The sequence below is a fragment of the Pedobacter gandavensis genome, assembly GCF_032678745.1.
GTDB classification, from domain to species: Bacteria; Bacteroidota; Bacteroidia; order Sphingobacteriales; family Sphingobacteriaceae; genus Pedobacter; species Pedobacter gandavensis_C.
This window is the reverse complement of sequence record NZ_JAVTST010000007.1, coordinates 115343-230685: the sequence shown is the minus strand read 5'-3', so window position 1 is coordinate 230685 and position 115343 is coordinate 115343. Positions and strand designations below refer to the sequence as shown.

Here is a 115343-nt window from a genome sequence, read left to right as displayed (position 1 = left end):
TATGAAAATCAGAATAGATTATATGATATCAGCCATCATCGCACTGATGATGTTTACTTCTTGTAAAAAGTATCCCAATCCGGATCCCGTATTTGAAGAATTAGTCAATAATGTAGCACCTCAGCGTAAGGTTTTGGTGATTAGTATTGATGGTTTAACCGGGACTGAGCTGCAAGCTGTTGCTCCGGTAAATATCGCAGAACTTCAAAAGAACTCGAAATATTCTTACAATACGCTCGCCACGGCATCTGACGCAGCAGGCTGGGTTTCAATGGTTACAGGAACTTCGTTTAGCAAGCATCAAATTGTATCTGATGACTTTGAAAAAAATGTAGATCCCGATGAAGATGAACATGGGACTATAACTGTGCAAAGGAATGTGTTTGATTATATTACACAATACAGGCCGGTAAAAACAGCATTGGTGACGCCCTGGGCTAATCTACGGGAATATATTAAAAACACTGATTTTAGCCCTGTGGTCAGTACTGATCTGGCAGCAAAAGATAGTGCGGTTCATATCATTCAAACACAGCAAGGCTTAGGTGCTGTGTTTGTGAATTTTAGAGCGGTTGAATCTGCAGGAGATGATGGCGGATTTGTGGCCAGTAACCCCAATTATAAAAATGCAATTGTAAAATCAGATGAATATGTTGGTCATATTCTAGCCGCTGTTAAAGCCAGAAAGAATTACAGTAAGGAAGATTGGCTCATCATCATTACGAGCAATCATGGTGGCAGCAATGATCAGCCCAGTAATGGCTTTACCATCGCTTATAATCCAGCATTTAGACCATTAGAATTGAAGAAGTCAGGTTTTAATTCCGTTTTGTTTAATAGTGCTACTACACAAGCCATCGTGCCTGATGATCATGGTTTATACAACATGGGGGCTGATCAGGATTTCACCGTTCAGATGCAGGTGAAATTTGCTAAGGTCACTTCGAACAATGGATTTTTATCAAAATCAAACGATGCCAGTACTAATTTCACTGGATGGATGTGGTATCAGTCGTCGGGAGGAAATATGACCATGTCGGCCGGAGGGAACCTAAACGGCGCGCCTACAGGAAGAGTCAATTTGACTACTATTGGTCCGGTATCAGATAATACCTGGCATACGGTAACCATGACTGTGAAAAGGATAAATGCGACCACAAGGACCATGACTGCTTATGTAGATGGTGTTTTGAAAGGAACTCCGGTAAATATTCATAACAGACTTAGCATTTCATCTGAAGAACCACTTAAAATTGGCAAAAAGACGGTAGATGGCGTTAATGCTTTCTCTACCTTAAATAGTGCCAATTTATTGATTTTTAATACTGCTTTAGATCCAACTACGATCAGTGCAAATGTCAGTTTAAAAGATGTGACTAAACATCCTAACTACCAGAATTTAATTGGTTACTGGCCTATGGACGAGGGTGCTGAAAGTGTTTATTACAACAAAGCCCCGCAAGGATACAACATGAGTTTATCCGGAGCTTATTCATGGGCCAGTCTGACAGATAATTATCCTCCTGGGACAGTTTCAGAGCCTATTTTGTCTAATCTGTCTATTCCTACCACCGTGAGCGATGTAGCTGCTTTATCTCTTTACTGGATGAAAATCGATATTTTATCTGATTTTAATTATGACGGAAAACCTTATTTAAACAATTTTGAAAGGGAGTTTTTAAAATAAGTTGAATAGTGTTTTTATAACTAAGAACGCCGCTAATTTCTAGCGGCGTTCTTAGTTTATTGCATTTTATAATATAGCTTAGACATTGATTTTGCGGTTGGCAGAATATTAAAACCCTATTCTGTTAGAATTTTTCTCCGGTTTTAAGGTCTTGCAGTTTAAAGTCTGTGAAAGAACCAATTCCGGCGAAGCTAATGGTAATGCCCATAAATTTACCGATGGGTTTGGTGTATTTCGTTTTGAAAATTTCACGGTCATCGATATAGATATGTACATTTTTCTGTTCAATTCGCAAACGAAGATGACCTCCTTTCCTAAGATCATGACCCAGCTCCCTTAAGTCGGTCTTTTCTCCATCCCGACGGACTTCAGAAAATTTAAACGAGGTCCAAGCCGCGCATTCAGGTCTTATGATGCTAAAAGCATGATTGTCATGCTCACCGTAGATGCTGATCGTTGCTTGAGAACAACGTACTCCCGGACGGTTTGCTGACGTTTTAATACGGGCACTAAATTCAAAGTTATCCGCACTGATATTTGTGGGTTTGACATGGGCAAAAGCAACAAAAAACGTTTTGCTGGTATCGACTCCAGCATTGAACACTTCCTTTGTGGGAACATAATGGTCGGATATTGTGGACTGGCCTTCAGATACAATAGGGTATACTCTTGAAGTATCATGTTCCATAGTGGCTATGATACTCCATCCATCGCTTTGCAGGTATACAGATGCGGTATCTATTCTCGTATTTTTATGATAAAGGACAGGAAAATATCGGCCAGGAGTTTCATAATAATGATTAATTAAGGTGTCTTTGAAACTTGATCTTCGAGGTTTTCCATCTGCAAAATCTATGGCAAATGAGGAGGCTGCATCAGGTAAGATACCTGATGTCTGTAATTTAAAAATGGCTGAATGAGGGCTTTGTCCATCGGGATTAATACATTGTAACTTGACGTTACTTACCGGGCCATCATCCAGACTGTAAAAATAAAATAGGCCACCTGCAAACAAAATAAGCAGTATTAATATGCCAATATAGGGCGTATAACTCTTTTCCTCTTCTTTTTTTACCTCAGGAACTGGCTGCACTATCTGCTCTGGTATTGCGGTTGTTTTTTCTAAGGTTACAGGATGCAGCAATTCGAATTCATACCAATCTCTATACCCAATAAATTGGGCCAATGCATCTCTTGTTGCTTTTTGTGGGTAGTATCTGGTTGATGTTTTTAGTTTCCCGAATATCCTTTTTAAAGTATTCTCGCTTAGGTTCACTTTTGTTTCACGACGTAAGAGTCCGCTTAGTTTAACATAATTGCTGTTTTTCCAATCGGCTATGCTTTCCTGGCCGCTTTTTTCGGCTACTTTTTGGCAACAAATGTCTAGTTGCTGAAAGAAAATAGAATTTTCGCCTTGTACAGAATTACTTTTCATTGTGGGTAATGTATTGGTGGTTAGTTTGTTGGCTTGTAAATAATAATGGTTGGTACTTTGGATAATATCTTTGGAATATACCTGGTTAGGGGCTCTTAAATTTACATAAAAGCTGAATATTTCAAAGCGACTCGAAGTCATTGTAAGATTCAATGATACAAAAAATAAAACACACAAAAATTAACCTATAAATTGATGAATACTTTTAAACTCAAACTACCCATTATATTAGGTTCTGCCTTGTTGGCAATGAATGTTATGGGGCAAAATACAACCAAGCCTTTGCAGGTGAGCGGCGTTTATCCTCATCTGGCAACTTTTAATGAGGGATGGACTTTACCGGGAAGTAAGAAGAAAACGAATGGGGATGGTGGTGAAAATGGTATTGGCGCAATTACGCCCTGGGCCAATCAATTGTGGATGGTAACTTACTCTCCACATTTGCCACATGGAAGTTCTGATAAGTTATATAGCCTTGATAAAAATCTGAATGTGACGATACATCCGGAAAGTATCGGCGGTACACCTGCCAATCGGATGATCCATAAAGAATCCAATCAGCTGATTACGAGTAATTATTTTATCGATAAAAATGGCAAGGTAAGAGTCGTGCCATTTTCGGCGATGCCGGGTAGGATGACCGCAACTGCACGTCATTTAACCGATCCTGTTAATATGGTATACTTCTATGATATGGAAGGGATGCTTTATGAAGTAAATGTGAAAACACTTGCAGCAAAGAAGCTTTTTAACAAACCAGTGCCGGGCTGGCATGGTAAGGGTGCCTATACCGGACAAAACCAATTGATTGTGGCCAATAATGGAGAAGAGGCTGTTTTTAAGTTAAAAAAAGAAATGCTTGAAGCTGGTGACTTGCCTAAGAACGAGGAAGATAAGGGGGTTCTGGCCAGCTGGGACGGCAAAACCTGGAAAATTATTGAACGTCGTCAGTTTACCGATGTGACAGGTCCAGGTGGGATTTACGGATCTCCAACAGATAAAAGCCCGGTTTGGAGCATTGGCTGGGATAAACGTTCTGTAATGCTTAAACTATTGGACGATGGGAAATGGTATACTTACCGATTGCCTAAAGCAGCACGCACTTACGACCACCGAGGTGGATGGTATACCGAATGGCCACGTATACGCGAGATTGGAAATGGCAAAATGTTAATGGACATGCACGGTATGATGTATGATTTCCCTAAATCATTTTCGAGAAAAAACAGCGGTGGCATTGTTCCTGTAAGCAGCCATTTACGCTATATTCCCGATTTTTGCAGCTGGAATAACCAAATTGTAATTGCTACGGATGAAACAACGGTGTTGGAAAATCCTATGGCAGGTCGCGCACAATCGAACCTTTGGTTTGGCCAATTTGAGGATTTAAAAACCTGGGGTGGCGCAACGGGTTGGGGTGGTCCATGGAATAACGACGAGGTGAAAGCTGGAGTTCCATCAGATCCCTTCCTGGTTGGAGGCTTCAATAAAAAAGTATTGCACCTGGCTCAAAGTGCCAATCAAACTGTAAACTTCAGCATTGAAGTCGATAAATTGGGGAACAATACCTGGGTTAATTATAAAACTATAGCTATTCCTGCCAATACTTACCAATATTTTATTTTCCCTGATAATTTTAATGCCAATTGGGTACGCTTTAAAACAGATGCTGATACTAAAGCTTCCGCATTTTTTCACTTTACAGGTAAAATGCAGCAGCAGCAAGATCCGATGTTCAACAGTATTGCAGGCATAAATGAGCAGGTTGAAATTAACACGAATTTAATTCGTCCCTCAGGACATAATAAAAACCTTCAGGTATTAAACACGAACAGCGACAAATACACTGAGATTAACGAAAAACTTCAGACTTTAACCAATACTGCTGATAGTACCGCAGAAATGAAAAGACTATTGGCGATAAAGAAAAGCTATATAATGGATGAAGCTTCGGTGATTATCAAAGATAAAACAGGCACTTTTCGTTTGCCAACCAATGCTAAGGCGTATGAATCTTTTGACTACCGAGATAAAAGGGAAATAGAATCTGAACGCTTTATGTTGAATATCCAGGGAACTTTTTATGAAGTTGGTCGCGAGGCTGGATTTATAGCAACCCGTCCGGTAACGACACATAAAAAGAAAATAATTGACTTTTGTACCTGGAGGGGCTTGTTGGTGTTGAGTGGAACGAAACTGGATGCTAAAGGTGATGGTCATTATTTTGGAAACACAAGTAACGGTCTGTGGTATGGAGGTATTGATGATCTTTGGAAAATGGGTAAACCAGTTGGTGAAGGAGGCGTTTGGAAAAACACGAATATACAGGCGAATGAGCCGTCATTGCCTTATTTGATGACTGGTTATGATCAAAAAAAGGTATCCATAAGCGTTGACAAGGATACGAAGATCACTCTTGAGGTTGATTTCGATCTTAGCGGTTTTCATAAGTATAAAACCTTTGAGATAAAAGCAGGAAAAACTATGGATTATCAATTTCCTTCAGGTTTTAGTGCGCATTGGGTACGGGCAATAGCTGATAAAGGGTGTAAAGCTACAGTTTGGTTTACTTATCAGTAATAGAATAGAAAAAGGTATTTGTCTTTTGAGTTTAAGAACTTGAAAAGCTTTGAACTATGATGATGTTTAACAGAAAAAGACGCTCTTTTTCCTAACTTGCGATAGAGCTGCAATTTCGATTGCGGCTTTATTACATCATTTTACTCAATTAAGTATCCATGGAAAAAAGAACGGTTTTAAGTATCTCAGCATTTTTATTACTCATTTTAGGCATCGCGATTATTTATGTGGGTCTGTCAGGCCCAAAACTAATGTTGCCTCCGGTAATTACCGGTCTTGGTTTCTTTGTGATCAGCTGGGCGCTTTTTGCTTTAAAAAAATAGAACAAGTTCCCTGCTTTTCTTGTTTGTTCCAATAATGACCGCTCGTTTTAAAATAAGCGGTTTCATTAAAAATAATAATTACTTATATTGAATTTCATTAACCTTTTACTTATCGAAATCATTTTAACATGAAAAAATCAATTCTTTATCTGGCTTGCTTAGCGGTACCATTAGCGTATAGCTGTACTCAGGGCAACAATTCCGAAAAAACAGCTGCTGCTAAGGCCGACACGACTGTGAGTAGCGAGTGCTATGTAGCTATTGATGGTCTAGATACTGCCGATCTTCATCTGAAAACAAGTGAGAAAGGAAAAATTTCCGGGCATCTTGTGATCAATTATAAGGAAAAGGGAAAAAATGATGGTGAAATAGCAGGAAAATTTAGTGGGGATACCTTATTTGTAGATTATACTTTTAAAATCGGGACGGAAAATCCAACCATTTATAAGAACCCTTTAGCGTTTTTAAAGAAAGATGGTAAATTGATATTGGGTGTTGGCCAAATTGAAACTTCTGTAGGCAGGTCTTATTTTGTAAAAGGGAAGCCTATTTCTTTTGATAAAGGCAGGTTTACTTTTGCTCCTGTAGATTGTAAAAAATAACTTTAATAAAGCTGCGGAAATTCTTTGTTTTCGCAGCTTTGTTATAAACTATCGTTTTTTTATAGCCTTTCCCCTCGGACAGGCTCTTGAATTCCTGCACTATTCTTCTTTTGCAGCTAAAGCATTTGTTCATTTTTGGAAATTTTGACCAGATGAGCGAGCTTAATTCTCTTTTTTATTTAAAATTCAAGTCTAATTGTTCAGCTTTTCTAACCAAATCATAAGTGATTCTGTCAATTTTAGGTGCTGTAATAGATCTAAATTGGGCCTAGAATGGGTATTTGAGGGCCTTATTTAGGAGGGATAAAAGTATTTGTAAATATATTCTATTAAATTAGTAGACTTTATTATATTTGAACTGTTAAGCTTTAAGAATTTGATTCTCAGTTCGTCCGGACTGATGCTTTAAAAAAATTAGATGTTTGGTTAGATCTAAGTTTTGTTTGGTTAAAAGCCAGGTTGGATGACCTGGCTTTTTTAGTATCCGGAGCTTGTTGATCCAAATTACCGAGGAGGAACCATTATCGAATTAATTATTAATTTACAGGACACATATAAATGAACCTATAAATGACCAAAATTTCAACCAAAGCCAACAAACTTCAAATTCATGAAGATTGGGCTGTCGTGATTCTGGGGACAGTAGTTGTCCTAAGTAGTCTTTTCTTTTTCCTGTTGCCCATTCCAGTTTTCAAATGGGAAGATACCGCCAGTTTAACGGATAAAATTTTTCAGCTGGATAATCTAAGTGCTATTTTAATTCAGTTTGTATTTATGAGCATGATTGGTGCAATTGGTGCATTCATCATGGGAAAATCTGTGAAGAACTTTTTATTTGGCTTCCCAGCTGTTTATGTACTTACTATTATTGCTTTATTAATGGCAGGGAGTTCCAGTATGCGGGCACTGAACCTGGAGGCTGTGATTTTTAGCTTAATGATTGGTTTGGCCATCAGTAATTTTTTTAAGCTTCCTAAATGGTTTACATCGGCGCTGTCTACCGAACTTTTTGTGAAAATTGGACTGGTCTTATTGGGGACTACAGTGATTTTCGCGGATATCTTAAAAGCAGGCTCATTGGGCTTAATTCAAGCGCTGGTAGTGGTTGTTTCGGTATGGTATTTCGCTTATTGGCTTTGCCGAAAACTGAAGGTAGACGATGAATTGACCATGATGATTTCCAGTGCAGTGTCGATTTGTGGGGTTTCTGCTGCTATTGCCACTTCAGGAGCGATTAAAGGTGACTCTAAGAAATTATCTTATGTGATTTCTATGGTGTTGATTACTGCTATCCCTATGATGATTTTTATGCCTTACATTGCGCAGTATTTTTCTTTTCCTCAGGCGGTTACGGGTGCCTGGCTGGGTGGAAGTATTGATACTTCGGGCGCGGTTGTCGCTTCGGGAAGTTTGGTAGGAGAAGAGGCGTTGAAGATAAGTACCATTGTTAAATTTTCGCAAAATGTATTGCTGGGTATCGCGGCTTTTGCCATTAGTATCTATTGGTCTTATACCAATCATAAGGATGAAAATGGAGAACGTGTGAAACCAACAATTGGTGTGATTTGGGAACGCTTTCCTAAGTTTGTACTGGGTTTCATTGGTGCTTCTTTATTGTTTTCTTTTTTCTTATCGCAAGAGACGATTTCCAATGTGAAAGACAGTTTGAAAAACCTGCAGGGCGCTTGGTTTGCATTGGCTTTTACCAGTATTGGCTTGGAGACAAATTTTAAAGATTTATTCGGTAATCAAAGTAAGAAACCATTGTATGCTTTCTTGATTGCCCAGTTGTTTAATGTCATCATTACCTTGATTATCGCTTTCTATTTGTTTGGGAACAGCTAAATTTTCTGAATTTACAGATCATGGCAGGTTCCTTGCTATCCTATCTGTACATTTGAAATTGCGTTGTGGAAATGAGTGATACCCCGAAGAAAAGTTTATTTAAAGCGATAAAAGGAAAAGTAATTATTGCTTTGTTACTCGCTTGTTTTGCGCTAATTATGGCTTGGGCGGTGAGTAAGGTGGCTTTTAATGAAATGCTGAATACCGTAGAGAACATTTCTACGCCTAGTGAACGATTGAGGATGGTAAACCTCATCTCTTTAAAGATCAGCAGGCTGGATCAGTTGCAGAAAACGCAAGCTTCCAGTGATCCGAAAAATTACAGTAAACTTTTAAAGGAATCCAGGGAGCTACGGGCTTCTCTGGATTCTTTATCTAATTTATATGCTAAGGATTCCATACAACTTCAGCGGATCAGCAGTATTCAGAAACTTTTAAAAGAGCGTGATAACCAGTTTGTCAATTACTTGAAAGTAAGAGAGAGACTGGTGAACAACAAATCATTCTCTACCCAGGTACAAAATCTGAGTGAATTGGTGAATAAAAGTGGGAACGACAGTACTGTCCTGGCTTCTCAGCTACAAACTTCTACCACCACTATTTACTCATCAGAAGATAAAAACCGTGGTTTTTTTGGTCGTTTATTCGGAAAGAAGAAAGAAAGCGAAGACAATAAGTCTTATAAGATTATCAATGAAAAGAATTTGAAAGTAGATACGATTTCACTTTCAAATGAGGAGAAGACTTCTAAAAGTCTGGAAGAAACTCTTCGGAACATTGAAAAGGAACAACGTAGGAATAGTGCCAGGTTTTTAGATAAGGAAGCCGAGCTGGCTAATGCAAACAATCTTCTGATCAATCAGATGCTGGATATCCTCCGTAAGGTGGAAACGGAGGTGGTGACGCAGATTGAACTCAATGGGATTCAAGCCAAACACGTGGTAAATACCGGAATTACTACCATCAGTATCATTATGTTGGTGTTTTTTCTATTGATGCTCCTTATGCTTTACTTTATCCTGATTGATATTACCCGAAGTAACCGCTATAAGAACGAGTTGGAGCAGGCCAGGGATTTAGCCGAATATCATGGATTGGCGAAGCAACGTTTTCTCTCTAATATGAGTCATGAAATCAGAACGCCACTCCAATCTATCATTGGTTATGCGGAGTTGATTCGTCAGCAGGAAAAGCCAAAAGCCAAGGATATTGATGCCATTTACCATTCCTCAGAACATTTGTTACAGATCGTAAATGAGGTTTTGGATTATAATCGTATCATTTCAGGCAAGTTTACCTTTTTAGAAAAGCCATTTGATATAGCGAAATTATTGGAAGAAGTGATTTTTGTGATGCGGCCACAGGCAGAGCGCAAATCACTGGATCTTCAAACAGAGATCTCTTTACATGAAACAAAGTTTGTGACTGGGGATCCTTTCCGCTTAAAACAAATTCTATATAATTTATTGGGCAATGCCATTAAGTTTACCAATGAAGGAGAGGTTGTACTTTCCGTTTTTTATAAGCGACAAGGCGAAAGTCTTCATTTTACCTTTATGGTGAGGGATACGGGCATTGGTATTTCTGAGGTCTCAAAAGGGGTGATCTTTAATGAATTTGAGCAGGTAAATGCCAACGATCAGGAAGTGCTGCATCAAGCAGGAACTGGATTGGGTTTAACGATCATCAAGTCTTTGGTAGAAAATCAGGGAGGTCGGATTTATGTGAAAAGTAAAGAAGGCGTAGGAAGTGTTTTTACGGTTTACCTTACTTTTAAGGTAGCTGATCAGCCAATCGAAGAAACCTTATCACAATCAAAAGATCGTTTGCGCTGGAAACCATTTAAAGTTTGGGTGGTGGATGATGATCCGCTGATTTTGGAATTATGTAGCATTATTTTTGAAAGGAACCATATTGACTATAAAAGTTTCCATTCCCCTGTACAGCTGCTGAATGAAGCAGCAGATACTGTGGCAGATTTGAAGTATATCCTGCTGGATATGCGGATGCCGGAAATGAATGGGATAGAACTTTGCAGGTTGTTGCGGGAAAAATTGGGCACTAAGGTTAAGATCTTTGCCATCACAGCACAGGTATTGCCCGATGAAAGAGCGCTTCTTTTGAATAACGGATTTGATGGATTGGTGATGAAGCCCTTCCGTGAAACAGAATTACTGGCAGTTTTCTCTGAAGAACTGGAAACTTTCTCTTTATCAAATGAAGAAGAAGTTGTGGTAGAAGATAAAGATGGAGACCTACAAACTGCGGAATCTGAAATTGAATTGGACCTTGGGCCATTAAGGAAAATGACGTTTAATGATGAAGATCAATTGAAAAAGATCTTGAATAGGTTTAGCCTGGATTGTGAAAATGATTTGCTGAAGCTGGAGGAGGCAATGCAAAAATCGGATGGAGCAACGCTTAGCTTATTGAGTCATCGATTGGCCGGACGTATTGCGCAGATTGGTGCTGGAAAGCTTGCTGCAGATTTCCGACAAATGGAAATTGCGCTTCATCAACAGGATGTTCCTGACGGGAATAGCAAACAGCAGTTGAGAAATTTATCTGAGCAATTAAAATTGCTGATCGTTCAGATCAGCAATAGGTAGTTGGATTTACTCTATTTCATAGCGTTCCATTTTACTGTATAGGGTCTTACGATCGATATTCAGTAATTTGGCAGCTTTTGATTTGTTGTATTTTACTTTGACCAGAGTCTCCATGATCAACATTTTCTCGTTGACTTCATTGATGGCTTTAAGATCGGAACCTTGGGGCTTAGGAACCTGATTGATGGAAATGATCATCTCTTCTGGTAAAGAATCAATCTCTGCGGTTTCCGTAGGGGTCAATAATACCATTCTTTTGATCACATTTTTCAACTCTCTAAGGTTTCCTGGCCAATCGTATTGCAGTAACAGGTCTTTTGCAGCAGGAGAGAGGTGTTGTACATTTCTATTCAGTTCTTCATTGGAAAGCTTAATGAAATGATTGATAAATAATTCCACGTCTTTTCCTCTGTCCCTCAATGGCGGAAGCTGAATTTTAAATTCATTTAAGCGGTGGTAAAGGTCTTCTCTGAAATCGCCATTGCTGACGCTATTTTTAAGGTCATCGTTGGTAGCGGTAATGATCCTGACATCCACCTTAATGCTTTTTGTGCTGCCCAAAGGCTGTATGGTTCTTTCCTGTAAGGCACGCAGCATTTTTACCTGCACTTCATAACTTAGGTTTCCTACTTCATCCAGGAATAAAGTGCCTCCATTGGCAGCTTCAAACTGACCTTTCTTATCGTTAAGCGCACCGGTAAAAGCTCCTTTGGCATGTCCAAACAACTCACTTGCGGCTAATTCTTTTGATAATGCTCCACAATCTATTGCCACGAAAGGTTTGTCTTTACGCTTGCTGTGCATGTGTAAAGCTCTGGCTGCATATTCCTTCCCAGTTCCGGTTTCACCTTGAATGATGACCGACATATCCGTTGGGGCAACCAGGTTGATGTGTTCATATAATTTATCAGCGATGCTGCTTTTTCCTTTGATGGCATCAGCATGTTCGATAGAATTGCTGCTTTCTGGTTTTTCTTTTTTACCTAAGGCATTGTTGATGATCATCAGCAATTCATCAGGATTTACGGGCTTTGTAATGTAATCGAAGGCACCTAGTTGTATCGATTTTACAGCGGTTCTGACATCGTTAAAACTGGTCATAATGATCACCGGCTGGGTCATGCCCATTCCGCGGATATGAGAAAGGACATCAAGTCCGGTTCCATCAGGGAGGCGGTAATCTACCAGGAATAAGTCGAAATTTTGTTCTTCTGTTAACTTCAGACTCTTCTTCACTTCATTGACTGCTTTGGGCTCATGCCCATGCTTGCTGAGGAAGCCTTCCAGGATTTGCGAAAAAGTAAGGTCGTCTTCAATAATCAGTATTTTTGCCATAAGAATCTCGCTTGTAATTATAGCAAAAATACGAAAGCCGGGGGACATCCGGCTTTCGTACACTATATTAATTGTTATTTATTGATGGTTTACTCAATAATAGCACCGTCTTTAGTTAATTTTAAAGAAGCGGTTTCTTCTTGTTTTTTAACATCTACCTGAAAGAATTCAGTTTTATCAGCGTTCACGATTAAGAATGCTGCTGTTGGCGTCCAGTCTTTATATTTATCGGAAGCCAAAGTTGTTTTTACTGCATCTGGAAGATCTTTCAATTCAACCGGAGTTTTTGTTGTGCTATCTTGTTTTACACTGATGATAACTGGGTTTTTAACGTCAGTTGCTTTTACTTGTGTGAATCCTGCGAATGCTAAAAATGCTGCTGATAAAATGATCTTTTTCATAACTCTATATTTAAATTTAAATTCTTTTTGTTTCAATTACGATTAGATAAGGTTCATAATGGTGCCAAAGTTTATGGCTATGCCTTAAATGTCTTGTAATCAGTGTTTAGGTGTGTTGTGCCATAATTAGAACTGTTGCGTTGTTCCACACTTTGTGGCTAAAAGAAACAAGAGGCTAGACTCATGGATGCAGGAAGACGAATTATTCCTCAAAGTGAGCTGGTAGTGTATGAGGTAATTTGGTGTTAAGGGCAGATTTGGATATATGTAGGCACTTTACCGGCTATTTCTGACAAATTATTACCTGATGAGAAAGTAAGGGATTTTTCTTAACTTTGTCCTATGCTATCTAAGAAGACTAAATATGCAATAAAGGCACTTGTTGCGCTCGGAAAAAACGCTGGAAATCCTCCTATGCAGATCGTAAGGTTGGCAGAACAGGAAATGATCCCACGTAAATTCTTAGAGCAAATTCTATTGGATATGCGTAATGCAGGATATCTGTATAGTAAAAAAGGTGCCGGTGGCGGTTATAGCTTAAATAAAGAACCGGGTGATATTTACCTGGCAGATATTCTTCGTATCACTGATGGGCCCATTGCTATGGTTCCATGCGCTAGTCTAAAATTCTATCGCAAATGCGATGAATGCCACGATGAAATTACTTGTGGAATTAGAAAAACCTTTATTGATGTACGTGATGCTACACTTAAAGTGTTGGCACAAACCTCTATTGCAGATGTAATTGCAAGGGAAACTGATGGTAATTTCAGAGAGTAAATAAATAATTACCGATAAAGTCTACTACTCCTATAGTCTTTTTGTATATTTGTATTATTAATACAAATATATAATCCCTTTAAACCTAAGACTATGATTTTAAATAAGATTGAAAGTAGTGTAAAAGAACCTAAAATTACATTAGTAGGTGCTGGTCCGGGCGATCCTGAACTGATCAGTTTAAAGGGAGTAAAAGCCATCAATACAGCCGATGTAGTGTTGTATGATGCGCAGGTGAATGAAGCATTACTAAATCATGCACCAGAAAAAGCAATTAAAATATTTGTAGGTAGTAAATCCGATGATGAGTCCTTTTCTCAGGATGCGGTCAACAAGCTGATGATTGATTACGCTTTAAACTTTGGCCATGTGGTTAGGTTGAAAAGTGGAGATCCTTTCGTTTTTGCCCGCGGATTCGAAGAAGTGGATTATGCAGAATCTTATAACATCCAAACGGAAATTATTCCAGGAATCTCCAGTGCTTTAGGCGTTCCCGGTTTACATAAAATCCCAATGACCTACGATACTCTGAGTGAAAGCTTTTGGGTACTGAGTGGTACAAATGCAGCTGGAGAACTTTCTCCAGATCTGAAAGTTGCCGCAAAATCTAAAGCAACAGTGGTGGTATTGATGGGAATTGAAAAAATCAGAGAAATTGCTGCTATTTTTCAGGAGGAAGGGAAAAACAGAATGCCAGTAGCAGTAATTGAAAATGGCTCCACTGTAAATGAAAATATTAAAATAGGGGTTGTTGATACCATTGCTGAACTTGTTGAAGACCATCGGATTTCGGCCCCTGCGTTATTGGTATTCGGTGATGTTGTTTCTTTACATCCTTCCTTTTCCAGAATCAAAAATTTCTATGAGCTGATTGCTATGGAATAAAAAGATGACTTGAAAAATATAATTTTTAAGATTAGCCGGATATCTCTATCCGGCTTTTTTGCGTTTATGGTGAGGATATTGGTGATCGTCGCACATTTGATACGAACATCATTCCTCAATTATTATTTAACTTTGCAAAAACATCTATATAATATGAATATGAAGAAAGCGAACTTTTGCTATCGTGGAATATTAAGTTTGTCCTTATTGGCAATGGTTCCATTTGTGTCAGTAGCGCAGAAACCAAATTGGCAGAATCTGGACCTTAAAGCTGATACAACTTTTGGGATCAGTACTGAAAAGGCTTATAACGAATTGTTAAAAGGAAAAAAATCTAAGTCTGTAATTGTTGCAGTATTAGATGGTGGGGTAGATATTAAACATGAAGATCTGAAAAATGTCATCTGGGTAAATAAAAAGGAGAAAGCCGGAAACGGAAAAGATGATGATAAAAACGGATACATTGACGATGTAAACGGCTGGAGCTTTTTAGGATCTGATAAGGGTTCTATCAATTATGAAACTTTGGAGCTGACACGTTTGGTACGTAGAGACAATGCTAAGTTCGCAAATCTGGATGCTACTTCGGTAAAAGCAGCTGATCTTCCTGCATTTGAAGCTTATCAAAAGAACAAAGCTGAATTTGAAAAAGAATTGCTGGAAGCTAAAGAGAATCTGGAACGTTACACGGCTTTGAAAATGGCTATCGATGCGGTGGTGAAAAAGATAGGTAAAGAGGATCCTACTGCTGCTGATTTTCAAAATTATACTCCTGCAAATGATATGGAAAGAAATGTCCAAAGAATCATGGTGCAGCAATTGGAAGGAACTAACTTCAAGGATTTTTACAAAGAACAGATTGTAGAAGGTGTTGACCATTTTAAATCTCAGGTTGATTATAACTTAAACCTTGATTTTGATCCAAGACCAATCGTTGGTGATGACCCAAATGATGTTAAAAATCGTTTTTACGGTAATAATGATGTTGCCGGACCAGACGCTTTACATGGTTCCCATGTTGCTGGAATTATTGCTGCAGTAAGAAACAACAATATTGGCATCAACGGTGTAGCAGATAATGTGGTGATTTTACCAGTTCGCAACACGCCAAATGGTGATGAACGTGATAAAGACGTAGCCAATGGTATTCGCTATGCTGTTGATAATGGCGCAAAAGTGATCAACATGAGCTTTGGAAAAGGCTATGCGTGGGATAAAAAGATCGTTGATGATGCGGTTAAATATGCAGTATCTAAAGATGTACTTTTAGTTCATGCAGCAGGAAACGATAATAAGAACCTTGATGAGGCTCAAAATTTCCCTAACCCAGAATATTTAGATGGTGGTGTTGCTGCTTCATGGATCACTGTTGGTGCATCTGGATGGAAAAACGACGAAACAGTGAAAGCTGACTTTTCTAACTACGGAAAAACTAAAGTAGATGTATTTGCTCCTGGAGTAAATATTAATTCTACTACTCCGGATTCCAAATATCAAAAATTGAATGGTACAAGTATGGCAGCTCCGGTTGTAGCTGGTTTAGCTGGCTTGATCCGTTCTTATTACCCGAACTTAAAGGCATCAGAAGTAAAAGACATCATTATGAAGTCTGTAGTTAAAGTAAATCAGGTGGTTAAAGTACAACAAGGCGATGCAGTGAAGGAAATTCCTTTTGCTGACCTTTCTATAAGTGGTGGTATAGTTAACGCTTATAACGCGCTTAAGTTAGCTGCTGAATACAAGAAGTAATTAATAAGCCAATAGAAAAGAGGCATAAAATAGCCTGATCTCTTATCGAGGTCAGGCTATTTTTTTTTCTCAAAGTCGTACCCATTATTGGGTATATTTCCTTAATTGTAAGCTGATTCATTAAAATATAACGCAGGTAATCTTTCGCTATTGTATTTTTGTTAAAATGACAGGCAGATTTTGTATGGGGTTATGAAATGTAGGCTTGTTTTTCAAAAAAATTAAAAATTCTAAGATGTTTTCTTTTTTTAACAAAAAAACGCACATCGACCATATTGAATGGTTAGGTGTCGATATGCATTCACATTGGTTGCCAGGTATTGATGATGGTGCTAAGGATATGGCTACGGCATTAAATTTCATGAAAAGTCTGCAGGAACTGGGCTTTAAAAAACTGCTGGCTACACCTCATATTTTTACGGAATTGTATCCCAACGATAGGGTGATTATAGAAAACACTTTGGAAAGCACCAGCCAGGCTTTAACTGCGGCATCAATAAAGCTAGATATTGGTGCAGGAGCGGAATATATGGTGAATGAGGATTTTGAGATTACCAATAACCTTGTCTGTCTCCCCAACAAACATATTTTAATAGAGATGTCTTATGTTTCGGAAATGCCGAATATTGAGCAGATCATTTTCAATCTTCAGGTAAAAGGCTATGTAGTTATTTTAGCACATCCGGAACGTTATAGTTTTTATCAGGATAAACACCAGCGCTTTCATCGTTTCAAAGAAATGGGTGTGTTGTTTCAGTTGAATTTACTGTCCATTTCTGGTTATTATGGAAAGGATGTGAAAAGACTTGCAGAATACCTGCTTCAAAAGAATTATTATGATTTAGCCGGAACTGACCTACATCACGATAAACATTTACAGGCATTGAGGGTTGAAATCCAAAGTGGGCGCTTATTTGCTAAGCTAGGAAATGTTGATTTCAAGAATATGGAGCTGTTTTTCTAGCTAAATACCCATTTGTAGCTAGGTGTAATTGAAATTTAAAACGATTATTTTTGCTTTCACATGATTCTGGTGATTAAGCCGTTTTTTAGATCGAAATTACTATGATTAAAGTTTTGTTGTCAAGAAAATACCTTAATTATTTGGTTGTTTTCTCTATTATTTTACTGAGTTCTTGTTCTACGACAAAAAAAGTTCCTTATTTTCAGGATATTAATGCCAATGGTCAGTCTGATGTTGAAAATACTACCATTTTTAAGGGGCTAACTATAGATTCTGATGATATTTTGTCGATTTCATTGTTGACTGTTGATCCAAGTACGGGTATGCCGGTAAATCAATTGGCCGGTCAGCAGGTAAACAGTAATCTTGTCGCTGCAGTTCCTGCCGCGGGAAGCAGCAGTTCAGCTGCCAGCGGTTTCCTGGTAGATAAAAATGGTGAAGTAGACCTATCGATTATTGGTAAGGTAAAGGTTGCCGGATTAACCACGTATGAGGCGCGTGATCTACTAAAAACTAAGGCAGCTGTCTTTTATAAAGACCCCAATGTACAGGTCAGATATGCAAATTTCAAAGTGACTGTATTGGGGGAGGTGGCAAAACCATCTTCTTATATTCTTCCAAATGAAAAGGTGAGTGTGCTTGATGCCCTGGGGATGGCGGGTGACCTGACTATTTTCGGACGTAGGGAAAATGTATTGTTGATCAGAGATCATGATGGCAAGAAAGAGTTTGCAAGGTTAGACCTCAATTCCTCCCGGATTTTTGACAGTCCATATTATTATCTGAAACAGAATGATGTGATCTATGTGGAACCTAATAAGGGTAAAGCTGCCTCATTGAATCAGGCAAGAACACAAACTTTTGCTGTAATTGGAACCGTTCTTTCTGTTTTAATTGTGTTGTTTTCGAGGATTTAACCGCCATTACTTTATTAAACCGCTAGACTATAATAAATGAAGAACATAAATTCCGAAGATAAAATCGCGCATGAAAATTCAGATGGCCTGGATATTAAACAACTCCTATTACGCTTATTGGACAATTGGTATTGGATTGCGTTATCCGTATTCCTCTGTATGGCGCTTTCTTATTTGTATGGGAAATATAAAACGCCCTATTATAAAATTTCGGCAAGGGTTCTGGTAAATGATGAGAAAAAAGGATCGGGCTTGTCGGGTGGAGGAGATCTATTAGGTGACCTTGGAGGCCTTTTAGGAACAAAAAGTACAGTAGACAATGAAGCCGAGATTCTTAAAACCAGACACCTGATGGAAGAGGTGGTAAAGGACATGAACCTGAATGTTACCTATTATAGGAAAGGTGCAATCAAGAATGTAGAACTATATGAGTCCCCTTATCAAGTAAAAATCTTAACCCCCCAGGATACGATTAAGGCTACCGAAGTACAGGTGAGCTTTGTAGAAAAGGGAAAGGTGGCGATAACTGCCGATGGTCTGGACACTCTGGTTGCTTTTGATCGTTCCTTTACCATCCCGGAAGTAGGAGTAGTTCAGGTAGTAGAAAACCCAACTGTTCCTCCTGGTAATGAAAATTACAACTTTAAAATTATGTCTGTTGATGCCCGGGTAATTGACCTGATGACGGCATTAACTGTAGAAGTGAAGAATAAGCAGGTGACCATTATTGACCTGGCGCTGAACCATCCGGTACCCAAAAAAGGAGAAGATATTTTAGGGAAACTGATTGAAAAGTATGTAGAGGCCAACCTTAAGGATAAAAATGAGGTGGCGGATAGTACGGTGAAGTTTATTCAAAACCGATTGGTGCATATCAGTGGGGAGCTAGGTGGGCTGGAAGGTAACATTCAAAATTTCAAGCAGAAAAATAACCTGGCAGATATGTCAGAGCAGTCCAAACTATTGGTCCAGACTACCGGGCAATATGTCAATGAATTGGGAAAAATAGAAACCCAGATTAGTGTTTTAAGTAGTTTACAAGACTATTTGAAGGATGAAGGAAAGAACAAAAAAGTATTGCCAAGTTCATTGATTCCTACTGATATGGTATTCAATGGTGTTGTCGAGAAATATAATGCCCTGACTTTGGAAAGGGCTCGACGGATGATCGGGGTAACTGAATCCAACCCTTCCATCCAATTGATGGATAAGGAGATTGCCAATGCTAGAGCAGATATTGAAACTAATATTGGTAGTACGCTAAATGGTTTTGTGATTACTAGAAACCGCATTAATGATCAGATGAAAAAGGCGGAAGGCCAGGTGAGAAACGTTCCTCAGATGGAGCGAAATTACCTAAACCTCGCCAGACAACAACAGATCAAACAGGAGTTATATATCTTCCTGATGCAAAAAAGTGAAGAAACGGCGATTTCGAAAACGGCTAATATCGCAAACTCAAGAACCATAGATCCAGCTAAATCTGAGATCAAGCCCTTCAGTCCTAAAAAAGCCTTTGTTTATCTGTTTGGGCTGATTGCCGGATTGGCTATTCCCTTGGGCTTAATGTACCTGAAAGATCTCTTGAATGATAAGGTACAGCTCAAAGAAGATGTGACTAAGGCAACAAAAGCACCTGTGATTGGAGAGATTAGTCATCAGGACGAGAATATGGCCATTGCCAATAGTTCACGTTCCGCAATTTCAGAACAGTTCAGGGCATTGAGAACCAATCTTTCTTTTTTCTTTAAGAATAAAAATGAGAAAGTAATCCTTTTGACCAGTAGTATGTCGGGTGAAGGTAAGTCATTTATTGCCATCAATCTGGGACATATTCTTGCATTGGCAAATAAGAAAGTTTTATTGATGGAGCTGGATTTACGTAAGCCAGGACTTTCTGCGAAGTTGAAGCTTCCAGGTACGGTTGGATTTACCAATTATATCGCTAATCCTGAGTTAAAAATATCAGATATTATTATGCCCCTGAAAATTCAGGAGAACTTGTTTATGGTAAGCTCAGGCCCGATTCCTCCCAACCCGGCAGAGTTATTACTGAGTGAACGCACGCAATCGTTGATGGAAGAATTGAAAGAGCAATTTGATTACATCATTATTGACGCGCCACCAATCGGGATTGTAACTGATGCACAATTGATGGCTTCTTATGCAGATGTCTGCATCTATGTGGTGAGACAAAATTATACCCTAAAACAACAATTGACTATTGTTGAGGATTTGCAAAAGAGTCAAAAGATGAAAGGCTTAAGCATTGTGATTAATGATATCCAGGCTACTAAAGGATATGGTTATGGATACAGTTATGGAGACTATGGTACCAGTCCTCAGAAAACAGGTTTTTTTAGCAAATTATTCAAAACAAAATAACAATCATATCAAATGAAATCAGGAAATAAGGTAGTGATGAATATGGGCATATTATATGCCAGGATGTTGATCACCATGGGGATTTCATTATATGCAACGCGATTGGTTTTAACTGCGTTAGGGGCGACAGATTATGGACTTTTTAACTTGATTGCCGGATTGATTGCTATGCTTTCTTTTTTGAATACTGCGATGGCGACTTCTACTCAACGGTACTTGTCTTTTTATCAGGGGAAGAATGATCTGTCGATGCAGAAAAGAGTTTTTTCAAATAGTCTTGTTCTACATGTGGGAATTGGAATCCTCATTGTTGCGGGATTGGAAATCGCTGGTTTGTTTTTGTTCAATGGGTTTTTGAATATTCCTCAAGATAGAATTCATATTGCTCAATTGATTTATCATTTTATGTCCGTTACTGTTTTTTTTACAGTGGTTGCTGTACCTTTTACCGGGTCTTTGGTAGCGCATGAAAATATGCTTTGGGTAGCCGTTGTGAATGTGGTGGAAACATTGTTGAAATTGGGAATCGCCTATCTGTTATACATCGTTGCTCAGGATAAACTGGCTGTTTATGGTTTGTTGACTGCGGGGATCAGTATCATCAGTTTTTTAATGTATGCCATTTATTGCTTCCGTAAATATGAAGATTGTACTTTAAAGGGTGTCTTTGCAGTTGATACTAAATTGATGAAGGAGTTGAGCTCCTTTGCGGGATGGAATCTATTCGGCTCCTTATGTTCTTTAGGAAGGGCAGAGGGGCTGGCAATTTTATTAAATATCTTTTTAGGAACTGTAGTGAATGCTGCTTTTGGTATTGCTAATCAAGTAGCCGCACAATTGAACTTTTTTTCTTTTACGCTGCTTCGGGCCATCAATCCTCAGATTATGAAAAGTGAGGGTGCTGACAATCGTGAAAAAATGTTGAGGCTATCCATGATCGGAAGTAAGTTCGGATTCTTCTTACTGGCTTTTGTAGCTGTGCCATGCATTTTCGAGATGAACACTATCCTTAATTTATGGTTAACCAAAGTTCCAGAATACACTGTAGTTTTTTGCTCTTTAATGTTATGTGCTACTTTAATTAATCAGCTCACTATAGGTTTACAGTCTGCGGTACAGGCTACAGGGAAAGTAAAAGCCTATCAAATGGTTGTTGGTTCAGTTTTATTACTTGCCTTACCACTTGCTTACGTCCTGTTAAAGTTGGGTTACCCTCCCTATTATGTGTTTATTGGCTATTGTGTGGTAGAATTAATCGCCTGTACATTGAGACTGTTTTTTTTAAAAAGTATTGCGGGACTTTCCATTACCCTTTATTTCTCAAACGTTATTTATAAAATCATCATTCCCCTTTGTTTGCTGACACTTAGTTGTTATTTGTCGGTTTCCTACCTCCATTTTGAATTACGGTTTCTTTTTACCGGAATTAGCGGAGTCTTGGTCTTTGCAACAAGCATTTACCTTTTCGGTTTGTGTGAGGATGAGAAATCATTCCTGAAAAAGATGATTCCAACTTTGATTGATAAATGGCATGCGAACAAACAATTGAAACACACATAAAACCAACCAAATATAAACCGAGAATGAACTTCACCCGCGCCGAAAAAATAAAGATTTCGGCGCATTTAAGTAAAAGCCAATTTAAAAACTATAACACTCCGGATGAAAAATCTAATTAAAAAAATCGTTCCAAAATCAGCTAAAAGACTTTATCGAGCTAAGCAAACTCAGTTGTCGATTATTAAAGATTATGTATATGATTATCGGAAGTTTAAAAGAGAATCTGCTTCATTCAAGCTGAGAAGTAAAGAAATGATGCAGGCGTATATTCTTAAGGAGTATCACGCTGTGGAAAAAGGGTTGGCTCTGCGCGAACCACGTCCTGGATTTGGAGGACCAAGAATTGGGGCATTGGCAGATATCGTTGATGATTATGTTACGAAGTATGGAGTAGATGCAATTACGGATATGACCGTTTACACACTTCGTGAATACTTGAATTTTGATGAAGGTCATGCGCAGGTAGCGCCGGTGTTAAAGGATAAACTAGAGCGATTATTATTGCGCTGCGATGAATCTACGTTAAACAAGACTGGAGGTACAAAAATGGTCCCAAAGCAGGATATTATGGACAGTCTGAATTTTGATTACGAGCGTTTTTTTAAATCCAGAAATAGTGTTCGTGATTTTTCTGAGGAACCGGTACCAACAGCTACTATTTTAAAAGTCATCGATACCGCGAGGTATACCCCTTCAGTTTGTAACAGACAATCCTGGAAGGTATATGTGATTGAACATTCTAATGTAGAACTGAAGCGTAAACTTTTAAATGTACAAAATGGCAACAAGGGTTTTGGCGAGCATATAAGTTCTTTGATTGTGATCACCGGGAAGTTATCTTCTTTTTTTGCTTATGAGCGAAACCAGGTATATATCGATGGTGGCATGTTCGCGATGTCCATTGTCTTGGGCTTGCATGCTCAGGGATTAGGGGTTTGCTGCCTAAATACCAGTTATGCCAAAAAACAGTATGAAGCATTTACAAATTCCATGGAAATGGACAGCGACTGTGTCCCGATCATGTTTTTAGCTGTTGGTCAACTTAAAGACCGCTATAGTGTGGCTATTTCTGAGCGAAGGCCATTGACGGATATTGTTGAAGTAAGGTAATAGAATTAATTTTTAATATATAATTGATGAACAAGTTAAAAGAAGTATTTAAAGGGATTTATGTAGAATTATTCTGGACTTTAGCCCTTTTTTGTTCCCTTTTTGTGAAGGGTAAGAAGGATGCAAGGAAGATATTAGTGCTTCCTGCTGCCAATTTAAATGGAGGTTTTGGGGAAGATATTATGATCACTTCCTTTATCAATAACTTCGCAAATGATGCACAGGTTTGTATTCTAAATGGTCATAAAATCATTCGTGAAGATTACAGAACGATCAATAAGAATGTAGTGTTTCTAGATGGCTTTAATGAAAAGGTGAACTTTCTTAAACTATTGTTTCTGATTAAAGACTGTGCTTTAGTTTATGTTATTGGTGCGGATATTATGGATGGTACGTATCGGATTCACAATTCTATCAATCGCTTGAGGGTGATTGAGTTGGCACACCGCATTGGTGTGAAGGCCCAGATTTCCGGATTTAGTGTGAGTAAAAACATCCTTCCGGTAGTTAAAGCTAAATTTTCATCGGTATCAAAAGATGTTAAATTGAAAATCAGAGATGTGGAATCTTATGTAAGAATGAAAGATTTTATTCCTGCAGATCGATTGATTCTTACGAATGATATCGCTTTTATCTGTCCTGACCTCCCTGGAGTTTATCAAAGTAAAACTTATGAAGCTTATAAAAGATGGGTATCTGAGGTAAAGGCAAATGGTAAAACGGTAATTGGGGTTTGTCCGAATGCCATTCAGGCCAAAAAAATTGGGTTTGAGAACTACCTTTCTGGCTTCAAGAGTTTATTGGAAGGTTTTTTAGATACGGGTGATTATGCCTTCGTCTTTCTCTATCATGACATCAGGCCGATTTGCGATGAGGCTAGTGATAGTACCATCAGCTGTATTCTGGATGAATATTTTCTTCTTAAAGGTGTGGATTGCTTTTATACGGATCAAATCAAAAATGGGGTAGAGCTTAAAGGGTATGTTTCATTAGTTGATTTTACGATTACCGGAAGAATGCATTTGGGAATTTCAGGTCTTACTTATGCCAAGCCAATGTTTGGTGTTTCCTATGCCAATAAATTCGAGGGTATGGTGAAGCTGTTTGATATTGATCCAAATCTCTGTCTGATTGATTATGATAAGCTGGACAACTCAAAAGAAAAGATCCGCCTGTTTACACAAAATTTCTCTACTATTCAAGATTGTGTGAATAAGAACATTAGTAACGTAAAATTAGAAACAACCAATAACTATACGCATGGGTAAAGGAATATTATTATTTCTGATTATCTTCTGCTATATCTTTAGATCGGTAGTCCTTAAATCTAAAAATAAGGATACTAAATTTTTGTGGGTCAGCTTTTTTATCTTTTGTATTCCATTTGAATTTGGAAAAGCATTAAACACCCCGAAATTCAATGAGATAGCTGGAACAGTGCAACCGATTTATATGATTTCCTTAACCATAGGATTGATTATGGCGGTATTACCTTCCGCAAAAAGGAGATGGATGAGATATTCCTTTAAACTAAATAACTGGGTCAACTGTGTTGGCCTGCTATTGATATTGTCTTTTCTGAATCCTTATAATTCGTTCCCTACAGGAACTTGGGTGATGGCCATCTTCTTCTTGTCAAACATACTTTTGTTTAAACTACTCAGTAGCTTTTTGAGCATGGAGGATGTATTGAATGGTCTTTTTGATGGCTTGATGCTGCTGACCGGGGCACAATTTTTTCTGGCCATCTGTTTTCCGGTATTGGGGATTTCTGCGGTGACGAAGTTGTTTCATGAATCTGCAGAGATTTGGGCGACCAGGTTGGATACGAGAAGCGGAGCCGTAGGGTTCTTTAACCATCCTGGCAGATTGGCTCTGTTTATGGTGATTACGGCTGCCTTTTTTCTGTCGACTTATCTTTATGATTTTAGAAAAAAGACAAGTAAGCTCGCTTTGGTCCTATGTGTTCTGATCATTTTTCTGACCTATTCCAGGACCTCTTATCTTGCCCTCATTATCACACTTTCTGCCTGTTATTATCTAAATAAGAATGCGCATAAGAATCTTTTTTCTGTTGGCAATATTTTGAAGTTTGTTGTGCCAACGGTATTGGCATTGGTTTATCTGATTGCCTATTCTCCTTTAAGTGAACTTTTCATGGGGAGTGATTCTTCTGATCAGTACGACAACAGGATGGTACATTGGCTGATGGCGATCCATTTATTTAATGCTTCTCCAATTATTGGGGTAGGATTGAATGGACACCTTTCTTACCTCTCACAACACCTAGGTATCGTAAATCAAATGACAACTGATGATTTCTTTGCCATAAATCCCATCCATAACATTCACTTGATTGTCCTTGCTGAAGTCGGGATTTTGGGCATGATCTTATGGCTTGGCTTTTTATTTGGCAATATCTTTAAAGCTAAAAAAGAAATTAGTGAGGGGCACAATGAAATCCTTTCCCTCAGTATGATTGGCTTATTTATCGCCTACATTATTTATGGACTTAGCGGTTGGGCGCCATTCTCAACAGCCATTTTACCCATATTTCTTTTCATCACCTTTTTTTCAATTAAATATAGACAACAATGAGGAAGATATTAATTGTTACTCCCTATATGCCATTTCCTCTAAATTCGGGAGGTAGGATTGCCCAATTCGAATTCGATAATGAGTTGCGCCATCATTTTGACATGACCATTGCTTTTACCATGAAAGCTGCGGATCAAAAAGATTTAGAGCAGTTGAAGGTATTGTGGCCGAATGTGAAGTTTAAGCCTTACCTGATTACAGAACAATCTCTTTCGGGTAAGTTTAGTTCAATTCTATTTCGCTTTTCTGAATTTTCAAATCGCTTAATAGGTAAAGGAGTGTTTTCAGCTTTTTGTAAAACAAATTTAGATCGCCTGCTTAAAGTAAACACGACGCTTTTCAGGTCCAAAAGTTTTGGCTTTCCACGTGGTTTTATTGATCATTTCCGGAATGTTCTGTTGGAGAATAATTTTGAATTCGTACAGGTTGAATTTCATCAACTCATCTCTTTTGCAAAATACATTCCACGTAGTTCTTATCGGATTTTTGTGCATCATGAGTTACGTTTTGTAAGGGAAAAAAGAGAATTGGATCTTTTTAGTTTTCAATCCACTTTTCTAAACAGCGTCTATAAGAAGAACAAGTCATTTGAACTTTCTGCCTTGGAGAAATATGATATGGTCTGTACACTTTCAGAGGTAGATAAGGTCATTCTAGGAAAGAACCTGAAAAAGGCAAGACTGGTTTCTTCTCCTGTTCCTATTAAGGCTTTGAGTTCTGGAATGAATTATTCTTTTGATCATAAGCTAGTCTTTTTAGGTGGCGAGGATCATTTTCCAAATAAAGAGGGCTTGGATTGGTTTCTAAGAAATTGCTGGACTGGATTGAAATCAAATTATCCCCAGTTGGAGTTGTTGGTGATCGGAAAATGGCATCAGGAGAGTATAGATGAATACGAAGCTCAGGTAGGTTCGGTTAATTTTATGGGTTATGTGGAAGACTTGTCTGCTGCATTAGCAAATAGCATTTTTATTGTCCCAATTCGTATAGGTAGTGGTATTCGGATGAAGATCATTGAGGCGGTGAATATGGGCATTCCATTCGTTTCTACTGAAGTAGGGGTAGAGGGTTTGTGTTTTAAAAATGGGAAGGACTGTTTAATTGGAAATACTGCTCAGGAGTTTTGTTCTTCAATTGCCAAACTTATTGAATCTGATGATTTAGGAAACCGCTTGTCCAAAACTGCGCTTGATACCTTAAATGAAGAGAATTCTTATCAAAAGCTGATGGACAGAAGATTGGCCATTTACAATTAAACTAAATGAAAAATTTTGAAAAACAGTCGCCATTAACTCATCCAAATGTAAGGTCCACTATGACAAATTTACCAACCTCTAAACCAAAGTTACTCGTTTTAATTGTGTTGTATAAAAAGATGATTTCCGAATCTCCAACGATTAAAACGCTATTGCTACAGCAAAGGGATTTGTTTGAGTTGGAGTTGGTGATTTGGGATAATAGTCCGGAAAAATGCCCGGATGCTCAAATCAATAAACTTGAAAGGGATTTTGGTCAATTTCAATATTGTTGGACAGCAGAAAACACTTGGTTGTCTAAGCTTTATAATCAAGTACTGACAGCCAATACTTATGATTATGCTTTGTTGTTAGATCAGGATACGGAGATTCCACTTTATTATTTTGATAAGCTGAATGACGCCCTTTTTAAATATCCGAAGGTTGCTCTTTTTCTGCCTTTAGTACTTCATAAGGAAAAAGTTGTTAGCCCTGGTTCTTGGGTTTATTTCAAAGGAAAGCATTGGGGAAAAATAAAAACAGGCCTTATTCCAGCGAAAAATGTACTGGCCATTACTAGTGGTATGGTGATCTCTGCAAAAGTGTTTCTTGTTCATAAGATGAAATTCGATGAACGGTTAAGCCTTTATGGAATTGATACAAGTTTTATGCTCAACTTTTCAAAATTTGAAAAGGAGCTGTATGTATTATCCATCAAATTCGATCATGATACGGTATTGTGGTCGAACCCTTCTGCAGATGTCATGTTAGGACGATTTAGAAATTTGAAAAGTACCTGGCCTAAGATTTTGTCGGACAGGCCAGTAGCACGGATGCTGGTTTATTTTTATAGTATGGCAGTCTCTTTTAAACTGGCGCTTAAATATCAGGATGTCAGGTTTTTGAAATAAGTTTTTTCTTGATTCAGTGATGATGGTTTGAATATCATTGAAATATACCTTTTAAAATAAAATCGCTTAATAATGAATATTATTTGTGTACACCAGAGTGCTGATATGTATGGTTCCGACAGGAGTTTTTTGCAGGTTATTAATTACCTGAGCCTGTCACCCAACTATAAAAAGATCGCTGTTATTCTTCCGAGAAATGGCCCTTTGGTTAAGGAGCTTGAAAAATTAAAGGTAGAAATCATTTTTATGAACCTTTCTTTATTAAGTAAAACTTATCTAATGAAACTTCAATGGGGGAAAATAATTTTCCCTTTGTTTTCATTTCCCTCCAAAAAGAGATTGTTTGACCAGTATGATGTGGTCTATGTGAATACTTCAGTAATTCTTGATTTTTACCTGTTAGCCCCTTTTCTGAAGCAGATGAAAATTATTCATATCCGAGAGATTCCAAATAGTATGTTGAGTAAGGTACTGTCTTTCTTTTTGAAATTTTCGAAAGCGAAAATCATATTCAATTCCCAATCTACGCTAAACAGCTTCGCTCCTTTAGCCCAAAGTTTGGTGATTCATAATGCATTTGAAGGCTTTGCCAAAAAGGACTTAGAGGAAATGGCTATAATTTATATGCAAAAAGAAGCTTTGGTTGCTAGCAATGAAATTTCCGAAAATGAGGGCTTTAGTCATGAAACGGAAAGAGATGGTTCTACGTATAAAGAATTGAAAAAGGCACCATTAAAGGTGTTGTTAATTGGTCGAATCAATAGTTGGAAGGGCCAGGATTTTGCCATTGAAGCATTGGCTGGGATTGCTCATGCTGATGTACTGTTAAGAATCGTTGGGAGTACCTCTGCTGGAAATGAAGAGATGGTGTCGGATTTAAAGAAAAAGGTCAATCTTTTAGGTCTAAGCGACAAAGTTGAGTTTATGGATTTCGTTTCGGATACGGCGGATGTTTATAGCTGGTCTGATGTTGCAATTGTCCCAAGTACCAGGCCTGAACCATTTGGTCGAATTGCCATTGAGGCCATGAGTTTAAGTAAGCCGGTTATTGCAGCGAATCATGGAGGCTTACCCGAAATTATTGAGCATGGACACAGTGGCTTTTTATTTGAGCCAAATAATAAAGCTGAGTTTATCCTTGCACTTCGCCAATATCTTGAGAATCCTGAACTATTAATAAAACATGGTGGGAATGCAAAAAAGGTGTTTGAGGAAAAATTCTCTTTGAATGGTTTTTATAAAAAATTGGACGAAGCCTTTAATAATGAACTGGCCCAATAAAGAAATGCCTTAAGATAGATGCCCATCTTAAACTTGTAATCACATCAGATGAAAAAGACAATATTCTACTCTTTTCTAGCTTTTTTGACATTATCCACTGCAGCTCAAGCACCTGTTTATGGACAGCAAAAGGGCGCTCAGCTAAAAGTTGGGGCTTATTATTTTGATGGATGGACTGGTAAAACAAACCATATTACCGAGTCATTAACTGAAAATTATAAGGAGCGCGCTCCTGTTTGGGGTTGGGTAACTAGTAAGCCTGCAATCATGTCTAAACAAATAACTGCTGCGGTGAATGCGGATCTTGATTTTTTTACCTTTTGCTGGTATTATTCTGAGCTTTCTAAGAAAAACCTGGAAGAACCCAGAAATAATGCACTTCGGCTATTTGTCAGTTCAAAAGATAAGCAAGGATTGAAATTCAATTTATTGGTGGCTAATCATTATGGATATATCATCGGTCCCGCTGACTGGGGTAGGGTTTCAAAAATATGGCTCGATCTTTTTGAAAAGGACACGTATTTGAAGTTTAATGAGAAGCCCCTGATTACCTTTTTAAGTTTAAAGATGCTCATGAGTTCATTTGGATCCAGTGCAAAGATTAAATCGGCCTTGGGTCAATTGAGAACTGCTGCAAAGAACAGAGGTTTAAAAGGGCTAAACATCGGGATTAGTCTGGCGCCAAATGAAAAGGAAATTTCATTGGCTAAAGAATGTGGATTTGACGTGTTAACAGGGTATAACTATCATGATCAAACTTTAGTTACGGGACAATCTGTTAGCTCAATCTCTGTAATAAGTAAACGTGAAAAAGTAGTCTGGTCTCAGTTCCTGAAATTTGGGATGCCTTATATCCCTGTAAGCACTTTAAACTGGGACCCGCGTCCATGGGATGAAATGAATAAAATAGGAAGGCCTTCTCCTCATTTTAAAGGGTATGGTCCCGCATCAGTCTTTCAGTCTGTTAAAGGATTGAAGGATTGGATTATTGAAAATAATCCTACCAGATCAAATGATCAGATTGCTGTACTCTATGCTTGGAATGAGTACGGAGAGGGGGCATGGTTGACACCATCAGTTATTTATAAAAATGGACTTTTAGATGCCGTTAAAAAGGCACTTATAAACTAATTAGGTAATGAAAATAATATTTCAATCGATTATCAGGAGGAGAAATCCTGCTTTCACATTTGATGAAAACATCAGTAGCCGAACCTTGTTTAATCTGGCAATCAGTAAAAGTTTTGACCTTTTAAGAGGTGTGTTATTCCAGGTTTTTCATTTTAAAAAACCTAAACCTCTCTTTTTAGGCAGAAGGGTGACGACTTTTAATAACCATCATATTAACATTGGAAAATGGGTCAAAATTGATACTGGTGTTTATTTGAGCGGTTTGGGAAGAGGAAAACTTATCATTGGAGATTCTTCTGGGATTGGAGCCTATTCACAATTGATCATTTCTACCTCCTTTAACAATTTAGGTGCATTTATTCATATTGGGAAACGAGTAGGCATTGGGCAATTTGCCAGTATTGGTGGATCTGGAGGCGTTTCCATTGGGAATAATACCATCATTGGACAATATTTTAGTTGTCACCCAGAAAATCACAATTACAGTGATCCAAATAAACTGATTAAAGATCAAGGGACTACCCGCGCTAAAATTACTATTGGGGAGAACTGTTGGATAGGTGCTAAGGTGACTATTCTTGCTGGAGTCTCGATCGGAGATAATTCAATTATAGCTGCGGGAGCGGTGGTCAACAAAAGTATGCCTGCAAATTCTATTATAGCCGGAGTTCCTGCACGCGTGATTAAAGGGATCTATGAATAGTAAAGAAAGTAGGAATATCTTATGAAAAGCTGCGCTCTGACCATGAGCGTAACCATGATAGCAATCTTTATAATGATCATAAAAGGAGTGTAAATAAAACGGAAGAAAGATGTTTAACAATAAGAGATTTTTTAAATATAACGCCCCGATTGTCTTTTGTATATTGATTTTAAGCAGCACTGTTAGTGTTCAGGGGCAGCGTTTATCGGATGCTCCCCAAAAAGTATTGATTCTGGGTAATAGCATTACCTGGCATGGGGCAAAACCAGCTGTGGGTTGGTCGGGTAACTGGGGAATGGCAGCGAGTGCTGCAGAAAAAGATTTCGTTCACCTGTTGCAATCAAGGATCAAGGTATTGAGTCCTCAAACGATTTTTAAATCTGCAAATATTGCCGATTCTTTTGAAAGGAAATTCTGGAATTATGACGCCAGGGATTTCGAGAAATTTAGAGATTGGAATCCAGATCTGTTTGTATTGGAAATTGGAGAGAACATCAACGATACCTTGGCTGTAAAACACTTGTTGGCTGAACACCTGGATCGTTTTGTAGCAGAAATATCCGGAGGAAAGGATATTAAAGTTTGCCTGGTAGGTAGTTTCTGGCCAAATCTACAGGTTGATAAGATCATGAAGGCGGCCTGTATCCGCAACAATTGGATCTATGTAGATCTTCAGGGGCTTTATAAAGAAAGAGATAAAAATACCGCTATTCTGCAGTATCAAAATCGAGGAGTGGGGATGCATCCTTCGGATATTGGAATGGAAAATATAGCAAATAGGATCTGGAATGAAATACAACAATTATTTAAGTAATCTATAATGAAAATAGCAATTATTGGTACACGCGGCATCCCAAATCATTATGGAGGATTTGAGCAATGCGCAGAATATTTAGCACTGGGGCTGGTGAAAAAAGGGCATGAAGTTTTGGTTTATAATTCACATAACCATCCTTATCAAAAGAATAAATGGAATGGTGTCGATTTACGCCATTGCTATGATCCCGAGTATAAACTGGGAACCGCTGGTCAATTTATCTATGATTTGAATTGTATTCTTGATGTAAGAAAGCAAGGTTGTGATGTGATACTTCAGTTGGGTTATACGAGTGGCTCGGTATGGGGTTGGTTGTTGCCTAAGAAGGTAGTGGTTACCACTAATATGGATGGACTGGAGTGGAAACGTACCAAATACTCTAATAAGGTTAGAAAATTCCTGCAGTGGGCGGAGAAATTAGGGGTGAAATATAGTGATCATTTGATCTCCGATTCAATTGGTATACAGGATTATTTAAAAGAGAAATACAAAGCAGATTCTACATTTATTGCCTATGGGGCAACGTTGTTTAAACAGCCTACTATAGGTGTTCTTAAAAGTTACGATCTGATTGCTTATCAATATGATATGCTTATTGCTAGATTGGAACCAGAAAATAGCATTGAAATTATTCTAGATGGCGTGGCAAAAGCGAATGTTAAACGCCCATTTTTAGTGGTAGGTAAGCACGAAACCACTTATGGTAATTATTTAAAGGAGAAGTTCGAAGCTTACCCTCAGATTAAATTTATTGGAGGGATTTACAACATAGACATTTTGAATAATCTGAGGTATTATGCTAATATTTATTTCCATGGCCATACCGTTGGGGGAACAAATCCTTCGTTATTAGAGGCGATGGCATCCAATAGCTTAATGTGTGCTAATGATAACCCTTTTAACAGGTATATCCTTGGCGAAGACGCCATTTACTTCAGGACAGCAGATGAAGTAGCTAATCATTTAAAAAGTGTTCGGTATGAGCTTGATAAGTATCAGATGATGAGGAAAAATAATTGCGATAAGATTACAGATATATATGACTGGGAGCTGATTGTAGATCAATACGAGCAGCATCTTCTAAGTGTAAAGGGCGTATTTACCAGATAATCATGTAAGGTCGCTTATGAGGTGCCGGGGGGCATTTTCCATACGCAGTATTGTAGCAATATTTAAAACGCTGCAATACTGCCTGGAATGGAATTTTTTTTTTGATTTATTATTGAAAATCTTTTTTCAATTTCAGCATTAAGCCAAAAGAATTGTTCAGTAGTTTTCCTTGATCCAGTGCTGTTGCAAAACCGGCACTATACCCGTTTTTCAGAGGCTTAGTACCTTCTAAATAGAAAGAAAACTGAGATACCGTCTCAAATATTTCAGCATTTCTAGGACTCTTAATACTCCCAGTAGTGTTCCCATAAATACTGGTTCCAAAAGTGCCGTAGTTATCTGAATAGGTAATTTTTGTCATAAAGTCCCAGTTATAAACTCTACCTGTTAATCCCGCATGAAGTGCTACCACACGATTATTGATGAAATAATCGGCCTTTTTTATTGCCTGGCCAGCTCTGGCCTCATGTCTGGGTGTAATCAGTGGATTGCCTAAACCCAGGCCTTTATAAGACCAGCCGTTTACATAATAAAAGTTGTTGTAGTAATCTTCGTCTCCCGATTTGGTAAATGTAGACCAGGGATATCCTGCCTGATCTTTTGAATAGAAAAATTCAACTAATATTTTCTTCCAGGCGAAACTGGAACTTTCTGGTTTAAAGCGCTTATTCTCCAGCGAAATACCGTTTAAACCATCTTTGATATTTGCCAGTTTTGATAAGGCACCAACATCATAAAAGGTTTGCCGATAGAGCATCATCTTAATATCATTAAAGTCGTATTCCATCCCAAGGTCAATGGAGCCTAATTGGTTCCCGATTTTTGAGGTTGGAACGCCTTTAGTACCATAAGATTTTCCGCTCACTACATGCCAGAAAGTTTGGACTGGAGACAGTTTGAAATTTTTGCCATATGCTGCTTGTTCATTTCCCCAGAATACCTGGTGGTTGAATCCTCCGTACATTTTAAAGCGCCAATCTGCTTTCCCTAATCTCACATATAAGGATTTCTGGTGGAAATAGCTGACTGGTTTAGTGTCATTAATGTAATACTTGATGGTGGGTCCGGCAATGATGCTATCCAGGATTTTAGTTCTTCCTATCCAGCCATGAACAAAATTTCCTTTGACTGCGAAAAGACCTCCAAAAACAGGTAAAGTGTAATAGTTGGGAATAGAAAGTTCCAGTTTTGGTATTCCTGGAGCATTTCCGGAGAGTGAAAAATTACCGGAACTCAACACACTGTCGCCATTGAGACCCATTACCTCTTTTGCTCTTCCAGCTTTAAGTTGAAAGATGCCGATCCTTCCTTTCGCATAACCGGAGATCAATTGAATATTAGCTTCCTTTCCTGCATTTGCTCTGGCTTCAAATCCGAATCCCCAATCAAAGAGTCTTTTCTTTCCAAGACTGTCAGTGGGAGAGTAAGTCGTATAATCTTTCTCTGCTTTTCCAATAAAACTTCCTGAAATACCCGGAATTGGAACGGAGCCAAACTGGTTGGAACGCATCCAGAAAGGAACAACTTGGTTCGTCGTGCCTATGGCTTGAGTTTCCAGTGAATATTTAATTTCAGGTTTTTGCGCCTGAAGGGTACTGGAAAATGTTAAAAGCAATAGAGTCGGGAGCAGCGCTTGTTTTACTTGTTGGATGCCATTCATAAGGATGGTGTTTAAGTTTTAATCGGCTTATACATAGTGATTACCATAGGTTTCGGCCATTGTCTTTACTACTTCTTTAATTTCTTGTTCCTGATCTTTGGGGTAAATTAATAAGGCGTTGCCATCGTCTACGACAATGAAATTATCTAGACCTCTGATCACCGCTAGCTTATCTTCATTGATTTGAATGATGCTGTTTTGTGTTTCTTTTACATTGATCTGCTTTGCGGAAATTACATTGCCTGAAGTATCTTTCTCTGCAGATTCATGTAAGGAAGCCCAGGTACCCAGATCAGACCAGCCAAAATCTGCTGGAATGGTGTAAATATTATCTGCTTGCTCCATGATGGCATAGTCGATCGAAATATTTGGAGCTGTTGGGTATTTCTGGTCAATAAAATCTCTTTCTTCAGGATGGTTGTAGTATTCATTGCCAGCTTCAAATAAATCATGAATGCTGCTGGCATGCTTTTTCAAGGCCTGTATAATTGACTTTGCTTTCCATATGAAAATCCCTGCATTCCAAAGATAATTCCCGTCTTTCAGGTAGTCCAAGGCGGTGGGAAGGTTTGGTTTTTCTCTGAACTTCTCCACTTTATATATTCCTTTTTCAGTTTCCTGGCCATATTGAATATAGCCATAGCCAGTATCAGGACGTGTGGGGCTGATGCCTAAAGTAACCAAGGCCTCATGTGTTGAGGTATAAGCTAAAGCTGTACGGATTTTCTCTACGAAAATAGTTTCATATTGTATAAAATGATCTGAGGGTGCGACCACCAAATTTGCTTCCTGATTGAGGGCTGCCAATTTAAAAGATGCATAAGCAATGCAAGGAGCCGTATTGTTTCTGCTAGGCTCACATATGAGTTGTTCAGGAGAAATTCCGGATAACTGCTCCAGAACAAGGTCACTATATTGGCTATTGGTAACAATAAAAATATGTGATGCTGGGCATAACTTTAGGAAACGTTCATAGGTGATTTGTAGCAGTGATCTTCCTGTTCCTAATATATCTAAAAACTGCTTCGGAAAATGATTACGGCTTTTTGGCCAAAAGCGACTGCCCACACCGCCAGCCATAATCAGTACATAATTGTTTTTATCCATGTTTTTCAGGTGTTATAAAGACACAAGTTCATTAGGGCTGTGTTTTTCATCAGCAGCGACAACAGCTGTGGTTTGCGGGATTATCGACCGGCCGATGCTATTATAATAGTAACCGAGGTCAATCATCTTTTGAAGATCATAAAGGTTTCGGCCATCAAAAATGACTTTGTTACGAAGTGTTTCCTCCATTTTTTCAAAATCTGGGTTTCTAAATACTGACCATTCTGTTGCGATCAATAAGGCATCTGCAGCTTGCAAAGCATCATATTGATTGTCTGCATAATTGATTTTATCGCCTAATAATGCTTTGATGTTATTCATTCCTTCAGGGTCAAAAGCGGTTACTGTAGCACCATTAAGGAGCAATCGGTTGATGATATATAAAGCTGGTGCCTCACGTATATCGTCAGTTTCCGGTTTGAAAGCTAATCCCCATAATGCGAAGTGTTTGCCTTTTAGGTTACCTTTATAATATTTAAGTACCTTATCCACTAACACGGTCTTTTGTTTCTCATTGACAGTCATGACTGCTTTCAGAATCTGGAAATTATATTGGTGTTCTTCTGCCGATTTTGACAAGGCTTGTACATCTTTTGGGAAGCAACTTCCTCCGTAGCCAAGACCAGGGAATAGGAATCTTTTTCCAATACGTTCGTCTGAACCAATTCCCAGACGTACAGCATCCACATCTGCATGAACTAATTCACATAAATTAGCAATCTCATTCATGAATGTGATCTTTGTAGCCAGGAAGGCATTTGCAGCATATTTTGTCAATTCTGAGGACTTTTCATCCATAAACAAAATCGGGTTTCCAGACCTTACATAAGGGGCATAAAGCTCGGTCATGAGTTTCATCGCCTTTTCGCTTTTTGTTCCAATCACTACACGATCCGGTTTCATGAAATCTTCAACAGCAACTCCTTCTCTTAAAAATTCGGGATTAGAAACAACATCAACTTCCACGTCGGTATTGGCTTCGAAAACTGCTTTTACTTTATCTGCTGTACCCACAGGAACGGTAGATTTATTCACAATCACTTTGTACGAACTGATCAGTTTCGAAACATCTGCTGCTGCACCCAGAATATAAGAAAGATCAGCAGTGCCATCTTCTCCCGGGGGCGTTGGTAATGCCATAAAGATAATTTGAGCATCTTTAATTGCCATAGCTAAATCGGTCGTAAAGCTCAGTCGTTGCTGTGAAATGTTTCTCAGAAACAGAATGTCCAATCCTGGTTCATAAATTGGAATAATCCCATGCTGCATCTTTTCAACTTTCAGCTGGTCGATGTCTACACAGATCACCTCATTTCCTGTCTCAGCGAGACATGTACCGGTTACCAAACCGACGTATCCTGTTCCTATTACCGCGATTTTCATAAATGATTTATTTTTTAATCTTATTTTATTGTAAAAATACCCATCATTTTGCGAAATGAAGTCCTGTCGATGTTGTTAATGTTGTTGTTTTTGTTAAAATACCTATTTGTGGGGAGCTTTTTATTCCCTAATGGAGTTAATTTTGGTAAATGTTATTGGGTTTTTAATATAGCCAGGTTATTTCCGGTTGTTTTTAAGCTAATAATATGTTTTTGAGTGTTTTTTATTAATAATACATTGATAATTCAAATTATTTTATCCAAAATCAGATGCAGACTCGTTATTTGTACTTACTTAGATATATTTTGCCTATTACGGATGTCGTAATGCTTAATTTGATCTATGTTTTAGCTTATTATCTTACGGAATATTTGGGAAAAACAGTTTCATATGAGTTGTGGCGACATTATATGGTCGTGTGTAACCTCGCATGGTTGTTTAACTCTGCAATTTTTGGTCTTTATACAGACTATGGTTCCAGAAGATTGGAAAGGATTTACCGAGGAACATGGCGTAGTGTTGCCTTACATGCTGTGATTTTTGCCTTGTATTTGTTATTCTCCAGAGATATTGAATTTTCAAGAACCTTTTTAGTGGTATTCTATGCCTTATTGGTGTTTGGCTTTATTCTGAATCGTTTTCTTGGTACCGCTTTTCAATCGCTCCTCGTTCATAAATTTAATGTCAGCAAGAAAGTTGCATTAATTGGTGTTAATCCTACAGGCCTCCGATTGGCACATTATTTTGACCGTCAATATAATATTGATTTTTATGGTTATCTTGATGATGGTAGTCGCATCTATGCGGATGAAAATGGTCTTTTGTCCACAAATTTTATCTCGAAAATGGGAAAAGCTGCTTTAAATGGAGTTAAAGACATATATGTTGCTTTAGAACCACATAAAATGGCCTTAGTTCAACCGTTTTTGCAGGAAGCCGACAAACATTGTCTTCGTGTAAAATTTATTCCGGACATGGCTACTACTATCGCTTCACCTTATACCATTAGCTATGTAGGAGGGGAGTTTCCGGTCATCTCACTAAGAAAAGAACCTTTAGAAAGTATCGGGAACCGTTTCAAAAAGCGTGCTTTTGATATTGTTTTCAGTGTCGGTGTGATTGTATTTCTGATGAGCTGGTTGTATCCTTTAATTGCAATCCTGATTAAAATGGAAAATAGAGGGCCCGTGTTATTTAAGCAGTTAAGAAGTGGACGTAACGATGAGCCTTTCTACTGTTATAAATTTAGAAGCATGAAGGTTAACAACGATAGTGATCAAAAACAAGCTACCAAGGATGACGATCGCATTACCAAAATCGGGAAATTTCTGCGTAAGTCCAGTCTTGATGAACTTCCACAATTCTTTAATGTGCTTATGGGGAATATGAGTGTAGTCGGTCCAAGGCCGCATATGTTGAAACATACGGAAGAGTACCGTGCCATTATTAACCAGTTTATGGTGCGACATTTCCTAAAGCCAGGAATTACTGGTTGGGCCCAAGTAAACGGCCTGAGAGGAGAGACCAAAGAAGAAGGCTCTATGCAAAAACGTGTACAGCATGATATCTGGTACCTTGAAAACTGGACTGCAATGCTGGAAGTGAAGATTGTCTTTATGACGGTCATCAATATGATCAAAGGAGAAGATAACGCTTACTAATAGTATAAAAATGATGAAGAAGATTTTAATTACCGGGGGAGCGGGTTTTATTGGCTCTCATGTAGTCAGACAGTTTGTTAAAAAATACACTGATTACCAGATTATTAACCTTGATAAGCTTACTTATGCCGGAAATCTGCTGAACCTCAGGGATATAGAAGATGCGCCTAATTACCGCTTTGTCAAAGGAGATATTACTGATATTGCATTTGTGAATGAGCTTTTTCTACTGGAAAAACCAGATGCTGTAATTCACCTGGCTGCAGAATCTCATGTAGACCGATCTATCAGCAATCCGATGGAATTTGTGATGACCAATGTAATTGGAACTGTGAATTTATTGAATGCGGCAAAAGAGAGTTGGAAAGGTGATTATGTCAATCATCGCTTTTATCATGTGAGTACAGATGAGGTGTATGGCTCGCTTGGTGAGACAGGGATGTTTACTGAAACTACGGCCTATGATCCACATAGTCCATATTCTGCTTCTAAAGCAAGTTCTGATCATTTTGTTCGCGCCTACCATGATACCTATGGTTTGGATGTAGTCATCTCTAACTGTTCTAATAATTATGGATCTCATCATTTTCCGGAGAAATTAATCCCATTGGCAATCAATAATATCAAAAATAATAAGCCTGTTCCTGTATATGGAAAGGGAGAGAATGTGAGAGATTGGCTTTGGGTAGAAGATCACGCTTCGGCCATAGATAGGATCTTTCATCAGGCTAAGGCTGGGGATACTTATAATATTGGGGGCCATAATGAATGGAAAAACATAGACCTGATCCATTTGTTGTGTCGTATTATGGACGAGAAACTAGGTCGTGATGCAGGAACATCTGCTGCGTTGATTACCTATGTTACGGACCGTGCCGGGCACGATCTTCGCTATGCTATTGATTCCAGTAAATTGCAAAATCAGCTGGACTGGACGCCTTCTTTACAATTCGAAGAAGGGCTTGCTAAAACTGTAGATTGGTATCTTGAAAATAACGAATGGTTAGAAAATGTTACTTCGGGAGCCTATCAGGACTATTATAATCAACAATACGCATATAATGAACAATAAGGGGAAGGTACTTGTTTTTGGTGGAGTAGGTCAATTGGGACAATGTCTCAGTAAGCTAACAAAAGACCGTAATTTAGTTTTTCTGGATGAAGTTGCAGGAAATATCCTGGATCTCGGGATATTGAGAACTTTATTTGTAGGAGAATCGCCTGAATTTGTGGTCAATTGTGCCGCATATACCGCAGTAGATAAGGCAGAAGACGAACCCGAGCTCTGCGAAAAAATCAATAGTACGGGTGCGGGGAACCTGGCGATGCTTTGCGCAGAATTCAAGGCTACATTGATTCATATCTCTACTGATTTTATTTTTGAAGGAAATGTTCCAATGCCATTAATTGAGAGTGATGTGGCAAATCCGGTTAATATTTACGGTAAAACCAAATTACAGGGAGAACTAGAAATCACGAAGCAATTAGAGGCGCATTATATTTTGCGCACTAGTTGGTTGTATTCGGAATTTGGGGGGAATTTCGTAAAAACAATGCTTAAGCTGGCTAAAGAGCGCGAAGAACTTAGTGTCATAGTGGATCAGATAGGGACGCCAACTTATGGTATAGACCTAGCTGCAGTTATACTAAACCTAATTTCTTTGAATAACCATACTGCTTATGGGACTTATCATTATAGTAATGAAGGTCTTTGTTCCTGGTATGATTTCGCAAAAGCAATTTTCGAAATTAGCGGTTCTGAATTAAAGGTTTATCCCATTCCTACCAGCGCATATCCTACCAAAGCCCGTCGTCCTGCCTTTTCGGTGATGGATAAAACTAAAATAAAAACCACATTTAATCTTGAAATCCCATATTGGAGAGACAGCTTGATTAAATGTATTCACGCAATAAAATAAACGATACATGAAAGGAATTATACTTGCCGGGGGGAGTGGTACACGTTTACACCCCTTAACCCTGGTGATGAGTAAGCAAATGATGCCGGTTTATGATAAGCCGATGATCTACTATCCACTGTCCACCTTAATGCTTGCGGGCATTAACGAGATTTTAATCATCTCTACACCTCATGATCTGCCTAATTTCGAGAAATTATTGGGTGATGGTAGTCAACTGGGTTGTAAGTTTTCTTATGCTGTACAAAAGGAGCCTAATGGTTTGGCGCAAGCCTTTGTGATTGGTGCCGATTTTATCGGAACAGATAAGGTAGCCTTGGTATTAGGAGATAATATTTTCTATGGAGATGGAATGACGAAGTTATTGCAAAGTAGCGCGGATCCTGAAGGTGGAGTTGTCTTCGCATATCCGGTTTCAGATCCTGAGCGTTATGGCGTTGTGGAGTTTGATGAAAATAAAAAAGCAGTATCCATTGAGGAAAAACCAGCAATTCCTAAATCTGATTATGCCGTTCCTGGGCTATATTTTTATGACAATTCTGTCGTAGAGATTGCGAAGAATATCAAGCCTTCTCCTAGAGGAGAATATGAAATTACCGATGTAAATAAGGTTTATCTGGAACAAGGTAGGCTTAAAGTTGGTGTGCTGAGCAGGGGTACTGCCTGGTTAGATACCGGCACTTTTGCTTCGTTAATGCAGGCAGGTCAGTTTGTGCAAGTGATAGAAGAGCGTCAGGGATTAAAAATTGGTTGTATTGAAGAAGTGGCTTACCGCATGAACTTTATTGATAAGGAGCAGTTGTCGAAAATTGCAGCACCATTAGTAAAGAGCGGGTATGGCGCCTATCTGTTGAAAATGATTAAATAGAGAAATCTTGTGTATTTTTTTTAACTATTTTGTTTCCTTTTTTTCAGAATAGTTTATATTATTTTTAGTCGTATTTTCTCTAATGGTCTTTTTAAAATATCATTATATGATGTTTGTGTGTTAATTCCTGGATTTTGCAACAGTTTTGTAGGTATTTATTACAATTGTAGCTGTCTTGAAATCATAATTTTCCGAAAACATGATCTTTAGACTGACAAAATCGGTCTAAATTTTCATAAATAAGTATAAAAGCATCCTTTTAACTATGTGTAGTCCATTTATTGAATCTATGTTCAATAAAATCACTAGTTATAGGGATGCTTTTTTTGGGTACTTGGATTAGTTTTTGCGGTTAATAGATCTTTAGAAGTTCAGATTCTTAGGAAGTGTATATTCCTAAGGGTTGTGAATCACTTGAATTTCTTTAAAATTAAAAATTACTTTATGTTTATGCTGATGCTCATCTTTAGTTTATACCCTTTCAAATCTTTATTGCTATTCTTTCGAAGCAATAATCTTCCATTTGTGTCGTTTTTCAATTGTCACTTTATTGATACTTTCTGATGAAGCAGTTTATAATTTGCGTTTTTCAGGAGGCAATGGCACTTTTAAATTTGAAGAATGATGATGCACCGTAAAAAACACAGAGTTACATCCTTTTAAATATGAATCTAATCAATCCATAATTATTAATCTAATCCCTATTTACAATGTTAAATTATTTTCTTAATTACTTCGCTTCACGAGTCGTCAGCGAAACCAGTCAGCACTACAAAGGTGAATCTTTAGATGTCAATTTGTTAATGAATAATTGTATTTGGTAGCATAAGAGGTTAGTATCTTTTAACCTCCCATCGTTTTACGTTTTACATTTTTAAAAGAAATAAAGGACACGTTTTTTATTTTTTTAATCTATTTAATTAACCTTATGGAATCTAATAACAACGTCATACATGATACCTGGAACAGGTACAGTGATTTTTATACACGTTCGACTATAGCCCTGCCTGAAGTGAATTTAGATCAGTTTTTACCCTCATTTCTTAGTTCGGGGAACTTTTATTACGTAGTAGATTTTTGCGATAAAAAAATCAAATACGTAGACCCGGGAATTGCAGATGTGTTGGGACTGGATCCTACCTCTGCCACAGTAGATGATATCTTAGGTCGCATACATCCAGAGGATGTCAATTATGTGGCACAAACGGAATCCGTTAGTGTGCGTTTCATGCTCGATCAAATGAACAAGGAAAGCATTAAAAGCTATTATAAAACCTCTTATTGTTTCAGGTTTAAACTGGCAGATGGAAGTTATGAATTGTTTCACAATGAATCTGTTTATCTTTCCAAAGATGATTCTGGTAGAATTGCTCAGGTGTTACATATTCATACCAATGTGAACCACATCACTTCAGTAAACAATTATATGCCTTCTTTGGTAGATACAAAGGGAAGCAAGAAAATGTGGCCTGTAAATGTCAATCGTGAACCAGAAAGTCATGCCTTAAATTTGCAGTTTAGCAAAAGAGAAATGGAAATTATAAAACTGATTGCACTTGGCTATAAAAGTGAAGAGATTGCGGATTCGCTATTTATTTCTTTACACACAGTGCATTCACACCGTAAAAATATCATTAGGAAGTCTGGTGTGAAAACCAGTTCCGAACTGATCAGTTTATGTGTGAGAGAAGGGTTAATTTAACCTGTAAGCTGTGTCCTGAAAATGGCCTGTACATCGTTGCAGGCCATTTTCTATTTAAAAGGAGCTTTATCCTGCCGTCACCAATAAACGGTGTGGGATTTTTCTTTCCTCCATAAAACAAAGCCTTTCATATTTATATTCATTAACCTTGGCAATGTCATTCAGGTCCTGGAAAATGGCAATCATGATATCGTATATCATGATACAGTTCAGATTTAGTTCATTTCTTTTGAAAATTTGTAGCGTTTCATTCGAAAACTCATAAGCCTTTACAAATTCTCCGCGTAATCTCAATTGATTGGCTTGCATCATTCTAAACATACATTCTGAATATTCTGTGAGTTTGAACCTGGTCTTATTTTGATGAACCCCGGATAAAATACGCTCCAGTTGGTCGGTTTTCTTTCCCGGATTGATCTTTGAATTGGAGAGGCCAAATATATTTAGCATAAATATAGAAAAGGCAGACCTCTTGGAGAAAATTCTGGGATGTAGTTTTGTGATGGCCTGAATAATTTTTAGTGTTCCTTTGTCCGATCCATAAAAAGTGTTTAGCAAGATCAGGAGCAGATAGGAAATACCTTGTCTGGTATCCAGTGCCGCCCGACTTTCCAGAAACGGATAATTGAAGTTTTCCAGGTTCCTAATCATTGGGTGGGTGCTGTCCGCCCGGTTGGTAAGTTTCAGGTAGATCAGCCAACAGACCTCATAAGGACTGATTGACCAACCACTTAAATCCATTGCAGCTATTTTTGTCAGCCGTATCGCAATGCTATCCTGATCCATGCTCATTACATCAAAAATGGCTAGAATACTTTGATAAATGGCCCTGGTTTCGTCATTGTCTGCAACATCTGCCAATACATTTACGGCTTCTTTATAACAGGAATCTACGAAATCAAAATTGATCAGCTGTTTGATCAAAATGTCATGTAATTTATGCTCAGTTAGCAATTTGAGCGTGTCAGGACTGTATCTGGAACGAAATCTTATATTTTCTGCAATAAATAAAATCAGGTAATTCCGCTCAAAATAGTTGATCTCCAGATCAAATACATGCGCTAACGCACTAAAATCACCGATCCTGATGATGAACCGAATCGTCCATTGTAACAGGTGGAATCGTACGTTATTACTCTCATAATTACGTTGGATAAATTCAAAGAAAGTCCAGTTGACTTGTAAATGAAATTTTTCCAACAATTCTATGAATAGAAAATACTCGAAAATATGTGGGTAGATAAAACGAACATACTCTCTTGGCTGGTAGTCATCCTGGCTTTTTTCTTCCACTAAGATACCTTCGGAAACGAGTTCCATATAGGCATTTTTAAAGGCCGACAATTCCGCAATCAACAGGTCTTTTGGCACTGCATTCGCTTTTTTGCCGTATTCTGTAAGCTGAATTACTTTCTTCAGGAACAGAATCTTCTCTGTGTAATAATTGGATTTATATATTTTTTCCTGAATGAACCTGGAGATAAGTTCGTGAAATGTAATGCTACTGGAATAATTGAAGTAAGGATCTTCTTCTTTCAGCTGATAATAAAGCTGGATATATAGGGGGAACTTTAATTGAGATTTAAGTTTCGGATTTAGTTCATCAACATCCGATTGGTTGATCTTATGAATGATCCGGTCGATTTCCTTGCCGGTTAAGGGTGGAACATTGGATACTTCATTGTGGTTAAAATAATTACCTGTAAACCATTTGGACCTTAAAAAGGCGGAATGTCTGATGCAATCATAAAACCTCATCCAGGTGGTAGAACGCATACTCATCACCAGTTTGATGGAATCATTATGTTCAATGGCGCAGATAAAACTGATGATGTTTTCAAACATCTGCTTTTTTAGATCTCTTTTTACCATCACTTCTGAAAATCCATCAATGATGATTACGAATCTTTTGCCGCTGGCTTTGTGGTTTTCATTGATATGTTCCAATAGACTTTCCTGATGTGGAATTCCCAATTGTATTTTCAGGCGATCCTCAAAACTGATGTGATGTTGATCTGGATTGAAAAGATTGGTTGCAGAGAGGAATAATGCTGTGGAGTCTAGATGTATGGCTGTTTCACCCTGGAAAAACTTCTCTACTAAATGACTTAATAAAATAGTTCTACCATAACCGGGCTGTGAGATGAAGCAAGTAAAGCTATAATCGCTTTTGAAAAAGTCATCAAAATCGTGTTCAGCGAACTTTCTACTGATCGTCATTTCATATGGAATCCCAGATCTGTTTTTGATGCCTTTTAATGTGAAATTCGTGACCTTTTTTGCATTGGTTCGGATGTCTGGCCAGCTGCGTACCGGAGTCTGTGTAGAGGCTGGAAGCGCATTTGTCCAATTCCGTTCATCCTCCTTGTTCACGTACTCAGCAAGTGTGGTTAGTGTGAACTTCGAAAAATTGTGTTTCACTACAGCAAATCCAAATAATCGCTTGATCGTTGTTTCACTAACGTTCTTATTAAGTGTTTTGCTGATTTCAATGGAGATCCTTTTACAATCAGCAGGAGTGATGGTCCGAATTCCCGTTTTTAACAGGATAAGACTCTTCACTTCATTTAGGGTAAATATATCCTCCATAAGTAGGCTGAGTGGGCGTTAATTTCTTAAACTAAACGAATATAATGCTTTCAGCACAATAATGAACAGCCGTAAATCAAGTAAAAACTGAATAAATAAATAGGATGGCGTATAAATACCTGTTTTATAGCTTTTTATACGTGTTTTTGCGCATTGCGGAAAATTAACGCCTAGAAAAATGAACAAAATGAACAGGCATTTTATTTCGGTTCTTCTAAATGAACAATTCGAATAGGTCTTGGGAGCGTAGGGATGACTAAAATTGCACTAAAGTAAAATTTAATCGTTCCAATTCCGCTCCTATGAAATCTACATCTACCCTCCCGGGAAAGCTTAGAAAGTTAAAGGTAATAATTTTTATTCTTATAAGTTGTGCCTTTATAACGCTAAATAATTTCAAATCGTATGCACAAACAAAAAATTATGCAACAATAGCTCCATCAACAGGTGCGATGACCACCGACTTTGGATTATTCGGTGTAGGGCAGCCCCAGGATGATCCAAGTGGAGGCTCGGTCAGTAACCCCGGTGCTGCAGCAACTGGTGGCGATCAGACTTTTGCAACGATGACTGCAAATTTTAGTGCATTATTGGTTGCAGGAACCATGGGAGAAGCTTGGTTGCAAGTCAAATTTCCTCAACCCGTATCCGCTGGAAAAACAACTTATATCCGCTTTGATTCACCTACTACTACAGGTGTTAACATCAGCTTATTAGGCATAGTTGGCGATTTAACGGGCTTGTTCAAGAAAGACATTGTAAGATTAGAGGCTTATTCTGGTGCATCAGCTGCTGGAAATGGAACTTTAGTTTCGCCTGCTCAGGTAACAGCTACTATTGTTCAGGACGATCAAGGGATAAATTATTTTGCAGTCACTTCATCAGCTTCATATAATTCCATTCGTATTAAACTTAGTTTAAAAGCAAAACTTTTAGACATTAATCTAAATGGTACGATCAGTATGAAGGTTTATGAGGCCTTTACTACATCGGGGATAGGAAATTGTGGCTCTTCTTTCGCTGCCAGTGTTGGAGAAAACAATGGTGTAAACGTGAGTTTAACTCCATTGGTTAAAAATCCTTCGTTTGCTGCCGATCATAATTTAAATACAGCTTCCCAAATTCAGGCCGGATTAGCTGGGCTTGGAAGTACCGTATCTCAAACTATTTTCTTTAATGATCCCTCAGACGCGACTGCAGTGGCTAAAGTCTGGCTATCTGTTCCGGCAAGTCTATTGACTGTAAATTTATTTAATGAAATTAAGTTTCAAGCTTTTAACGGAAATACGGCGATAGGGGCTCCGGTAGCTGCCAGCTCTTTGCTGGGAGGTCTGGATCTTCTTGGTCTGTTCTCGAATTCAAGAATTGTCCCGGTATTTTTTGCACCAGGTGCAGCTTTTGATCGCGTCACAGTTAGTCTGAGTAATGTGGTTGCAGTCGGTGGTAATATTGTATCAGGAGGCTTAAACATCCATGAGATAGAAATGACAGTGGCCAAGCCGGCCTTCGCCGGCCTTACGGGAGGAGCTTTAGGGATCTGTGGAAATAATGTGAATTTAAGTGTCGTTAGTCCAAATAGCGGCTTTAACTATAAATGGTACCGTAAAGACGGTGCTTCAAGAATTTTACTGAATACAACTACCGGAGGAACGTTTTCCGAAACTGGAATTGCTCCTGGTACTTATACCTATTACGTGGCTGCTATAAAAACGGGATGTTTGCCAGAGTCAGATGTAGATAGCGCAATAGTAACCGTTACGGCAATTCCGATACCTGTTATTGCCAGTGCTGCTCCAATTTGTTCCGGATCAGTAGGAGTTTTTACCGTAACCAACGCAGAAAGTGGCGTGGTTTACAATTGGTATTCTGCCTCTAGCGGTGGTGCTCCGGTGTTTACAGGTAGCACAATTACTACTGGTGCTTTAACTGCGAATGCCACTTATTTTGTGGAAGGTGTTCGTGGCAGCTGTATCAGTGCCAGTCGCACTTCAGTAACGATTACTGTAAATGAAATTCCTGCAGATGCACAGGTTTCCGCAAATAATGTCACTATTACCAGCGGACAAACTGCAACCCTAAATGCCATCGCATCTACCGCAGGAAGTACCGTAAATTGGTACACAACCTTAAATGGTGGGGCACCTATCGCTACAGGAAATAGCTTTACTACACCTGTACTAACCGAAACCACTACTTATTTTGCAGGTACATCAGGTGTTGGGGGCTGTCCAAGTGTAAATCGCATACCTGTAACGGTGACGGTAACAGGTGGGGTACCTCCATTAAACTGTAAAAGTGCAAATGCACAAACCAACGGTGTAGAGGGGTTATTATGTATTGGATGTGGGGTAAGTAGTCCAAATTTAGCAGTAGATGCCGATTTGACGACGTTCAGTTCTATTCGGGTAACGGTTAATGTAGCTGCTGCCGCTTATCAGCGCCTGATTTTCCCAGCCACAGGTGTCGCCACAGATAGCATCCGTTTAACTCTGGGTATCCCTGGAGGATTAACAGATCTTGCTGTATTGGGAGGGGTAACTGCGAATGTCATGAATGGCAATAATGTAGTGAGTACTTATCAACTTAATTCTGGACTGATCAACCTGAGGTTACTTCAGGCCGGAGTGGCCAGTGCCACGATTCCAGCAGGAGCAATCTATGATCGGGTAGAGCTTAGGGTGTCAGGAGTAGTTCAGGCACTCAGTACACTGAATGTATATAATGCAGAAGTGATTTATCCAAACCCGGTTGTTGCTACTACCGGACTGAGCATTTGTTCCGGAACGGGGACAGTCTTGTCTGCAACACCTGCTGCCGGTACTACGCTCAGCTGGTATGCGAATTCATCTGGGGGAGTAGCACTGGCTAGTGGAAATACATATTCGCCAACTGGCTTAACTGTAAGTACTAATTATTATATAGAAGTAAGCAGAGCTGGTTGTGCTAATACAGACCGTGTGCTGGTTCCTGTAAATGTGAATCCTGCAATTGTATTTGCAGCTACTACCTTAAGTAATGCAACAGTTGGATCCTCTTATTCAAAGCAAATTACAGCGGCTACTGGCGGAACACCAGTTTTCACTTATACCCTTGCTCCGGGCAGTAACCTGCCTGCAGGTTTGAGCCTGTCTACCACAGGAGTGATTTCTGGCACACCAACAGCAAGCCCAACAGATTATACTTTCTCTATTCAGGCGAAAGACAGCAAAGGATGTACTGTACTTAGCCCATTTACCTTAAAGGTAACGGAGGCATTAGCACTTGCTCCAGCTACACTTCCTAATGGAATTGTTACTGTTGTTTATACAAACCAGCCACTTCCTGTGGCTACCGGGGGAACAGGCCCTTATACTTATGTGGCTACAAACATGCCTCCTGGATTAACATTCAATGATACTACCCCTGGCATTTCAGGTACGCCAACGTTGGCCGGTACTTATCCGGTAAAAGTAACTGTAACTGATATCAATGGGAATTCAATCAGTCAGAACTATAGCATTGTGGTGAAAGATCTGTTGGTATTACCTCCTGCTACATTGGCTAATGGGACTGTGGGCATCAATTATCCTGCGCAAAAAATTCCTGAAGCAACTGGTGGAACCGGACCTTATACTTATACTGCAACAGGTCTTGCTCCTGGACATGATTTTAACATCAGTACACGTGAAGTTACTGGGATACCTACTACTGCTGGTCCGTATTCTGTATTAGTCACTGTAACAGATTCTGAAGGTAAAACGGCAACAAATACTTATCCTTTAACGATTGGCCCTGCGTTGGTATTACCAGCAGCTACACTTGCTGATGGGAATGTAGGCGTGGCCTATACCCCTCAAACCATTCCATCTGCTACTGGTGGAACATCACCTTATACCTATTCGGCAGCCAACCTGCCTTTAGATTTAATTTTTGATCCGATCACAAGGGTAATTTCGGGTACTCCGGCACAATCTGGTTTATACAGCATTTTAGTAACTGCTACTGATCAGGTGGGGACTACTGCAACGAATACTTATTCTTTGAGAGTTATTGGTGCTTTGTCATTACCATCTGCAGCTTTAGCTGATGGAACTGTAGGCACGGTTTACCCAACAGTAACGTTACCTTCGGTAACTGGTGGAACGGGTCCTTATACCTATACCGCAGCAAATGTGCCATTGGGATTAAACTTTGATCCGGCTACAAATACCTTGTCGGGAATACCGGGGATTGGTGGAACATTTACTTTCCAGGTAACCGCAAAAGACGCAGCCAACAATACCACCACTACCGATTTTGTGATTAAGGTTAAAGTAGGCCAACCTGCAGTCGCCTCTACCAGTATTTGTGCAGGTACAACAGCTACACTTACTGTATCCAATGTACTACCTAATGTAACCTATAACTGGTACGGAGCAACAGGAAGTATATCAATCGCTACAGGTAATACTTTTACCACACCAATATTAACGACCACCACTACCTATTATGCAGAAGCGGTTTCCGGAACTGCAATTAGCGACCGTATTGCGGTTACGGTGACTGTTCGCCCGGCACCAACGTTAGCGGTGGTTACCGTCAACCAAATCATCAGTGCCGGACAAACGGCAACCATACAAGCTACTGCGGATGCAGGAAATACCATTAGCTGGTTCAGTAACTCAACCGGAGGTACAGCCTTGGCTACTGGTGGCAGCTTTACTACACCGATCTTAAATACCCCGACTACCTATTATATTGAAACTCGAAACGCATCTGGTTGTGTGAGTACCAGTAGAGTTCCGGTAACTGTAACGGTAACCGGCTTGCCAATCAATGCCAACTGTAATGCGGCAACAGGTCAACAGACTGCAATTGATGGCATATGTTTAGCGTGTGGAGTTACTGATGCAGGAGCATCTACTGATGCAGATCCTGCTACCTTTACCAGTATTCATCTAACAGTTGGCGTAGGCGCAACGGGTTACCAACGCTTAATCTTTGCGAATCCGGGTACTGGTACCGACAGCGTTCGACTGGATCTTGGTTTCCCTGTTGGATTAGCTGATGTAGGTGTCCTAAGTGCTGCTACAGTAACCGTTTTTAATGGAACTACACAAGTAAGTACATACCCTTTAAACTCTCCTTTAATCAACCTGGATCTGTTAAACCCATCCAGACTCCTGGCTACATTTGCTACTGGAGGTACTTATGACCGTGTAGAAATTCGTTTTGGCGCGTTGGTATCGGCATTAAGTACAGTTAATATTTATGGTGCTACCGTGATTTATCCAAATCCAACAGTAGCCGCTACAGGACAAACGACCTGCGCTGGCAGCACGACTACATTGAGCGCTACAGCAAACGGAGGAACTACCTTAAAATGGTATGCTACTGCAAACAGTGGAACTGTACTAGCAACAGGCCCAACGTTTACTACGCCGATTTTAAATGCAACCACTATCTATTATATTGAAGTGAGTAAAGGAACTTGTGCCAATGTTGAACGTGTACCAGTTACAGTAACTGTAACTCCTGCACCAACAGCACCAGTATTGGCTACTGTATTGCCGGTATGTTATGGCAGCACAGCTAGCTTATCAGTAAATAATGCAGTAGTTGGCTTAAACTACAACTGGTATACTACTTCTGCTGGAGGGACTTCAGTATTCACGGGTTCAACATTTGTAACTCCAGCTTTACTTGCCAATACCGTTTATTATGTAGAAGCGATCAGCCCAGGGTGTGGCGGTTCCAGCCGTACGGCGGTACCGGTAACGGTTAACCCAATAGTGAGTTTGCCACAGGTGCAAGCTTCTGCAACTACGGTAAATGCTGGACAAACCGTTATCTTAAATGTTAATCCGGTAGCTGCTGATGTCACTTACAACTGGTACAATACCGCCAATGCAACCACTGCAATTTATACCGGTCCAACTTATGTAACACCTCCACTATTAGTAAATACCACTTACTATGTGGAAGCAAAATCAAACCTAACTGGTTGTGTGTCTTCCAGCCGTGTGCAGGTTACTATCAATGTTAATAACGGGGGGAATCCAAATCCAGTGCCATGTGAGGCCGCAGTGGCGGAAACACATGGCGTTACTGGGGTAGCTTTACTGGCAGATGTGTTTAATCCTGGACTGGCATTCGATAATGATACCCAAACAGGATCTTCACTTGTGATGCCGGTAGGTGCTTTGGGAGCCTCAGTTTATCAACGTCTGAGCTTTGGCAGTGTGTCCAGTATTGGCGATACCGTTAAAGTATTATTGAATACCCCAGGAAGATTACTTTCTCTTGGTTTATTGTCAGATGTTCAAATTGGAACCTATAACGGTGCGACAAATAACAATGACGCGGTTTCTATCAACAACAACCTGGTAAACCTGCAATTGTTAAGTGGCGATACACAAGCCTTGCTTACTTTTGTGCCATCCAGTACTTTCGATCAGGTGGAAATTCGCTTAAATGCAGGTCTTGCCGGTGTACTGTCTAGCCTTAATCTTAACTACGCACAAAGAATTGTATTGGCACCAACATTAGTGGTTCCGAATCCAACCGCTTGCGCAAGTCAGGCAGTCACCTTAACTGTTCAGAGCCCTAATCCTGCAATCACTTATAAATGGTACGATGCAACAGGGGGAGTAGAACTTGCAACAGGAACCAGTTATAGTCCAACGGTTAATGCCAATACGATATTCTATGTGTCGGCAAATACCGCCACCTGTTCAAGTTATAAAACTAAAGTTTCGGTAACAGTAACTCCGATTCCTGCGAACCCAACCTTATTGGCAAATAACATCAACACTTGTCCTGGAAATAATGTGGTACTCACTGTAAAAGATCCGATTGTTGGAGTGACTTACAGATGGTACGACAACAATGGTGCTTATTTAGCTGGTAGAGATGGCGTCACCCTGACCGTTCCTAATGTAATGGCTCCTGCAACTTATTCTGTAGAAGCCTCATTAACTGCCTGCGGTACCGTATCAGCAGCAAAAACTCCGGCAACAATCACCTTAGGTACTTTAGATAATCCAATTGTTATTCCAGCATCATTGACGGTCGCTTCCGGTACTCCAGCTGTGTTGAATGCAACTTCAAGTACTTCAGGAGCAGATTTTATCTGGTATGATGATGCCGCTTTAACAAATCCGGTGTCTAATGCCGCCCTTTTCCAAACTAGTCCTTTAATCAATAACGGAGCAACGAACCTGCTGGTTAGCTATTATGTAACAGCTTCAGTTCCTGGGGGATGTGTTTCTTCAGCTACTAAAGTAGATGTAACTGTTTTACCTGCAGGAATACCGATTGATGGTCCTTGCGAACTTGCCTCTGTTCAACTGAGATCAGGAGTAGATGGTGCGGCTATCCTGACAGGGGTATTTAACCCGGAAAGAGCAGTAGATGCTGATGCAAATAGTGCTTCTTCATTGGTGATGCCGGTAGGTGCTTTAGGCGCCTCTGTTTATCAAACGGTTGGATTTACGACCTTGTCTTCAATCGGAGATACTGTTCGTATTCGCCTCACTTCACCTGGTAAACTCCTCAATCTTGCAGTACTTTCAGCTATCGAATTGACCACCTACAACAACCTGGTGAGCAACAATGATATGATTACAGCGAGCAATCCTTTAATCACCCTTGATGTGTTAAGCGACGATGGAGACCGAATCATTTCCTTTGTCCCTCAAAAACAATTTGATGGAGTAGAGTTGAGGTTGAGATCTGGTTTGGCAGCGGTATTGAGTTCAGTAGACTTGAACTATGTACAACGCGTACAAATTGCGCCAAAAGTGGCCAATGCTACTGTTTCTGCCTGTGTGGGTACAGGAGCTGTGTTAAGCATACAGAACCCTGACCTGGCCTTCACTTATAAATGGTACAAAGGAACGGGAACTACTTCAGTTGGAACCGGTGCTACTTTTACGACAGAAAATAACCTTGTAGTGGCCAGCTATGATTACTATGTAACTGCTACACGTAACAATTGTGAAAGCGCTAAAACTAAAGTAACTGTAAACATACTTCCTGCGCCGGATGCACCGGTAGCGCTAGCAGGAAATCCTAAAACCACCTGTCCAAATGTACCGGTTACATTAGGCGTAACTGCGGTAGCAGGAGTAACCTATAACTGGTACGATGCTTTAACCGGAGGGAATCTACTTGCAGCAAATACCAGTTCTTATACCACTGGTGCAAATCTTAGCATTGGCAGCCATGATTTATTTGTGGAAGCAGTCAATGCAAACTCTTGTGTCAGCACGTTTGCGAGAACAAAGATTACCATCACGGTAAACCCTTCTTCAACACCTGCAGATATTAAGGTAACAGGTGCCGACCTTGCTTTCTGTAAGAATACTAAAGCTACCCTAACTGCCTCGAGCGATTTGGTGATCAACCCTCAATTTGCCTGGTATACTGATGCTGCTTTAACACAACAGGTTGCCACGACTGCATTATACGAGCCAATTATTACTGCCAATACCACTTTCTATGTAACCGTATTTGGTGATAACCTTTGTCTGGGAAGTGCAGCAAATGCAAAAGTGGTCAGCATTGTGGTTAATCCTCCTGCAACGGCCAGCGACATTGTTGTAACCGGTGCCGATGCTTTATTCTGCGCAGGAACGAAAGCCAGCTTAAGAGCGAGCAGTACCACGGTGGTCAATCCTACATTTGTATGGTACAGTGATGCCTCACTAAGCACTGAAATATTCAGAGGACCATTGTATGAGCCAACTGTAACTGTAAGCACCACTTTCTATGTGAGTGTGAGTGGAGATAATAAATGTCCAAATCTTCCTGGCGATGGTAAAGCAGTAGCGATTACTGTAAATACCCCTGCCACTGCTGCGGATATTGCCGTAAGTGGAAATGGAACTCCTTTCTGTGCAGGCTCAAAAGCAACGCTAACAGCTACGGCCATTAGTGTAGTTAATCCTAAATTTATCTGGTACAGTGATGCGGCATTAACTCAGGAAGTGTCGAGAGCTGCGGTTTATGAACCAATCGTTACCCAAAGTACTAATTTCTATGTTACTGTAAGTGGTGATAACAAGTGTGTCAATGATGCGGCAAATGCTAAAATCGTTTCAATTGTGGTAAACACACCTGCAACAGCCGCAGACATTAATATTGCCGGTAACAATGCTAGTTACTGTAAAGGTGCAAAAGCAAGCCTTACAGCGAGCAGTACTACTGTAGATAATCCGGTGTTTACCTGGTACAACGATGTAGACCTGACGGATGTAGCCTTCAGTGGTGTATTATTTGAACCAGTATTGAATGCTACCACTACTTATTACGTAACGGTACGTGGTACTAATAAATGTGAAAATGTAAAAGGAGGGGCTAAAGTAGTCACTATTGTGGTGAACCCAACAGCTACCTCTGCCGACATCAATATTGCTGGCAACAACGCTCCGTTCTGTAATGGGACTAAAGCATTATTAACGGCCAGCAGCGACAAGGTAGATAGTCCGATATTTACCTGGTACAGTGATGCAGCGCTTACGATAGTTGCTTCAAATGGTCCGGTATTCGAACCGGTTGTTAGCACTACCACCACTTATTATGTAACCGTATCTGGTGCAAACAGATGTCAGAATCTAATGGGGGATGCCAAAATTGTAACCCTGATCGTTAACCCACCAGCAACAGCTGCCGACCTGATCGTATCAGGTGCAGAAAATCCGGTTTGTGAAGGCGCTACCGTTAGATTAACTGCTGCCAATACCACCATCACCAGTCCGGTATTTACCTGGTACACCGACGCTGCATTAACAAATGCTGTGTTTACCGGACCAGTTTTAGAAAAAGTGTTTACTGCTACCACCATTTATTATGTAACGGTAAAAGGAGCTAATAAATGTGAAAATCTGCCTGGAACAGGCAAAATGGTGACGGTAACTGTCGACGCATTACCAGAGGTACCGGTGATTGTAAATGGAGCCAGTATTGGATTATGTGCTGGTGAGGCCACTACGCTAAGTGTACAAGTGCCAAGAACTGGAACTACCTATCAATGGTATGATGCTGCAACAGGAGGTACCTTGTTGGGTAGCGGTTCGACTTTACCAACAGGTGCATTGATGGGAACCAAAGATTTCTACTTACTGGCCACTAATGCTTCAGGATGTGGTCTGGCAGCTGGAAGAGTGAAAGTGACTGTCACTGTAAATATAAAACCTGATGTACCTTCCGTAGTATCTGCAGCAGTAAATGCCTGTTCAGGAAGTACTGCAGTATTGTCTATTGCCAATCCGGTAAACGGAATTACTTACAATTGGTACAGTAGCGCTACTGGCGGAACTGCATTAGGATCAGGAGTTAATTTTACCACAGGTCCAATCACGGGTACCAATATTTTCTATGCAGAAGCAGCTACAGCTACTTGTGCAAGTGACAGCCGCACAGCGGTAAATGTAACCGTAGTGACGCTACCAACGGCGCCATCATCGGTGTCTGGGGCAACAGATCCTTTCTGTGCCGGAAACACCAGTGTGCTGACCGTCAACAATCCAGATCCTGCATTAACCTACCGTTGGTACAGTGTAGAAACCGGTGGTACAGCATTAACCGAAGGGACTACGTTTACCACGCCTGCATTAGCCGCCAGCACTACTTATTATGTGGCTAGTGTCAATACGCTTACCGGATGTGTGAGTAGCAGCCGTACAGCAGTAATCGTCACGATCTTGCCTAAACTAAGCGCTCCTGTGGTTTCAGTACAATCTGCTACTGCTACAAGTGTCACTTTTAGCTGGCAGGCGGTAACAGGCGCAAGGGCTTATGAAGTGTCTGGTGATGGTAATACCTGGTTAACGCCAAGTTCAGGGTTAACAGGTACCACTCATATCATTGATAACTTAAAACCAGATCAACAAGTTACGATCAGAGTGAGAGCTGTCGGTCAACTGGCTTGTCAGCTAAGTGATGCTGCTTCGCTAAACTCTAAATCGGAGAATCCGATCGGTAACCAGGTGTTTATCCCAAATACCTTCACGCCAAATAATGATGGTAAAAATGATGTGTTTTATGTGTACGGAAATACGATTGCAAAAATGAGACTGCGCGTTTATAACCAATGGGGTCAATTCCTTTTCGAGTCCAATAACATTCAGAACGGATGGGATGGAACTCACAAAGGCGAGTTACAGCCAAATGGAGTCTATGTTTACCAATTTGAAGCCGACATGAACGACGGTACGAAAACAACTAAAAAAGGAACAATAACCCTATTGAGATAATTTAAAGCACATTTGTTATGAAGAACCTAATTAGAATTATTATAGTAAGCGCGTTTTTAAATTTAGGAGCGGAAAGGGTTATCGCACAGATAGATCCTCACTTCTCACAATATTATGCTCATCCGTTATGGCTAAACCCTGCCTTAACGGGGGTAACTGATGGAGATTATAGAGTGTCTATTAATGCAAAGCAACAATGGGGGTCGATTTCTAATTCGTTTTTAACCGGGGGCGCGTCATTTGATATGGCCCCCGTTAAAAATCTTGCCTTTGGGGCGATGGTGTTAAACCAGAATGCCGGAGACATAGGTTACAACAACCTGTCTGCCCTGGTTTCGGCCGCTTACCGTATTCACTTCGGACAAACCGGATTGAATATGATCAACTTTGGTGTACAGGCAGGGGTGCTGAACAAAAGTTTTGATGCCTCCAAGATTACACTCGGAAGTCAGTTTAATCCGGTAACGGGTTATGATCCCAGTTTTGGAATCAATGAAAATTATGCTGCTACCAACTCCCTAGTTCCGGATGTGAATGTTGGGCTGATGTATTTTGATGGAAATCCAGACCAAAGGGTCAACGTATTTGGTGGAGCTATGGCGGCCCACATCACCAGACCTGTCGATAAGTTTCTGGGAGCAGATGTCAAGATGCCAATCCGGTATGCAGTGCATGGCGGTGCAAGGCTAAGGGTAACCGATATGTTGGACATCACACCGAATGCTTTATACATGAAACAAGGAACTGCCCGAGAAACTTCTGTTGGTGCTTATGCCAAGGTGATGCTGAACACAGAGGCCGACCTGATGTTTGGTACAAACTATAGGGTAGACGATGCAGCAATCGCTTTCTTCGGCCTGAATATTAAAAATATGGTATTTGGACTGAGTTATGATTTCAATACCTCAAACCTTAACAAAGCCACCCGAAGTCAGGGAGGATTGGAACTGTCGGTCTCCTTTACCAGGAGAAAAGGAATTGTTGGTCCTAACTTCTTTTGTCCAAGATTATAACCCCTACGTATCATGAAACTTAGATTATTACTCGTATTTATGCTGCTTGGCAGTATTGCTTCTGCTCAGTTTGTAACCAATAGTAAAAGGGCTGCAGATGTTTATTTTCAAAATAAAGAATATTATGCGGCTGCAGAATATTATAAAAAAGCGCTGCAAATTTCTTCTGATACCGCCGGATTTATAGTGCCCTATGGCTTTGAAAGTAAAATCAAGCAGGAAAGCCCGAAAAAAGAAGATTACGAATATTCTGTGTATCAACTGGCGGAATCTTTAAGGCAATATAAAAATTATAGAGATGCTGAAAAATGGTATGCCATTGCCAGTTCTTTCAGTAGCCCTAAATATAACCTGGCTGGTTTCTGGTACGGAGTGACCTTAAGGGCCAACCAGAATTATGAAGAAGCAATTGCCGCTTTTAAAGCTTTTCAAAAGAAATATAAAGGAAATGATGAATACCTGGAAAGGGCGAAAACAGGGATCGCTTCCTGTGAGTTTGCTTTATATGAAGTTCGACATCCAAGGTTGTATTCCCTAACCCGGTTGAACAACGATATCAATCAGGCAGGCTCCAATTATGCACCTTTAATGAGGGCTAGTACTTTATATTTCACCTCTTCCAGACCAATTGGCAGCGAAGGGAAAAATGTGATCTTATCCGATGATAAAAGTAATGCAAGGGTAACGAGGAAGCAAAGCCCTTATGTCAATACCATTTATGAAGCGATAGGGAATCCATTAAAGGAAAAGATCAGCATCAGCAAAATACCTATCAGCATGAAAGGGAAAGAAATGGCCGCAGCGGCATTTCTTCCAAATGGAAAAGCGATGTATATGACTGTTTGGAGCGCTCGGGATACGAGGAAAATCTACCAGAGTAGTCGCAATCCTTCCGGTAACCCTGATTGGGCTGATCCGGTAGAGCTTGGTGGAAATGTGAACGTTAATGGATTCAATGCCATGCAGCCTTTTGTAAGTAGAAATGGAAAATACCTGCTCTTTTCTTCGGATCGTCCAGGGGGATTCGGGAAATATGATTTATGGTATTGCGCCATTCGTCAGGACGGCTCTCTTGGTCAGGCCATCAATATGGGCAATGTCATTAATACAGCAGGTGATGAAGAAGCCCCATATTACAATGTTAAAACGAAAAAATTGCTGTTCAGTAGTAATGGGAAAGTAGGACTCGGTGGATTTGACTTCTATGAAAGTGAAGGAGATTTCGACAGCTGGTCGGACCCGCGTAATCTTGGTTATCCTTTCAATTCCTCAAAAGACGACCTTTATTTTACACCAACAGATGAGGAAGATATAACCGGTTATATCAGCTCGGATAGGGAGTCTTTATGCTGCCTGGAGATCTTTCAGCTAAAAAGGGAATTCCTCCATGTAAGAGGGCAGGTCTTCGATTGTAAAACCGGAAAACCATTGGAAAATGCGGTGGTAACGGTGTCGGATTCCTTGCAGCAGTTTAAGTATACTACTGCTGCGGATGGAAAGTATAGCTTTAAACTGAATTCCAATCGCCAGCTCCATATTAGTGCAGAGAAAGCGAAATACTTTACAAAGAAGCTGTCTTATACCTATGACCAACTTGCTCAAAAAGATACCTTGATCACTGAAGAAGTCTGCCTTGTGCCGATTGGCCCAGGGCCGATTGTTTTAAAGGATGTGCTTTATGAATTTGATAAAGCTGACCTGACAGAAGACTCTAAAGTGAAAATGGATGTCTTGTACCATATCATGGTGGACAATCCATCGATCGAAATCGAATTGGGCGCCCATACAGATAGTAAGGGAACTGCTGAATACAATCTTGATCTTAGTAATCGAAGGGCTAAATCCTGTGTGGATTACCTGGTCAGTAAAGGGATTGATGCCAATCGTATGACAAGTAAAGGGTATGGTATGAGTGTCCCTATTGCTCCAAATAAACTACAAAATGGGAAAGATAACCCAGCAGGAAGGGCATTAAACAGACGGACTGAATTTAAAGTGACAAACAATAATTAGTAAAACAAATTAAAGGTTAAATTCTCAGATTAACCCAGCTTTATGAAGCCCCGAGAGATTGGGTTTCTTAAATCTGGGTTTTCCTGTGCTTGGGCATAAGATATTTTTTATTGATAATGAATAACTATACAAATTTCTATCCTTAGATTTGTGCATGAATTACCCTGAAAGTCATATACAAATGGTTGCCGATACCCTACTTCCCGGCTTTTTACCCAAAGATCCTAATGAAACCACCCTGGTTTTTCACTTCACTTTACCCCCAAATGAGAGCTATAAGGTAGAATACCTGAAATCTGCTAAAAATGTATGGGAATTTAGCAAATTTGAAAAAGTAAGTCGTTAAAAAGTTACAATTATTTTTTTTCAAGAAAAGTCAAGAATTTGCTTACTTTTGGTTGATATTCAGTCTGATAGCTAATTTGGTGTGAGGGCACCTCTATTTAATATGGGATTAGAAAACATTTTATAAATACTATAGCGTAGTTAAATAGGCTGTAAAATCATCAAATTGAGTAATATTTGCCCATTTTATGTTGGGTATACTATGGTCTTTTTTTGAATTGGCGGGATATGAAAAATAGCCAGTTCAGCCCGGTTCGGCGTAAATAAATGCGTCAGGATAGGATGGAGAATGATTAATTTCTAATATGCTTTTCTTCCTGTGTACCATAGAGATACACTATACCCAGGGGTATGGTAATTGTTAAAGGGTATATAACTAGATCTTAAAAAATTGGAAAATAATACAGAGTGTGTCTTGGTTTCAACAGATGAAGAGGCACGATTGGAGAACTTAAAGAAATACAAGATTCTATACACCAAAACTGAACCTATATTTGATCAGTTGGCAGCCATCACGGCAACGATGATGAAAACGCCTATTGCCATGATTAATTTTGTGGATAAAGATGTCGTTTGGACAAAAGCAGATCAGCATGGGCAAAGTGGACAGGAGTTAGAGCGGAACCAGAGTTTATGCTCACTTGCGATCTTAAACGAAAGTGTTACGGTATTTGAAGATTTAATCCAGAATCCGGCGATGTTGTCTAATCCGCTATTTGTAGGTGAGTCCGGATTTCGCTTTTATGCTGCGGCAGCCATTACCACTAATGAAGGATTTAGAGTAGGGGCAGTTTGTATCGTTGATAAAAAGCCCCGTGTATTTGGCGAAGAAGACCGTAAAAAGTTGGAGAAGTTGGCGCTCATGGTCAGATTAGAGATGAACAAAAGAATCGGAATTGCATTGTAATTCTAACCTTCTTCTGTTTTTTTGCTAAATGGTAATGCCTTCTTTTCGCAGGATATAGTTATAAATTCCGGTGATTGGTTTCTGATAGATCTTACCTACACGAACGTGGTTCTTTAAACAGATTTCCCGAAGAATGTCCTGATAATAAAAGGCAATAGAGCCTACAAAATGGCAATCTAGGTTTTTATAGTTGTTATATTCTTTAATGTTACTGTCTACAAATTCCTGAAAACCATCTCTTAAAATCTGGAGGATGTAAGGATGATCGGTATGATCGGCCATAAAACGGCTGATTGAAGCAAGGTAGGTATTTGGTGAGGGCTTTTGATACAAGTTGGTAACCACTGTTTCTTTGTCAATTGGATAGGCCTTAGCGAATGCAGCACGTAAGTCTGCCGGCATCGTTTCGTAAAGGTATCCAGTGATCATCTTGCGGCCGAAAAAGGTGCCTGAACCTTCATCACCCAATACATATCCCAGTCCATGGCGGCCACTATGTACCGTTGCCCCATCATAATAAGAGATATTGGAACCAGTACCTAAAATGCAGGTTAGGCCTTCCTGATCTCCACAGGTTGCATACGCAGAACCGATCAAATCATGCTCTACAGAAACATAAGCCTGTGTAAAAAAAGAAGAAATCCCATTAGAGATCACTTCTACTTTATCTGGTGAAGAGCAGCCTGCACCAAAAAAGTAAATTTCCTTGACTTGATCTGCATAAGCGGCAATTTCTTTCTTTTTGGAAAAAAGTTTAAAAATGTCCTGTGCATTCAAGAAATAAGGATTAATCCCTTGTGTGCTAAAGCTAATGGTTTCTTCTGGGGTATATCCCATCCAATCAGTTTTAGAAGAACCGCTGTCTGCTACTAGTATCATTCGCTAAAAATAACAATCTTATTGAATATTTAACGTTCCACTGATTTCTTTTAGGCTAATTTCTGTCAGTTTTGCCTGATATTGGGCATCCAGATATCGGGTAATGGCGGTTACGGAGTTTCTTTGGGCCTCTCTAAGTTCCAATGGAGCTATGCTTCCCAGACGGTATTTTTCCAGGGTAATGTCCAGATTTTGCTTGGCAATATCCAGGTTATGCTGTTCTACCTTTAAAAGGTCCAGGTTGGTTTGATAATTCTGGAAAGCGGAAAGCAACTGTGCGTTCAGGTCCAGCCTTGTTTTTTCCAGGTTAAGCTCCGAAGAGTTGACTTCTATTTTCGCATTTCGCTCATTCTGACGTTGTAAAAATCCATTGAATAGATTCAGACTGGCGGTTACGCCATAAGTAAAACCGCGGGCGCGGAACTTCTGGTTAAATCCCGTCGGGCTCGTGCTATTAGAAAATTCATAGCCACTGTTTAATCCAACAGTAGGGTAGCGTTGTCCTTTTACCTGTTTTAAATTTAACTCCGCAATCTTCTTATTGATAAATGCAGATTGTAAAGTTGGACTGAGCTGTTCGGTTAAACTGGATAGCGTTTCGTAATTCAGGTCATTTGCGATATTAATCGTTTCATCCACTTCAAAGACCAGGTTAAGATCCCTGGCCATCACTTGATTTAAGTTGACAATGCTATTTCTTAACAGGTTTTTCTGTTGCAGGTAAGCGGAAGTATCCGCATTATAATCTACGGTTGCTGAAAGGACATCTAGTTTAGATCCCCTCCCAATGGCCAGTTTATTTTGCGCAATGGTTAATCGCATTTTAGAAATGTCGAGGGTAGTATCTGCGGCCATCACCAATTGCTGTTGTCTGGCAATGGCATAATAACCACTGATCACATCGGCAACCGTGGTTAGGATGGTTCCTTTCGCATTTACCTCTCCTAATTTCTGTAGTTCTTTCAGTCGGTCATAATTGGCAAACATCTGGAAGCCATCAAAAATAGTCCAGCCTAAGGAAGCACCATAATTTTGATTGGTACTTCTTACACCATCAGATTTTTTTTCTACGCCGGTAGCTGCGGTTTGTACGGTATTTTGTTTGCTGCCACCCTTGCTATAATCTGCGGTTAGCTGTGGCAACATCCCGGCATTTCCAGGATTCACATTGTTTTTCGCAATGCGGATATCATTGTTCACGAGTTTGATGTCGTAATTGTTCTTCAATGCAGTGCTGATGGCTTCCTCCAGACTCAGTTTTTGCTGTGCAAAACCAGTAGTACTGCCAATTAGCAATAAGGCAATGGGGAACAATAGGTTCCTGAATTTTAGGAACTGATAGTGTTTAAACTGGTTCATGGTTTTTGGCGTGTTTTTCTAACTCTTCTTCTGCCAATGCGGCTTTCAATGAAAGGTCTAATTCTGTATTTGCTTTATGTTCTTTTGACCAGTACGAATAAATGGCCGGGATCACGAATAAGGTCAGGATCAGGGCAAATAAAGTTCCTCCAACGATGACAATACCCATACCCATTCTGCTTTTTGCTGCGGCTCCTAAAGCCATTGCAATAGGCAATGCACCAATAGCAATGGCCAAACTGGTCATTAAAATTGGTCTTAATCTTGAAACGGATGCTTCGCGGATGGCATCATGCACACTCTTGCCATTCTCTTTAAGCTGATTGGCAAATTCTACGATTAGGATCCCGTTCTTGGTTACCAGTCCGATGAGCATAATCGTTCCAATCTGACTAAAGATATTCCAGCTTTGGCCGAATAGCCATAGCGATAAAAATGCACCGGCAACGGCCAGTGGAACTGTCAAAATGATGATGATCGGATCCACGAAACTTTCAAATTGTGCCGAAAGAATCAGGTAAACCAATAGCAGGGCTAAACCAAAGGCAAACATGGTATTGGAAGAACTCTCCTGGAAATCTCTGGATTCTCCACCTAAGTCCGTAGAAAAAGATTCGTCGAGGATTTTTTCAGAAATCCGGTCCATTGCAGCAATACCTTCACCGATACTTTTACCTGGAGCAAGGCCTGCTGAAACAGTTGCGGAAATAAAACGGTTGTTTCTATACAATTGCGGCGGACTACTTTTTTCATTTGCCGTCACCAGGTTGTCAATCTGGATCAGTTCTCCTTTGTCATTTCGCACATAAACAGAACTCAGGTCTAAAGGATCTTTACGGTCGTCCATTTCAAACTGCCCGATCACCTGGTACTGCTTGCCATTCATAAAGAAATAAGAGAAGCGTTGTCCACTTAACCCTAGTTGTAAGGCAAGGCCGATATCAGAAACAGATACGCCCAGGTTCTTCGCCTTATCGCGGTCGATGGTTAAATCGATTTCCGGTTTGTTAAATTTAAGGTCTACATCTGAAGTGGTAAAGGTTGGATCTTTAGCTACTTCATCCATAAACAAAGGCACTTTTTCGCGTAACTTCTCGAAGTTCTGTGCCTGAATGATATAATTGACTGGCAAGCCACCCCGGCGACCTACAGAGATCGTAGGCTGTTGCGTGACCACGACTTTCCCTTCGGTGTATCCTCTGGTGATTTTAGTCAGCTTTGCCGCAATCTGATCCTGGGTCATTGTACGATCTCCCGGATCGCTTAAGCCCATCCGGATAAAGCCACTATTGGTCGCTCCTCCTCCAAATCCAGGAGAAGTGATGGTTATATTTACCTTTTTTTCCGGAATAGAGTCCTGGATCATTTGCGCAATTTTCATCATGAAGCGATCCGTGTATTCAAAAGAAGAGCCTTCTGGTGTGGTTACCCTCATATTGATGGCACTTCTATCGTCATAAGGAGCAGTTTCTTTTGGTAAAAGTTGCCAGAAAAGCCCAATGATCGCCACGCAGACTACAATAATGGGGATGGCCATCCATTTTTTATTCAGGAACTTATTCAGGTTTTCCGCATAAGTTTCATTTAACCTCACAAAGTAAGGTTCGGTCATGTCATAGAATTTGGATTTTTTATGCCCTGTTTTTTTCATCAGGTAGGCATTTAGCATCGGTGTTAAGGTTAAGGATACGAATGCTGAGATGAGGACTGCAGCACCAATCACAATCCCGAACTCCCGGAAGAGCCGTCCCACAAATCCTTCCATAAAGATCACCGGTAAGAATACTGCAGCCAGAGTTACAGAGATCGAAATCACGGCAAAGAAAATCTCATTGGAACCTTTAATTGCGGCTTCGAAAGGAGAATATCCTTCCTCCACCTTTTTGAAAATATTTTCTGTCACCACAATCCCGTCATCTACCACCAGCCCTGTAGCCAGTACAATCGCCAGTAGCGACAATACGTTGATAGAGAAACCGAAAATATACATGATAAAGAAGGTGAAAACCAGTGATACCGGAATGTCAATTAAAGGACGGATGGCAATGGCCCAATCCCTGAAAAACAGGTAAATGATCAGGATCACCAATACCAGCGATAGCATAATAGTTTCCGCAACTTCCGTTACCGACATCTTGATGAATTTGGTATTGTCTAAAGAGATATTCAGTTTAATATCTTCAGGAATATCTTTCTTTAACTGCTCAAATCTTTTGTCAAATTCTTTGGATATCTCCAGGTAATTGGCACCTGGTTGAGGGATTAGACCAACAGCAACCATTGGTTTTCCTGACTCTCTCAAAATTGTTTCTTCGTTTTCAGAACCCAATGCTGCATATCCTACATCCTTTAAGCGAACCACCTGATCGCCGTCATTTTTCAGAATCAGGTTGTTAAATTCTTCTTCATTGGTCAGTTTACCCAATGTCTTTACAATCAATTCGGTATTGGCACCGGTAATTTTTCCGGAAGGAAGCTCTACGTTTTCATTGTTGAGGGCGGTTACTATATCTTGTGTGGTTAAGCCATAAGCAGCCAGCTTGTCTGGAGCAATCCGGATGCGCATCGCGTATTTCCGTTGTCCCTGGATCTGAACGCTACTTACTCCGGTAATGGTCTGCAAGCGATCGGCAATTACGTTTTCCGCATAATCACTCAGCTCCATTACATTCCGTTTGTCACTCTGAATGGTCATGGTAATAATGGCATCAGAATTGGCATCAGCCTTACTCACTACCGGATTTCCATCAATGTCTTTCGGTAAACTTCTTGCCGCCTGAGAAACTTTATCCCTTACGTCATTTGCCGCATCATCAATGTCTTTATTTAGGTTAAACTCTATCGTGATGTTACTGCTTCCCTGATTACTGGAAGAGGAAATATTCCTGATCCCATCGATACCATTGATGGATTTCTCCAGCGGTTCTGTGATCTGTGATTCAATAATGTCTGAGTTGGCTCCAGGATAGGAGGTTCGCACAGAAACCACGGTTGGATCAATGTTCGGGTATTCCCGGACACCAAGAAAATTATAACCGATTAATCCAAAAACGAGGATCATCAAGTTCATTACGATGGCCAGAACTGGCCTTTTTATACTGGTGGTTGAAATGCTCATAAATAAAACTTAATTTTTAACCACTGTTACTTTTACAGGAGCGTCCTGCTTTAAGGCCATTGCACCAGTTGTCAGCACAGTATCACCCACACTTAATCCTGAAGTGATCACAATATGTTCAGCAGTACGGGTACCTGCTTCTACAGGCACTTGTTGTGCTTTCCCATTTTTACTGATGAATACTGTTTTTCCTTTTAGCACTGGTATGATGGCTTCATTAGGAATCAGGATCGCATCTTTTGTAGTAGTCAGGGCCATTTTAATTTTCGCAAAAGAACCCGGACGAAGCTCCTGATCCGGATTAGGAACCAATGCTTTAATCTGTAATGTTCTGGTTGCAGTATTGATGCCTGGTTCTATGGCAAATACCTTTCCTGTAAATGTTTTTGCATAACCATCAGTAGTAAAGGAGATTTCTGCACCTGATTTAATTTGGCCGATGTATTTTTCCGGAACTGAAAAACTCAGTTTTAAAGGGTTGATGCTGGATAAATTGGCGATCACCATCGTAGGAGTTAAATACACACCCTCAGAAATGGAGCGTAAACCAATTTTTCCTGTAAATGGAGCGTATATAGCAGTTTTGGCTAATTGTGCCCTCACCAGCTGCACCTGTGCTTTTAGTGATTGCAAGTTGGCAAGAGAAGTATCATACTCTTCCTGACTGATGGCTCCTTTATCTAATAATTGTCTGGATCTGCTTTCATTGGTGGCACTCAATCTTTCTTTGGTGAGTGCATCCTGTAATTGCGCTTGTATATCGCGGTCGTTGATTTTCACTAATAAACTACCCTTCGTTACATTAGAACCTTCTTTGAAATTAATCTTAGTCACCAGGCCAGATACCTCCGCACGCAGGTCTACTGTTTCATTGGCTTCCAATGTTCCGGTAATGTCCAGATTGCTGCTGAAATCACTGGTACTAACCACCACTCCATTCACCTGTAATCCTTTCGCCGGACCACCTTTGCCTTTCGACATTCCAGGGCCATCACCGGCTATTTTTTTATTTGCAGAGATCCGATAGTAAACTAAATAGGCGATGCCTAGAGCGATGAGGGTATAGATAATGTACCTTAGTTTCATATTTTTGTGGTGAATAGGATAATATAACAAGCAAAAATATTTATTTAAACCGCCCCTAATAGCTTGTATTAAGTATGTTACAGCTTAATTACCATTTTAAAGGCAAGCGAAAAGGATAAATTATAAATTTGCGAAACTGTATGACCTTGAAAAAGACAGATGGTTTAGCGCAGTTTAAGGAGTTTAATATAATAATTGTGTGACAAAAGAAAATGAACGCTTTCTTAAGAGCGTTGCAGGGGAATATTAAAATAAGCAGGAAACAATTCAATGAAAAAAACATTAACAGGATTAGTAATATTACTATCACTAGGTATGACCGCAAAATCGCAGGTAAAAGTAGGCTTCGAAGTCAGCTTTATCGAACCACAAGCACATTATGTAGAAATGGAAATGAACATTTCCGGATTAACCAAAGATTATGTGGATGTGAAGATGCCAACATGGGCACCAGGCTCTTACCTGATTCGCGAATTTGAGAAAAGTGTAGAGGATTTCACAGCTACCGCGAATGGTAAACCTGCGAAATTTGAGAAAGTAAAAAAGAACGCCTGGAGAGTATATTCGGCGAAAGCAAAAGACATTAAGATTAAATACAGAGTGTATGCCTTTGAAGTTTCTGTGCGTACCTCTTTCATCGACGACCGTCATGCTTTCTTATCCAGCACTGGAATTTTCATGTATCCTGAGGGGATGTTGAACTTGCCAAGCACGGTGAAAGTTATTCCTTTTAAAGGATGGAACCAGGTGTCTACAGGTTTGGAGCCAGTAAAAGGACAGGCATTCACATATAGAGCAGCAGATTTTGATATCTTATTTGATAGCCCGATAGAAGTAGGAAATCAGGATATTTTTGATTTCGAAGCTTCAGGTGTGAAACATACTGTAGCGATGTTTGGTGGTGGGAACTACGATAAAGAGCGCTTAAAAGTAGATATGGCGAAAATTGTAGAGCAGGGAACAGCGATTTTTGGTGAAAACCCAAACAAGCATTATACTTTTATTGTACACAACTTTGAAAGAGGTGGTGGCGGTTTAGAGCATCTGAACTCTACGGTTCTTGGTGCTTCCCGCAATGCGTACAACACAAAAGACGGATACTTAGGTTTCATGAACCTTGTTGCGCATGAGTATTACCATTTATGGAATGTAAAAAGAATGCGTCCGATTGCATTAGGCCCATTCGATTACGACAATGAAAACTATACGACCAACCTATGGGTTTCTGAAGGATTCACTTCTTACTATGAGAATAAACTGGTATTGCGTGCAGGTTTCGTAGATCAGCAGGCTTTTGTAGAAGGATTGGTGACTGCCGTAGCGAATGTATCAAATACGCCGGGTGCGAAAGTACAATCTGCAGCAGAATCTAGTTATGATGCCTGGATTAAAGGATACAGACCAAATGAAAACTCTAACAACACCGGTGTTTCTTATTACAGTAAAGGTGAAGTAGTAGGTCTTTTAATGGATATCGAAATTGCAAATGCAACGAAAGGAAAGAAAAGTCTGGACGATGTAATGAAAGCGATGTACTTGCAAGGTAAAAAGTTGAACAGAGGATATACTGATGCTGAATTTAAGGCGATGGTAGAAAAAATCTCTGGGAAGAACTTTACTGATTTCTGGGCTAAATATGTGACGGGTACACATCCTTTAGAGTATGATAAATACTTGGGTTATGCAGGTATCAAGATCAAAAATGAAAATGAAGGAAAGCAAGTTCCTTATATCGGTGTAGCCTCAAAGAAAACAGAAGGTAGAATCTACATCTCTGCAGTATCGAGAAATTCTGCGGCATGGGTAGATGGCCTGAATGTAAATGATGAGGTGATCAGCGTAAACGGAATTCCAGTTGAAGCAGCCCTGGAGCGTATGCCTATAATTGCAGGTAGCAAAGTAGGTGAGGTGATCACTGTAAAAGTAAAAAGAGATGGTTTGGAGAGAGACTTTAAAGTTACCTTAAAAGCGAATCCAAATATAAAACTAAGTGCAGAGATTGATCCGAATGCTTCAGCAACAGCAGTTGCTGTGCGTAAAGGATGGATGGGCATTTAATAAAAATATCAGTAACAAAGAAAAGGGTTCATCTGCAAGTATACTTGCAGATGAACCCTTTTCTTTTAATTCGTTTTTTCTAAGCTCGAAGCCCGGTTAAATTAGAAAGTGAAACGTAGAGATAGTCCAACACCTGAAGCATCAAAATCAGTCTCAGGAACCAATCCGATAGCTGGTTTCCAGTCTAACGAAAGGTTAATTGGCGCATCAGCAAATTTGTAATCCAAACCTAAAACACCATCTAAACCTAAGTAAAGATCACTTTCATTATGTGGTTTGTATTTCACAGATCCTACAGTACCACCCACACCATAATACCAGTTTAAACCGGCAGCATTGCTGATTGGGTTGTAGATTTCGTATAATCCCGTTACACGGAAATAACTGTAGTTACCGCTTGATCTAAAGTTGGCAATTATATCTACCATTTTGTTATCGCCTAATGTAGTTTTGAAAGTTATACCATTCGCAGCACCAAAACGTCCACCAATAGCATTCTTGTAACTTTGAGCCTTTGAAGTAGATTGGAATGCAAATGTAGTAATCAGGGATAAGCAAATAATAGTTAGTAATTTCTTCATAATTGTGTTTTTATTTAATTTTTATAGCTAATTCCATCCTTTACAACTATTGTGCCGTTAAGTCATTTCAAAGTATTTTTATTGTAATATTATTACCGAACCGGGCTTTCTTTTTGTTTTTAAGCGGGTACCACGTACTTCCCGAGCTAATGTTGCCCGGATCGAAAAGAGAATGACGCAGGTCATTTTCGAATGATTATTTTTTCTTAAGGAGTCTGTTTATTTCCTAATCTTAGCAGCAGCGTACTGGAATTTAGATAGAATTTTTGCTGAAATACCCCTTTATTTTAGAAAACTAGCTCACAGAATGTTCTCCTGATTATTCTTGGGAAAAGAAAACATACCATTATAATAATTGGTTTTAATAGCACATATAATTTGTTAGATTTGAGAAAGACCAGGTAAGAATCATAAAAATAACCGTATATGGCTGTCAATATCACACGCGTATTTGATTTACTTCAATACAATTTAGAGAATTTTCCCAAAGAGGAGTTTATCAGTGGTAAGGTTAAAGGGGAGTGGAAGAAGTATAGTACCCAACATTTTTGTGAAACCGTTGATGCCCTCAGCAGAGGCTTGGTGGGCATAGGTGTAAAAAAAGGTTCCAGGGTAGCGGTCATGTCTGCTAACCGACCAGAATGGAACATTACAGATTTCGCCATTGTACAGCTAGGCGCTTATCAGGTTCCTTTATATCCGACACTCGCGGAGCATGATATCAAATTTATTCTTGAAAATGCGGAAGTGACCATTGTTTTTGTAGCTGATGAGCTGATCTATGCAAAAGTGAAACTGGCTATTGCGGAATTGCAGCATGAGGTGAAAGTTTATAGCTTCAATCCTGTAGAGGGCGTACCTTCCTGGGAAGAGCTGATCAATGCAGGAAAAGCCGATGCTTCATTGGATCTGCAGGTATACCGCAATGAGGTTAGTGCTGAAGATATTCTAACCTTAATTTATACTTCCGGTACTACAGGCACTCCAAAAGGAGTGATGCTGACTCATGATAACCTGGTGAAGAATTTTGAAAAATCGTCGGTACTGGTTCCTCCCGGACTGAACAAGGCACTGAGCTTTTTACCATTGTCGCATATTTTTGAACGCATGATTGTTTACCTGCATATGTATAAAGGCGCGGCCATTTATTATGCAGAAAGCATGGAAACTATTGTGGCTGATATACAGTTTGTAAAACCAAATGCCTTCTCTACCGTTCCGCGTCTGCTGGAAAAGGTCTATGATAAAATCATGGAAAAGGGAAAGGCCTTATCCGGAATCAAGAAAGCCATCTTCTTCTGGGCCATTTCGGTTGCAGAAAAGTTTGAATTTGATAAAGGTACTTTTTATAATTTCCAACTGGGCATTGCCAGAAAGCTGGTCTTTAAGAAGTGGCAGGAAGCCCTGGGTGGAGAGATTGTGGTGATTGTTTCTGGAGGAGCAGCATTAAACCCGCGTTTATGCAGGATCTTCTGGGCGGCAGGAATGCCGGTGATGGAAGGGTATGGCTTAACGGAAACTTCTCCAGTGATTACTGTGAATTATATCGGGGCTACGAGATTTGGAACTGTTGGTCCTCCAATTGATGGCGTAGAAGTTAAAATCGCGCCGGATGGCGAGGTATTGGCACGTGGACATAACATCATGAAAGGTTATTATAACCGTGAAGACCTGACCGCTGAGTCGATTGATCAGGATGGCTGGTTCCATACCGGAGATATTGGTGAGTTAGTGGAAGGCAGGTTCTTAAAGATCACCGACCGTAAGAAAGAGATTTTCAAAACCGCAGGCGGTAAATATGTAGCGCCACAAATGCTGGAAAATAAACTGAAAGAATCCCCATTGGTAGAGCAGGTGATGGTACTCGGTGAAAACAGAAAGTTTCCATCGGCATTAATTATCCCTACTTTTGCTGCGCTAAAAGCCTGGTGTGAGAAAAAGGGAATTCCTTATACCACGAATGAGTTGATGATCAAAGATCCACAGGTCTTGAAAAAGTTTGATGAGATCGTCGCTTTCAGTTCCAGAGATTTTGGCAAATGGGAACAGGTGAAACGCATTGCATTGCTCTCTAAAGAATGGAGCATCGAAGGCGGTGAACTGACCCCAAAACTAAGCTTAAAAAGAAAGGTCATTCTGGAAAAGAATGTACTGATCATAGAGAAAATTTACACAGATGCAGCGGATTATAAAGGCTAGGTTATTTTTAAAGATTAATGGATTTGTACTGATCACAGGTTTACTGTTATCAGGATGTGCGGGTAGGCCGATTGGGAACAATAACACTGCGGATTACCGCAATGGAATGGTGGTTTCAGCGAACCCCTTTGCTTCAAAAGTAGGATTAGACATCCTGAAAAAAGGAGGGAATGCGGTGGATGCGGCAGTAGCGGTACAGTTTGCGCTGGCCGTCGTATACCCAAATGCGGGAAATATTGGCGGTGGCGGCTTTATGGTGTATCGCTCCGCAACCGGAGTCACAAATACCCTTGATTTTAGAGAGAAAGCTGGAGCCGCGGCATCCCGAGATATGTACCTCGATGCAGCTGGAGCACCGATTGTAGACAAAAGCTTATATGGACAACTGGCAGCAGGTGTTCCGGGCTCGGTAGCGGGAATGGTAGCTGCTCATGCAAAATATGGCAAACTACCATGGGCAACTTTATTGGAACCTGCCATTTTGTTGGCCAGAAATGGTTTTCCATTAAGTACTCAGCAAGCGGGCGAACTTAACAATCTCCGCGAGAAACTGCTGCAATTAAACCCAGACGGAACTGCCTTGCTAAAAGATGGTACCTGGGCAGCCACAGAATTATTGAAACAGGAAGAACTGGCCACTACACTGGAGCTGATCCGCGATCAGGGGAGAGCCGGTTTTTATGAAGGCAGGGTTGCCGATCAAATCATTCAGGAAATGAAACGCGGTGGTGGTATCCTTACTAAAACAGACTTACAACAATACCAGGCGGTTTGGCGTGAAGCCATTACCGGAGCCTATAAAGGATATCGGATCATTACGATGCCTCCACCATCAAGCGGTGGAATTGCATTGATCCAATTGCTAAAATCTGTGGAACCTTATCCCTTGAGAAGATGGGGTTTCCAGCAGGACTCTACAGTGCAGTTAATGGTAGAAGCGGAACGTAGGGTATATGCGGATCGTGCTACACACCTTGGAGACCCGGACTTCTACGATGTTCCGGCAAAGGCATTGATGGAAGATCAATATACTAAGGATCGGATGAAAAATTTCGACTGGTCTAAGGCTACGCCGAGTTCAGTAGTTAAAGCCGGAAAAGTAAATGCTAAGGAGCATGAGGAGACGACGCATTTTTCTATTGTCGACAAAGCTGGGAATGCGGTATCTGTGACCACCACATTAAACGGTTCTTATGGAGCAGTCGTAGCAGTTAAAGGTGCTGGATTTCTCCTGAATAATGAAATGGACGATTTTTCTGTGAAACCCGGTGCAGCAAATATGTACGGGCTGGTTGGTGGCGAAGCCAATTCAATCGCTCCAGGAAAAAGAATGCTGAGTTCTATGACGCCTACGATCCTGGAAAAAGATGGGAAGCTGTTTATGGTAGTTGGCACACCAGGTGGATCTACCATTATAACGTCTGTTTTTCAGACCATTCTAAATGTGATCGAATTCGATCATAATATGCAGCAGGCAGTGTCTGCGAAACGATTTCACCACCAATGGCTTCCTGATGTCATCTATACAGAAACAGGAGCCATAGATTCCCTTACCCGCGTTAAACTGGAAGTTAAAGGCTATATCATTGCACCAAGAGGTCCGATGGGTAGAGTAGATGCCATCCTGAAAACAAAACAAGGTGGCTATCAGGGTGCTGCAGATCCACGTGGCGACGATCAATGGCTAGGTTGGTAGCTGTCTAAAATTCTGCACACTTAAAACCAAATTACAGTCGTTTAAAGCAGTTTTAATAATTGGCCTGAGTATTGAAATGAGTTCAATGATTAAACATTGTAATTATTATTCAATACTTATCTTATGAAACAAAATTTATTTAAAACCCTGCCTGTAGCTCTTGCTGCGCTCCTAATCGGAGGTTCTGTTCAGGCACAGGATCAAGCAGGTGCAAACTCCAATCAGTTGACTACCTGGTCGATTGGCCTTAATGCTGGGGTTTTAACTCCATTATCTCCACTGGGCGGGAAAAATGATTTCTCGAATTCTAAGTCTAGCCTTGGTTATGGATTATACATTAAGAAACAAATTACACCTTACTTCTCCCTTCGTTTAGACGGAGTTAGAGGTAAACTAAAAGGTGATAACTCTGAAAACTGGAAAAGTGGTGCTCCAAATACCAGCCCTGTAAATGCTTTTGAAACTGACCTGAGCTATTCAGGAAGTTTAAACGCAGTAGTGAACTTATTTAACATCAATATGTTCAATGCCAACAGTGCAGTACAATTGTACGCTTCTGCGGGTGCTGGTTTAGCGGGATACAAGGTGCAAACTTCTGCTACCGCTGGTGGTCCATTAGTTGATTATGCTGGTGATAAAACAATTTCTGAATTGATTATTCCTGTAGGATTAGGTGCTAAATTCAAATTAGCTGAACGTGTAAACTTAGATTTAGGTTGGACAGTTAATTTTGTGGATGGCGATAACCTGGATGGTTTTGCCCGTGGAAATAACGATAAATATAACTACGGTTATGCAGGTTTAGAATTTGCTTTAGGTAAAGGATCTAAACAATTGGCTTGGCATAACCCGGTAGCTTTAACTTACGAAGAAGCATTGTCGGCTAAACAAACAGCAAATGCATTGAAAGCTGAAAATGATAAATTGAGAGCTGACATGAATGACCTGTTAAAAGATAGTGACGGTGATGGTGTTGCTGATAAATTGGATAAATGTCCAGGTACGCCTGCAGGTGTTGTTGTTGATGGTGCTGGTTGTGCTTTAAAAATCCCGGTTCCTGTAATTCAAGAGAAAGTAATCATTACTGAAGCTGACCGTAAGGTGGTAGAAGAGGCGATTAAAAACTTAGAATTTGACCTGGGAAAAGCAACCATCCGTGCTAAATCTTATCCTACTTTAGACCGTGTTGCGGCATTATTAGTAGAGAAAAACTTTAGCCTTAAATTAGGTGGTCATACTGATAACACTGGATCTATGGCTTTAAACATGCGTTTATCGAAAGACAGAGCAGAATCAGTAAAAGCTTATTTAGTAGCACAAGGTGCTAACCCTTCACGTATTGAAGCGGTAGGTTATGGTCCAAACCAACCAATTGCAACTAATAAAACTGCAGCTGGTCGTCAATTGAACAGAAGAGTAGAGTTTACACTTTACTAGATCTTATTCATAAAATCGATTAGAAACCCGCCTTACGAAAGTAAGGCGGGTTTTTTTGTATCCTGGTCATCAGGGATTGCTGTGCCAGAAGCCGGACATTTATCTACTACTCTTCCTTGTTATTGCAGTCAGCTTTCTAAAATGCCAATTCCGGAAAGCGGTCAAATAGCTGCCCTAATGAACTGCTCGAATCGCGGTCTTTTTGGGAATTTTACTTGAAGGTTGCTAGGGCTATGCTTGCTAAAATGACCTTGAAACCCAGCCATAGTCGGGTATTTGCTTATTAAAATGTTACTAATATTTTTAGTGTCATAGTCCTGTTTGTGTTAAATAATTAGTTGTTTATCAGTACCTTGGTTTTAGTCAATTCAGACGATTTAACTTTTTAACCATGGCAATATGCAATGTAGGCCCATACGGGCACCCTTCCGGCAAAATAGGAAGCTTAGTTTTTTATATACTCAACGGACAACCGGTATGCCGGACTATCGGTAAACCAGGAAAACCAAGTATTAAACAACTTGCTAATCAACAGGCGATGTCTGTGACGATGGAATTGGTGAAGCCAATGGCTGATTTTATCAATGTCAGCTTTAAGCTGGAAGCAGAAGGGACGGTCAAAAATCCACACAATCTGGCCACTTCGTATATCAAGAAACAGGCTTTAATTGGTCAATATCCAGATATTAAGGTCGATTACAGCAAAGTTGTTCTCAGTCAGGGAAGCCTGGAAATGGCAAAGGATTTGAAAATTACTAAAGGTAAGGAGGGCTTGAATTTAAGTTGGAATTCCGATATGGAGGAAAATGCGGCAGCTGATGATATCCTGATGGTATTGGTTAGTCATCCGACAAAAAAGCGGGCAAGTAGCTATTTGAATGCCGCCAGAAGATCTGATGGAAACTGTTTTCTACCGCTGGATAAAGAGTGGATGATCAACCAGCAGATGGAAATCTATGTATGCCTGAAATCCTCCAATGAAAAATCAATCTCTGATAGTGTCTACGTAGGAAACCTGAATGGAGCCCCTGAAAGCGAATCGGAAAAAGCAGAAAAAGCACATTTTATGGCCACAAAAGCCCGTTTTGATGTGGTTGAAGCCGATTATCATAAAAAAAGACTGGAGCTTGCGGAGGGACTCATTGAATCCAGGGCTTTCCGACACTTGCAGAAAGAATATCGTGTTTTAAGAGATAAACTGGACTTTCTTCCAGGAAAACCTTCCTGATGTACTAGCTTTTCTATTGCCTTAGTGCAATGTGAATGTTCTTATACCTAAAAAGCGATGCTTCGGCATAGTTAATGGCTTTGCTATGCGCAGTATTTTTAATTCCAACTTGTCTGGATAAGAATAGTGTCCATTAGCCTGATTTTCTGCGAGATAAAATAAAATAATATTTTTTTTCTTTGCTTGCATTTGATTTATTAATTCGATAGCTTTGTTATGCAAGCATAGTAATTAATGAAACAACAAGAGACAGTAGATTATTTCCTGAAGGTGGTTTGGCAGAATGTTTCCAACACTTATAATCAGATCGCTTCCGGGTTCGGAATCACGCAGGCCATTGGCTATGTGCTGATCAATATTGAAAAAGAAGGTACCGCTGTTTCCAAGCTGGCCGGTTTACTGGGAGTGAAAGCAACCAGCTTATCACGAATGTTAAACAATATGGAAGAACAAGGGTTAATATACAGGGAGACTTCCATCGGTGATAAGCGTTCGGTGAAAGTTTTCCTGACAGATTTGGGCCGGGAGAAAAGACTGCTCGCAAGGGAAGTTGTCATCTCTTTTAATGAATACCTGAACACGCATTTTAGCACACAGGAAAAGAATAACCTGATCTCGTCTTTACAGAAACTGAATAAACTTACACTGGCATATAAAATTCCTACTGAAAATTATGAACAAGAAGATAAATAGAGTAGCAGTATTGGGCTCAGGTATTATGGGTTCACGTATTGCTTGTCACTTTGCGAACATTGGAGTTGAAGTACTTTTACTGGACATTGCTCCGAAAGAACTGAGCGCGGAGGAACAGTCTAAAGGACTGAGCCTGGACCACCCGGCAGTTAAGAATAGAATTGTAAATGCTGCTTTGCAAAATACGGTGAAGACCAATCCTTCTCCTGTTTATACAAAAAAGGTGTTGAATAAAATTACAACAGGGAATTTTACCGATGACATGCCAAAGATCAGCGCTTACGACTGGATCATTGAGGTTGTGGTAGAAAATCTGGACATTAAGAAAAAAGTATTTGAACAGGTAGAACAATTCCGTAAACCGGGATCATTGGTTACTTCCAATACTTCCGGAATCCCAATTCATCTGATGGCAGAAGGAAGATCCGAAGATTTTAAAGCGAATTTCTGTGGTACCCACTTCTTTAATCCACCGCGTTACCTGAGGTTACTGGAAATCATTCCAACACCACATACAAATCCGGAACTGGTGGATTTCCTGATGCATTACGGAGATAAATTTTTAGGAAAAACAACTGTTTTATGTAAGGATACCCCGGCATTTATTGCCAATAGGGTAGGTGTGTATTCCATCATGTCTTTACTCCATCTGGTAGAGAAAATGGACCTTACCGTAGAAGAGGTTGATAAATTTACTGGTCCTGCTTTAGGCAGACCGAAATCGGCAACTTTCCGTACTACTGATGTGGTGGGATTGGATACGATGATTAAAGTTTCCAAAGGGCTGTACGACAATTGTCCGGAGGATAAAGCACATGATCTTTTTAAGCTTCCCGCTTATGTAGAGAAAATGGAAGCCAACAAATGGTTGGGCGATAAAACACAGCAAGGTTTTTATAAAAAAACTAAAAGTGCAGATGGCAAAACAGAAATTTTAGCCCTGGATTTAAAAACGCTGGAATACCGTCCTCAGGAGAAAGTGAAATCAGCTACGCTGGATATCACTAAATCAATAGAGAATGTTAAAGACAGAATGAAAGTTTTTGCCTCAGGAAAAGATAAAGCCGGAGAATTGTTCCGTGCTTCTTTCTTTGGTCTGTTCGAATATGTATCGGATCGTATTCCGGAAATCTCTGATGAGCTGTACCGAATTGATGATGCCATGCGTGCTGGCTTTGCCTGGGATTTAGGTCCTTTTGAAGTTTGGGATGCAGTAGGGATTGCCGATGCGATTGCAGGTATGAAAAAATATGGACATGAGGCTGCAGCATGGGTTCAGGAAATGCTGGCCGCAGGTCATACCACTTTCTATAAGGTAGAGGATGGGGTAAAAAAATATTACGACATTCCTTCTAAAAGCTATAAAGCTGTTCCGGGAACTGAAGCTTTCATCGTACTGGATAATTTAAGAGCCAATAAAACCATTTGGAAAAATGGCGGTGCCTCGATCATTGATCTTGGGGATGGCATCCTGAATGTGGAATTCCATTCTAAAATGAATACAATTGGTGGTGATACTTTACAAGCCATCAATAAAGCGATAGACCTTGCAGAAAAAGAATATAGAGGGGTAGTCATCGGAAACGATGGCGCTAACTTCTCGGCAGGTGCAAATGTGGGCATGATTTTCATGATGGCTGTAGAGCAGGAATGGGATGAACTGAATCTGGCGATCCGTATGTTCCAGAATACTTCCATGCGCATCCGTTATTCTTCGATTCCGGTAGTGGTTGCCCCGCATAATTTAACATTGGGTGGCGGTTGTGAATTTAGTTTACATGCTGACCATGTGCAGTTGAATGCGGAAACTTATATGGGATTGGTTGAGTTTGGCGTTGGAGTGATTCCTGGCGGTGGCGGTACCAAGGAGTTTGCTTTGCGCGCTTCCGATGAGTATAAAGAAGACCAGATTGTGCAAAATGTGTTGAAAGACAGGTTCCTGACCATCGGTATGGCAAAAGTATCTACTTCTGCTGTAGAAGCTTTTGAGCTGGGTTACCTGCAAAAAGACAAATATTCGATCTCTATGAACAGAAGCCGATTAATCGCTGATGCAAAAGCAAAAGCTATTGAGCTGGCTGAGGCTGGGTACACGAAAGCGGTGCCACGTAAAGACATCAGGGTACTGGGTAAACAAGGTCTTGGCATCGTTTATGCCGGCGCAAATACCATGTACTCGGGTCATTATATTTCTGAACATGACAAGAAAATCTCGGAAAAATTGGGTTGGGTAATGTGTGGTGGAGATCTTTCCGCACCAACAGAGGTCACAGAACAATATTTGCTGGACCTGGAAAGGGAAGCTTTCTTATCGCTTTGCGGAGAACGTAAAACGCTGGAAAGGATTCAAAGTATTGTGACCAAAGGGAAACCTTTAAGAAACTAATTTTTTTCTATTAAAAGACACAGATCATGCAAGAAGCATATATTATAGCAGGATATCGTACCGCAGTGGGCAAGGCCCCGCGTGGTGTATTTCGTTTCACCAGAGCTGATGATTTAGCAGCAGATGTGATTAGACAACTGGTGGCCTCCGTACCTAATCTGGATACCACTCAAATTGATGATGTGATTGTTGGAAATGCCACTCCAGAAGCAGAGCAAGGCCTGAATATCGGGCGTATGGTATCGCTGATGGGATTGGATACGGATAAAGTCCCAGGCGTAACGATCAACCGTTATTGCGCTTCAGGATTGGAAACCATCGCAACAGCTGTGGCAAAAATCAAAAGCGGAATGGCAGATTGTATCATTGCCGGTGGGGTAGAAGTGATGTCGGGCATGCCTTTTGGCGGATGGAAAGTTGTTCCAAATGCAGATGTAGCCATGAAAAACCCGGATTGGTATTGGGGAATGGGCTTAACTGCAGAAGCAGTAGCCAATGAATATAAAGTGAGTAGAGAAGATCAGGATGCTTTCGCTTTTCAATCGAATATGAAAGCGGTGGAAGCGATTAAAAATGGTCATTTGAAAGCAGGTGTTGCGCCGATTACGGTAGTAGAAAATTACCTGGATGGCAATATGAAAAAGAAAACCCGCAGTTATGTAGTGGATACGGATGAAGGCCCAAGAGCGGATACTTCTTTGGATAAACTGGCGAAACTGAAACCTGTTTTCGCAGCGGATGGCAGTGTAACTGCCGGTAACTCTTCCCAGACTTCTGATGGTGCCGCCTTTGTACTGGTGGTTTCTGAAAAGAAAATGAAAGAACTAGGCGTAGAGCCGATTGCACGTTTGGTAAGTTATGGCATTGCTGGTGTACCCCCAAGAATTATGGGAATCGGGCCAATTGAAGCCATTCCAAAAGCCTTGAAAATGGCAGGGATGAAACTGGAAGAACTGGATCTGATAGAGCTGAATGAGGCTTTTGCTTCACAATCGCTAGCGGTAATCCGGACTTTAGGCATCAATGCAACAAAGGTAAACGTGAATGGTGGTGCCATTGCTCTCGGACATCCACTGGGATGTACCGGCGCTAAATTATCAGTACAGTTATTTAATGAATTGAAACGAAGGGATCAGAAATATGGTATGGTGACCATGTGCGTGGGTAGCGGACAAGGTGCTGCCGGAATTTTTGAAATGCTTTAATAAGATATTATGGAAACTACAGACAAAAAAACAATTAAAGGTGGAGCGTTTTTAATTACAGAAACCAATTACCAGGATGTATTTATTCCTGAAGAATTTGATGAAGAACAACAGATGATTGCGCAAACTTGTCGCGATTTTCTAGCGGCAGAAGTTTATCCAAACCTGGATCGTATCGATACTCAGGAAGAAGGTTTGATGCCTGCTTTAATGGATAAAGCCGGTGCCCTGGGTATTTTAGGCGTTTCCATCCCGGAAGAGTTCGGTGGCTTTGGCAAAAATTTCAATACTTCAATGTTGGTTGCGGATGTGATTGGTGCAGGTCATTCCTTTGCCGTAGCACTTTCTGCACATACCGGAATTGGTACCTTACCGATTTTATATTATGGAAATGAAGCGCAAAAAGCGAAATATATTCCTAAACTGGGAACAGGTGAATGGAAAGCAGCTTATTGCTTAACGGAGCCGAATTCTGGCTCAGACGCCAATTCAGGGAAAACTAAAGCAAAACTTTCTGAAGACGGGACACATTACCTGATCACTGGTCAGAAGATGTGGATCACGAATGGTGGTTTTGCAGATATTTTTATCGTTTTTGCTAAGATTGATGATGATGCCAATTTAACCGCTTTCATTGTAGAGCGTGATTTTGGAGGCATTACCATGAATCCGGAAGAGCATAAAATGGGGATCAAAGGTTCTTCTACCAGACAGGTGTTTTTCAATGATTGCCCGGTGCCAGTAGAAAATATGCTTTCTGATCGTCAGAATGGCTTTAAGATTGCCGTGAATATTTTAAATATTGGCCGGATTAAATTGTCGGCCGCAGCAATCGGCGCTTCTAAGGCAGTCATTGATACCGCGATTAATTATTCTAATGAAAGGATTCAGTTCGACCGTCCGATTTCTAAATATGGTGCCATTCGTTACAAATTAGCGGAAATGGCGGCAAAAGTTTATGCGGTAGAGTCTGCGAATTATCGCGCAGGTCAGAATATTGATGATGCTTACGAACGATTGGTTGAAGGCGGAATGGATGCGAGTAAGGCCAAGCTGAAATCTACAGAAGAATATGCGGTAGAATGTGCAATCCTGAAAGTATGGGGTTCTGAAGCCCTGGATTATGTGGTAGATGAAGGTGTGCAGATTTATGGTGGGATGGGATTCTCGGCGGAAGCGCCAATGGACCGTGCTTATCGTGATGCAAGGATCAACAGAATCTTCGAAGGAACTAATGAGATCAATAGGTTACTGACGGTGGATATGATGTTGAAACGCGCCATGAAAGGCGAGTTGGATTTGATGACGCCTGCTACTGCTGTAGCTGCCGAATTGATGTCTATTCCCGATTTTGGAGAAGAGGATGATGCTTTGTTTGCTGCAGAAAAGAAAATCATTAAAAACCTGAAAAAGGCTACTTTAATGGTGGCCGGTGCTGCTGTTCAGAAATTGATGATGAGCCTTTCTAAGGAACAAGAGATTTTAATGAACATTGCCGATATGGCCAGCTATGTGTATGTGGCGGAATCAGCAATGCTAAGAACAGAAAAGTTGGTAAGCCTGCGTGGTGAAGCCGCTTGCGAAGGTCAGGTTAACCTGATGCGCATATATTTTGTGGAAGCTGTAGATGCCTTGCAAAAAGCAGGTAAAGAAGCTTTATGGGCATTTGCCGATGGTGATGAACAACGCATGATGATGGTAGGCTTACGCCGCTTTACCAAAATGGAAGCTTTCAATGTAAAAGAAACCCGTCAAAAGGTAGCCCAACAAGTGATTGCAGCCAATAAATATTGCTATTAACGTATAGATTCATAATTAAACTGGGCGCTCTTAATTTTATTAAGGGCGTTTTTTTTGCCTATGTTTTTCTATTTGTTAAAATTGGTTAAAAATTGCGCTATCGGCAATAAAAGACTATTTTTGTCTATTATGTTAAAAAACAAGATTTTGCTGTTGGTGTTTCTGCTGTGCGCTTTATTTGCTGCCTGCGAGAAAACCCCTCCTTATGAGGTGGAAAAACAGAAGGAATTGGACGCGATAACGATAAAAAAATATGTAGATTCCAATAACCTGTCGATGATTGTAGATCCTTCAGGGTTGAATTATCAGATCATCACGCCAGGTAAGGGGACGGTTTACCCAACACCAACAGACTCAGTGATGGTTTATTTTCAGGGCCGTCTTTTGCGCGCATCATCAGCGTTTCAAACCGTTGCGGAAACCGATTCGTTGGGTGTGAACTTGAATTATGCCATGGAGGGATGGAAAATTGGTCTGTCAAAAATCACAGCTGGCGGTCAGATCAGAATGATTATTCCTTCTGCACTAGCTTATAAGAATTTTACTGGAAATGGAATTCCTCCATTTGCAATACTAGATTATACGATTACCTTAAAGAATATAAAATATAAAACAGAAAATACAAAATGATTAAAAAGTTATCACTTTATACCGTTGCCTTATTAGCGACAATCGTTATTTTTAGTTCCTGTAAAAAGGAGTATGAGACTATTCAGATGTTAGATGAAACTAAATTGTCAGAATACTTCGCAAAAAACAATATTACTGCCATTCCAGATTCTGCTAAAACAGGTTATTACTATGTGCTAAATCAGCCTGCAGGAAGTACTGATGCTCCTTATAAAAGAACAGATTCAGTACGTTACCAAATTAACGTGACAGGACTTTCTACCGGAACAGTTTACACTTCTACAAATGCAACTCGTAATGAGGGACAACGTGTAGGTTCTGCATTTGGATTTTATAATAAGGGTATTCCGGCAATTGCTGATGTGCTTCGTAAATTACAACCTGGTGGAACAACTAAAATTTACCTGCCTTCTTACCTGGCTTTTGGTAAAAATGGAATTCCAACTGCTGGGATCCCTTCCAATGAAATTATGATCATCACGGTGACTACTTTTAAAGAAGCACAAAAGGTTTTGGATGACAAGCATATCACTGCTTATTTAACGGCTAATGGCATTACTGCAGTTAAAGATGAGTCTGGTATATATTTACAAACCATCACTGCGGGTACCGGTACTGATCTGATCAACCTGAATTCATTGGTGAATTTTAGTTATACCATGAAAACACTGGATGCCGTGGTAACTCAGGAATCCACAATTACTGTATTGCCAAAAACGCTGATTCCTGCCTTCAGAATTATGTTGCCTAAATTCACTAAGGGCAGTAAAGTAAGGATGTTCATTCCTTCTGTACTGGCTTATGGAAATGCAGCCTCTACCGCTGGTAGTACGATCCCTGCAAATTCTTGTCTGGATTATAGCGTAGAAATATTAGCAGTAACCAACTAACATATAATAGCGGCATTATTCATTTAATGCCGCTTTAAAAACTTTCAAGACCCTTTCTCTGGCAAAAGCATGTTCTACAATTGGTAGGATGTGCTTTAGTTGTTTATAGGCAGGAAGCCATTGGTCCACATACTTCAATTGCGGGTCGAATTTCTTCATTTGCAACTCAGGGTTAAATACCCTGAAGTATGGTGCAGCATCATTTCCAGATCCGCATGCCCACTGCCAGCCACCTACATTGCTGGCCATCTCATAATCCAATAGTTTTTCTGCAAAATAGGCTTCTCCCCATCGCCAGTCGATGAGCAAATGCTTGGTTAAAAAGCTGGCCACCACCATACGAACACGATTGTGCATGTATCCGGTTGCATTGAGCTGACGCATTCCTGCATCTACCAATGGATAGCCCGTATTTCCCTGACACCATGCTTCAAATTCTTCCGGGCGGTTTCTCCATTTGATGTGGTCGTATTTGGGTTTAAAGGACCTGGTTACTGTATGTGGGAAATGCCATAGGATCATCTGGTAAAAGTCTCGCCAGGCAAGTTCAGAAAGCCATTTCTCGGCTTTTTGCTCTATCGCACTGCGAATGGCCTGCCGGATACTGATCGTGCCAAAGCGCAGGTGAATTCCTATATGGGAGGTTGCATCCGCTGCTGGGAAATCTCTGTTTAACTCATAACCATCCAGCTTGTCTTCGAAATCCTTGCCAGGAAATTGTTGTGCCGAAGCCTCAAATCCAATCTCTTCCAGACTAGGGATTGGAAATGCCGGGCTTGGCATAAAATGTTGGAAGTACTTTTCTGTTGGGTAGGCGCTCGCATAAAATTTGCTGAGCTTTTGTTGCCATTGGCGGAAGTATGGAGTGAACACCGTATAAGGAAGTCCATCCGCTTTAGTGATTTCGTCTTTTTCAAAAATGACCTGATCCTTGTAACTATGGAAGCTGATGTTCGCTAATCGGAGTTGCTCGCTAATGCGCTCATCTCTTCTTATTGCGTCCGGTTCGTAATCATGATTAGTATAGACGGCATTGATTTGGTAAGTTTCGCAGAGTGTTGCCCATACTTCCTCTACTGTACCATATTTAATCAGGATGGATGAACCCTGGTTTTTCTGGAGCTTATCGCCGAGGCTGGTTAGGGTTTGGTGTATAAAGTTGACTCTGGTATCCTGTTTATTAGCGAGTTTACTCAGAATATTTTTGTCGAAAATAAACAGAAGCAATAGGGGATACCCGTCTTTTAGTGCGTGATAAAGGGCAGCATTGTCTTCGAGTCTTAGGTCTCTTCTTAACCAACAGATGTTAATTTTCGGCTTCATGAATGGAGTTTTGTGTCAATTTTTTAGCTTTCGCTAATGGAATCTTTGTAAATATCGGATAGTGCAGCAGAAAGTTGCGGATATTTAAATTTAAATCCTGTATCCAATAGCTTTTGTGCCGAAGCATAATTGCTGCTCAGGACAATTTCACTGAGTTCTCCAAGGATGATTTTTAAGGCAAAGGCAGGTACATTGATCGGCCAGATTGGGCGATGCAGCTGCTTTGCAATTTCTTTGCTCAAGCTGAGATTGCTTGCAGGATGAGGCGCAGCGGCATTGTATGCTCCTGTGTAGCTTTGGTTCTCTACGGAATGGCTAAACATTTCCAGCACATCATCAATATGTACCCAGGAGACCCATTGTTTCCCGCTGCCAAGTCCGGAGCCTACAAAATAGCGGATGGGTTGGTCCATTGCTTTTAAGGCACCTTCATTAGGGGCAAGGATAAAACCTAACCTCCATTTTACCACCCGGATCCCCATAGCCAGCCCTGCATCAGCGGCAGCTTCCCATTGTCTGCAGCAATTGGCTAGAAATCCGGTGCCATTTGGGCTTTCCTCGGTCACTATTTCTTCCCCCGTATCCCCATAATATCCTAATGCCGCAGCGGATATAAAGGTTTTTACAGGAGCTTGTTGTATTTTGATGGTTTTATAAAGAAGTTCTGCGGATAAAACCCGACTGTCGATGATCTCTTTCTTGCGCGCTTCCGTCCATTTTTTGGAGGCAATGTTTTCTCCCGCCAGGTGGATGATGGTGTCTACACCCAATAAACAGTTGGGATCAATACTGGATTTTTTAACATCCCATAGATACACTTTTACCTCTTTTATATTTACCATTTTTCTGGATAGTATGGCTACAGTGTGCCCCTTTTCCAGCAAACTCCGAAGTAGTTTTTTGCCAATCATGCCAGTTGCTCCGGTCATCAGAATGTGCTTGCCCATAATTTATATCACCAAGTAATTGTGTTTTTTTTTAATATAAACCATTTATCTGCAAAATGTTTGTTGCGCTTATGTAAATATTGCTTTATGAATTCGTACTAAGCTAATAATTCGTATATTTTTGTTAATTGTTATGTCAGTTATTCAGTCTTTAATGAAATCTAAAAGAATACTCGTTTGGTTTAGAAATGATCTTCGATTACACGACAATGAAATGTTGGTTGAAGCGCTTGCTAAATCTGAGAGTATTTTACCGGTTTATTTTTTTGATCCACAGTATTTTCATGAAACCCGATTTGCAACATTAAAGACGGGGATCCATCGGGCAAAGTTTTTATTGGAAAGTGTGGCCGCCCTGAGACTGTCTTTTCAAAAGCTGGGTGGGGATATCTTACTGGTTCATGGGAATCCGGAAGAATTTATGGCAAGGCTGGTGACCGATTTTGACATTTCTGAAGTTTATCACCATCGCGAAGTCGCTCCGGAAGAGACCGTAGTCTCTACCAAAATGGAGGATCTTTTATGGAAGCAAAAAATCAACTTAAAACATTTCATTGGTCATACCTTATATAATAAGGAAGACCTTCCCTTTCCAATCAAAGATATTCCAGACGTTTTTGCACAGTTCAAAAAGAAAACAGAAAGGGATGCTATGGTGAAATCCTGTTTTCTGAGTCCTGAAGAGATCACATTTGTTGAAAATGAAGACTGGGGTGTGCTGCCAACACTTGCTGATTTAGGATTTGAAGCAGATGCTGCAGATTTTCCTGATTTTGCGTTTACAGGTGGTGAAGAGGCCGGACTGGAACATTTGAGGGAGTTGTTATTGGAAGGTGCAGAGATTCATCAGAAGCCTGTGAAAAATGCAGGAGATAAGCCTGGTTTTTCTTCCAGATTATCCGGATGGCTTTCTTTAGGTTGTTTATCGCCAAGAAAAGTATATTGGAAGTTAAAAGAAGCAGAAGCAGCTTTTGGTGGTAATGCGAATTTCAACCAAATCCTTCTGGGTTTATTGTGGCGCGACTATTTTAGGTTCATGTTTAAAAAACATGGAATTGCTTTTTTCCAGGAACCGGAAGAATTTGAAAAGGAGTTTTTTAGTCCTACTGAAAATGAGCATCCAGATCTGCTGAAATGGAAAAATGGAAACACTGGTCATGCTATCGTGGATCGATATATGCAGGAATTGAATACCAACGGTTTTATTTCCCATACAGGGAGGCTATTGGTTTCTACTTTTCTCATTCATATTTTAAAGATACACTGGACAAATGGTGCAGTATATTTTGAGGAAAAGCTGATAGATTATGCTCCGGCAAGTAATTGGGGCAATTGGGCAAATGTTGCCGGCGCAGGAAAAGACCTAAAATCTAAAAATACATTTGATCTGGAAAAGCAGATCAAGCTATTGGAAACACTCGTTTCTGATACACCATCTATGGTTTAATTAACTTTTTTTAATCCGATCAATCACACCCATCTCTTCTTCTGTTGCCCTAATAATCAAGATCTGTTTGCTATTTTCTAAGTTTAGCATCCAAAGCATCTTTTCTTTTGTGGTTACTTTTATCGCGGAGCCTAGGGTATAACCCTCATATTCGCTTTGAATCTTTTTTAAAATTTGATCTGGAACGTTTTTCTCTGTGCCATAACTGAGGTGATAAACCAGCTCTCCGTTTTTGGTAAATACAGCCTTGTTTCTCTGATCATCGAGGATAAAGTTGACCACATACCTTTTATTGACGACGAGCCATTGTGGTTCTTTGGCATCTTTAAATAAACTGCTGAAGGAATTCGATACCTTTTCTGTGATGATCGCTTTTGTGGCATCCCCTCTGATGGTAACCGTTTCCAAATTGACCTGAGCATTTAGCTTTTGTAAGCTCGTTAGCAATAATAAGCTGCTAATCGCTAACGGAATGATTAATTTTTTCATCTTCTTGAGCTTTATTTTTTGATAAATATCGTTGTCTTAGCTATACCAAAAATCTAATTTAGCTGGATGTGGGATGCCTATATCCAGACAACCGGTTTAAGATGCTGAACAGAATTGTGTGGTGTAATTTGTGATTAGTGGCTTTGTTTAAGTTGTTAGTGGTTGATTTTAAGTTGTTTATTGGAAAACGTTTTGGCGTAATGATTGTTGTTAATCAATTGTACTCATATTTTGATATGGTACTATACTCATCCCTGATTTTATTTTTTTGCTTTGCTAGTGTCTAACCTAAGGCATATGGAGTTGCTGCGATATGAACCTCTCAATCCAAGGGAAAATCACAGCAATGATAATTTAAGAAATTTTTAAGGGATGTAAAATATGAACTTAAAGTGTTTACTCGTAGATGATGAATTGATTGGGCAAAAGTTGCTCAAGCAGTATATTCAGCTTGTGGAGCAACTGGAACTGGTTGCGATCTGCGGCAATGCTTTTCAGGCTATGGAAATTCTAAAGACTGAGAAGGTTGATTTGATATTTCTGGACATACAAATGCCCCATCTACTGGGTACAAGTATGATAAAAACATTACAGCACCCACCAAAAGTGATTTTTGTGACTGCTCATGAGGAGTATGCCGTTGAAGCCTTCGAATTGGATGCAGTTGATTTTTTGTTGAAACCAGTTAGTTTAGAACGGTTTTTAAAGGCTGTCAATAAAGTGATCGGATCGGGAAATGCTCAGGAAGATCGGATTTCAAGGGCTGGTATGGAGTTTATTTGTTTTAGGGCAAATCGGAAGACGATAAAAGTGTTTTTGGATCAGATTATTTACATAGAAAGCGTCAAAGATTATATTAAAATATACAGGGATCAGGGGGCTCCCTTGTTAGTAAAACAATCTTTAACGGCATTAGAAGCGATGTTATCACATCAATATTTTATACGAATTCATCGGTCTTTTATTGTTTCTATTAACCGGATCACCGCTTTTACCAGCTGTGATGTAGAGATTGGTACGCTTGAAATTCCCATAGGAAGGCGCTTTGCTGCTCAGGTGAAAAGACTCTCTCTAATGAAAGGCTGATTGAACCTGTTTTGTTTTTAAACAATGCGGGTGTACAATTGTTGTCCCTATAACGTGAGGAAATTTTCAATAAGTGATATCGAAGGGCTGATCGGTATCAAAGCACATACCATCAGGGCATGGGAGGTGAGGTATAACCTGGTTCCACCAAAAAGAACGCCAACTAATATTCGTTTTTACAATGAGGATGACCTTAGGACGCTACTCAATATTGTGGCTTTAAATGAGAACGGCTATAAAATCAGCAAGATTGCCAGGATGGGGCAGGAGGTTATTTCCAATTTGGTAGGGAAGCTGAAAACCGACCTGGGTAAGGAATCGCTGCAGATGATGAGCTTATGTAAAGCCACCATTGCTTTTGATGAACTGGAGTTTGTACGGGTATTAAACACGTGTATTGGGGAAATGGGATTGGTTAAAACGATGGATCTGGTCATTTTTCCTTTCATGAAAAAAATCGGGATGCTATGGCAAACCGGTGCCATTGATCCTGCACATGAACATTTTGCCTCCAATCTGATCCGGGAGCGGATCATTATTGAGATCAATTCCGTAGGTCAGCCAGTACTTTCTGGTACTAAGAAATTTCTTCTTTTCCTGCCTGAATCGGAAATGCATGAAAATGGCCTGCTTTTTGCCCGTTACTTATTGAAAAGCCGGGGGCATGATAGTTTGTACCTCGGACTAGAAACCCCTTATTCAGATTTGATAAAAGTGGTAGAATCGTATCGGCCGGATTTTGCTTTTACGGTTTTAACCTCTCTGAATCTGGGTAAAAATGTCAATAAAATTATAGGTAAAGTGATGGATCACCTTAACGTGCCCCTGTTAGTTGCAGGCAGTTTAATCTCTGAATTTGATATCCTTGTTCAAGATCGGCTAACGCCGCTAAAGAATGTCCGTGATATGACGGATTTTTTGGAATATTTATAAAGAAAATTGCCCTACTTAATAGGTAAAATCCTAATTTTGCTTCAATATAGCATATTCACACATAATGGATAATTTATCTTATCTCAGCGGCGAAAACGCCGAATACGTAGAGTCCCTTTATCAAGCATTTAAGGAAGATCCCAATTCGGTTGAATTTGGTTGGCAGAAATTTTTTGAAGGCTTCGACTTCGGAAGAAGTTCATCTCCGGTAACAGGAGAGGAAACGCCTGAACATTTCCTAAAAGAAGTTAGTGTTTTAAACATGATCAACGGTTACCGTCAGCGTGGCCACTTGTTTACACATACTAACCCGGTTAGAGAAAGACGCAAGCACTTGCCAACTTTAGATCTGGTAAATTTCAATTTGTCTGATGCTGATCTTGATACTGTTTTCAATGCAGGTATTGAGCTTGGAATCGGAGCGGTTAAATTAAGCGAAATCGTTGCTTTCTTAAACCAGACTTACTGCCGTTCGATCGGTGCAGAGTACAAGTATGTACGTACCCCGGAAGTGTTGTCATGGATTGAGAAGAAAATGGAGAGTGTTCGTAACACGCCTAATTTCTCTATTGATGAGAAAACAAGGATCCTTACAAAATTAAATGAGGCAGTATGCTTTGAGAGTTTCCTTGGAACCAAGTTCCTTGGACAAAAAAGATTCTCTTTGGAAGGTGCTGAGGCATTAATTCCAGCATTGGACTCTGTAATTGAAAAGGGTGCCGCTTTAGGTATTCAGGAGTTTGTAATTGGAATGGCGCATCGTGGAAGGCTGAACGTTTTGGCCAACATTATGCAAAAGTCTTACAAAGATATTTTCGCTGAGTTTGAAGGTAAAGGATATAGCGCAGAATCACCGTTTGGTGGTGACGTAAAATATCACTTAGGTTACTCGACAGATGTAACCACTAATGATGGTAAAAATGTTCACTTGAGTTTATGCCCTAACCCTTCGCATCTGGAAACAGTAAACGGAGTGGTTGAAGGAATGACCAGGTCGAAGATCGATTTCAAATATGATGGTGATAATGCCCGTATTGCACCAATCTTGATTCATGGTGATGCTTCTATCGCTGGTCAGGGGATCGTTTATGAAGTGATTCAGATGGCTGGCTTAGACGGTTACAAAACTGGAGGTACCATTCACCTGATCATCAACAACCAGATCGGTTTCACTACAAATTATAAAGATGCACGTTCGAGTACTTACTGTACAGATATCGCTAAAGTAACTTTATCACCGGTTTTCCATGTAAATGGTGACGATGTGGAGGCTTTGGTTTACGCGATTAATCTGGCTATGGAGTACCGTCAGAAATATAAAAATGATGTGTTCATCGATATCTTATGCTACCGTAGATTCGGTCATAATGAGTCTGATGAGCCTAAATTTACCCAACCTTTATTGTACAAAGCAATCGAGAAACATGCGAATCCTCGCGATATCTATGTTGATCAGTTGATTAAAGAAGGTAAATTAGAAGCTTCTGTTGCAAAAACAATGGAAAAAGAATTCCGCGGTATTTTGCAAGGCTGCTTAAATGAAGCTAAAGAAATTACTTCTACTTATCAGGATGTGAAATTTGGTGGTGCATGGAAAGACATGCGTATTGCTACCGTGAAAGATTTCGAAAGCTCTCCTGATACTTCAGTAGATGAGGCCACTTTATTAGGGGTAGCTAAAAGCATCTCTACGCTTCCTTCAGATAAAAAGTTCTTCAAGAAAATTGAGAAACTTTTTGATGAGCGTAGCAAAATGGCAAATACTTCTCATGTGTTCGATTGGGCAATGGGCGAGCAATTAGCTTACGGTACTTTATTGGCCGAAGGTAAACGCGTTCGTTTGAGCGGTCAGGATGTGGAAAGAGGAACTTTCTCTCACCGTCATGCCGTGTTGACTTTAGAAGATTCTGAAGAAGAATACATCCCATTGGCGAATGTATCTGCTGATCAGGCTTCTTTTGATATTTACAATTCTCATTTATCTGAGTATGGTGTATTGGGCTTTGAATATGGTTATGCCATGGCAAATCCAAATGCATTAACGATTTGGGAAGCACAGTTTGGTGACTTCTTTAACGGCGCTCAGATTGTAGTAGATCAATATATTGCCAGTGCAGAAACGAAATGGCAACGTGAAAACGGTTTGGTAATGTTATTGCCACATGGTTATGAAGGTCAGGGTCCGGAACACTCTTCCGCACGTATTGAGCGTTTCATGGAGCTATGTGCAGATTATAATATGCAAGTAGCCAACTGTTCTACTCCTGCAAATTTCTTCCACGCGATCCGCAGACAATTTAAACGTGATTTCAGAAAGCCATTGGTGGTATTTACACCGAAAAGCCTTTTACGTCACCCAGCTTGTGTTTCTAAATTAGCCGACTTTACAGAAGGTAAATTCCAGGAAGTAATTGATGACGCAAATGTGAAAGCTGCTGAGGTTAACAGAGTATTATTCTGTAGCGGAAAAATTTATTATGAGTTGTTGGATAAACAACAAAAAGAACAGATTAAAGATGTAGCTATTGTAAGGGTGGAGCAATTGTATCCAACTCCGGTAGCTCAGATGGAAGAAGTTTATGCCAAATATAAAAATGCTACTGAAGCTGTTTGGGTTCAGGAAGAGCCTGAAAACATGGGCGCATGGCCGTATTTGTTGCGTAGATTAAGAAGAACTATCTTTAGTAATATTGAAGTGATTTCAAGAAAAGAAAGCAGCAGTACAGCTTCTGGTTTTGCAAAACAACATGCAGATCAACAAGCGTATATCCTGTCTAAATCTTTTGAAATGCCTGTAAATCAAACCGTTTAAGGCATTACTGGGAATTCTCTGAGTAAAGTAATAATGTAGATTAGAAAAATATAATACATCAGTTATGAGTATAGAAATAAAAGTTCCGCCGGTAGGCGAGTCGATTACCGAAGTTGTTTTGTCACGCTGGGTGAAAAATGATGGTGATGTAGTAGAAATGGATGAAGTGATTGCGGAATTAGAATCTGATAAAGCAACTTTTGAATTAACTGCAGAACAGGCTGGAACTTTAAGGATTGTTGCTGCTGAAGGTGATACCTTGGCTATCGGTGCAGTCGTTTGTAATATTGAAGAAGGTGGTGCCGCTCCTGCTGCTAAAGCAGAAGAAGCGCCTAAAGCCGCTGTTGCTGAAGATAAAGCCGCTGCTCCTGTAGCTGCTGCGAAATCTGGTGATAGCTATGCTACTGGTACGCCATCTCCATCTGCGGGAAAAATCCTTGCAGAAAAAGGAATAGAAGCTGGATCTGTAAAAGGTACTGGTGTTGACGGAAGAATCACTAAGGAAGATGCTTTAAAAGCAGAAAAAGCAGCGCCTAAGAAAGCTGCAGCTCCTGCTGCTGCACCAGTTGTAGCTGCTGTTGCAGGTGCAAGAGGAGAACGCAGACAGAAAATGTCGCCACTACGTAAAACCGTTGCCAAGCGTTTGGTAGCTGTCAAAAACGAAACAGCGATGTTGACTACTTTTAACGAGGTAAACATGAAACCTATCATGGACCTTCGTTCAAAATATAAAGACCAGTTTAAAGAAAAATATGGTGTTGGTTTGGGTTTCATGAGTTTCTTCACTAAAGCAGTTTGTGAAGCAGCGAAAGATTTCCCAGCAGTAAATGCTAGAATCGATGGTGAAGAAGTGGTTTACAATGATTTTGTAGATGTTTCTATCGCTGTTTCTGCACCTAAAGGATTGGTTGTTCCAATCATCAGAAATGCAGAAAGCATGACTTTAGCTCAGATTGAGAAAACAGTTATTGAATTGGCTACTAAAGCTCGTGATAGCAAATTGACTATCGAAGAGATGACAGGTGGTACGTTCACGATCACCAATGGTGGTGTATTCGGTTCTATGATGTCTACGCCAATCATCAACTCTCCACAATCAGCAATTTTAGGTATGCACAACATTATTGAGCGTCCTATTGCAGAAAAAGGTGAGGTTGTGATTCGTCCGATGATGTATTTAGCATTGTCATATGATCACAGAATCATTGATGGTAGAGAATCTGTAGGTTTCTTAGTAAGAGTGAAACAATTATTAGAAGATCCAGCAAGATTGCTATTAGGTATCTAAGCTTGTTTTTAAGTATATAAAAAATCCCCGTATCAGGTTGATACGGGGATTTTTTGTTTGGACTTATTTGTATTTAGCTATGCTTTTTACTGAAACACTTAATCTGCTTTTCTTACTCTTCCAGATCCTGAAGTTGCTTTGCTTACCGTTGGGTTTCCAGTATAGTTGACACTTCCTGAACCACTGGTGGCTGCATCCAGACTTTTTTGTACGTCGATGTGAACTGAACCAGAACCGCTAACGTGTGCATCAACATCCTCCGCTGTGAATGATTTGCCAGAAAACCCTCCAGATCCACTAACGGCAATTTCTGCTTTTTTTGCTTTTCCATTGATGTTCATACCGCCGGAACCGCTAATGGCAGCATCAAAATTCTGGACATTCACAGTTGCTTTAATACTTCCGGAGCCACTAAGTGCTACATCTAATGAATTGGTATTGATGGTTTGTTCTACATCAATACTTCCTGATCCGGATACCGCTAAATTGGTGATCTTTTTAATAGTAATGTAAGCCGTTACTCTGGAGTTTCCTGAGTTATTGAACCATCGTTTCCATTCGGATTTTTTTGGTCTGATGGATAAGGTTCCGTCTTTCACTTCTGTGATCAGTTGGTCTATGGCTTCCTGATCGCCTTCCAGCCTTAAACTTTCCGTATTTCCGATCTTTACGTAGGTTTTGATCGAACCTCCAATGGCGATCCCAGTGAAATTGCTCACTTTTCTTTCTTCATCCATAAGATGAGAAGCACTGATTCTTATAGGTGAAATAGCCTGACTATGTAATCCCAGGCTCAATAATGCGAATGTTAGTATTAAACTTAATCTTTTCATATTGTTTTGGTTTTCTATAAGACGCAGTGCTATTCCCTTTTGTTGCAGAGTTTTGTGTTTATTTATAATATATTTTTTGTTTTGATATAAAAATTGGGATCTACCTGGAAATTGTCTTTGTTTAAGCTAGCTTTTAAATTGATGGTTTTCCATTTTGTATTTGGATAAATGAAGGAAAATTCGCCAGGTTTCAAGCTTACTTTTACAGGCATATCAAAGTCTTTTACGGTATTCGTCCAACGGTAAGTTAATTTGTTCCCCTCAATTTTATACTCCAATACGGGAACCATAGTGGTTCTTAAATATTGGTCAAATACTTTGTTGAGCTTCAATCCACCTTGTTTGGCGATATAGTTTTCAATTTCTTCTGTGGTAACAGTTTTATGGTAAAAGACCTTGTTCATCCCCCTAAGGATGCTTCTGAATTTTTCATCATCATTAATCAGCTGCCTGATGGTGTGTACCATATTAGCACCTTTGTAATACATATCTCCGGAACCTTCATGGTTAACGCCATAGATGCCTATGATAGGAATGTCGTTGATAATGGCTTTTCTGACGCCAATTACATAAGCCGAACCCGCTTCTTTTCCTTGTGTAGATTCGGTAAATAGGGCTTCAGAATAATTGGTGAAACTTTCATGGATCCACATATCCGCAATATCTTTGGAGGTGATGTTGTTTCCAAACCACTCATGACCACTTTCATGGATGGTGATGAAATCGAACTTCATTCCCCAGCCTGAACCGGAAAGGTCGCGACCTAGATAGCCTTGTTTGAATTGGTTTCCATAGGCGACTGCACTTTGGTGTTCCATGCCCAGGTGAGGCGCCTGTACTAGTTTATAGCCATCTTCATAGAATGGATAAGGACCAAACCAGTGTTCAAATGATTTGAGCATCGGCTTCACATCAGCGTCCCAATGTGGGCGGGCCTTGGTGCTGTCTTCTTTTAGAGACCAATAGTCGATGCTGAGTTTTCCTTTTTCACCTTCAAATTCATCAGCCCAATGTGCGTATTTTCCTATATAAAGGGCAACATTATAGTTGTTGATCGGATTGCCCACAAACCAGTTGTATTGGGTATAACCATCAGGTTTTTCAACGATGCTGCGTAAACGGCCATTGGAAACATCCTGGAGTCCTTTAGGTACACTGATGCTGATCATCATGCTATCGACTTCATCGCTTTGATGGTCTTTAGTAGGCCACCAACTGCTGGCACCCAATCCCTGACAAGCCATCGAAACCCATGGGTTGCCAGATTTATCTTTACTGAAAATGAATCCCCCATCCCAGGGTGGGGTTTTTGCAATGATAGGATTTCCAGCGTAAAATACAGTGAAACTACCTTTATGACTTTTTTTTATGGTTTCAGGAAAGGTTACAAAGACTGCATTGAAGGCTCTGTTGAATGGGATTTCTTGACCTTTGTAGACTACTTTTTCTACTTTCAGATTGGCAAACAGGTCGAACTGTAGCTTATTGAAATCCTGGGTGGCGGTAAATTGGAATTCATTGCTGCCACTGATGAACTTCTGGTCAATGTCTACTTTCACATCCAGGTGGTAGTAATTGATGTCGTAACAACTGCGCAATGGACTTAATGTACCTCTTAAGGTATCTGCGCGACTAAATGTGTGTTTTTCTTTAAGCAACTGTGCCTTACCTAGCTGATGTATGCTAAGTAAGGTCAGTAATAGTAATATAATCTTTTTCATTTTTTAATTAAGGCTTTAACAAGGTAACGGATACCGCTGAGGCATTGTTGGTATCATGATAAATACGGTGCGTGGCTTTCTTGAAATCACTATCTGAGGCATGGTAAATGTCTGTAAATACCTGTGGATTTCTATCTACCAATGGGAACCAGGAGTTTTGAACCTGAATCATAATGCGGTGGCCTTTCTTGAAGGTATGCGCCACATCAGGAATGCTATAATTTACTTTGGTGATTTGTCCTGGAGTAAATGGCTCAGGTTTTTCAAAGCTGTTTCTGAATTTTCCACGCATCACTTCGCCTCTAACCAACATCTGGTAACCGCCCATAATAATGTTTTTAGGGTTTGGTTCCGTTGCTAGGGTATCCTCGGGATATACATCAATTAATTTGACTACATAATCGGCATCGGTTCCGGTAGTGGAAACGATCAGGTTTGCCATTAAAGGACCTGCAAGGGTTATGTCTTCTGTCAACACTGCGGTTTGGAAAACCTGTACATCCGGTCGGCGGGCAGCAAAACGCTGATCATCGATCATGTACTCTCTGGTTCTTCTCGCCTGTACGCCATCCTGATAAGGAACAGGTGCATTCGGATCGCTTTCGTACTGCTCAAAGCTATTTGTAGCAGTTGGTTTCTCGAAACTCAATTGTCCTTCTGGCTGGAAATAAAGTGTTTTTGTTTCGGTATTTTTCGGTGGCCAGGTTTCGAAACCTCTCCACTCATTACTACCTGTTACGAAGATATTGGCTTCTGCAAGCTTAGCATCTTTTGCATCTTTGAGGTATTGCATGAAGAAAGGGAATTCCAGGTTTTTCTGGTAACTGGTGCTGGTGGCTTGTCCGAAGTTGATGTCTCCAAAACTTTCACCTGTACTTCTAGACCATCCGCCATGGAACCATGGACCCATCACCAGGTGATTTGTTGCAGTAGGGTTTTGGTCTTCAATAGCCTTATATGTATGTAACGCGCCATATGCGTCTTCCGCATCAAAGAATCCACCAACTACTAGAACAGCTGGTTTTACGCCTTTTAAATGTGGCCTGATGTTCCTGGATTTCCAAAATTCATCATAATTGCCATGGGCCATGAGGTCATTCCAGAATTGAATGCTATCAGCAAAATATTTTTCCTTTACATTTTTCAACGCGCCTATACTTAGATAAAAGCGATAATTGTCCGTAATCGGGTATTTAAACGGTTTTGGCCCTTTATCAGGAGTGATAGGTTTGGGCCTTGGAACGCCAAAAGAGGAGTAAAAGCTAAAGGCATCGGCCAGCATAAATGCACCATTGTGGTGGAAGTCATCTCCCAAAAACCAGTCGGTAACCGGTGCTTGTGGGGATACAGCTTTCAATGCTTTATGGGCACCTGGTAATGCTGCTGAAGAGTAGAAACCAGGGTAAGAGGTGCCATACATACCCGCTTTTCCATTGTTATTAGGGATGTTTTTTAGGAGCCAGTCGATGGTGTCGTAAGTATCGGAACTCTCATCAATGTCTTTTTTTCCTTTCTTTTGATCATTATGCGGCCTTACATCCACAAATTCACCCTCACTCATCCATTTTCCACGGACATCCTGGTACACGAAAATAAAGCCTTCTTTGAGGAATAATGGAGAGGGGCCAAGTGTGGTTTTGTATTTATCTTCTCCGTAAGGGGCAACCGTATAAGGCGTTCGGTTGATCATGAAGGGGTATTTGCTCTGCTTATCCTTGGGGATATAAATGGCTGTAAATAGTTTAATGCCATCGCGCATTGGAATATTGCGTTCGATCTTGGTATAGTTCTGACGTACATACGCAGAATCAGACAACTGTGCGAAGCCGGAGGTTCCTGTGAAAAGCAGCAGGATGGCTAGCCAGGAAAATTTAAAGCGAGTCATGTTGGGTATTGTTTTTATGAAGCTTAAATATACAGAAATCGTGACTTCATTTTTGAGAATGTAACATTAAAGATGAGGAAAGAGTTGCTTTTAGGGGGATTATTAGGATAGGTTTATTAACTTTGTTCCACAAAAAAAAACCTTAATATGCAATACGATGTAGTTGTTATTGGCTCGGGCCCGGGCGGTTATGTTGGCGCAATCAGATGTGCTCAACTTGGCTTAAAAACGGCAGTGATAGAAAAATATAAAACTTTTGGCGGAACCTGCTTAAACGTAGGTTGTATTCCTTCAAAAGCATTGTTAGACTCTTCAGAGCATTATCACAATGCTGCACATACTTTCCAGACTCATGGAATTAGCCTGAAAGATCTGAAAGTGGACATGCCACAGATGATCGCTCGTAAGGATGATGTAGTGGCTCAGAATACTGCCGGAATTCAATACCTCTTCAAAAAAAATAAAATTGATTCTTTCCAGGGATTAGGTTCTTTTGTTGACAAGAACACGATTCTTATCACTAAAGAAGACGGAACTACAGAAACTATTACGGCTAAGAATGTGATCATTGCTTCAGGTTCTAAACCAACAGCATTGCCATTTTTACCGATCGATAAAAAGAGAATCATCACCTCAACGGAAGCGTTAAACATCAAAGAAGTACCAAAAGAAATGGTAGTAATTGGTGGTGGTGTAATCGGTTTAGAGTTAGGATCTGTATACGCACGTTTAGGTACTAAAGTATCTGTAGTTGAATTTATGCCGTCAATCATTGGTACAATGGATGCAGGTTTAGGTAAAGAATTGCAACGTGTGTTGAAGAAATCTTTAGGCATGGAGTTCTTTATGGGGCATAAAGTAACAGGTGCAACTGCTAAAGGCAAACGTGTAACCGTAACTGCTGAGAATTCAAAAGGTGCTGCTGTTAGCATCGAAGCTGATTACTGTATTGTTGCAGTTGGTCGTACGGCTTATACCGAAGGTTTAGGATTAGAAAATATTGGCATCAAAACAGAAGATCGTGGCAACAAGATCCCTGTAAATGAGCATTTGGAAACTTCGGTTCCTGGTGTTTATGCAATTGGTGACGTAATTAAAGGTGCAATGCTTGCACATAAGGCAGAAGATGAAGGTATTTATGTAGCGGAAACTTTAGCTGGACAAAAACCACACATCAATTATAACCTGATTCCAGGTGTAGTGTATACCTGGCCAGAAGTTGCTTCAGTAGGTTTTACTGAGGAGCAACTGAAAGAAAAAGGTACTGCTTATAAAGCGGGTTCATTTCCTTTCAAAGCTAGTGGACGTGCAAAAGCAAGTATGGATACAGATGGTTTCGTTAAAGTATTGGCAGATGCGGCTACTGATGAAATCTTAGGTGTACACATGATTGGTCCACGTGCAGCAGATATGATCGCTGAGGCTGTGGTAGCAATGGAATTCCGTGCTTCAGCAGAAGACATCGCGAGAATTTGCCATGCACACCCAACTTATACAGAAGCATTAAAAGAAGCAGCTATGGCTGCAACTGAAAACAGAGCGATTCATATTTAATCCTCGTTTTTGATATTGAAAAGAAACCTCAAGCAATTGGGGTTTCTTTGTTTATAGGCTATGGTGTCCCCTTGGAAAGAGGGACAAAAGGCTTCTGGTAGGTAGCTCATCTGTAAAAGGAAATTTTACTATATAAAAAAAGAGGAATCTGCTGAATGCAAATTCCTCTTTTTTATGATGATCGGGGCGGTTTAGTGTTTACCGTCCAGGTCGTATTCTTTAACGTCTTTATGATCGTATGGTTCTGCGATCAGCTCTTCTATTGATTGACCTTTTTCATTGAAGCCAAACTTGGTTAAGATGTTATCAAAGATTTGATACATTACCGGTACTACGATTAGCGTTAGGAATAGGGAACTGGTTAGTCCACCTACAATTACCCATGCCAGACCGTTTTTCCATTCCGCACCAGCACCACTGGCTAATGCAATTGGAAGCATACCGATTACCATGGCAATCGTAGTCATTAGGATCGGACGTAAACGTGCATGGTTGGCCAAGATCAGGGCTTCATGCGTTGTTTTACCCTCTGCTTTCATCTGGTTTGTAAAATCGACCAGGATGATCGCATTCTTCGCTACCAGACCAATTAGCATGATCAATCCTAAAATGGTAAAGATACCTAATGAGTTATTCGTGATCGCTAAGGCTAATAAGGCACCGATTACCGATAACGGAATCGAGAACATTACTACCAAAGGATAAACAAAACTGTCATATAAGGCTACCATGATCAGGTATACCAAGATCACCGAGGCCATCATTGCAATACCTAAAGTACCGAAACCTTCACTCTGATTTTCCTGGTCACCACCCCATACATAGCTTACACCAACTGGTTTTTTCAGTTTGCCATCCGTTTCCATAGCTTCCAGTTTTTTCCTGAATTCCTCTACGATGGTACCTGTTGGCCTACCGATAGATTGCGCTTTTACGGAAACAGAAGTACTCTTATCTCTACGTTCCAGCTGACTAGGGCCTGAGCCTTCTTTAATATCAGCGAACTGGATTAGTTTTATCTTTTCACCATTACCATTGATAAAAGTCAGGTTTCTTACGTCATCGATATTACGACGGTCAAAGCTTTGAAACTGGATATTGATGTCGTACTCGTACTCACCTTTACGGTATTTGCCATCTGTATTTCCACTAAATGCGGTTTGCATCGTCATACCTACAGTTTGTAACGTCAAGCCTAAAGCAGCCATTTTATCACGGTCAACTTGAACATTGATCTCGGGACTACCTTTTTCTACGGATAATTTTACCTCTGCAGAACCAGGAATACCTCTCAATACCTCCATTGCACCTTCTGCGTATTTCATCGCACTATCCAAATCAGATCCCATAACCACAAGGTCAATAGGTGCGTTTTCTGCGATTCCCAAAATACTGATCGGTACGGTTTTCACCTTAGCACCTACCAGGTATTTCGATAGCTCACGACTTACTTTAGTGGCATAGATATCAGAAGCATCTGCACGATCTTTACGCTCTACTAATTTTACGTTGATTTCAGATTTGTATGCCGTGGCTTGTGAAGATCCCATATCACCACTGGATTGTCCAACGGTAGTAATCATTTGGGTGATCTCAGGTTTTTTCGCTAAGTACGCCTCCGCTTTTTGTGTGAACTGGTTTGTTTTCTCTAGGGAAGCATCTTTAGGAAGTTCTATTTGTACCAGAAACTCTCCTTTATCACTTTTAGGGAAAAACTCATTACCGATGTAACCACCGATCGTTAATCCACATGAACTCAACAGGAGCATAAATACACCGATAGTAGTGATGGCTTTATGGCGTAAAGTCCATTCTAAGATTCCTGTTACCCAAACGGTGAATTTATGTAATTGTTTTTCGAACCATAAGATGAAACGTCCGAAAGCATTTTTACCTTCAATTTTCTCCAGTTTACCGAAACGTGAAGAGAGTAATGGAACGATGGTAAATGAAGTGACCAATGATAATAAAGTTGCAATTATTACCACCACACAGAATTGACGTAGGATGTTAGAAACCAATCCTGAACTCACTGCAATCGGGAAGAACACAACCACAATTACCAAGGTAATAGACACTACAGTAAATCCAATCTCTGCAGTCGCATCGTATGCGGCACGAACACGGTTTTTACCCATCTCCATGTGTCTGTAGATGTTTTCCAATACCACAATCGCATCATCGACAAGGATACCTACTACCAGGGATAAGCCGAGTAAGGACATCAGGTTTAGCGTATAGCCAAATAAGCTCATTCCGATAAATGTAGCAATCAGGGAAGCTGGGATAGACACCATTACAATCGCTGCGTTACGTAAACTGTGGAGGAAGAACAACATCACAAAGGCTACCAGGATAATTGCCATGATTAAATCGTGGATTACCGCATCAGCTGATTCTAACGTAAAGATCGAACTGTCGTTGGCAATTATGATTTTTAAATCTACCGCTTTATAGTCTTTTTCAAGGCTCGCTACAATTTTGTGCATGCCTTTACTTACTTCTACCGCATTCGCGTCAGATTGTTTAATGATCTGAATAGCAATAGCTCCTTTTCTGTCGATACGAGCGATTTTCTCTACTTCTTTTTGTGCATCCTGAACATCGGCTACATCACTCAATCTGATTTGTGCGCCAGTTTTGCTAGTGGCAACAACCAGATTTCTCAATTCATCAACCGTTTTGAATTTACCGGAAAGACGGATCAATACGTCCTGATTTTCTGTTTTTACACTTCCTGTAGGAAAGTCTAGATTGGAAGTCAGGATGGCCTGTTGAATTTGTGGGATAGAAAGGTTGTAACCTTCAATCTTGGCTGCATTTAATCCAACAACGATTTCACGTTCAGAACCACCTACGAGGTTGACTTGCGCCACACCTGTTACCCTGGAAAGGATCGGGGCAATACGTTTATCGATCAAATCATAGAAAGCGGCATCATCCATTTTTGCAGATGCTGACATCGTGATTACCGGTAAATCATCCAATGAGAATTTATTCAGGGAAGGTTGTTTTACATCCGTTGGTAAATCAGCAAGGATAGAGTTTACTTTACGTTGTGCCTCATTCAATGATAAATCCACATTGGCTTTGTCATTTAAAGTGATGGTCACTACAGATAAACTCTCGTAAGATACTGCATTTAGTTTCTTAATATTCTCCATGGAGGAGACGGCATCTTCAATCTTCTTGGTCACGGTATTCTCTACCTCATTTGGCGAGGCACCTGGATATACCGTAGAAATAGAGACTACATTATTAGAGAACTTTGGTAATAATTCATAGCTCAGGCTAAAATAGCTCAATAGCCCCATCAGCGTTAGCGCGGTAAAAACCACGATAACGAGTGTTGGGCGCTTTATAGAAATTTCTGTTATTTTCATCAGAATATAATTGTTGTTCAATGGTTATGAAGCTTGCATCAGGATGCAGGTTTCATCAGAATAGTTTTGTTATATATTCATGCTAATTGTTGGTTATTTTACAGGAACAACCGGGGTTCCATCAACTAAGTTGATTTGTCCACTGGTGATCACTGTTTCGCCTTCTTTCAGGCCATCCAGCACTTCAACATTTTCTCCAAGGATTCTACCTGCAACTACTTTACGCAATACAGCTTTATTTCCTTCACCCAATACAAAGATCTGGTTGCTGCTCACACTGCCAAAGAATGCACCACGAGGAATAATAATCGTAGGGGCAAGATTTGGGAATTTGAATACTGCAGTACCATACATCCCTGCTTTGATAGTGTTCTTTTTGTTGTTTTCTACTAAGATTTCAACCGGGAAATTTAAAGAAGCATCTGCTTTTGCTGCGATAAAGGTGATTTTTCCTTCAAAGTTATCTGTTGGGAAAACGTTTGCTTTGATCGGCACCTGATCGCCAAGGTTTAAGTTAGCTACCTGAGATTCGTCTACGTTTACTTTTAGTTTCAATTTAGAAACATCTACCAATTCAAACAATTGTGTGCCTTGTGCATTTGCATATGCACCAACTTCTACATATTTTTTGTTCACAATACCATTGATAGGAGATCTCATGTTCGCATCACTTACTCTTTTCTGTGAACTTTGTAATCTTAATCTAGCGTTTTTAACGGCTAGTTTTGCCTGATCTAATTGTTGTTGTGTTACCCCACCTGTTTGGAAAGAGCTTGCATATCTTGCTTCATCTCTAATTGCATTTTGCAGGTTTGCCTCAGCAGTTTCTTTATCCGTATTTAAGATTTCCGCATCAATGCGTGCCAATGGCTGTCCTTTAGCTACTCTATCGCCTTCTTTTACATAAATAGCAGTCACACGACCTGCAATTTCTGCCATGTAATTCAATTCTTGAATAGGAGCAAATATACCGTTAACGCTGAAATCAAGGTTTATAGGTTCTTTTTTTGCTACTTCCGTACGAACACTAACTGCACCGCTACCTTCCGCAACAATTGCCGTTTTTTCTGCATTTTTCTTTTTGTTGTTTTTCAACACCAGGGCAATCCCGGCTATGGCAAGTATGATTACTAAGGCTGTAATGATTCCTTTTTTCATTGTAGTAGTGATTTTATATTTCCGTTTGATTTGATTAATTGAATTTCGGCAATCTTATAGTTCAATAAGGCCTGGGTATAGCTGTTCTGTGCTTCTGTAAGTGCGTTTTCTGTATCTAATAAGTCCGTTAAAGCAGCAAGACCATTGTTGTAATTGTTTTGAGTGCTATTGTAAATCTCCTGAGCAAGCAAAACGTTTGCGCGTTGAGAATTAATGGTGTTTACACTGTTTTTCAATTGGATCTTAGCGTTCTCATAAGAGAGGTTTAACGCGTTACGTGTTTCTCTTCTGTCTTCAGTAGCTTTTTTCAAATCCACATCTGCCTGACGAACTCTGGAACGTGTAGCAAAACCATTGAAAATCGGCACTTTTAAGGTGACACCAACTGCTGAGGCACCGTACCAAAAAGCCTCACCGTTTCTCTTAAATAGATCGAATTTATCACTTACTCCGCTGTAAGTGTAATTTGCAGCTAAGGCAAGGGTAGGGTAGTATTCTGCTACGTAAGCCTTACGTTGTAAAGTAAGTAGGTCTTTTTGGATGTTTAACAGCTTCATTTCTGTTCTGTTCTCTACATTTACAGTATCTGAAAATACAGGAAGTGTTGGGTTGTGGTCTAGTTCTGATTTTGGTAAATTAATTGCCGTTTCTACTGGCATACCCATAGAGAACTTCAATTGATTTTCCAGTTGAATGATCGCATTTGAAGTTTGTTCACGTCTGGTTTCCAGATTGGTAAGGTTCACTTTGATTCTATCTACATCAATTTTTCTGGCCAAACCATTTTTGTATTGGTTACCAATGATCTTTTCAACTACTTTTACATTTTTGATATTGGTGTCAATTACATTCAGTTGCTGTCTATTTACTAATACCTGGTAATAGTTATTCGCTACCTGCTCAATGAGCTGCTCATCCGTTAATTCAGCATTGGTGGTGTAATAACTTTCGCTTGTTCTAGCGGCTTTTAAGCCAGTAAAAACTTGCTGATTAAATAACTGCTGGTTCAACTGAATCCCGGCATTTGCATTCCATGCACGTCCCATTTTAAAGGCCATAGGAGACCCATCTGCATTTGTTCCAACTACTAGTTGTCCAATGATTGGGTTGTAAGTTAATCCCCCATTTCCAGTTACTGTAGGTAGTGCCTGAGCTCTGACCTCCTCTGTTTTATAACGGCCTCCTTCGATGTCCAATTTCGCTTTACGCGTGTTCGCGCTGTTCTGAATGGCGTAGTTTAGTGCGTCCTTGAGAACCAGCGTTTGCTGTGCGCTCGCTACATTAGATAATAATAATCCCAGCAGCAGTAGTGGAATCAGTTTTACCTGTTTAATTATAGTATTCATGTTTATTATAATTTGTGGTCTATTGTTATTTAAATCCGTCTATTATTCGTTTATTCTTGTTGCACCTGTAGGTTTCGTCTATTCATAACGCTTTTTAACCTGGCTGTTCTTACTTTAGTCCTTTGATAAAAATCTTTGATAGCTGGTGTTGTTTCTCCAATATGGTTTTCATTTCTTTTTTGCTTGGGAACAATTCTTTGTTGCCATGAAGTAAGCATAAGGAGGTAATTCCTGCCTGACTGTCCAGATAAAGCTCCGCTGTTTTAAGCGCATCCACAGGAGCGATTTCCCCATTGTCTATTGCACATTGTAAAACCTTTGCATGAAAATCCGCGTTTTTGGCCTTCATGGTAAGGAATGCTGCCCTCAACCCATCTGAATTCAGAGAGGCATCTGGGCTACCACCAGAAAGATGTAACATATAGTACTTTTGAAAAAATCGGTGTCTGATTTCAACAAAAGCTCCTAAACACTCTTCAATAGAGTTTTTGGAAGCTTGATCTTTTTCCATCAGCTCAAAATAATCGGAGAAAATCTTGTCAATTACACCCAATACAAGACTACTCTTATCTGGGAAATAATAGTACAAAGAAGGTTTAGAGACTGATAAATCGTCTGCTATTTCGTTCATTGTGGTTTTGTTGATGCCGTAGTGAATGAACCTCTTTATCGCACCCTCAATAATCAATTCCCTTTTTTTATCTGTCTCTACCATTCTACTTTTTTACTTTCTGACTTTTTTATTTCTACAGTCAAAAATACTACCATAATTCTGTAACTTGGAGTTTGTTCGAAAAATCCAAGTAAACTGACTTAATTATGACAAAAAGCTATGGTTTAGCTTTCAAGCCTCCTAAAAAGATGTCAGCAAACATTTTTTCCTTTTGAAAGATCTGCTTAAACTGTTCTTTTCCGGGAAACATGTTCTTATCCTTGGAGAGGATGTTGAAATGGATGCCTGATAAAGCATCAATAAATATTTCAGTGGCTAGTTTAGTATCACCGATAAAAAACTCTTTATTGGCTACACCACGGCTGAATAATGAACCGATAATGATGAATTCAAAGGTTCTTGCTTTGTGGAATTTTTCTGCCAGATTTTCTGGGAGTTCATTTCCAATGATCTGGCTAGATTCCAGGATGTTGTAGTATTTTTGAATAAAAGCCTGTCTTTTTTGTAATAGTTTCAGGAGGCCTTCGCTTGCTGTTTTTGTTTTGTCAATAGATTTTACCAGATCTCTGCTGATGATTTGCATAAGGTGTTCTATTGCACTTACGTAGAGACTTAATTTGTCAGGAAAATAGTAATAAAGTAATGCTTTTGAGAAAGAGATGTCTTTTGCGATTTCAGTCATGGTGGTTTTTGATAAGCCATAATGGGCAAAACGCTTTAAAGCCGCCTCAATAATTAAAATTCTCTTTTTATCCTGATTTTCCATTTAAATTTTTTGTTCTCCTTTCTCCAATAAATACTGTTATTTAAACAATAGAGACGAAAAATAGTCAATTTTTTTAAATATCTATTTAATCATCTTGATTCCCCTCCCGAACAATTACATTTGTAGCCTATAGCAAATCAGTTCATTTTAACTATGACCATCTTCCAACAAAACACTTCATTAAAGCCGTATAATACGTTTGGTATCCCTGTTAACGCCCGTTATTTTGCTAAGCTGACTACAGCTGCAGATTTGCAGGAGCTATTGGGATCTGACTTAATCAAAACAGAACCTTTGTTAATTTTAGGAGGTGGGAGCAATCTGTTGTTCACCAAAGATTTTGAAGGATTGGTAGTTAAGGTGAGCATTCCAGGGATTTCAGAAGTGATAACTGGTGATGAGGTAATTGTAACTGCAGGGGCTGGAGTGGTATGGAATGATTTTGTCAACTATTGTGTACAACATGGTTATGCCGGAGTGGAGAACCTCAGCCTAATCCCAGGCACAGTGGGTGCTTCGCCAATACAGAATATCGGTGCTTATGGCGTTGAGCTGAAAGACGTATTTGAGTCTTGTACGGGCATGGAAATAAATACTGGCATATCAAGAGTTTTTAGTCATGCGGACTGTAAGTTTGGATATCGCGATAGTATTTTCAAAAATGAATTAAAAGGGCAGTATTTGATTACCGAGGTACGTTTTCGCTTAAATCGTGTAGCGAAAATTAACACCCAGTATGGAGCAATTCAGGAAGAGCTGGCCAAACGTGGCATAGCGATACCAACTATCGCTGACGTGTCTGCTGTGGTTGCCCATATTCGTGTAAGTAAATTGCCGGATCCTTCTACAATAGGTAATGCAGGGAGTTTCTTTAAAAATCCTGTGATAGCAAAAGCTGAGTTTCAAAAAATCTACAAAGAGTTTCCTGAAGTAGTTCATTATCAAGTTACTCCTGGTAAAGTGAAGCTTGCTGCAGGTTGGCTGATTGAACAATGTGGGTTTAAAGGTAAGGTAGTAGGGCAAACAGGAACCTGGAAAAGTCAGGCACTGGTACTTGTCAACCATGGACAGGCTACTGGACAGGAAGTGTACAGTTTTTCAGAAAACATTATAAATACTGTGGAGGCCAAGTTTGGTGTGAGATTAGAAAGAGAAGTAAATATTTTGTGACACAGGGCTCTTTATCATAGCCAACCCCGAAAAACAATTTCTTAATATTGGGGTTGATTTTTTGGTACTAATGTTGTATAGCATTTGGTGTGTAAGATTAAACAAACTAGCGAGCGCCACTCATAAATCTTTGTTTGTTTGCCTTTTTAACCTTAAAACTTAAAACATTATGACAAAAAATGAATTCAACCTCCAGCTAAACGATCATTCTGTTTCGTTGCAGTCATTCGCTTTAAATTTTACCAAAGATATTGAGGATGCAAATGACTTAGTACAAGACACGATGTTGAAAGCTGTAACTTACTACAGCAAATTTAAAGAAGGTACTAATCTAAAAGGATGGTTGTTCACCATCATGAAAAATACCTTTATCAATAACTATAGACGTTTGGTGAAAACAAATGCTTTAATCACTAAGTCTGACGACATTTCTTCTGCAAATCTGCACTACAGTGCATCCAAAAATACAAGTGATAGCAAGTTTATCATAGGCGATATCAATAAAGCCTTAGCTACGCTACAACCAGAATATTATGTGCCATTTATCAAGTATTTTGAAGGCTATAAATATCATGAAATTGCAGAGATCTTAGAGATTCCTATCGGAACAGTAAAGACCAGAATCCATGTAGCCCGTCAGATTCTTAAAAAATATTTAAAGACTTATTCTAAAGAGATTTTAGGAGCAGAAATCATTTAATCTTTTATAAATAGTTGCAGAATGCCTTAATCTGATGTTAAGGCATTTTTTTTGCTAAAAAAAGAAAATTGGTAAATGGGGTCAAAATCATATTTTTGGGCTTAACTCATCATTAAATGAACCTTACTTATCTGTTGTTGGCATTGAGCATATTACTGATTCCTACTCTGCTGCTTTTTGTTAAAAAGACAAACTTCAATCAAACAATAAAATTAGCCATTCCAGCAGTATTCATTACCGGATTAATCTTCTCTCTTTTTGCAATTTTATTTGTCATTTTTAATGCCTGGGTGTTTAATCCTTCCTATTTGTCGGGGGTATTTCTTTGGCTCATCCCTATAGAAGAGGGACTCTTTTATATGACGAGCTGTTTAGCCGGAATCGCAATATATCAGGCTTTAAATGCTTTTTTTCCTGAGAATGCGCTAGATAAGTTTAGCTTGTCTTTTAGTAATCTGATGTTGGGAATTTGTATAGCAATGCTCTTTTTTGCACACATGAAATGGTACAGTACACTGTCATTTGGAGTGCTTTTCTTGCTGGTATTTTATACAGAGTATATTAACAAGCTGCGTTTTAGTTACCGATTTTATCGGGCTTATATGGTTTCTTTGGTACTCTTCTACTTAGCTTACGGACTTATTTCTATGCTTCCTGTGATCTCTTATAAGGACACACTTGATTTAAGAATTGGGCTGATCCCTTTTGAAAGTCACTTTTATTTCATGGCAATGTTGCTGTTAAGTATCTACCTTTTTGAATTGTTTAAAAGCAGATCCAAGGCATAATGGAGTTGCCGTTATACACGAAACAACAGTTGGCCTTACGTAATGGTCAGGATAAGCCGCAGATCTGGGTAGCTTTCCAAGGACTAATTTATGATGTCACAGAAAGCCGATTATGGCGTAATGGAAAGCATTATGAACACTGGGCAGGACAAGATTTGACGGATGAACTAGCGGATGCACCGCATACGGAAGGTGTTTTTGAGAGATTTATCGCTATAGGGAAATTGAAACATTAAACTTTCGAATGCTGAGTAAGTTTTTTTTCTGAGGCTTTCAGTTATGTAAAAAACGGAGTGTTGCTTTCAACACTCCGTTTTTTTATAACCGCGTTTCCAACTCCTGTTTAGGATTGTTCGGCTGGTTATTTTATAGTGTTTTGCAATCCGGAGCTACTTAAGCCTCAATTGTAAATGAACTTAGTTTTACAAATTCCTGAATACGGGCAGCTACTTCTTCATCTGTTAGGTTAAGGATTTTTTCTGTTCCGAATTTCTCTACACAGAAAGAAGCCAAAGCAGAACCGTAAATGATGGCATTCTTCATATTATTGAAGTTTACAGTACCTACTTTTGCTAAATAGCCAATAAAGCCACCTGCGAAAGTATCTCCAGCTCCAGTTGGATCAAATACTTCTGCTAAAGGCAATGCTGGTGCAGAGAATATTTTATCTTCATGGAATAGTAATGCACCATGTTCGCCTTTTTTAATGATCAGGTATTTTGGACCCATTTTCAGAATTTTCTCTGCAGCTTTAACTAAGGAGTATTCTCCTGAAAGTTGACGGGCTTCTTCATCGTTAATGGTTAGAACATCTACTAGTTTGATGGTTTCCAATAGGTCATCCATCATGATATCCATCCAGAAATTCATCGTATCCAAAACGATCAACTTTGGTTTGTTTTTTAATCTTTCTATTACCGTACGTTGAATGATCGGGGTAAGGTTACCTAACATCAGGTACTCGCAATCCTGATAATTTTCAGGAATGATTGGATCAAAATCCGCCAATACATTTAGTTCAGTGACTAAAGTGTCTCTGCTGTTCATGTCATTGTGGTATTTTCCTGACCAGAAGAAAGATTTTTCTCCCTCTTTTATTTGCAAACCTTCGGTATCAATTCCGTGTTCATTAAATGTATCAATGTCTTCTTTATGGAAGTCATCGCCTACAACAGCAACGATTTTTACCTTATCATAAAAGTAAGATGCAGCTAAACTTGCATAAGTAGCGGCTCCTCCGACTATCTTATCTGTTTTTCCGAAGGGAGTTTCTATAGCATCAAATGCTACAGTCCCTATGATTATCAGGCTCATAGATATTTTTTTAAAATTATTTTAAAATATTTCGCTACAAATATTGCATAAATAAATTAAAACCCCTAATATTGCATTCCCAAAACGAACGAAACTTAATGTTGTTTAATACTTCGGAAAGACGTTTATTTTGGTAACCAGTACTCCCGAGTAGCTCAGCTGGTTAGAGCATCTGACTGTTAATCAGAGGGTCACTGGTTCGAGCCCAGTCTCGGGAGCCAAATTGCAAAGCCTTTCAGTGAAAACTGAGAGGCTTTTTTGGTTTTAAACAAAATGAAAGACAAATTCTACCTCCTTTTCCTATTGGTCTGCTTCCAGCTGTCTGTCCTGGCACAAAAACATAAGACGGTTGAACCATTGTATCAATTCATGCAGGCAAACGCAGATTCCACTCTGGTTTTAGAATTTACCAGCAGTTGGTTTCATTTTCCGGAGCATTACCTGCTCAGTAAAAAGGGAGATACAATTAGTTGTTATACTTATAAAGCTCCTGAAAATATCTATTCTTATGGTCCTACTCCAGCGAAAATTAGTTCAGCGATGTATAAATTTACGATGAAAATACTATCAGTACCTCTTGATGTTAACCAGTATTTTAGCAGTTATACAAAGAATCTTGAAGAAAGGAAAAGCTTTTGGAATCAGTTATCAATACTTCAGCCATGGGCATTAAAGGATGATTCAGTAGAAGGAGAAGGTTGTCCTGCTATTCCTCACACTGAACGTATTCCTCCTGTGGTTTATGATGCTGGAGGTGTAAAAATTACGCTGATCACAAAAAAGGAAATTAAAACTATTGATTTTTATGGGCCTCAATTTTATGAAGAAAATTGCCCAGGGCGACCAGCGAGAATTGCAATCAACAAGATGGCGAAGTTGTTCGATGATCATTTTAAAATCAAGTCTGTTTATAAATGATCAAAGGGTAGTCCGGCGTTCATCCCCAAAATAGTGCATTGCTGTACTTTATCTTTTTTCTTGGGATTAGTTTTTGTTGATTTGTTTCAAATAAGAAACTTTGAAAACTAAACCTCATTTATCACTTTATTGGAAATGTCAGATTGTCGGCTGGACAATAGCTGCGCTCTACTGGACGTTGCAGGGATTTTTATCTGGTGGTTTTCGGTTTGATCTGGCCATTGTGCAATTGATCTCAGATGTGTTGATCTATGTATTGATGACACATATGTATCGCAATTTCTCTTTAAGACATCATTGGGAGGATTTACCTTTGAAAAATCTGCTGATACGCATTCTGCCAGCTATAGTGTTTATGGGCTTTCTCTATACCCTTGTTACGGTACTCAAACTTTATGGAATAAGGGTGGTTTTTGGTTTAAATGAGCATCAGTCCATACTGGATTTTTTTAAGATTAACGGTCTAGGCATCTTTATCGCAGGTATTCGTTTAATGGCGATCTGGCTCCTGGCTTACCACCTTTTTCACTATGCAAAAAGAGAATTACGTCTGGCAGGAGAAAAAGCACACATTGAACTGAGTTTAAAACAAGCGCAATTGGATAACCTTCACATGCAACTCAATCCACATTTCCTGTTCAATTCTTTGAATACTATAAAATCGTTGATTTATACCAGTCCTAGTTCTGCAGGTAGAGGAATTGATTTGCTAAGTGAGCTTTTGCGGGCAGGGCTTTATAAGGGAAAGGCTTTGATGCTTTCACTCGAAGAAGAACTTTTCCTGGTAAAGGATTATCTGGAACTGGAGAAGTTACGGATGAGGGAAAGGTTGAATTTTAAAATAGTTTGTGATGCTTCATTTTTCAGTATTCCAGTTCCAAGAATGAGTATCCAGGGTTTGGTGGAAAATGCCCTGAAGCATGGTGTTGCAGTGGAGAAAGATGGAGGATTTATTCATGTACTCATTACCCGACAGTCCGATCTTTTGTGTATTGAGGTATTGAGTCCGGGTCAATTGTCTGTCAACAAGAATAAAATGGGTATTGGGCTTGAAAATCTAAAGGAAAGATTGAATATTACTTATACTGGCAATGCAAGCTTTGAACTCTACGAGAAGTCAGGGCAAGTATGCGCGATACTAAAAATTCCGGTTTATGGATAATATCATTAGAACCATTATTATAGATGATGAGCCTGGGGCAAGGCTGGAATTAATGCGAATGCTCAAGAACTATCCACAGGTTCGAGTTTTAGCTGAGGCATCACATGCTGATGAAGCCGCTAAACTAATCGAATTGTTGAAACCTGAGTTGATTTTTCTGGATATTCAGATGCCTGGGCGCTCAGGTTTTGAACTACTGGAAGGGCTTGATTTTATACCTATGGTGGTGTTTGTCACGGCCTACGACGAATACGCTCTGAAAGCTTTTGAGGTGAATGCCATGGATTATTTGATGAAACCTATCAGAGAAGAACGCTTTGTAAAAGCAATGAATCAGGTTGTTGAAAGGTGTTTAGGGGAGGTGGAGCCTGCCATCTTTGTGAAAACCAAGTCGCATCATTATCGGATTAAATGGAGTACAGTTTATTTAATAGAGTCGATGGATAACTATGCCAGACTATACTTTGGTAATGAGCAAGTATTATTAAAGACCTCTCTCAATAGATTAGAGGAAAAATTAGATAAAAAGATGTTTTTCAGGGCTAATCGCAGTCAGATGTTCAATTTAAATGAGATTAAAAGTATTAATCGGGAGTTGGCTGGGATGTCAATAACGTTAATCAATGGGACATTATTACGTGTTTCAGAACGACAGGCGGTTAGATTCAAGAATCTAAATCAATAAAAAAAACAAAATTATGAGGATGAACCAAAACACTTTCGGTATGGCTCTGCTATGTCTTTTATTTAGCCATTTAGCTTTTGCTCAGTCTCCGATGATTTTACCAACTACTCTAAACTATTATATAGCGGATAGTGTGATGATCAGGGCAAGTAATGGAATTACCCTTTCGGCTGTCGTGGTAAGGAAAAAAAATGCGCCAAAGCGATTGCCCACAGCGCTTATGTATCTTATTTATTCAGATACAAAGAGAAGTTTGGCAGAAGCTAAATATGCCGCTGATCAGGGGTATGTGGGTATTGTGGCCGATGCGAGAGGAAAGCGTCTGAGTCCGGATGCCCCTGTACCTTATGAAAAAGAGGTAGAAGATGTGAATGCGGTCAT

General features: G+C 39.9%; 82 protein-coding genes and 1 tRNA gene (1 of these 83 cut by a window edge). 59 read left to right on the top strand and 24 right to left on the bottom strand.

The genetic code is table 11. The features are described 5' to 3' along the window. Position 1: 1 nt before the first annotated feature. Positions 2–1687, top strand: a complete 1686-nt coding sequence (locus R2S10_RS20300; RefSeq protein WP_316842245.1) for an alkaline phosphatase family protein — start codon at positions 2–4, stop codon at positions 1685–1687. 124 nt (positions 1688–1811) lie between these two features. Here R2S10_RS20300 and R2S10_RS20295 read toward each other — a convergent pair whose 3' ends face one another. Further along, positions 1812–3122: a hypothetical protein gene (locus R2S10_RS20295; protein ID WP_316842244.1), complete on the bottom strand. Its 1311-nt coding sequence runs from the start codon at positions 3120–3122 to the stop codon at positions 1812–1814. 195 nt (positions 3123–3317) lie between these two features. Here R2S10_RS20295 and R2S10_RS20290 point away from each other — a divergent pair, with 195 nt between their 5' ends. From R2S10_RS20290 to R2S10_RS20270, 5 genes are all read left to right on the top strand, one after another. After that, positions 3318–5702: a hypothetical protein gene (locus R2S10_RS20290; RefSeq protein WP_316842243.1), complete on the top strand. Its 2385-nt coding sequence runs from the start codon at positions 3318–3320 to the stop codon at positions 5700–5702. A gap of 158 nt (positions 5703–5860) precedes the next feature. Next, the gene (locus R2S10_RS20285) at positions 5861–6025 is read left to right on the top strand and encodes a hypothetical protein (RefSeq protein WP_316842242.1); all 165 of its coding nucleotides are present in this window, start codon (positions 5861–5863) and stop codon (positions 6023–6025) included. Positions 6026–6153: 128 nt separating this feature from the next. Then, the gene (locus R2S10_RS20280) at positions 6154–6627 is read left to right on the top strand and encodes a hypothetical protein (protein WP_316842241.1); all 474 of its coding nucleotides are present in this window, start codon (positions 6154–6156) and stop codon (positions 6625–6627) included. A 570-nt stretch (positions 6628–7197) separates the two neighbouring features. Beyond that, positions 7198–8472 (top strand): YeiH family protein, encoded by a 1275-nt coding sequence (locus R2S10_RS20275; protein ID WP_316842240.1) that lies wholly within the window; start codon positions 7198–7200, stop codon positions 8470–8472. A 71-nt stretch (positions 8473–8543) separates the two neighbouring features. After that, positions 8544–11081: an ATP-binding protein gene (locus R2S10_RS20270; protein ID WP_316842239.1), complete on the top strand. Its 2538-nt coding sequence runs from the start codon at positions 8544–8546 to the stop codon at positions 11079–11081. Between the two features lie 6 nt (positions 11082–11087). Here R2S10_RS20270 and R2S10_RS20265 read toward each other — a convergent pair whose 3' ends face one another. Further along, a complete protein-coding gene (locus R2S10_RS20265) occupies positions 11088–12416 on the bottom strand; it encodes a sigma-54 dependent transcriptional regulator (protein ID WP_316842238.1) in 1329 nt (442 codons plus the stop codon). Between the two features lie 89 nt (positions 12417–12505). Continuing rightward, positions 12506–12817, bottom strand: a complete 312-nt coding sequence (locus R2S10_RS20260; RefSeq protein WP_316842237.1) for a hypothetical protein — start codon at positions 12815–12817, stop codon at positions 12506–12508. A 342-nt stretch (positions 12818–13159) separates the two neighbouring features. On the opposite strand from R2S10_RS20260, the gene R2S10_RS20255 reads away from it, so the two are divergent. The 17 genes from R2S10_RS20255 to R2S10_RS20175 all read left to right on the top strand — a co-directional run bounded on the left by R2S10_RS20255 (position 13160) and on the right by R2S10_RS20175 (position 32953). Further along, complete coding sequence (locus R2S10_RS20255; RefSeq protein ID WP_265843269.1) at positions 13160–13597, top strand: RrF2 family transcriptional regulator; 438 nt, start codon at positions 13160–13162, stop codon at positions 13595–13597. A 93-nt stretch (positions 13598–13690) separates the two neighbouring features. Next, complete coding sequence (gene cobA, locus R2S10_RS20250; RefSeq protein ID WP_316842236.1) at positions 13691–14482, top strand: uroporphyrinogen-III C-methyltransferase; 792 nt, start codon at positions 13691–13693, stop codon at positions 14480–14482. A 153-nt stretch (positions 14483–14635) separates the two neighbouring features. Beyond that, a complete protein-coding gene (locus R2S10_RS20245; RefSeq protein ID WP_410479009.1) occupies positions 14636–16231 on the top strand; it encodes a S8 family peptidase in 1596 nt (531 codons plus the stop codon). A gap of 235 nt (positions 16232–16466) precedes the next feature. After that, positions 16467–17195 carry a tyrosine-protein phosphatase gene (locus R2S10_RS20240; protein WP_316842234.1) on the top strand — a complete coding sequence of 243 codons (729 nt, stop codon included), beginning with the start codon at positions 16467–16469 and terminating at the stop codon, positions 17193–17195. A 101-nt stretch (positions 17196–17296) separates the two neighbouring features. Then, positions 17297–18112: a polysaccharide biosynthesis/export family protein gene (locus tag R2S10_RS20235; protein ID WP_316842233.1), complete on the top strand. Its 816-nt coding sequence runs from the start codon at positions 17297–17299 to the stop codon at positions 18110–18112. A 36-nt stretch (positions 18113–18148) separates the two neighbouring features. Further along, positions 18149–20497 carry a polysaccharide biosynthesis tyrosine autokinase gene (locus R2S10_RS20230; protein WP_316842232.1) on the top strand — a complete coding sequence of 783 codons (2349 nt, stop codon included), beginning with the start codon at positions 18149–18151 and terminating at the stop codon, positions 20495–20497. Positions 20498–20509: 12 nt separating this feature from the next. Further along, a complete protein-coding gene (locus R2S10_RS20225) occupies positions 20510–22057 on the top strand; it encodes a hypothetical protein (RefSeq protein ID WP_316842231.1) in 1548 nt (515 codons plus the stop codon). 102 nt (positions 22058–22159) lie between these two features. Then, positions 22160–23167: a nitroreductase family protein gene (locus R2S10_RS20220; RefSeq protein WP_316842230.1), complete on the top strand. Its 1008-nt coding sequence runs from the start codon at positions 22160–22162 to the stop codon at positions 23165–23167. A 26-nt stretch (positions 23168–23193) separates the two neighbouring features. After that, entirely contained in the window at positions 23194–24435 is a 1242-nt protein-coding gene (locus R2S10_RS20215; RefSeq protein WP_316842229.1) for a polysaccharide pyruvyl transferase family protein, read from the top strand. 82 nt (positions 24436–24517) lie between these two features. Beyond that, on the top strand, positions 24518–25765 hold the full coding sequence (locus R2S10_RS20210; protein ID WP_316842228.1) for an O-antigen ligase family protein: 1248 nt from the start codon (positions 24518–24520) through the stop codon (positions 25763–25765). Beyond that, positions 25762–27021: a glycosyltransferase gene (locus tag R2S10_RS20205; protein ID WP_316842227.1), complete on the top strand. Its 1260-nt coding sequence runs from the start codon at positions 25762–25764 to the stop codon at positions 27019–27021. The genes R2S10_RS20210 and R2S10_RS20205 overlap by 4 nt, the downstream gene beginning before the upstream one ends. A 5-nt stretch (positions 27022–27026) precedes the next feature. Then, positions 27027–27911: a glycosyltransferase gene (locus R2S10_RS20200; protein ID WP_316842226.1), complete on the top strand. Its 885-nt coding sequence runs from the start codon at positions 27027–27029 to the stop codon at positions 27909–27911. A gap of 72 nt (positions 27912–27983) precedes the next feature. After that, positions 27984–29192 carry a glycosyltransferase family 4 protein gene (locus tag R2S10_RS20195; RefSeq protein WP_316842225.1) on the top strand — a complete coding sequence of 403 codons (1209 nt, stop codon included), beginning with the start codon at positions 27984–27986 and terminating at the stop codon, positions 29190–29192. 48 nt (positions 29193–29240) lie between these two features. Then, positions 29241–30323 (top strand): glycoside hydrolase family 99-like domain-containing protein, encoded by a 1083-nt coding sequence (locus tag R2S10_RS20190; RefSeq protein WP_316842224.1) that lies wholly within the window; start codon positions 29241–29243, stop codon positions 30321–30323. Positions 30324–30330: 7 nt separating this feature from the next. Continuing rightward, positions 30331–31026, top strand: a complete 696-nt coding sequence (locus R2S10_RS20185) for an acyltransferase (RefSeq protein WP_316842223.1) — start codon at positions 30331–30333, stop codon at positions 31024–31026. A gap of 109 nt (positions 31027–31135) precedes the next feature. Then, the gene (locus R2S10_RS20180) at positions 31136–31840 is read left to right on the top strand and encodes an SGNH/GDSL hydrolase family protein (protein WP_316842222.1); all 705 of its coding nucleotides are present in this window, start codon (positions 31136–31138) and stop codon (positions 31838–31840) included. 6 nt (positions 31841–31846) lie between these two features. Further along, positions 31847–32953 (top strand): DUF1972 domain-containing protein, encoded by a 1107-nt coding sequence (locus R2S10_RS20175; RefSeq protein ID WP_316842221.1) that lies wholly within the window; start codon positions 31847–31849, stop codon positions 32951–32953. 109 nt (positions 32954–33062) lie between these two features. Here the strand turns inward: R2S10_RS20175 and R2S10_RS20170 are convergent, their stop codons facing one another. The 3 genes from R2S10_RS20170 to R2S10_RS20160 are packed head-to-tail and all read right to left on the bottom strand — an operon-like array spanning position 33063 to position 37103. After that, the gene (locus tag R2S10_RS20170) at positions 33063–34613 is read right to left on the bottom strand and encodes a capsule assembly Wzi family protein (protein ID WP_316842220.1); all 1551 of its coding nucleotides are present in this window, start codon (positions 34611–34613) and stop codon (positions 33063–33065) included. A 27-nt stretch (positions 34614–34640) separates the two neighbouring features. After that, on the bottom strand, positions 34641–35720 hold the full coding sequence (locus tag R2S10_RS20165; RefSeq protein WP_316842219.1) for a mannose-1-phosphate guanylyltransferase: 1080 nt from the start codon (positions 35718–35720) through the stop codon (positions 34641–34643). A gap of 12 nt (positions 35721–35732) precedes the next feature. Beyond that, positions 35733–37103 carry a UDP-glucose/GDP-mannose dehydrogenase family protein gene (locus tag R2S10_RS20160; RefSeq protein ID WP_316842218.1) on the bottom strand — a complete coding sequence of 457 codons (1371 nt, stop codon included), beginning with the start codon at positions 37101–37103 and terminating at the stop codon, positions 35733–35735. Positions 37104–37372: 269 nt separating this feature from the next. Between R2S10_RS20160 and R2S10_RS20155 the strand changes: the two genes are divergently transcribed. From R2S10_RS20155 to R2S10_RS20135, 5 genes are all read left to right on the top strand, one after another. Further along, complete coding sequence (locus R2S10_RS20155; RefSeq protein WP_316842217.1) at positions 37373–38764, top strand: undecaprenyl-phosphate glucose phosphotransferase; 1392 nt, start codon at positions 37373–37375, stop codon at positions 38762–38764. A gap of 13 nt (positions 38765–38777) precedes the next feature. Next, a complete protein-coding gene (gene rfbB / locus R2S10_RS20150) occupies positions 38778–39836 on the top strand; it encodes a dTDP-glucose 4,6-dehydratase (RefSeq protein WP_316842258.1) in 1059 nt (352 codons plus the stop codon). Next, the gene (rfbD, locus tag R2S10_RS20145; protein WP_316842216.1) at positions 39826–40683 is read left to right on the top strand and encodes a dTDP-4-dehydrorhamnose reductase; all 858 of its coding nucleotides are present in this window, start codon (positions 39826–39828) and stop codon (positions 40681–40683) included. The genes rfbB and rfbD overlap by 11 nt, the downstream gene beginning before the upstream one ends. A 7-nt stretch (positions 40684–40690) precedes the next feature. Next, on the top strand, positions 40691–41551 hold the full coding sequence (rfbA, locus tag R2S10_RS20140; RefSeq protein WP_316842215.1) for a glucose-1-phosphate thymidylyltransferase RfbA: 861 nt from the start codon (positions 40691–40693) through the stop codon (positions 41549–41551). A 928-nt stretch (positions 41552–42479) separates the two neighbouring features. Next, complete coding sequence (locus tag R2S10_RS20135) at positions 42480–43253, top strand: LuxR C-terminal-related transcriptional regulator (protein ID WP_316842213.1); 774 nt, start codon at positions 42480–42482, stop codon at positions 43251–43253. Between the two features lie 66 nt (positions 43254–43319). Here the strand turns inward: R2S10_RS20135 and R2S10_RS20130 are convergent, their stop codons facing one another. Next, on the bottom strand, positions 43320–45842 hold the full coding sequence (locus R2S10_RS20130; protein WP_316842212.1) for a hypothetical protein: 2523 nt from the start codon (positions 45840–45842) through the stop codon (positions 43320–43322). A gap of 452 nt (positions 45843–46294) precedes the next feature. Between R2S10_RS20130 and R2S10_RS20125 the strand changes: the two genes are divergently transcribed. The 5 genes from R2S10_RS20125 (at position 46295) to R2S10_RS20105 (ending at position 61336) form a co-directional block, all read left to right on the top strand. Next, on the top strand, positions 46295–57058 hold the full coding sequence (locus R2S10_RS20125; protein ID WP_316842211.1) for a putative Ig domain-containing protein: 10764 nt from the start codon (positions 46295–46297) through the stop codon (positions 57056–57058). Positions 57059–57075: 17 nt separating this feature from the next. Next, positions 57076–58071, top strand: a complete 996-nt coding sequence (locus tag R2S10_RS20120; RefSeq protein ID WP_316842210.1) for a PorP/SprF family type IX secretion system membrane protein — start codon at positions 57076–57078, stop codon at positions 58069–58071. A gap of 12 nt (positions 58072–58083) precedes the next feature. Continuing rightward, entirely contained in the window at positions 58084–60084 is a 2001-nt protein-coding gene (locus R2S10_RS20115; protein ID WP_316842209.1) for an OmpA family protein, read from the top strand. A 154-nt stretch (positions 60085–60238) separates the two neighbouring features. Further along, positions 60239–60430: a hypothetical protein gene (locus tag R2S10_RS20110; protein ID WP_316842208.1), complete on the top strand. Its 192-nt coding sequence runs from the start codon at positions 60239–60241 to the stop codon at positions 60428–60430. Between the two features lie 390 nt (positions 60431–60820). Continuing rightward, positions 60821–61336 carry a GAF domain-containing protein gene (locus tag R2S10_RS20105; protein WP_316842207.1) on the top strand — a complete coding sequence of 172 codons (516 nt, stop codon included), beginning with the start codon at positions 60821–60823 and terminating at the stop codon, positions 61334–61336. A 24-nt stretch (positions 61337–61360) separates the two neighbouring features. Here the strand turns inward: R2S10_RS20105 and R2S10_RS20100 are convergent, their stop codons facing one another. From R2S10_RS20100 to R2S10_RS20085, 4 genes are read right to left on the bottom strand one after another with little or no spacing between them, the layout of a single operon-like run. Continuing rightward, positions 61361–62215: an N-acetylglucosamine kinase gene (locus R2S10_RS20100; RefSeq protein WP_316842206.1), complete on the bottom strand. Its 855-nt coding sequence runs from the start codon at positions 62213–62215 to the stop codon at positions 61361–61363. An 18-nt stretch (positions 62216–62233) separates the two neighbouring features. Continuing rightward, a complete protein-coding gene (locus tag R2S10_RS20095) occupies positions 62234–63574 on the bottom strand; it encodes a TolC family protein (protein WP_316842205.1) in 1341 nt (446 codons plus the stop codon). Next, entirely contained in the window at positions 63561–66692 is a 3132-nt protein-coding gene (locus tag R2S10_RS20090) for an efflux RND transporter permease subunit (RefSeq protein WP_316842204.1), read from the bottom strand. The genes R2S10_RS20095 and R2S10_RS20090 overlap by 14 nt, the downstream gene beginning before the upstream one ends. Before the next feature lie 9 nt (positions 66693–66701). Then, entirely contained in the window at positions 66702–67778 is a 1077-nt protein-coding gene (locus R2S10_RS20085) for an efflux RND transporter periplasmic adaptor subunit (protein ID WP_316842203.1), read from the bottom strand. A 270-nt stretch (positions 67779–68048) separates the two neighbouring features. Here R2S10_RS20085 and R2S10_RS20080 point away from each other — a divergent pair, with 270 nt between their 5' ends. Further along, on the top strand, positions 68049–69836 hold the full coding sequence (locus R2S10_RS20080) for a M61 family metallopeptidase (protein WP_316842202.1): 1788 nt from the start codon (positions 68049–68051) through the stop codon (positions 69834–69836). Positions 69837–69937: 101 nt separating this feature from the next. Here R2S10_RS20080 and R2S10_RS20075 read toward each other — a convergent pair whose 3' ends face one another. Beyond that, positions 69938–70417: a hypothetical protein gene (locus R2S10_RS20075; protein ID WP_316842201.1), complete on the bottom strand. Its 480-nt coding sequence runs from the start codon at positions 70415–70417 to the stop codon at positions 69938–69940. Between the two features lie 426 nt (positions 70418–70843). On the opposite strand from R2S10_RS20075, the gene R2S10_RS20070 reads away from it, so the two are divergent. The 10 genes from R2S10_RS20070 (at position 70844) to R2S10_RS20025 (ending at position 84581) form a co-directional block, all read left to right on the top strand. Beyond that, the gene (locus tag R2S10_RS20070) at positions 70844–72616 is read left to right on the top strand and encodes a long-chain fatty acid--CoA ligase (RefSeq protein ID WP_316842200.1); all 1773 of its coding nucleotides are present in this window, start codon (positions 70844–70846) and stop codon (positions 72614–72616) included. Next, entirely contained in the window at positions 72594–74312 is a 1719-nt protein-coding gene (gene ggt, locus R2S10_RS20065) for a gamma-glutamyltransferase (protein ID WP_316842199.1), read from the top strand. The genes R2S10_RS20070 and ggt overlap by 23 nt, the downstream gene beginning before the upstream one ends. A gap of 123 nt (positions 74313–74435) precedes the next feature. Continuing rightward, positions 74436–75749 (top strand): OmpA family protein, encoded by a 1314-nt coding sequence (locus R2S10_RS20060; protein ID WP_316842198.1) that lies wholly within the window; start codon positions 74436–74438, stop codon positions 75747–75749. A gap of 391 nt (positions 75750–76140) precedes the next feature. Then, positions 76141–76977, top strand: a complete 837-nt coding sequence (locus tag R2S10_RS20055; RefSeq protein WP_316842197.1) for a DUF6266 family protein — start codon at positions 76141–76143, stop codon at positions 76975–76977. Between the two features lie 234 nt (positions 76978–77211). Further along, positions 77212–77670 (top strand): MarR family winged helix-turn-helix transcriptional regulator, encoded by a 459-nt coding sequence (locus R2S10_RS20050; protein ID WP_265843229.1) that lies wholly within the window; start codon positions 77212–77214, stop codon positions 77668–77670. Further along, positions 77651–80056 (top strand): 3-hydroxyacyl-CoA dehydrogenase/enoyl-CoA hydratase family protein, encoded by a 2406-nt coding sequence (locus R2S10_RS20045; protein ID WP_316842196.1) that lies wholly within the window; start codon positions 77651–77653, stop codon positions 80054–80056. Before R2S10_RS20050 ends, R2S10_RS20045 begins: the two co-directional genes overlap by 20 nt. Before the next feature lie 26 nt (positions 80057–80082). Beyond that, positions 80083–81261, top strand: coding sequence for an acetyl-CoA C-acyltransferase (locus R2S10_RS20040; RefSeq protein WP_316842195.1), 1179 nt, complete (start codon positions 80083–80085; stop codon positions 81259–81261). A gap of 9 nt (positions 81262–81270) precedes the next feature. Continuing rightward, a complete protein-coding gene (locus R2S10_RS20035; RefSeq protein WP_316842194.1) occupies positions 81271–83061 on the top strand; it encodes an acyl-CoA dehydrogenase family protein in 1791 nt (596 codons plus the stop codon). Positions 83062–83190: 129 nt separating this feature from the next. Continuing rightward, positions 83191–83691, top strand: coding sequence for an FKBP-type peptidyl-prolyl cis-trans isomerase (locus R2S10_RS20030; RefSeq protein WP_316842193.1), 501 nt, complete (start codon positions 83191–83193; stop codon positions 83689–83691). Further along, positions 83688–84581 (top strand): FKBP-type peptidyl-prolyl cis-trans isomerase, encoded by an 894-nt coding sequence (locus tag R2S10_RS20025; RefSeq protein WP_316842192.1) that lies wholly within the window; start codon positions 83688–83690, stop codon positions 84579–84581. Before R2S10_RS20030 ends, R2S10_RS20025 begins: the two co-directional genes overlap by 4 nt. A gap of 15 nt (positions 84582–84596) precedes the next feature. Here the strand turns inward: R2S10_RS20025 and R2S10_RS20020 are convergent, their stop codons facing one another. Both R2S10_RS20020 and R2S10_RS20015 read right to left on the bottom strand, forming a co-directional pair. Further along, complete coding sequence (locus R2S10_RS20020) at positions 84597–85904, bottom strand: deoxyribodipyrimidine photo-lyase (RefSeq protein WP_316842191.1); 1308 nt, start codon at positions 85902–85904, stop codon at positions 84597–84599. 23 nt (positions 85905–85927) lie between these two features. Next, positions 85928–86851, bottom strand: coding sequence for a TIGR01777 family oxidoreductase (locus R2S10_RS20015; protein ID WP_316842190.1), 924 nt, complete (start codon positions 86849–86851; stop codon positions 85928–85930). A 154-nt stretch (positions 86852–87005) separates the two neighbouring features. On the opposite strand from R2S10_RS20015, the gene R2S10_RS20010 reads away from it, so the two are divergent. Then, positions 87006–88298, top strand: coding sequence for a DASH family cryptochrome (locus tag R2S10_RS20010; RefSeq protein WP_316842189.1), 1293 nt, complete (start codon positions 87006–87008; stop codon positions 88296–88298). On the opposite strand, the gene R2S10_RS20005 is transcribed toward R2S10_RS20010, so the two are convergent. After that, positions 88299–88787 carry a hypothetical protein gene (locus tag R2S10_RS20005; protein WP_316842188.1) on the bottom strand — a complete coding sequence of 163 codons (489 nt, stop codon included), beginning with the start codon at positions 88785–88787 and terminating at the stop codon, positions 88299–88301. Positions 88788–89168: 381 nt separating this feature from the next. Here R2S10_RS20005 and R2S10_RS20000 point away from each other — a divergent pair, with 381 nt between their 5' ends. The 4 genes from R2S10_RS20000 (at position 89169) to odhB (ending at position 94906) form a co-directional block, all read left to right on the top strand. Continuing rightward, positions 89169–89873 carry a LytTR family DNA-binding domain-containing protein gene (locus tag R2S10_RS20000; protein WP_316842187.1) on the top strand — a complete coding sequence of 235 codons (705 nt, stop codon included), beginning with the start codon at positions 89169–89171 and terminating at the stop codon, positions 89871–89873. 54 nt (positions 89874–89927) lie between these two features. After that, positions 89928–90806: a MerR family transcriptional regulator gene (locus tag R2S10_RS19995; RefSeq protein ID WP_316842186.1), complete on the top strand. Its 879-nt coding sequence runs from the start codon at positions 89928–89930 to the stop codon at positions 90804–90806. Between the two features lie 64 nt (positions 90807–90870). Next, the gene (locus R2S10_RS19990) at positions 90871–93618 is read left to right on the top strand and encodes a 2-oxoglutarate dehydrogenase E1 component (protein WP_316842185.1); all 2748 of its coding nucleotides are present in this window, start codon (positions 90871–90873) and stop codon (positions 93616–93618) included. Positions 93619–93682: 64 nt separating this feature from the next. Next, entirely contained in the window at positions 93683–94906 is a 1224-nt protein-coding gene (odhB, locus tag R2S10_RS19985; RefSeq protein WP_316842184.1) for a 2-oxoglutarate dehydrogenase complex dihydrolipoyllysine-residue succinyltransferase, read from the top strand. 98 nt (positions 94907–95004) lie between these two features. On the opposite strand, the gene R2S10_RS19980 is transcribed toward odhB, so the two are convergent. The 3 genes from R2S10_RS19980 to R2S10_RS19970 all read right to left on the bottom strand — a co-directional run bounded on the left by R2S10_RS19980 (position 95005) and on the right by R2S10_RS19970 (position 99345). Continuing rightward, positions 95005–95739, bottom strand: coding sequence for a head GIN domain-containing protein (locus R2S10_RS19980; protein WP_316842183.1), 735 nt, complete (start codon positions 95737–95739; stop codon positions 95005–95007). 62 nt (positions 95740–95801) lie between these two features. Beyond that, positions 95802–97460, bottom strand: a complete 1659-nt coding sequence (locus R2S10_RS19975; RefSeq protein ID WP_316842182.1) for a M1 family metallopeptidase — start codon at positions 97458–97460, stop codon at positions 95802–95804. Between the two features lie 7 nt (positions 97461–97467). Then, on the bottom strand, positions 97468–99345 hold the full coding sequence (locus R2S10_RS19970; RefSeq protein ID WP_316842181.1) for a CocE/NonD family hydrolase: 1878 nt from the start codon (positions 99343–99345) through the stop codon (positions 97468–97470). A gap of 147 nt (positions 99346–99492) precedes the next feature. Between R2S10_RS19970 and lpdA the strand changes: the two genes are divergently transcribed. Continuing rightward, positions 99493–100899, top strand: coding sequence for a dihydrolipoyl dehydrogenase (gene lpdA / locus R2S10_RS19965; RefSeq protein ID WP_316842180.1), 1407 nt, complete (start codon positions 99493–99495; stop codon positions 100897–100899). 191 nt (positions 100900–101090) lie between these two features. Here the strand turns inward: lpdA and R2S10_RS19960 are convergent, their stop codons facing one another. The 5 genes from R2S10_RS19960 to R2S10_RS19940 all read right to left on the bottom strand — a co-directional run bounded on the left by R2S10_RS19960 (position 101091) and on the right by R2S10_RS19940 (position 108225). After that, complete coding sequence (locus tag R2S10_RS19960; RefSeq protein ID WP_316842179.1) at positions 101091–104282, bottom strand: efflux RND transporter permease subunit; 3192 nt, start codon at positions 104280–104282, stop codon at positions 101091–101093. Between the two features lie 93 nt (positions 104283–104375). Then, on the bottom strand, positions 104376–105440 hold the full coding sequence (locus tag R2S10_RS19955; RefSeq protein WP_316842178.1) for an efflux RND transporter periplasmic adaptor subunit: 1065 nt from the start codon (positions 105438–105440) through the stop codon (positions 104376–104378). Then, positions 105437–106786: a TolC family protein gene (locus R2S10_RS19950; RefSeq protein WP_316842177.1), complete on the bottom strand. Its 1350-nt coding sequence runs from the start codon at positions 106784–106786 to the stop codon at positions 105437–105439. The genes R2S10_RS19955 and R2S10_RS19950 overlap by 4 nt, the downstream gene beginning before the upstream one ends. A 109-nt stretch (positions 106787–106895) precedes the next feature. Continuing rightward, positions 106896–107501 (bottom strand): TetR/AcrR family transcriptional regulator, encoded by a 606-nt coding sequence (locus tag R2S10_RS19945; protein ID WP_316842176.1) that lies wholly within the window; start codon positions 107499–107501, stop codon positions 106896–106898. Between the two features lie 115 nt (positions 107502–107616). Continuing rightward, positions 107617–108225, bottom strand: a complete 609-nt coding sequence (locus R2S10_RS19940; RefSeq protein WP_316842175.1) for a TetR/AcrR family transcriptional regulator — start codon at positions 108223–108225, stop codon at positions 107617–107619. Positions 108226–108378: 153 nt separating this feature from the next. Here R2S10_RS19940 and murB point away from each other — a divergent pair, with 153 nt between their 5' ends. From murB to R2S10_RS19920, 4 genes are all read left to right on the top strand, one after another. After that, positions 108379–109395 carry a UDP-N-acetylmuramate dehydrogenase gene (murB, locus tag R2S10_RS19935; protein WP_316842174.1) on the top strand — a complete coding sequence of 339 codons (1017 nt, stop codon included), beginning with the start codon at positions 108379–108381 and terminating at the stop codon, positions 109393–109395. 169 nt (positions 109396–109564) lie between these two features. Continuing rightward, positions 109565–110095 (top strand): RNA polymerase sigma factor, encoded by a 531-nt coding sequence (locus R2S10_RS19930; RefSeq protein ID WP_316842173.1) that lies wholly within the window; start codon positions 109565–109567, stop codon positions 110093–110095. Positions 110096–110211: 116 nt separating this feature from the next. Next, on the top strand, positions 110212–110883 hold the full coding sequence (locus R2S10_RS19925) for a lycopene cyclase domain-containing protein (protein ID WP_316842172.1): 672 nt from the start codon (positions 110212–110214) through the stop codon (positions 110881–110883). Beyond that, positions 110883–111119: a cytochrome b5 domain-containing protein gene (locus R2S10_RS19920; RefSeq protein WP_316842171.1), complete on the top strand. Its 237-nt coding sequence runs from the start codon at positions 110883–110885 to the stop codon at positions 111117–111119. The genes R2S10_RS19925 and R2S10_RS19920 overlap by 1 nt, the downstream gene beginning before the upstream one ends. A gap of 157 nt (positions 111120–111276) precedes the next feature. Here R2S10_RS19920 and R2S10_RS19915 read toward each other — a convergent pair whose 3' ends face one another. After that, a complete protein-coding gene (locus tag R2S10_RS19915; RefSeq protein WP_316842170.1) occupies positions 111277–112197 on the bottom strand; it encodes a PfkB family carbohydrate kinase in 921 nt (306 codons plus the stop codon). A 144-nt stretch (positions 112198–112341) separates the two neighbouring features. On the opposite strand from R2S10_RS19915, the gene R2S10_RS19910 reads away from it, so the two are divergent. The 5 genes from R2S10_RS19910 to R2S10_RS19890 all read left to right on the top strand — a co-directional run. Then, positions 112342–112418: transfer RNA gene (locus tag R2S10_RS19910), tRNA-Asn, on the top strand. Between the two features lie 52 nt (positions 112419–112470). Continuing rightward, a complete protein-coding gene (locus tag R2S10_RS19905; protein WP_316842169.1) occupies positions 112471–113115 on the top strand; it encodes a hypothetical protein in 645 nt (214 codons plus the stop codon). Between the two features lie 100 nt (positions 113116–113215). Next, positions 113216–114277: a sensor histidine kinase gene (locus tag R2S10_RS19900; RefSeq protein WP_316842168.1), complete on the top strand. Its 1062-nt coding sequence runs from the start codon at positions 113216–113218 to the stop codon at positions 114275–114277. After that, on the top strand, positions 114270–114962 hold the full coding sequence (locus tag R2S10_RS19895; protein ID WP_316842167.1) for a response regulator transcription factor: 693 nt from the start codon (positions 114270–114272) through the stop codon (positions 114960–114962). The genes R2S10_RS19900 and R2S10_RS19895 overlap by 8 nt, the downstream gene beginning before the upstream one ends. A gap of 13 nt (positions 114963–114975) precedes the next feature. Next, a protein-coding gene (locus R2S10_RS19890; protein WP_316842166.1) for a CocE/NonD family hydrolase crosses the window boundary here: on the top strand, positions 114976–115343 show its 5' end (the start). It continues 1378 nt past the right edge of the window; 368 of the gene's 1746 nt are visible here — the first part of the coding sequence; the start codon lies at positions 114976–114978; its stop codon lies off the right edge, out of view.

What these genes read in the sequence shown, in the direction of transcription:
- R2S10_RS20300 (WP_316842245.1), top strand. Translation starts at nt 2, where the DNA reads ATGAAAATCAGAATAGATTATATGATATCAGCCATCATCGCACTGATG.
- R2S10_RS20295 (WP_316842244.1), bottom strand. Translation starts at nt 3,122, where the DNA reads ATGAAAAGTAATTCTGTACAAGGCGAAAATTCTATTTTCTTTCAGCAA.
- R2S10_RS20290 (WP_316842243.1), top strand. Translation starts at nt 3,318, where the DNA reads ATGAATACTTTTAAACTCAAACTACCCATTATATTAGGTTCTGCCTTG.
- R2S10_RS20285 (WP_316842242.1), top strand. Translation starts at nt 5,861, where the DNA reads ATGGAAAAAAGAACGGTTTTAAGTATCTCAGCATTTTTATTACTCATT.
- R2S10_RS20280 (WP_316842241.1), top strand. Translation starts at nt 6,154, where the DNA reads ATGAAAAAATCAATTCTTTATCTGGCTTGCTTAGCGGTACCATTAGCG.
- R2S10_RS20275 (WP_316842240.1), top strand. Translation starts at nt 7,198, where the DNA reads ATGACCAAAATTTCAACCAAAGCCAACAAACTTCAAATTCATGAAGAT.
- R2S10_RS20270 (WP_316842239.1), top strand. Translation starts at nt 8,544, where the DNA reads ATGAGTGATACCCCGAAGAAAAGTTTATTTAAAGCGATAAAAGGAAAA.
- R2S10_RS20265 (WP_316842238.1), bottom strand. Translation starts at nt 12,416, where the DNA reads ATGGCAAAAATACTGATTATTGAAGACGACCTTACTTTTTCGCAAATC.
- R2S10_RS20260 (WP_316842237.1), bottom strand. Translation starts at nt 12,817, where the DNA reads ATGAAAAAGATCATTTTATCAGCAGCATTTTTAGCATTCGCAGGATTC.
- R2S10_RS20255 (WP_265843269.1), top strand. Translation starts at nt 13,160, where the DNA reads ATGCTATCTAAGAAGACTAAATATGCAATAAAGGCACTTGTTGCGCTC.
- cobA (WP_316842236.1), top strand. Translation starts at nt 13,691, where the DNA reads ATGATTTTAAATAAGATTGAAAGTAGTGTAAAAGAACCTAAAATTACA.
- R2S10_RS20245 (WP_410479009.1), top strand. Translation starts at nt 14,636, where the DNA reads ATGAATATGAAGAAAGCGAACTTTTGCTATCGTGGAATATTAAGTTTG.
- R2S10_RS20240 (WP_316842234.1), top strand. Translation starts at nt 16,467, where the DNA reads ATGTTTTCTTTTTTTAACAAAAAAACGCACATCGACCATATTGAATGG.
- R2S10_RS20235 (WP_316842233.1), top strand. Translation starts at nt 17,297, where the DNA reads ATGATTAAAGTTTTGTTGTCAAGAAAATACCTTAATTATTTGGTTGTT.
- R2S10_RS20230 (WP_316842232.1), top strand. Translation starts at nt 18,149, where the DNA reads ATGAAGAACATAAATTCCGAAGATAAAATCGCGCATGAAAATTCAGAT.
- R2S10_RS20225 (WP_316842231.1), top strand. Translation starts at nt 20,510, where the DNA reads ATGAAATCAGGAAATAAGGTAGTGATGAATATGGGCATATTATATGCC.
- R2S10_RS20220 (WP_316842230.1), top strand. Translation starts at nt 22,160, where the DNA reads ATGAAAAATCTAATTAAAAAAATCGTTCCAAAATCAGCTAAAAGACTT.
- R2S10_RS20215 (WP_316842229.1), top strand. Translation starts at nt 23,194, where the DNA reads ATGAACAAGTTAAAAGAAGTATTTAAAGGGATTTATGTAGAATTATTC.
- R2S10_RS20205 (WP_316842227.1), top strand. Translation starts at nt 25,762, where the DNA reads ATGAGGAAGATATTAATTGTTACTCCCTATATGCCATTTCCTCTAAAT.
- R2S10_RS20200 (WP_316842226.1), top strand. Translation starts at nt 27,027, where the DNA reads ATGAAAAATTTTGAAAAACAGTCGCCATTAACTCATCCAAATGTAAGG.
- R2S10_RS20195 (WP_316842225.1), top strand. Translation starts at nt 27,984, where the DNA reads ATGAATATTATTTGTGTACACCAGAGTGCTGATATGTATGGTTCCGAC.
- R2S10_RS20190 (WP_316842224.1), top strand. Translation starts at nt 29,241, where the DNA reads ATGAAAAAGACAATATTCTACTCTTTTCTAGCTTTTTTGACATTATCC.
- R2S10_RS20185 (WP_316842223.1), top strand. Translation starts at nt 30,331, where the DNA reads ATGAAAATAATATTTCAATCGATTATCAGGAGGAGAAATCCTGCTTTC.
- R2S10_RS20180 (WP_316842222.1), top strand. Translation starts at nt 31,136, where the DNA reads ATGTTTAACAATAAGAGATTTTTTAAATATAACGCCCCGATTGTCTTT.
- R2S10_RS20175 (WP_316842221.1), top strand. Translation starts at nt 31,847, where the DNA reads ATGAAAATAGCAATTATTGGTACACGCGGCATCCCAAATCATTATGGA.
- R2S10_RS20170 (WP_316842220.1), bottom strand. Translation starts at nt 34,613, where the DNA reads ATGAATGGCATCCAACAAGTAAAACAAGCGCTGCTCCCGACTCTATTG.
- R2S10_RS20165 (WP_316842219.1), bottom strand. Translation starts at nt 35,720, where the DNA reads ATGGATAAAAACAATTATGTACTGATTATGGCTGGCGGTGTGGGCAGT.
- R2S10_RS20160 (WP_316842218.1), bottom strand. Translation starts at nt 37,103, where the DNA reads ATGAAAATCGCGGTAATAGGAACAGGATACGTCGGTTTGGTAACCGGT.
- R2S10_RS20155 (WP_316842217.1), top strand. Translation starts at nt 37,373, where the DNA reads ATGCAGACTCGTTATTTGTACTTACTTAGATATATTTTGCCTATTACG.
- rfbB (WP_316842258.1), top strand. Translation starts at nt 38,778, where the DNA reads ATGAAGAAGATTTTAATTACCGGGGGAGCGGGTTTTATTGGCTCTCAT.
- rfbD (WP_316842216.1), top strand. Translation starts at nt 39,826, where the DNA reads ATGAACAATAAGGGGAAGGTACTTGTTTTTGGTGGAGTAGGTCAATTG.
- rfbA (WP_316842215.1), top strand. Translation starts at nt 40,691, where the DNA reads ATGAAAGGAATTATACTTGCCGGGGGGAGTGGTACACGTTTACACCCC.
- R2S10_RS20135 (WP_316842213.1), top strand. Translation starts at nt 42,480, where the DNA reads ATGGAATCTAATAACAACGTCATACATGATACCTGGAACAGGTACAGT.
- R2S10_RS20130 (WP_316842212.1), bottom strand. Translation starts at nt 45,842, where the DNA reads ATGGAGGATATATTTACCCTAAATGAAGTGAAGAGTCTTATCCTGTTA.
- R2S10_RS20125 (WP_316842211.1), top strand. Translation starts at nt 46,295, where the DNA reads ATGACCACCGACTTTGGATTATTCGGTGTAGGGCAGCCCCAGGATGAT.
- R2S10_RS20120 (WP_316842210.1), top strand. Translation starts at nt 57,076, where the DNA reads ATGAAGAACCTAATTAGAATTATTATAGTAAGCGCGTTTTTAAATTTA.
- R2S10_RS20115 (WP_316842209.1), top strand. Translation starts at nt 58,084, where the DNA reads ATGAAACTTAGATTATTACTCGTATTTATGCTGCTTGGCAGTATTGCT.
- R2S10_RS20110 (WP_316842208.1), top strand. Translation starts at nt 60,239, where the DNA reads ATGAATTACCCTGAAAGTCATATACAAATGGTTGCCGATACCCTACTT.
- R2S10_RS20100 (WP_316842206.1), bottom strand. Translation starts at nt 62,215, where the DNA reads ATGATACTAGTAGCAGACAGCGGTTCTTCTAAAACTGATTGGATGGGA.
- R2S10_RS20095 (WP_316842205.1), bottom strand. Translation starts at nt 63,574, where the DNA reads ATGAACCAGTTTAAACACTATCAGTTCCTAAAATTCAGGAACCTATTG.
- R2S10_RS20090 (WP_316842204.1), bottom strand. Translation starts at nt 66,692, where the DNA reads ATGAGCATTTCAACCACCAGTATAAAAAGGCCAGTTCTGGCCATCGTA.
- R2S10_RS20085 (WP_316842203.1), bottom strand. Translation starts at nt 67,778, where the DNA reads ATGAAACTAAGGTACATTATCTATACCCTCATCGCTCTAGGCATCGCC.
- R2S10_RS20080 (WP_316842202.1), top strand. Translation starts at nt 68,049, where the DNA reads ATGAAAAAAACATTAACAGGATTAGTAATATTACTATCACTAGGTATG.
- R2S10_RS20075 (WP_316842201.1), bottom strand. Translation starts at nt 70,417, where the DNA reads ATGAAGAAATTACTAACTATTATTTGCTTATCCCTGATTACTACATTT.
- R2S10_RS20070 (WP_316842200.1), top strand. Translation starts at nt 70,844, where the DNA reads ATGGCTGTCAATATCACACGCGTATTTGATTTACTTCAATACAATTTA.
- ggt (WP_316842199.1), top strand. Translation starts at nt 72,594, where the DNA reads ATGCAGCGGATTATAAAGGCTAGGTTATTTTTAAAGATTAATGGATTT.
- R2S10_RS20060 (WP_316842198.1), top strand. Translation starts at nt 74,436, where the DNA reads ATGAAACAAAATTTATTTAAAACCCTGCCTGTAGCTCTTGCTGCGCTC.
- R2S10_RS20055 (WP_316842197.1), top strand. Translation starts at nt 76,141, where the DNA reads ATGGCAATATGCAATGTAGGCCCATACGGGCACCCTTCCGGCAAAATA.
- R2S10_RS20050 (WP_265843229.1), top strand. Translation starts at nt 77,212, where the DNA reads ATGAAACAACAAGAGACAGTAGATTATTTCCTGAAGGTGGTTTGGCAG.
- R2S10_RS20045 (WP_316842196.1), top strand. Translation starts at nt 77,651, where the DNA reads ATGAACAAGAAGATAAATAGAGTAGCAGTATTGGGCTCAGGTATTATG.
- R2S10_RS20040 (WP_316842195.1), top strand. Translation starts at nt 80,083, where the DNA reads ATGCAAGAAGCATATATTATAGCAGGATATCGTACCGCAGTGGGCAAG.
- R2S10_RS20035 (WP_316842194.1), top strand. Translation starts at nt 81,271, where the DNA reads ATGGAAACTACAGACAAAAAAACAATTAAAGGTGGAGCGTTTTTAATT.
- R2S10_RS20030 (WP_316842193.1), top strand. Translation starts at nt 83,191, where the DNA reads ATGTTAAAAAACAAGATTTTGCTGTTGGTGTTTCTGCTGTGCGCTTTA.
- R2S10_RS20025 (WP_316842192.1), top strand. Translation starts at nt 83,688, where the DNA reads ATGATTAAAAAGTTATCACTTTATACCGTTGCCTTATTAGCGACAATC.
- R2S10_RS20020 (WP_316842191.1), bottom strand. Translation starts at nt 85,904, where the DNA reads ATGAAGCCGAAAATTAACATCTGTTGGTTAAGAAGAGACCTAAGACTC.
- R2S10_RS20015 (WP_316842190.1), bottom strand. Translation starts at nt 86,851, where the DNA reads ATGGGCAAGCACATTCTGATGACCGGAGCAACTGGCATGATTGGCAAA.
- R2S10_RS20010 (WP_316842189.1), top strand. Translation starts at nt 87,006, where the DNA reads ATGAAATCTAAAAGAATACTCGTTTGGTTTAGAAATGATCTTCGATTA.
- R2S10_RS20005 (WP_316842188.1), bottom strand. Translation starts at nt 88,787, where the DNA reads ATGAAAAAATTAATCATTCCGTTAGCGATTAGCAGCTTATTATTGCTA.
- R2S10_RS20000 (WP_316842187.1), top strand. Translation starts at nt 89,169, where the DNA reads ATGAACTTAAAGTGTTTACTCGTAGATGATGAATTGATTGGGCAAAAG.
- R2S10_RS19990 (WP_316842185.1), top strand. Translation starts at nt 90,871, where the DNA reads ATGGATAATTTATCTTATCTCAGCGGCGAAAACGCCGAATACGTAGAG.
- odhB (WP_316842184.1), top strand. Translation starts at nt 93,683, where the DNA reads ATGAGTATAGAAATAAAAGTTCCGCCGGTAGGCGAGTCGATTACCGAA.
- R2S10_RS19980 (WP_316842183.1), bottom strand. Translation starts at nt 95,739, where the DNA reads ATGAAAAGATTAAGTTTAATACTAACATTCGCATTATTGAGCCTGGGA.
- R2S10_RS19975 (WP_316842182.1), bottom strand. Translation starts at nt 97,460, where the DNA reads ATGAAAAAGATTATATTACTATTACTGACCTTACTTAGCATACATCAG.
- R2S10_RS19970 (WP_316842181.1), bottom strand. Translation starts at nt 99,345, where the DNA reads ATGACTCGCTTTAAATTTTCCTGGCTAGCCATCCTGCTGCTTTTCACA.
- lpdA (WP_316842180.1), top strand. Translation starts at nt 99,493, where the DNA reads ATGCAATACGATGTAGTTGTTATTGGCTCGGGCCCGGGCGGTTATGTT.
- R2S10_RS19960 (WP_316842179.1), bottom strand. Translation starts at nt 104,282, where the DNA reads ATGAAAATAACAGAAATTTCTATAAAGCGCCCAACACTCGTTATCGTG.
- R2S10_RS19955 (WP_316842178.1), bottom strand. Translation starts at nt 105,440, where the DNA reads ATGAAAAAAGGAATCATTACAGCCTTAGTAATCATACTTGCCATAGCC.
- R2S10_RS19950 (WP_316842177.1), bottom strand. Translation starts at nt 106,786, where the DNA reads ATGAATACTATAATTAAACAGGTAAAACTGATTCCACTACTGCTGCTG.
- R2S10_RS19945 (WP_316842176.1), bottom strand. Translation starts at nt 107,501, where the DNA reads ATGGTAGAGACAGATAAAAAAAGGGAATTGATTATTGAGGGTGCGATA.
- R2S10_RS19940 (WP_316842175.1), bottom strand. Translation starts at nt 108,225, where the DNA reads ATGGAAAATCAGGATAAAAAGAGAATTTTAATTATTGAGGCGGCTTTA.
- murB (WP_316842174.1), top strand. Translation starts at nt 108,379, where the DNA reads ATGACCATCTTCCAACAAAACACTTCATTAAAGCCGTATAATACGTTT.
- R2S10_RS19930 (WP_316842173.1), top strand. Translation starts at nt 109,565, where the DNA reads ATGACAAAAAATGAATTCAACCTCCAGCTAAACGATCATTCTGTTTCG.
- R2S10_RS19925 (WP_316842172.1), top strand. Translation starts at nt 110,212, where the DNA reads ATGAACCTTACTTATCTGTTGTTGGCATTGAGCATATTACTGATTCCT.
- R2S10_RS19920 (WP_316842171.1), top strand. Translation starts at nt 110,883, where the DNA reads ATGGAGTTGCCGTTATACACGAAACAACAGTTGGCCTTACGTAATGGT.
- R2S10_RS19915 (WP_316842170.1), bottom strand. Translation starts at nt 112,197, where the DNA reads ATGAGCCTGATAATCATAGGGACTGTAGCATTTGATGCTATAGAAACT.
- R2S10_RS19905 (WP_316842169.1), top strand. Translation starts at nt 112,471, where the DNA reads ATGAAAGACAAATTCTACCTCCTTTTCCTATTGGTCTGCTTCCAGCTG.
- R2S10_RS19895 (WP_316842167.1), top strand. Translation starts at nt 114,270, where the DNA reads ATGGATAATATCATTAGAACCATTATTATAGATGATGAGCCTGGGGCA.